This window comes from Pantoea sp. V106_11 (genome assembly GCF_029967885.1).
In the GTDB taxonomy this organism is placed as follows: domain Bacteria; phylum Pseudomonadota; class Gammaproteobacteria; order Enterobacterales; family Enterobacteriaceae; genus Pantoea; species Pantoea ananatis.
Map to the genome: position 1 here is coordinate 1 of NZ_JASCAK010000020.1, position 115,343 is coordinate 115,343.

General features: G+C 54.0%; 92 protein-coding genes, 1 tRNA gene and 1 riboswitch (1 of these 94 running past the window's edge). Of the genes, 46 read left to right on the forward strand and 47 right to left on the reverse strand.

Annotated features, from left to right (window positions below; genetic code table 11):
• The 5 genes from QLG08_RS01460 to ompC form a co-directional block, all read left to right on the forward strand.
• Nucleotides 1-11,784, forward strand: an 11,784-nt coding sequence (locus QLG08_RS01460; protein ID WP_282472784.1) for an Ig-like domain-containing protein, incomplete at its 5' end; no start/stop codon positions are given.
• 660 nt (nt 11,785-12,444) lie between these two features.
• Nucleotides 12,445-13,800 (forward strand): TolC family outer membrane protein, encoded by a 1,356-nt coding sequence (locus QLG08_RS01465; protein WP_013026484.1) that lies wholly within the window; start codon nt 12,445-12,447, stop codon nt 13,798-13,800.
• Between the two features lie 26 nt (nt 13,801-13,826).
• Nucleotides 13,827-15,974 carry a type I secretion system permease/ATPase gene (locus QLG08_RS01470; RefSeq protein WP_014594152.1) on the forward strand — a complete coding sequence of 716 codons (2,148 nt, stop codon included), beginning with the start codon at nt 13,827-13,829 and terminating at the stop codon, nt 15,972-15,974.
• Nucleotides 15,971-17,137, forward strand: coding sequence for an HlyD family efflux transporter periplasmic adaptor subunit (locus QLG08_RS01475; RefSeq protein ID WP_014594151.1), 1,167 nt, complete (start codon nt 15,971-15,973; stop codon nt 17,135-17,137). The genes QLG08_RS01470 and QLG08_RS01475 overlap by 4 nt, the downstream gene beginning before the upstream one ends.
• A 586-nt stretch (nt 17,138-17,723) precedes the next feature.
• On the forward strand, nt 17,724-18,851 hold the full coding sequence (gene ompC / locus QLG08_RS01480; protein ID WP_014594150.1) for a porin OmpC: 1,128 nt from the start codon (nt 17,724-17,726) through the stop codon (nt 18,849-18,851).
• A 35-nt stretch (nt 18,852-18,886) separates the two neighbouring features.
• On the opposite strand, the gene QLG08_RS01485 is transcribed toward ompC, so the two are convergent.
• A complete protein-coding gene (locus QLG08_RS01485) occupies nt 18,887-19,036 on the reverse strand; it encodes a hypothetical protein (protein WP_014605391.1) in 150 nt (49 codons plus the stop codon).
• 145 nt (nt 19,037-19,181) lie between these two features.
• The gene (locus QLG08_RS01490; protein ID WP_013026480.1) at nt 19,182-19,295 is read right to left on the reverse strand and encodes a hypothetical protein; all 114 of its coding nucleotides are present in this window, start codon (nt 19,293-19,295) and stop codon (nt 19,182-19,184) included.
• Nucleotides 19,296-19,440: 145 nt separating this feature from the next.
• Between QLG08_RS01490 and apbE the strand changes: the two genes are divergently transcribed.
• The 3 genes from apbE to QLG08_RS01505 all read left to right on the forward strand — a co-directional run bounded on the left by apbE (nt 19,441) and on the right by QLG08_RS01505 (nt 22,874).
• A complete protein-coding gene (gene apbE / locus QLG08_RS01495) occupies nt 19,441-20,481 on the forward strand; it encodes an FAD:protein FMN transferase ApbE (protein ID WP_014605392.1) in 1,041 nt (346 codons plus the stop codon).
• Between the two features lie 14 nt (nt 20,482-20,495).
• Nucleotides 20,496-21,137 carry a DNA oxidative demethylase AlkB gene (alkB, locus tag QLG08_RS01500; RefSeq protein ID WP_013026478.1) on the forward strand — a complete coding sequence of 214 codons (642 nt, stop codon included), beginning with the start codon at nt 20,496-20,498 and terminating at the stop codon, nt 21,135-21,137.
• Between the two features lie 84 nt (nt 21,138-21,221).
• Nucleotides 21,222-22,874, forward strand: coding sequence for a multidrug ABC transporter permease/ATP-binding protein (locus QLG08_RS01505; RefSeq protein ID WP_013026477.1), 1,653 nt, complete (start codon nt 21,222-21,224; stop codon nt 22,872-22,874).
• A gap of 184 nt (nt 22,875-23,058) precedes the next feature.
• On the opposite strand, the gene QLG08_RS01510 is transcribed toward QLG08_RS01505, so the two are convergent.
• Nucleotides 23,059-23,262 (reverse strand): hypothetical protein, encoded by a 204-nt coding sequence (locus tag QLG08_RS01510; RefSeq protein ID WP_013026476.1) that lies wholly within the window; start codon nt 23,260-23,262, stop codon nt 23,059-23,061.
• A gap of 282 nt (nt 23,263-23,544) precedes the next feature.
• On the reverse strand, nt 23,545-24,798 hold the full coding sequence (locus QLG08_RS01515; RefSeq protein WP_014594147.1) for a mechanosensitive ion channel domain-containing protein: 1,254 nt from the start codon (nt 24,796-24,798) through the stop codon (nt 23,545-23,547).
• Between the two features lie 729 nt (nt 24,799-25,527).
• On the opposite strand from QLG08_RS01515, the gene QLG08_RS01520 reads away from it, so the two are divergent.
• Both QLG08_RS01520 and QLG08_RS01525 read left to right on the forward strand, forming a co-directional pair.
• The gene (locus QLG08_RS01520; RefSeq protein ID WP_019106567.1) at nt 25,528-26,931 is read left to right on the forward strand and encodes an MFS transporter; all 1,404 of its coding nucleotides are present in this window, start codon (nt 25,528-25,530) and stop codon (nt 26,929-26,931) included.
• 41 nt (nt 26,932-26,972) lie between these two features.
• Complete coding sequence (locus QLG08_RS01525; RefSeq protein ID WP_019106566.1) at nt 26,973-28,487, forward strand: alpha-N-arabinofuranosidase; 1,515 nt, start codon at nt 26,973-26,975, stop codon at nt 28,485-28,487.
• A gap of 520 nt (nt 28,488-29,007) precedes the next feature.
• Here QLG08_RS01525 and QLG08_RS01530 read toward each other — a convergent pair.
• The 5 genes from QLG08_RS01530 to QLG08_RS01550 form a co-directional block, all read right to left on the reverse strand.
• Nucleotides 29,008-29,439, reverse strand: a complete 432-nt coding sequence (locus QLG08_RS01530; protein WP_013026472.1) for a biopolymer transporter ExbD — start codon at nt 29,437-29,439, stop codon at nt 29,008-29,010.
• Nucleotides 29,440-29,465: 26 nt separating this feature from the next.
• Entirely contained in the window at nt 29,466-30,218 is a 753-nt protein-coding gene (locus tag QLG08_RS01535) for a MotA/TolQ/ExbB proton channel family protein (RefSeq protein ID WP_013026471.1), read from the reverse strand.
• Nucleotides 30,219-30,267: 49 nt separating this feature from the next.
• Nucleotides 30,268-30,966 carry an energy transducer TonB gene (locus QLG08_RS01540; protein WP_227008702.1) on the reverse strand — a complete coding sequence of 233 codons (699 nt, stop codon included), beginning with the start codon at nt 30,964-30,966 and terminating at the stop codon, nt 30,268-30,270.
• Nucleotides 30,967-31,218: 252 nt separating this feature from the next.
• Nucleotides 31,219-32,175, reverse strand: coding sequence for a FecR family protein (locus tag QLG08_RS01545; protein WP_013026469.1), 957 nt, complete (start codon nt 32,173-32,175; stop codon nt 31,219-31,221).
• The gene (locus QLG08_RS01550; protein ID WP_014594144.1) at nt 32,172-32,723 is read right to left on the reverse strand and encodes a sigma-70 family RNA polymerase sigma factor; all 552 of its coding nucleotides are present in this window, start codon (nt 32,721-32,723) and stop codon (nt 32,172-32,174) included. Before QLG08_RS01550 ends, QLG08_RS01545 begins: the two co-directional genes overlap by 4 nt.
• A 974-nt stretch (nt 32,724-33,697) precedes the next feature.
• Between QLG08_RS01550 and QLG08_RS01555 the strand changes: the two genes are divergently transcribed.
• The 7 genes from QLG08_RS01555 (at nt 33,698) to QLG08_RS01585 (ending at nt 43,246) form a co-directional block, all read left to right on the forward strand.
• The gene (locus tag QLG08_RS01555) at nt 33,698-35,854 is read left to right on the forward strand and encodes a TonB-dependent siderophore receptor (RefSeq protein ID WP_282472785.1); all 2,157 of its coding nucleotides are present in this window, start codon (nt 33,698-33,700) and stop codon (nt 35,852-35,854) included.
• 28 nt (nt 35,855-35,882) lie between these two features.
• A complete protein-coding gene (locus QLG08_RS01560; protein ID WP_105091623.1) occupies nt 35,883-37,574 on the forward strand; it encodes an ABC transporter ATP-binding protein/permease in 1,692 nt (563 codons plus the stop codon).
• A gap of 29 nt (nt 37,575-37,603) precedes the next feature.
• A complete protein-coding gene (locus QLG08_RS01565) occupies nt 37,604-38,860 on the forward strand; it encodes a thioredoxin domain-containing protein (RefSeq protein ID WP_105088295.1) in 1,257 nt (418 codons plus the stop codon).
• Between the two features lie 26 nt (nt 38,861-38,886).
• The gene (locus QLG08_RS01570; RefSeq protein ID WP_282472786.1) at nt 38,887-40,236 is read left to right on the forward strand and encodes a metallopeptidase TldD-related protein; all 1,350 of its coding nucleotides are present in this window, start codon (nt 38,887-38,889) and stop codon (nt 40,234-40,236) included.
• A gap of 17 nt (nt 40,237-40,253) precedes the next feature.
• A complete protein-coding gene (gene tldD, locus QLG08_RS01575) occupies nt 40,254-41,711 on the forward strand; it encodes a metalloprotease TldD (protein WP_013026463.1) in 1,458 nt (485 codons plus the stop codon).
• 224 nt (nt 41,712-41,935) lie between these two features.
• Nucleotides 41,936-42,964, forward strand: coding sequence for a DUF2891 domain-containing protein (locus QLG08_RS01580; protein ID WP_042678205.1), 1,029 nt, complete (start codon nt 41,936-41,938; stop codon nt 42,962-42,964).
• 96 nt (nt 42,965-43,060) lie between these two features.
• On the forward strand, nt 43,061-43,246 hold the full coding sequence (locus QLG08_RS01585; protein ID WP_064352332.1) for a hypothetical protein: 186 nt from the start codon (nt 43,061-43,063) through the stop codon (nt 43,244-43,246).
• A 105-nt stretch (nt 43,247-43,351) separates the two neighbouring features.
• Here the strand turns inward: QLG08_RS01585 and QLG08_RS01590 are convergent.
• The 3 genes from QLG08_RS01590 to QLG08_RS01600 form a co-directional block, all read right to left on the reverse strand.
• Nucleotides 43,352-43,428: transfer RNA gene (locus tag QLG08_RS01590), tRNA-Pro, on the reverse strand.
• A 73-nt stretch (nt 43,429-43,501) separates the two neighbouring features.
• Complete coding sequence (gene yejM, locus QLG08_RS01595) at nt 43,502-45,256, reverse strand: LPS biosynthesis-modulating metalloenzyme YejM (RefSeq protein WP_019106559.1); 1,755 nt, start codon at nt 45,254-45,256, stop codon at nt 43,502-43,504.
• 22 nt (nt 45,257-45,278) lie between these two features.
• Nucleotides 45,279-45,503 carry a YejL family protein gene (locus tag QLG08_RS01600; protein WP_013026459.1) on the reverse strand — a complete coding sequence of 75 codons (225 nt, stop codon included), beginning with the start codon at nt 45,501-45,503 and terminating at the stop codon, nt 45,279-45,281.
• Nucleotides 45,504-45,661: 158 nt separating this feature from the next.
• Between QLG08_RS01600 and yejK the strand changes: the two genes are divergently transcribed.
• Nucleotides 45,662-46,666, forward strand: coding sequence for a nucleoid-associated protein YejK (gene yejK / locus QLG08_RS01605; protein WP_105091618.1), 1,005 nt, complete (start codon nt 45,662-45,664; stop codon nt 46,664-46,666).
• Between the two features lie 92 nt (nt 46,667-46,758).
• Here yejK and rplY read toward each other — a convergent pair whose 3' ends face one another.
• Both rplY and QLG08_RS01615 read right to left on the reverse strand, forming a co-directional pair.
• Nucleotides 46,759-47,043, reverse strand: coding sequence for a 50S ribosomal protein L25 (gene rplY / locus QLG08_RS01610; protein ID WP_013026457.1), 285 nt, complete (start codon nt 47,041-47,043; stop codon nt 46,759-46,761).
• Between the two features lie 131 nt (nt 47,044-47,174).
• Nucleotides 47,175-48,929 (reverse strand): DEAD/DEAH box helicase family protein, encoded by a 1,755-nt coding sequence (locus tag QLG08_RS01615; protein ID WP_110015431.1) that lies wholly within the window; start codon nt 48,927-48,929, stop codon nt 47,175-47,177.
• 155 nt (nt 48,930-49,084) lie between these two features.
• Here QLG08_RS01615 and rsuA point away from each other — a divergent pair, with 155 nt between their 5' ends.
• The 3 genes from rsuA (at nt 49,085) to QLG08_RS01630 (ending at nt 51,598) form a co-directional block, all read left to right on the forward strand.
• Entirely contained in the window at nt 49,085-49,804 is a 720-nt protein-coding gene (gene rsuA, locus QLG08_RS01620) for a 16S rRNA pseudouridine(516) synthase RsuA (protein ID WP_013026455.1), read from the forward strand.
• 11 nt (nt 49,805-49,815) lie between these two features.
• Nucleotides 49,816-51,012, forward strand: coding sequence for a Bcr/CflA family multidrug efflux MFS transporter (locus tag QLG08_RS01625; RefSeq protein ID WP_013026454.1), 1,197 nt, complete (start codon nt 49,816-49,818; stop codon nt 51,010-51,012).
• A gap of 265 nt (nt 51,013-51,277) precedes the next feature.
• Nucleotides 51,278-51,598, forward strand: a complete 321-nt coding sequence (locus QLG08_RS01630) for a hypothetical protein (RefSeq protein ID WP_013026453.1) — start codon at nt 51,278-51,280, stop codon at nt 51,596-51,598.
• Here the strand turns inward: QLG08_RS01630 and yejF are convergent.
• The 9 genes from yejF to yeiP form a co-directional block, all read right to left on the reverse strand.
• Nucleotides 51,585-53,189, reverse strand: coding sequence for a microcin C ABC transporter ATP-binding protein YejF (gene yejF / locus QLG08_RS01635; RefSeq protein ID WP_282472787.1), 1,605 nt, complete (start codon nt 53,187-53,189; stop codon nt 51,585-51,587). The genes QLG08_RS01630 and yejF overlap by 14 nt on opposite strands.
• A complete protein-coding gene (locus QLG08_RS01640; protein WP_014605409.1) occupies nt 53,190-54,212 on the reverse strand; it encodes a microcin C ABC transporter permease in 1,023 nt (340 codons plus the stop codon).
• Nucleotides 54,212-55,306 (reverse strand): microcin C ABC transporter permease YejB, encoded by a 1,095-nt coding sequence (locus QLG08_RS01645; RefSeq protein WP_015699894.1) that lies wholly within the window; start codon nt 55,304-55,306, stop codon nt 54,212-54,214. The genes QLG08_RS01640 and QLG08_RS01645 overlap by 1 nt, the downstream gene beginning before the upstream one ends.
• Before the next feature lie 11 nt (nt 55,307-55,317).
• Nucleotides 55,318-57,126 (reverse strand): extracellular solute-binding protein, encoded by a 1,809-nt coding sequence (locus QLG08_RS01650; RefSeq protein WP_238493195.1) that lies wholly within the window; start codon nt 57,124-57,126, stop codon nt 55,318-55,320.
• A gap of 65 nt (nt 57,127-57,191) precedes the next feature.
• Complete coding sequence (locus QLG08_RS01655; RefSeq protein WP_116197283.1) at nt 57,192-58,754, reverse strand: cyclic di-GMP phosphodiesterase; 1,563 nt, start codon at nt 58,752-58,754, stop codon at nt 57,192-57,194.
• A 206-nt stretch (nt 58,755-58,960) separates the two neighbouring features.
• Nucleotides 58,961-59,530, reverse strand: a complete 570-nt coding sequence (gene mepS, locus QLG08_RS01660; protein ID WP_013026447.1) for a bifunctional murein DD-endopeptidase/murein LD-carboxypeptidase — start codon at nt 59,528-59,530, stop codon at nt 58,961-58,963.
• 515 nt (nt 59,531-60,045) lie between these two features.
• On the reverse strand, nt 60,046-60,747 hold the full coding sequence (locus tag QLG08_RS01665; protein WP_238493194.1) for a phosphatase PAP2 family protein: 702 nt from the start codon (nt 60,745-60,747) through the stop codon (nt 60,046-60,048).
• 41 nt (nt 60,748-60,788) lie between these two features.
• A complete protein-coding gene (locus tag QLG08_RS01670) occupies nt 60,789-61,766 on the reverse strand; it encodes a GTP-binding protein (RefSeq protein WP_238493193.1) in 978 nt (325 codons plus the stop codon).
• A gap of 77 nt (nt 61,767-61,843) precedes the next feature.
• A complete protein-coding gene (gene yeiP / locus QLG08_RS01675; RefSeq protein WP_014594125.1) occupies nt 61,844-62,416 on the reverse strand; it encodes an elongation factor P-like protein YeiP in 573 nt (190 codons plus the stop codon).
• Between the two features lie 279 nt (nt 62,417-62,695).
• Here yeiP and QLG08_RS01680 point away from each other — a divergent pair, with 279 nt between their 5' ends.
• Nucleotides 62,696-62,950, forward strand: coding sequence for a YkgJ family cysteine cluster protein (locus QLG08_RS01680; protein ID WP_014605415.1), 255 nt, complete (start codon nt 62,696-62,698; stop codon nt 62,948-62,950).
• 170 nt (nt 62,951-63,120) lie between these two features.
• Here the strand turns inward: QLG08_RS01680 and QLG08_RS01685 are convergent, their stop codons facing one another.
• A complete protein-coding gene (locus QLG08_RS01685; RefSeq protein WP_105091614.1) occupies nt 63,121-64,503 on the reverse strand; it encodes an MFS transporter in 1,383 nt (460 codons plus the stop codon).
• 475 nt (nt 64,504-64,978) lie between these two features.
• Between QLG08_RS01685 and QLG08_RS01690 the strand changes: the two genes are divergently transcribed.
• The 6 genes from QLG08_RS01690 to fruA all read left to right on the forward strand — a co-directional run bounded on the left by QLG08_RS01690 (nt 64,979) and on the right by fruA (nt 72,961).
• Nucleotides 64,979-66,010 (forward strand): LacI family DNA-binding transcriptional regulator, encoded by a 1,032-nt coding sequence (locus QLG08_RS01690; protein ID WP_072138166.1) that lies wholly within the window; start codon nt 64,979-64,981, stop codon nt 66,008-66,010.
• Nucleotides 66,011-66,257: 247 nt separating this feature from the next.
• Complete coding sequence (locus QLG08_RS01695; RefSeq protein ID WP_072138165.1) at nt 66,258-67,187, forward strand: dihydrodipicolinate synthase family protein; 930 nt, start codon at nt 66,258-66,260, stop codon at nt 67,185-67,187.
• 315 nt (nt 67,188-67,502) lie between these two features.
• The gene (locus QLG08_RS01700) at nt 67,503-68,789 is read left to right on the forward strand and encodes an anaerobic C4-dicarboxylate transporter family protein (RefSeq protein ID WP_028715355.1); all 1,287 of its coding nucleotides are present in this window, start codon (nt 67,503-67,505) and stop codon (nt 68,787-68,789) included.
• Between the two features lie 395 nt (nt 68,790-69,184).
• Entirely contained in the window at nt 69,185-70,315 is a 1,131-nt protein-coding gene (gene fruB / locus QLG08_RS01705) for a fused PTS fructose transporter subunit IIA/HPr protein (RefSeq protein ID WP_104933509.1), read from the forward strand.
• Nucleotides 70,312-71,250, forward strand: coding sequence for a 1-phosphofructokinase (gene fruK / locus QLG08_RS01710; RefSeq protein WP_013026437.1), 939 nt, complete (start codon nt 70,312-70,314; stop codon nt 71,248-71,250). Before fruB ends, fruK begins: the two co-directional genes overlap by 4 nt.
• A gap of 16 nt (nt 71,251-71,266) precedes the next feature.
• Complete coding sequence (gene fruA / locus QLG08_RS01715; protein WP_072138163.1) at nt 71,267-72,961, forward strand: PTS fructose transporter subunit IIBC; 1,695 nt, start codon at nt 71,267-71,269, stop codon at nt 72,959-72,961.
• Nucleotides 72,962-73,006: 45 nt separating this feature from the next.
• Here fruA and nfo read toward each other — a convergent pair whose 3' ends face one another.
• The 3 genes from nfo to QLG08_RS01730 form a co-directional block, all read right to left on the reverse strand.
• Nucleotides 73,007-73,849 (reverse strand): deoxyribonuclease IV, encoded by an 843-nt coding sequence (gene nfo / locus QLG08_RS01720; RefSeq protein WP_282472788.1) that lies wholly within the window; start codon nt 73,847-73,849, stop codon nt 73,007-73,009.
• 247 nt (nt 73,850-74,096) lie between these two features.
• Nucleotides 74,097-74,990, reverse strand: coding sequence for an Rpn family recombination-promoting nuclease/putative transposase (locus tag QLG08_RS01725; protein ID WP_282472789.1), 894 nt, complete (start codon nt 74,988-74,990; stop codon nt 74,097-74,099).
• A gap of 178 nt (nt 74,991-75,168) precedes the next feature.
• Nucleotides 75,169-76,221, reverse strand: coding sequence for a YeiH family putative sulfate export transporter (locus QLG08_RS01730; RefSeq protein ID WP_282472790.1), 1,053 nt, complete (start codon nt 76,219-76,221; stop codon nt 75,169-75,171).
• 102 nt (nt 76,222-76,323) lie between these two features.
• On the opposite strand from QLG08_RS01730, the gene QLG08_RS01735 reads away from it, so the two are divergent.
• The 5 genes from QLG08_RS01735 to QLG08_RS01755 all read left to right on the forward strand — a co-directional run bounded on the left by QLG08_RS01735 (nt 76,324) and on the right by QLG08_RS01755 (nt 81,226).
• Complete coding sequence (locus tag QLG08_RS01735; protein WP_013026432.1) at nt 76,324-76,689, forward strand: YkvA family protein; 366 nt, start codon at nt 76,324-76,326, stop codon at nt 76,687-76,689.
• A 14-nt stretch (nt 76,690-76,703) separates the two neighbouring features.
• The gene (gene yieE, locus QLG08_RS01740; RefSeq protein WP_210523708.1) at nt 76,704-77,570 is read left to right on the forward strand and encodes a DNA-binding transcriptional regulator YeiE; all 867 of its coding nucleotides are present in this window, start codon (nt 76,704-76,706) and stop codon (nt 77,568-77,570) included.
• 183 nt (nt 77,571-77,753) lie between these two features.
• Nucleotides 77,754-79,220: an amino acid permease gene (locus tag QLG08_RS01745; protein WP_282472791.1), complete on the forward strand. Its 1,467-nt coding sequence runs from the start codon at nt 77,754-77,756 to the stop codon at nt 79,218-79,220.
• 141 nt (nt 79,221-79,361) lie between these two features.
• Nucleotides 79,362-80,438, forward strand: coding sequence for an iron ABC transporter permease (locus tag QLG08_RS01750; protein ID WP_013026429.1), 1,077 nt, complete (start codon nt 79,362-79,364; stop codon nt 80,436-80,438).
• The gene (locus QLG08_RS01755) at nt 80,435-81,226 is read left to right on the forward strand and encodes an ABC transporter ATP-binding protein (RefSeq protein ID WP_014594113.1); all 792 of its coding nucleotides are present in this window, start codon (nt 80,435-80,437) and stop codon (nt 81,224-81,226) included. The genes QLG08_RS01750 and QLG08_RS01755 overlap by 4 nt, the downstream gene beginning before the upstream one ends.
• A gap of 36 nt (nt 81,227-81,262) precedes the next feature.
• On the opposite strand, the gene fghA is transcribed toward QLG08_RS01755, so the two are convergent.
• The 3 genes from fghA to QLG08_RS01770 all read right to left on the reverse strand — a co-directional run bounded on the left by fghA (nt 81,263) and on the right by QLG08_RS01770 (nt 84,238).
• Nucleotides 81,263-82,108, reverse strand: coding sequence for an S-formylglutathione hydrolase (fghA, locus tag QLG08_RS01760; RefSeq protein WP_013026427.1), 846 nt, complete (start codon nt 82,106-82,108; stop codon nt 81,263-81,265).
• A 15-nt stretch (nt 82,109-82,123) separates the two neighbouring features.
• Complete coding sequence (locus tag QLG08_RS01765) at nt 82,124-83,248, reverse strand: S-(hydroxymethyl)glutathione dehydrogenase/class III alcohol dehydrogenase (RefSeq protein WP_013026426.1); 1,125 nt, start codon at nt 83,246-83,248, stop codon at nt 82,124-82,126.
• Nucleotides 83,249-83,326: 78 nt separating this feature from the next.
• Nucleotides 83,327-84,238: a LysR family transcriptional regulator gene (locus QLG08_RS01770; RefSeq protein WP_013026425.1), complete on the reverse strand. Its 912-nt coding sequence runs from the start codon at nt 84,236-84,238 to the stop codon at nt 83,327-83,329.
• 106 nt (nt 84,239-84,344) lie between these two features.
• Between QLG08_RS01770 and QLG08_RS01775 the strand changes: the two genes are divergently transcribed.
• From QLG08_RS01775 to mglC, 7 genes are all read left to right on the forward strand, one after another.
• Nucleotides 84,345-85,472, forward strand: a complete 1,128-nt coding sequence (locus tag QLG08_RS01775; RefSeq protein ID WP_014594112.1) for a YbfB/YjiJ family MFS transporter — start codon at nt 84,345-84,347, stop codon at nt 85,470-85,472.
• Between the two features lie 125 nt (nt 85,473-85,597).
• On the forward strand, nt 85,598-86,263 hold the full coding sequence (gene folE, locus QLG08_RS01780) for a GTP cyclohydrolase I FolE (protein ID WP_014594111.1): 666 nt from the start codon (nt 85,598-85,600) through the stop codon (nt 86,261-86,263).
• Between the two features lie 50 nt (nt 86,264-86,313).
• Nucleotides 86,314-87,474, forward strand: coding sequence for a DUF418 domain-containing protein YeiB (yeiB, locus tag QLG08_RS01785; RefSeq protein WP_014594110.1), 1,161 nt, complete (start codon nt 86,314-86,316; stop codon nt 87,472-87,474).
• Nucleotides 87,475-87,616: 142 nt separating this feature from the next.
• Nucleotides 87,617-88,657, forward strand: coding sequence for an HTH-type transcriptional regulator GalS (galS, locus tag QLG08_RS01790; RefSeq protein ID WP_013026421.1), 1,041 nt, complete (start codon nt 87,617-87,619; stop codon nt 88,655-88,657).
• A 320-nt stretch (nt 88,658-88,977) separates the two neighbouring features.
• Complete coding sequence (gene mglB / locus QLG08_RS01795) at nt 88,978-89,973, forward strand: galactose/glucose ABC transporter substrate-binding protein MglB (protein WP_013026420.1); 996 nt, start codon at nt 88,978-88,980, stop codon at nt 89,971-89,973.
• Nucleotides 89,974-90,043: 70 nt separating this feature from the next.
• On the forward strand, nt 90,044-91,564 hold the full coding sequence (mglA, locus tag QLG08_RS01800; RefSeq protein ID WP_013026419.1) for a galactose/methyl galactoside ABC transporter ATP-binding protein MglA: 1,521 nt from the start codon (nt 90,044-90,046) through the stop codon (nt 91,562-91,564).
• A 19-nt stretch (nt 91,565-91,583) separates the two neighbouring features.
• Nucleotides 91,584-92,594 carry a galactose/methyl galactoside ABC transporter permease MglC gene (gene mglC / locus QLG08_RS01805; protein ID WP_013026418.1) on the forward strand — a complete coding sequence of 337 codons (1,011 nt, stop codon included), beginning with the start codon at nt 91,584-91,586 and terminating at the stop codon, nt 92,592-92,594.
• Nucleotides 92,595-92,856: 262 nt separating this feature from the next.
• Here mglC and sanA read toward each other — a convergent pair whose 3' ends face one another.
• The 6 genes from sanA to metG form a co-directional block, all read right to left on the reverse strand.
• Nucleotides 92,857-93,576: an outer membrane permeability protein SanA gene (gene sanA, locus QLG08_RS01810; protein ID WP_014594108.1), complete on the reverse strand. Its 720-nt coding sequence runs from the start codon at nt 93,574-93,576 to the stop codon at nt 92,857-92,859.
• Between the two features lie 133 nt (nt 93,577-93,709).
• Nucleotides 93,710-95,407, reverse strand: coding sequence for an NAD-dependent malic enzyme (locus QLG08_RS01815; protein WP_014594107.1), 1,698 nt, complete (start codon nt 95,405-95,407; stop codon nt 93,710-93,712).
• Between the two features lie 168 nt (nt 95,408-95,575).
• A complete protein-coding gene (gene cdd, locus QLG08_RS01820; protein WP_104933505.1) occupies nt 95,576-96,466 on the reverse strand; it encodes a cytidine deaminase in 891 nt (296 codons plus the stop codon).
• A 119-nt stretch (nt 96,467-96,585) separates the two neighbouring features.
• On the reverse strand, nt 96,586-97,278 hold the full coding sequence (locus QLG08_RS01825; protein ID WP_014594105.1) for a CidB/LrgB family autolysis modulator: 693 nt from the start codon (nt 97,276-97,278) through the stop codon (nt 96,586-96,588).
• Entirely contained in the window at nt 97,271-97,663 is a 393-nt protein-coding gene (locus QLG08_RS01830; RefSeq protein WP_014605429.1) for a CidA/LrgA family protein, read from the reverse strand. The genes QLG08_RS01825 and QLG08_RS01830 overlap by 8 nt, the downstream gene beginning before the upstream one ends.
• A 118-nt stretch (nt 97,664-97,781) precedes the next feature.
• Nucleotides 97,782-99,815: a methionine--tRNA ligase gene (gene metG / locus QLG08_RS01835; protein WP_013026412.1), complete on the reverse strand. Its 2,034-nt coding sequence runs from the start codon at nt 99,813-99,815 to the stop codon at nt 97,782-97,784.
• A 176-nt stretch (nt 99,816-99,991) separates the two neighbouring features.
• On the opposite strand from metG, the gene apbC reads away from it, so the two are divergent.
• Nucleotides 99,992-101,104, forward strand: coding sequence for an iron-sulfur cluster carrier protein ApbC (gene apbC, locus QLG08_RS01840; RefSeq protein ID WP_014594102.1), 1,113 nt, complete (start codon nt 99,992-99,994; stop codon nt 101,102-101,104).
• Here apbC and QLG08_RS01845 read toward each other — a convergent pair.
• Nucleotides 101,101-101,556: a GNAT family N-acetyltransferase gene (locus QLG08_RS01845; protein ID WP_041458008.1), complete on the reverse strand. Its 456-nt coding sequence runs from the start codon at nt 101,554-101,556 to the stop codon at nt 101,101-101,103. The genes apbC and QLG08_RS01845 overlap by 4 nt on opposite strands.
• 334 nt (nt 101,557-101,890) lie before the next feature.
• Between QLG08_RS01845 and ahpC the strand changes: the two genes are divergently transcribed.
• Together ahpC and ahpF are read left to right on the forward strand one after the other, a co-directional pair.
• Entirely contained in the window at nt 101,891-102,454 is a 564-nt protein-coding gene (gene ahpC, locus QLG08_RS01850; RefSeq protein WP_013026408.1) for an alkyl hydroperoxide reductase subunit C, read from the forward strand.
• Nucleotides 102,455-102,525: 71 nt separating this feature from the next.
• Nucleotides 102,526-104,094, forward strand: a complete 1,569-nt coding sequence (gene ahpF / locus QLG08_RS01855) for an alkyl hydroperoxide reductase subunit F (RefSeq protein ID WP_014594100.1) — start codon at nt 102,526-102,528, stop codon at nt 104,092-104,094.
• A 47-nt stretch (nt 104,095-104,141) separates the two neighbouring features.
• Here the strand turns inward: ahpF and QLG08_RS01860 are convergent, their stop codons facing one another.
• The 4 genes from QLG08_RS01860 to QLG08_RS01875 form a co-directional block, all read right to left on the reverse strand.
• Complete coding sequence (locus QLG08_RS01860) at nt 104,142-105,101, reverse strand: AEC family transporter (RefSeq protein WP_014605433.1); 960 nt, start codon at nt 105,099-105,101, stop codon at nt 104,142-104,144.
• Between the two features lie 92 nt (nt 105,102-105,193).
• Entirely contained in the window at nt 105,194-105,391 is a 198-nt protein-coding gene (locus QLG08_RS01865) for a hypothetical protein (RefSeq protein ID WP_014605434.1), read from the reverse strand.
• A gap of 312 nt (nt 105,392-105,703) precedes the next feature.
• Nucleotides 105,704-106,159, reverse strand: coding sequence for a hypothetical protein (locus tag QLG08_RS01870; RefSeq protein ID WP_282472792.1), 456 nt, complete (start codon nt 106,157-106,159; stop codon nt 105,704-105,706).
• Nucleotides 106,160-106,248: 89 nt separating this feature from the next.
• Nucleotides 106,249-107,319, reverse strand: a complete 1,071-nt coding sequence (locus tag QLG08_RS01875) for a hypothetical protein (RefSeq protein ID WP_019106536.1) — start codon at nt 107,317-107,319, stop codon at nt 106,249-106,251.
• Between the two features lie 151 nt (nt 107,320-107,470).
• Nucleotides 107,471-107,567, forward strand: a riboswitch (TPP riboswitch).
• Between the two features lie 31 nt (nt 107,568-107,598).
• Here QLG08_RS01875 and thiM point away from each other — a divergent pair.
• Together thiM and thiD are read left to right on the forward strand one after the other, a co-directional pair.
• Nucleotides 107,599-108,399, forward strand: coding sequence for a hydroxyethylthiazole kinase (thiM, locus tag QLG08_RS01880; protein WP_237734432.1), 801 nt, complete (start codon nt 107,599-107,601; stop codon nt 108,397-108,399).
• Nucleotides 108,386-109,186 (forward strand): bifunctional hydroxymethylpyrimidine kinase/phosphomethylpyrimidine kinase, encoded by an 801-nt coding sequence (thiD, locus tag QLG08_RS01885; RefSeq protein WP_282472793.1) that lies wholly within the window; start codon nt 108,386-108,388, stop codon nt 109,184-109,186. The genes thiM and thiD overlap by 14 nt, the downstream gene beginning before the upstream one ends.
• Before the next feature lie 34 nt (nt 109,187-109,220).
• Here the strand turns inward: thiD and QLG08_RS01890 are convergent, their stop codons facing one another.
• The 3 genes from QLG08_RS01890 to yegS all read right to left on the reverse strand — a co-directional run bounded on the left by QLG08_RS01890 (nt 109,221) and on the right by yegS (nt 112,476).
• Entirely contained in the window at nt 109,221-109,907 is a 687-nt protein-coding gene (locus tag QLG08_RS01890) for a GntR family transcriptional regulator (protein ID WP_013026403.1), read from the reverse strand.
• A 43-nt stretch (nt 109,908-109,950) separates the two neighbouring features.
• Nucleotides 109,951-111,417 (reverse strand): mannitol dehydrogenase family protein, encoded by a 1,467-nt coding sequence (locus QLG08_RS01895; RefSeq protein WP_282472817.1) that lies wholly within the window; start codon nt 111,415-111,417, stop codon nt 109,951-109,953.
• A 156-nt stretch (nt 111,418-111,573) separates the two neighbouring features.
• Complete coding sequence (gene yegS, locus QLG08_RS01900) at nt 111,574-112,476, reverse strand: lipid kinase YegS (RefSeq protein ID WP_014594093.1); 903 nt, start codon at nt 112,474-112,476, stop codon at nt 111,574-111,576.
• Between the two features lie 60 nt (nt 112,477-112,536).
• Between yegS and QLG08_RS01905 the strand changes: the two genes are divergently transcribed.
• Nucleotides 112,537-112,668 (forward strand): hypothetical protein, encoded by a 132-nt coding sequence (locus QLG08_RS01905; protein WP_019106532.1) that lies wholly within the window; start codon nt 112,537-112,539, stop codon nt 112,666-112,668.
• Between the two features lie 38 nt (nt 112,669-112,706).
• Here the strand turns inward: QLG08_RS01905 and yegQ are convergent, their stop codons facing one another.
• The 3 genes from yegQ to baeS all read right to left on the reverse strand — a co-directional run.
• Complete coding sequence (gene yegQ / locus QLG08_RS01910) at nt 112,707-114,083, reverse strand: tRNA 5-hydroxyuridine modification protein YegQ (RefSeq protein WP_026021076.1); 1,377 nt, start codon at nt 114,081-114,083, stop codon at nt 112,707-112,709.
• Nucleotides 114,084-114,199: 116 nt separating this feature from the next.
• On the reverse strand, nt 114,200-114,907 hold the full coding sequence (gene baeR, locus QLG08_RS01915) for a two-component system response regulator BaeR (RefSeq protein WP_013026399.1): 708 nt from the start codon (nt 114,905-114,907) through the stop codon (nt 114,200-114,202).
• A gap of 6 nt (nt 114,908-114,913) precedes the next feature.
• Nucleotides 114,914-115,343: the end of a two-component system sensor histidine kinase BaeS gene (baeS, locus tag QLG08_RS01920; protein WP_014594091.1), read on the reverse strand. The gene runs 959 nt beyond the window's last position; the window shows 430 of its 1,389 coding nt (coding positions 960-1,389); its start codon lies off the right edge, out of view; the stop codon is at nt 114,914-114,916.

Consider the following 115,343-nt stretch of genomic DNA (forward strand, 5'->3'; position numbering starts at 1 on the left):
GCGGGCACCACCACGCTCAACGTGACCGTGAGCAACGCGGCGGGAACGGCGGCCAGTGCTGAGCAGGTGATTACGGTCGACGCGCCCGTTACCCCTCCAGGCCCACCGACGATAACGGTGAATGACTTTGCCGGTGACAACGTCCTGGACAACAGCGAGAAGGCCAGCGATCAGCTGGTGTCCGGTACCACCAGCAACGTGGAGGCGGGCCAGACCGTTACCGTGACGCTGGGCGGCCAGACCTATACCACCACAGTTGGGCCGGACGGCAGCTGGAGCCTGAGCGTGCCGTCGGTAGCGCTTGCTGGGTTAGCGGCGGGTGCGGCCACCATCGACGCAAGTGTGACGAACACTGCAGGTAATAATGCGACAGACAGTCAGCCGTTTACCGTCGAAGCGCCAGCAGGTGCAGCAGGTACACTGGTTATCACGCAGCCGCTGGGCGGCGACGGTTTTATTAACGCTCAGGAAGCAGCTCAAGGATTGACCGTAAAAGGATCGGTCGCAGGGGTGGCCCAGGGGCAGCAGGTCGTTGTGAACTTTAATGGTGTCGATTACACCGGCACCGTTGATGCCAATGGACTCTGGTCCGTCATCATTCCGTCCGGTGCCTTTAGTGGCGTCAGTGATGGGGTGAAACAAATCACCATCAGCACCGTGGATGCCAATGGTAATCTGCTGTCCAACACCGCCGATATGACCCTGCAGGCCACTACGCTGCCTGCCATCTCGCTTGATAGCGGCTCGCTGAGTGACGGTATTCTCAATAATACCGAAAGCAGCAGCGATCAGGTATTAAGCGGCAATACTGGTGTCACCGGGGCTGGCCAGCAGGTACAGGTTCAGCTCGGCGGTAAAATCTATGACCTGCCAGTAAATAATGACGGAAGCTGGAGTGTGACCGTACCTGCGGCCGATCTGGCTGCACTGCCACAGGGCAATAATCCGCTTGTGGTAAGCGCGATCGATCAGGCCGGGAATGTGGTGACACAGACCAGCACGGTCAATGTCGATACGCAACCGCCTTCATTAGGTGTGGATCCCGTGGGCGGTGACAATACGCTCAGCGTAAGCGATCTGACCCAGCCGCTGATATTGAGCGGTACCGGGCAGAATGGCGATCAGGTCACGATGTCACTTAACGGCAGATTCTACCGCACGCTGGTCAGCACCAATGGACGCTGGTCATTGCGTATCGATCAGTCCGATTTGGCCGCGTTACCCTCGGGTAGAAATCCTTTTACAGTCACCATTACCAACGCCAATGGCAGTCAGACGACGTTCACCAGCGAACTGAACGTCGCAACGGCACCAGAAGTGCAGCCAACATTGAGTGTGAACAGCGGCACCTTTGCGGGTGATGGCGTGCTGGATGGTTCAGAACAAAAACTGCCACAAACGCTCACCGGTACCTCAACAAACGTAGAGGCCGGACAGCAAGTTAGCGTCACCATTAACGGTATAACCTATACCGGTACGGTAGAAGCAAGCGGTAACTGGAGCATCGTTATACCACCCGTAGCATTGGCAACGCTGGCTGAGGGCAGTCAGGCTCTGACCGTCACCGTGGTGAATGCCGCAGGTAATACCACCAGCACCGAACTGACCTTCCAGGTTGACGCAACAGGAAGCAGCGTTGCCCTGGCTCCGGCAGGAAACAACAATTATCTTAATGCCGATGACGTGGCCAGTGAGGTCGTGCTTAGCGGTAGCACCAGCAATATCCCGGCAGGCAGCATTGTTAACGTCACCGTTAACGGTAACAACTACACCGGTACGGTAGGCGCGGATGGCACCTGGACGGTGACGCTGCCGGCGGGCAGCCTCGTTGGCTTACCCAACGGCGCGCTTCCTGTTACCACCACCATTACCGATGCGGACGGCAATACGCTGGCAACCAGCACCTCGAATATCAACGTTGTGGCGACCGATGTACCGGTTGCGACACCGGGCGATGCGTTTGTCGATGGCGTACTGAACGGCAGTGAAGCGGCAGCGGGCGGTGCTATCACCGGCAACAGTGGCGTAACCGGGGAAGGCCAGCGCGTGGTGGTTACGCTCAATGGCGTCAACTACACCGGTATTGTCGATAACACCGGTAACTGGCAGGTGAACATTCCTTCAGCGGTGCTCTCAACACTGCCACAGGGATCGGTGCCTTATACGGTTACCCTTACCGACATTGCCGGCAACACCAGTAATGCCGCCGGCAGCGTGACGGTCGATACTTTACCGCCAGCCCTGACGGTAGCAACACCGTCTGGCGATGGTGTTCTTAATGCAGTTGAACTTCAGCAGCCCCTGGTCCTGAGCGGTAACAGCGAAGGTAATGCCGTTATCGTAGTCAACATTAACGGAACCACCGTCAGCACCACCGCCAATCCGGACGGGAGCTGGACGCTGGAAGTACCGGCTGCGGCACTGAGCGATCTGACCAACGGCAGCTATCCCCTGACCATCACTGCTACCGACACCGCGGGCAATATCACAACGGACACCAGCAGCCTGACGGTGAAAGCCGATGCGGCTTCATTACCCACGCTGACCCTGAACCCGTTTGCCGGTGACAATCTGGTTGACGGCGCTGAACGTCAGGTCAATCAGGAACTGTCGGGCACCACCACCAACGTGGAGGCGGGGCAGGTTGTGACGCTGACCGTGGGCAGTGACGTGTTTAGCGGTACCGTTCTGGCGGACGGATCGTGGCGCCTCACGGTTCCTGCTTCCGTTCTGTCGGCGCTGGCCGATGGTAGCGCCACCTATACAGTTGCCGTCAGCGATGCCGCAGGCAATACCACCTCGACGGATCTTGCGTTGACGGTCAACAGTAATGCTTCCGGTGTGGCGCTTGATACGATAAGCGGAGATAACTTCCTGAATGCCAACGAGGCGGGGGAACCGTTGATCATTACGGGAACCACCGTCAATGTGGCACCGGACAGCACTGTCACGCTGCAGTTTAATAATGTCACTTACACCGCCGTGGTCTCTGCTGGCGGTACATGGAGCGTGATCGTCCCACCATCCGCTCTGGCAGCCCTGACGGATGGCCCTGCGGCCTTAACCGTAACGACGACGGATACAACGGGCGCGGCGCTGAGCAGTTCAGCCACGCTCAATGTCGCGATTAACAATGTTCCCAACCCTGTGGTGATCACGGCCTTCGGCGACGGGATCCTGAATGCCACGGATATTTCCAGCGTACAGCAGCTTAGCGGAACGACCGGCGTAAGCGGTGTGGGCCAGACCGTGAGCGTTTCCCTGGGCGGCAATGTTTATACCGGTACGGTAGACGGAAATGGTAACTGGCGTGTGAGTCTTCCTGCCAATGCCTTAGCCGCACTGAATGAAGGCAGCACGGACTATACCGTCACGGTCACGGACGCGGCAGGGAACAGCCGCGAGGTAAGCGGTAACGTTAATGTTGACCTCACGCCACCGACCCTGACGCTTGATCCCGTCGCCGGGGACAATATCGTAGACGCCGCAGAAAGCACGGCGCCGATCGTCCTGAGCGGCAGCAGCGATGCGGGCGAGGGGCAGGTTGTGACCATCACCCTGAATAACCAGGTATGGAACACCACGGTAGGTGCTGACGGCAACTGGAGCTTTGCGCTGCCAGCGGGCGCCCTGGCAGACGTCGCAGCGGGCAGTTATACCCTGACGGTGAGCGTCAGCGATCCGGCGGGGAACCTTTCAACTGAAACCCGTGATATTACCGTGGCGACCGGTACATTAGCGATAAGCATTGATACGCCTTTTGCCGACAGCTACCTGGGTCAGATTGAGGCAGCCAGTGAACAAACGCTGACAGGCACGACAGGGCTGTCCGGCGCAGGCCAGATTGTGACCGTCACGCTAGGCGGTAATGACTATGCAGCCACGGTGGATGCTCAGGGCAACTGGACGGTCACGCTGAGTAGTACCGTCCTGCAGGCCTTGCCCGAAGGCTCAAATACGCTTGTCGTCATCGTTAGCGATGCGACAGGCAGCAGCGGCAGCCTGAGCAGCGCAATCACCGTTGACTTTACCCCACCGGAACTCAGCCTGAATCCTGTAACCGGTGATAATCAGATTAACTCACTGGAAATTCTGCAAAATATTTCCGTTTCAGGTACAGCATCGCTGGCCGATGCAGGGCAAACGGTGACGGTGACGCTTCAGGGCGAAACCTATCAAACCCTTGTCTTGATTGACGGTACCTGGGTTCTTGAGATACCCGCCAGCGTCATGCAGGGCTTGCCGGATGGCCCTTACTCACTGGACGTCACGCTGACCGATGCCGCAGGCAACCAGACCACGCTCACCCAGACCCTGACGCGCGTCGCAGACAGCGCGTCGCTTCCGGTACTGACCCTCGATGCCATCAGCGGGGATAATTACCTTAACCAGGGCGAAGCGGCTGCGGACTTAACCATCAGCGGCGGCAGTACGAATTTGACCGCTGGTCAGGTGATCACCGTTTCGCTCAACGGGCAAAGCTACACTGGAGAAGTGCAGGCAGATGGCCGCTGGACGGTGACCATTCCACAGGCTGACGTCAGTGCCTTACCGGACGGTCCTCAGAGCGTGGTGGTGAGTGCCACCGACAGCGCAGGCAACCCGACCAGCAGCGATGCGATCCTTAATGTTATTGCCAGTGGCGCGGCGCTGCCGACCCTGAGCGTGGATGTGGTCGCCAGTGATGACATTATCAACGCCATTGAAGCCGGAGCGGATCTGGATGTCAGCGGCAGCAGTACGCAACTGGCAGAGGGAACGGTAGTGACCGTCACGCTGAACAACGTCGGCTACACCGGCACCGTTGACGCGGCGGGTAACTGGACGGTCTCAGTGCCGTCTTCGGCTCTGAGTGGTCTGCCTTCCGGCTCGCAACAGACCTTTGTCGTCACGGCAAATGACGTGGCAGGTAATACCGCCCTGACTAACCACAATGTCGCGATTGACACGACATTACCGGTATTGAGTGATATCAGCCTGAGTGCAGGCACATCGCTTAATCTGGCCGAGTCGCTGCAGGATCTGACCGTGAATGGCAACAGCGATCCGGGCGCGCAGATCACCGTCGTCCTGAACCAAATAACCTACACCACCAGTGCAGATGAGAATGGTGTCTGGTCACTGGCAATCCCCGCCGCGGATTTGCAGCAGCTCAATGACGGGCTCCAGACGCTGACGATTACCGCAACGGACGCCAGCGGCAATGTCACTACCAACACCAGCACCACGCTGGATGTGGCCTTCCGCACACTGCCGGAGCTGACGCTGGATACGCCGTTTGGTGATGGCATTGTCAGTCAGGCCGATGCTGCCGGTGAACTCACCCTGAGCGGCAGTGCGACTAATCTGCCAGAGGGCAGCCCGATCACGGTGACGATCGGCGATCAGCCGTTTAATACGACCGTTGGTGCCAACGGTGCATGGACCTTAACGCTGGCGCCGGGCGCGCTCGATGCCTTACCCGATGGCCTGACCCAGGTGGTGGTGACGGCCAACGATGCGGCAGGCAACCCGGCTGAAGTCAGCGCAGGCATTGAGATTCTGGTGACCGTACCGGCCGATCCGACCATAGCCGCCACGTTGTTTGGCGATAATGTGATTAATACCACTGAAGCCGCCTCCGTGCAGCTGATTACCGGCACCACGCCGTTTGGCGATGGACAAACCGTCAGCGTCAGCGTAGACGGCACGCCACTAACCGTCTCTGTCGATGCGAACGGTAACTGGAGCGCCAGCCTGCCGCCCGATGTGATTGCCGGTCTGGCAGACGGAACGCACACGATCAGCGTGATCACCACTGACCGGGCCGGTAATACTTCTGTTGCCGTTACGCAAGACTTTACGACGGCCACGGCACCTATCCCCGAACCGACGCTGAACACGCCATTTGGTGATGGCCGTATCAACGCGATAGAGGCGCAGGCAGATGGCACCCTGAGCGGCAATCTGAATATTGATAATGCCGCCTCCGTTACGGTAACCGTCAACGGTACGGCCTATGCCGCCACGCTCAACGGTGATGGCACCTGGTCCCTGGCTCTGCCATCGGCATTACTGCAGACGCTGCCAGACGGTAACTGGCCCGTTGCGGTAACCATGACGGACACCAACGGCAATACGGCCACGATAAACAGCAACATTGTGGTAGCAATACAAACCCTGCCGGATGTCAGCCTGACTCTGCCGTTCGGTGACGGAGCACTGAATGCGGCTGAAGCGGCACAAGACCAGACGCTGACCGGCTCGACAGGTATCAGCGGCGAGGGCCAGACAGTAACGGTGACCATCAGCGGCTTTAATAACGATTTGCCACTGAATGCAACCGTTCTGCCGGACGGAAGCTGGTCACTGGTCCTGACGCCGGCGCAGATGGCGCAGATCCCCAACGGCAGTCATGTTATTACCGTCAACGCCACGGATATTGCCGGCAACACTGACAGCACTACGCTCAATGTGGTCACCGCTGTCATCGTTCCCGTGCCCACCTTTACTGACCTGCAGTTTGGTGGCGATAACGTGCTGAACATCAGCGAGGCCGCTGCTGGCGTAACGCTGACCGGGACGACCGGTAGCCTCGGTGCAAACCAGGCGGCAAGTATCAGCGTGGATCTGGATGGAATACGCTATCCGGGTACCGTTGATGCGAATGGTAACTGGAGCGTCACGATCCCACCTAATGCGTTGAATACCATCGGAAGTGGCCCGCACAGCGTGACGGTGAATGTGGTGGATGCAACGGGTAATCCGGCTACGGCACAGTTTGACTTTACCGCCGATCTGACACCGCCAGCTCCGAGCGTGGATCCGCTGCCACGCAACGGCTATGTCAACGCCACTGACGTCGAGAACGGTATCACGCTGACGGGCAATACCGGTGAAACCGGCGCTGGGCAACAGGTTGTGGTGACTATCGGCACCACCGATTTCACTGCCCAGATAGCGGCGGATGGAAGCTGGACATTGCCGTTGAGTAACGCGCAACTGAGCGCCTTAACCGATGGCACCTATTCGTTAGCCATAACCGTCACCGATCCTGCCGGTAACAGTACGACGCTCAACGAATCCCTGGTAATCGACACAACAGCGCCAACGATCACCGGCGTGACGTTTGCAGGTGATGATGGGCTGGATTATGCCGAGAGTATTCAGCCTCAGGTGTTAAGCGGCATCGCTAACGGTGCGGAGACCGGGTCACAGTTAACTGTCTCCTATAACGGCACGCTGTTAGGTACGGCGGTTGTCGGTGCCAACGGCGCCTGGAGTCTGACCCTGACGCCAGAACAAATGAGCACCTTCGTCGCACCGGATACCACGTTAACGCTTGCCGTCAGCGACCTGGCGGGCAACCCGGTCACGCAGGATCTGACGGTGCCGGTTGATCTTACACCCCCACCAGGACCGCTGGTCACGCTGGGCACCGTATCGGGTGATAACATCATCAGCACGGTCGATCAGCAGGCAGGTGGCGTCGTGGTGAGTGGAACGTCACAAAATCTCGGTGCCACCGGTGTCGTTACCGTCGTGATCAACGGCGTGGACTACAGCACGACGATTGATGCTAACGGCAACTGGACGACGGCAACCTTACCGGTCAGTGATTTTGGCAGCACTGATGGCCCGGTCACGATTACCGTCAATGCCACCGACGGAACGGATACCGTGACCACCAGCGGCACCGTTCAGATCGATCTGACGGCACCGGTACTGACGATTAACAGCTTCACGGGTGACGATGTGGTTAACGCCAGTGAAAGTTCAACGCGTCAGACCATTAGCGGTACGGCGGACACCAGCGAAACGGGACGTACGGTAACGGTTACCCTAAATGGCAAAACCTACACGGGGATCGTGCAGGGCGACGGCACCTGGTCTACCAGCGTGCCAGCCAGTGATATGCAGGCGTTGGCCAACGGTGAAACGACCATTAATGCGCAGTTGACCGATGCCGCCGGCAACGTGGGCAGTGCCAGCCGCACCATTAACGTCGATACCGCAGCACCACTGATTGAGATTGACGCCTTCCTCGGCGATAACCTGATTAACGCCGCCGATGTTGCTGTCGGGCAGGTATTAACGGGCCGGACAACCGGTGCGGAAGAGGGACAAACCATTTCCCTGTACGTGGGCGATGGCGCCCCTGTCGCCACCGGGATCATTGGCGCTAACGGCGTCTGGAGCATTGACCTCACGCCGCAGGTGCTGTCCAGCCTCAACGACGGTGCGCTGGTCTTTGGCGTGCGCGTCAACGATCAGGCTGGCAACCAGACGGATGCCACGATTACCGTGAACAAAGTGGTCAATGCCGCCTTGACGCTGGTAGTGGATTCTGTCTTTGGTGACGGCACGCTGAGCGCGATCGACACCACGATTGCCCAGACCATTACCGGTACGGCGACCTCTGCAGGCGTAGGCGCAACTGTCGCGGTCACGATCGGCGGCACTACCCTGACCAGCGCCGTGGGCCAGGACGGGAAGTGGGCGATTGTTGTTCCCCCCAGTGTTCTCGGCCTGCTGAGCGACGGTGAACTGGCCCTGAACGTGACGTTAACCGATGCAGCAGGCAACAGCCGCAGCGTGGGTGAAACGGTCAATGCCATCGTGAATGCCGTACCTGTCGTGGATAACCTGACCGGTCTGTTTGGCGGCGATAATCTGCTGAATATTGCCGAGGCCGCGGTTGATCAACAGATTGGCGGGATTATCGAGAACGCGGCAGTGGGCTCACGCGTGACCGTTATCCTGGGGACGAAGATGTATAACACCACGGTGCAGGCCGGGGGTAACTGGAGCGTGACGCTGCCGTCCGGCGATCTCTCTTCCTTACTTAATGGCAATCTGACGCTGGGCGTGACTGTCACCGATGCCGTCGGTAACGTAGCCAGCAATAGCGCAACCATTGGTATCTTCACACAAACGCCGACCATCAGCCTGACGTCACTGTTTGGGGATGGCGTGCTTAACCTGGTTGATATTGCCACCAGCCAGACCATCAGCGGCGTGGTGAATAACGTTGCTGCCGGTTCGGTGGTCACGCTGAACGTGGGGAACAGCCAGGTCACGGCAACGGTCGGCAGCAACGGCACGTTCACCGCCACGGTTGCGCCGGATATTTTGAGTACTCTGACGCAGGGAAATCTCACGATTGGCGCCACGGTCACCGATCAGGCCGGTAACACCGCCTCTACCAGCGCCGGTATTCGCGTCGATACCATCGCGCCTACCCTCACGATCAGTCCGCTGTTTGGCGATGGCCTGTTAAATGCCGCGGATGCGTTACTGGGCCAGACCATTGGCGGCGTGGTGAACGGTGCAGAGGCCGGTTCCCGTGTCGTAGTGACGATTGGCGGCCAGCAAATCGTGACGGCAACGGACGCCAGCGGGAACTTTGCTGTGTCACTGACGCCAAGGCTGCTCCAGGGTCTGACGGACGGTACGCTGACGGTCGGCGTCAGCGTCACGGATGCGGCAGGGAATACGACCAGTAGCACGGCGTCGGCCACGGTAGGGATTAATACCTTACCTAAAGTCACGCTCAACCCACTGTTTGGTGACGGCATTTTGAATATTGCCGAGTCGCTGGTCACCCAGACCATCAGCGGTACCGCCACCGGCGTAGCCGCAGGCAGTACCGTCAGGCTGGCGATTGGTAATACCACGGCAACGGCGATCGTTAACAACGACGGCACCTTCTCGGCCACGGTTTCCCCCGCCATTCTGGCTACGCTGCTCGGCGGTAACTTTACCGTGAGTGCCTCGGTTACCGACGCCGTAGGTAACACCACCTCCACCAGCGGCGGTGTGCAGCTGGGGCTGACTCAACCCACCCTGACGGTCAATACCGTGTTTGGTGACGGCATCCTCAGCGCTGCGGACCTGGCCTCTAACCAGACCATCAGCGGGACATCGAATCTGGCTGCCGGGGCGACGGTCAGTGCTACGCTCAACGGCATTACCTATTCAACGAAAGTGATCAGCGGTGGCAACTGGACAATCAGCGTGCCAAAAGGTGATTTAACCGGTATCAGCGATGGCCTTAAAGCGGTTGCGGTGACTGCCACAGATGTGAATGGTAACACCGTGACAGGCAGCGGCAGCCTGACCGTCATCAGTAATACCCCACCCGCCGTAACCATTACTTCGCTGTTTGGTGATAACGCATTAAGCGTGGCTGATGTGAAAACCACCCAGACGATTAGCGGTACGGCGACCAATGCGGAAGGGTCGCTGGTGCAGGTGACGATTGGCGGCCAGACCTTTACTACCACGGTCAGCAGCAACGGCAACTGGAGCCTTCCGGTTTCGGCCTCTAATCTCGCGGCGATCGCGGATGGACTCTATACCGTCACGGCAAGCGTGACGAATGGCGTGGGCAACAGCGGTAATGCCTCGGCTTCGCTGGGCGTTGCCAGCCGGACCACGCCAACGGCGGGCATCAACAGCTACTTTGGTGGGGATGGTTATCTGAATATTGCCGAGGCGAATGTTGCAGAAACCATTAGCGGTACGAGCAGTAACGCGATTGGGGGACGGGTTTCCGTCAACGTGGCGGGCAACATTTTCACCACGACGATTGGCAGTAACGGTGCCTGGAGTATCAGTGTGCCGTCAGCCACCCTGAAAGGCATTGCGGATGGCAGCCATTCTGTAGCCGTTACCATCACCGACGTGGGCGGTAACAGCACCACAGCCACCAGCAGCTTCACGGCGCTGTCGCACAATCAGCCGCTTCTGGGCGTCGATCCTGTGCTGAGTGTGGTGTCATCGCTGATCAACGGGCTGACGGTGCAGGGGGGCTCTCTGAATGCGGCTCAGGGGTCAAAAGTCAGCGTTACGCTGCTGCTGGCTAACGGCAGCAATGGGCCGACGATTAACACCACCACGGATGCGCTCGGACGCTACGCGGCTAACTTCAGCCCCGCGCTGTTATCGGTTGGGGGACTGCTGCTGTCGCTCAATACGCTGGCGAAGGTCACGATTACGGATGTGGCGGGCAACAGCTACACCACGACCAATACGCTATTGTTAGGCGCTTTGTTGCCGGTTACCACGGCGTCAACGACCGAGTCCGTTGCGCTGTTCTCACTGGTGGACGACAGTGCAACCGCGGCGGGCCATGATACGCAGCACAACACGCAGTCCACTGAAGAGGCAACGCCGACGGTGCACGTGGCTTCAACGCTGACCACCGAAGCCGATGTGGCCGCGCCGGTCAATGCGTCGGAGGACAATACCGGAGTCGCGGCGGCGGCAGTCGCTGACACGGCAGCCGTAACAGACACGCCTGTTGACGAAAGTTACAGCATTGGCGGGGTGGTCATTACGCTGGCAGATGGCAGCATCGTGGAAGGCGCATCGGTAAATGGGAGTAGTGGTGCCGACACGGTTGTGGTCAGCGATCTGAACTTCAGCCATATCGATGGCGGTGCAGGAACCGATACGCTGGTGCTGAACGGCGATCATCTGACGTTGGATCTGACCGATCTTGGTCTGAAAGTGGAAAACATTGAAGTGCTCGATCTCGGTCAGAGCGGCACGAACGCTGTGAAGCTGGATCTCAACGAGGCGCTGAATATCACTGACCAACAAAGCGATGACCTGGTGATTAAAGGGGCTGACGGTAGCCTTGTCACGCTGGTCAATGGCCAGGGGGGCACGTGGGAAATCAGTGGCGAACGCATGGTGAATGGTCAGTCCTACGAGGTCTACCATAACTCGGCGCTCACCAATGACAACACGTTGGGCGATGTTCTGATTCAACACAATCTGCAGGTACACATCGTTTAACATACGATATTCACGTTAAGCACTTACCCACAGCAGCGGTTGCGCAAGCTTCCGCTGCTTTTTTTCTGCAACGTGGCTTTCAACATTCCGCCACTCTTCCTGGCAACATGTCAGCATGGGGTAAGCACGCCGTGAGGGCATCCGGCCACTAACGGATAGATGAAACAGGCCGTTTTATCTTGACTTCGGGTAACGCTGTACCGACCCAGAGTAACGGGCAGATTAACGCCGGTTCGACAGGAAGCGTAATCGTCGCCTTTTGATGCCGCCTTGCCTGACAACCGCTTCATTAATAACAATCACGAGACCTTCCAGGACCTGAGAGTGCAGCGTTCCGACTGACGGCCGCTCGTGACTCAATGGTAAGAAATATGACTTTTTAAAATCGATGTCGTTAATTTTATCTTAAGTAGTGGCAGGGAATGGTGTCTGTTTAAAAAATCGCCTTTCAGTAAATATATTTGATAATTGGTGATTTTTAACATGACCACTTTCTCTGTATGTACTATTAATAGTAAATCGCGCTTAGCGGTCTTTACTGAACGCATTAAATAAATTAACAATAAAATGCGTGATGCTTATCGTGCCCTTGCTTTTTTTACATACTGAAATCACCAGGACGTCATCGAATGATCATAAGAAAACCTGTTGGTATGAATAATGAACAAAGCGCGTTTAGCCCTGTTTTTTTACGCCCTGAATGGCCTGGTCCTGCCCGCGGCATTTGCCGCCCCCTTACCGAAAGCGGAGTTCAACTGGCGCGCAGCACCCAGCGAAGAGCAGGTCGCCATTTTGACCCTGCGGGAAGCCATCCTTCGAGCCTTCGCACGCAACCCAAAAATTTCCGAGGCGGCGGCGCAGATTCATATTGGTGAAGGCGATCTGAGTGCCGCGCAAAGCGCCTGGTATCCCCAGATATCGCTTCAGGGGGCCGCGGGGCGCTCACACCAAACCGACTCATCTGGCAGTCTGAATAACAATGGGTCCGGCGGAATCACCCTCAGCCAGCTGTTATATGACTTTGGCCGCACTAACGGTGCCATTGACGAGCAGCATGCCCTGTCAGATGCCTACCGCTTCGGGTTATTTGACGCCATGACGCAGGTGGCTAAAGAGGCCTTACAGTCTTATCTGGAAGTCAAACGTTATCAGGCACTCGCCGCCACGGCACAGACGAATATCGCCTCGCTGGAGCACGTACGTGACATTGCCAAAATGCGTGCAGATGCCGGGCTCAACTCTCAGTCAGATGTGCTGCAGGCCGAAACCCGTATCGCCGCCATGCATGCCACGCGTGAACAGTATCTGGCCCAACTGCGTTCTGCCAACGCGCAGCTTACCGTCCTGACTGGCGTGGTGCCTGCCACACTGCCTGAGCTGCCCCAGGCGCTGTTACAACAGCAAATTACCCTGGACAAAATCGCCTATGAAAACAGCGCATCGGTGCGCAGTGCGCAATACAAACAGGAAGCCGCCCGCGAACGGGTCCGTCAGGCGCAATCGGGTCACTGGCCCAGCATCAAGGTTCAGGCTGGCCGGACGCGTTACGAAAACGATACCCGCTCATACTGGGACGATGAAGTCCAGCTTCAGGTAGAAGCGCCGCTCTATCAGGGCGGTCTCGTCAATGCCAAAACCCAGTCAGCGGAGGGCGATCGGCTGGCCGCCCAGGCTGCGGTACAGCAAGCCAAACTCACGATTAATCAAAACGCCTCCACATCTTACGCCGATATGATCGGTGCTCAGCAGCGTCAACTGGCGGGAGAGGCGCAGTTAGCCAGCGCTGAACATACGCGCAACGTGTATGCCGATGAGTACCGGCTCAGTAAACGCAGCCTGAACGATCTGCTTAGCGTTGAGCAGGACGTGTTTCAGGCCGACAGCGCGCGAATCACTGCGCTTTATGACGGGTGGGATGCCACTGTCCGTTACGCCGCTGCCGTCGATAACCTGCTCGACATCATGGGTATCGATCGTCAAAAAAACAGTGGTGATCTTCTTCCTTCTTTGCAATAGCCAACCCGTTTTAAAAGGCGCGAACAATGAGTGCACAAAACCCGACGACCGATAACTGGATTGCTGCGATGTTGCGCGTGGCGGCACGCTTCGGTAAGCCTGCAGAGGGCAAAACGCTTCGCCAGCAAATGCGCTGGTTTGAACACCTGCCGGTGGCGCAGCAGCGGGATCGCCTGTGCGGGCTGCTGGGTCTCCATTTAACCATGGTGCCGCAGAACCAATTGCGCTGGCGGCAGGACATCACGCCCGTGGTGCTGGTGATGGAAAATAACAGCATCGCCGTGCTGGAAGAAATCGATGGCGAGGGCGGGGCGCGCTACTGGCTTAGTGAAGGCGGCGATGTCATTCGGGAAGGCGAGCTGGCAAGCCTGCTCTCCAGAGCGCAGGGGGACATTGGCGTGATTGGCGTGGCCGCGCGCGGAAGAGATGCCCGCATTGATGAATTCGTGCAGCCCTATGAACCACACTGGTTCTGGAAAAACTTTCGCGGCATGGGCCGGCGAATCGGCGAAATATCTCTGGCATCGGTAATCAGTAACGTCCTGGCTCTCGCCGGTATTCTTTTCTCAATGCAGGTGTACGACAGGGTTATCCCGGCGCAGTCCGAGGCGACGTTGTGGGTGCTGTTTGTCGGCGTGCTCATTGCCGCCGCCATTGAATATCTGATTCGCCTGATGCGAACGCAGGTTTCTGACCTGATGGGGAAACGCATCGATCTGAAAGTGTCCGCCATGCTGTTTGCCCGGGCGATGAATATTCGCAATGAGTCACGGCCTAAATCCACGGGCTCTTTCATCTCCCAGCTGCGTGAAATCGATCAGGTTCGTGAGTTACTGACCTCAACCACCGTCGGCGCTGCCGCAGACTTACCCTTTGTCATTCTGTTCCTGTTTATCATGTCGTTTATCGGCGGCTGGCTGGTGCTGATTCCGCTGGCTGCTATTCCGCTCATTATTATTCCGGGGATGTTAGTGCAGTTCCCTATGGCGCGTCTGGCAAAAGCCGGGCTGCGCGAAGGCGCGCTGCGGAATGCCGTGCTGGTCGAGACGATAGAAGGCATTGAGGATATCAAAGCGCTGCAGGCCGAGCCTTACTTTCAACGCCAGTGGGAGCAAACCCACGAGGTCAGCGCCTCGATTGGCAATCAGCAACGTCTGTGGGGCGCCAGGCTGACCGGCTGGGCCTCCACCGTGCAGCAACTGACCTACGCGGGCATGCTGGTGTTCGGGGTTTATCTGGTACTGGATTCACAAATCACCACCGGTACGCTGGTGGCCTGCAGCCTGCTCTCTTCGCGCACCATCGCGCCACTCATGCAGCTGACCATGGTGTTTTCTCGTTGGCAGCACGCCAAAACCGCGATGAAAGGGCTGGATGAGCTGCTAAAAAAACCGCTCGATAAACCCGAGTCGGCCACCATGGCGCACTGTCCGACCCTGACCGGCCACTTTGAACTGCGCAACGTGCACTATACCTACGACGAAGAGAACGAAAAAAACGTGCTCAACGTGCAGCAGTTGAACATTAAGCCTGGAGAGAAAATAGCCATTCTGGGGAAGGTGGGCGCGGGCAAATCGACCCTGTTAAAAATACTGGCGGGCCAGGCGCAGGCCAGCCAGGGAAAAGTGCTGGTGGACGGCGTGGATATGGCACATATCGATCCGACCGATTTGCGCCGCCAGCTTGGCTGGCTGTCCCATGATTCGCGGCTGTTTTTTGGCACGCTCAGGCAGAATCTGCTGCTCGGCAATCCCCACGCCAGCGAACAGGAAATGCTGCAGGCGTTACGGATTAGTGGCGCGCTGTCGCTGGTCCAGCAGGATGCGGCCAGTCTGGATCGCGTGATCAATGAAGGGGGGCGAGGGCTGTCAGGTGGACAGCGGCAGATGATCATGCTCAGTCGAATGATCCTGCGCCAGCCGCAGGTGGTGCTGCTGGATGAGCCAACGGCCGCCATGGATGAGCAGCTTGAAGAGCATGTCATCCGTCAAATGCAGGGCTGGATCAGTGGGCGCACGTTGATTCTGGTGACGCATCGCCCCGCGCTGCTGAAGATGGTCGATCGCATTGTCGTGATGGATAACGGGCGCATTATTGCCGACGGTGCGAAAGAGCAGATATTGCGGCGCGCCACTCAGAACGTCCCGGAAGCGACACAGGGAGGTGCGGTATGAGTGTGATCATCGATAAAGACCTTGCCAGACACGAGCGGCGCACCTCCGCGATCATCTGGTTGTGTACGGCGGCGCTGGCCTTTTTCCTGATCTGGGCGCACTTTGCCATTCTTGATGAGGTAACCGTCGGGACCGGTAAGGTTACGCCATCTACGCGCGCCCAGGTCATTGACAGCCTGGACGGTGGCATCGTTAAGCAGCTCAACGTGCACGAGGGCGATATTGTAGAAAAGGGCCAGATACTGGCCACGCTGGATCCAACCCGGTTTCAGTCCAACTTTGGTGAAGTACAGGCCAGAGTTCGTACGCTGCGTGCTTCATCGGAACGGCTCAATGCTGAACTGTCGGGGATTCCACTTAAATTCAGTGCTGAGACGCAAAAAGAGCCGCAGCTGGTGGCGCGTGAGAGACAGCTGTATGAATCGCGTCGGCGTAACCTCACCGAGACCATCAACAACCTGCAACAGTCTTTGCGGCTGGTACAGGATGAGCTGCGGTTAACTGAACCGCTGGTGGCAAAAGGCGCGGCGGGGCAGGTTGAAGTGATTCGCCTGCGCCGGCAGGTCAGCGATCTGCGTGGAAAAATCGACGAGGCGCGTAACGACTATCTGGTCCGCGCTCATGAGGAGCAGGTGAAAAACAATGCTGAACTCGATGCCCAGCTACAGGTAGCCGCAGGCAAAGAGGATCAGCTGACGCGCGCCACGCTCTATTCACCCGTGCGCGGCATTGTTAAAGATATTCAGGTCACCACGGTAGGTGGTGTGCTCGAACCCGGCGGAAAAATGATGGAAATCGTCCCCCTGGAAGATCAGTTACTGATTGAAACCCGTATCAATCCCCGTGATATCGCCTATATCCGGCCCGGACTGGCAGCCGTGGTGAAAGTCACAGCCTATGACTCATCCATTTACGGGGATTTAACCGGCGTGGTGGAAACCGTTTCGCCTGATACCTTGCAGGATGAAGTTAAGCGCGACCAGTATTACTACCGGGTTTATGTGCGTACGCAAAAAGCAGAACTCACCAACAGGGCTGGACGACGCTTTCCTATCGTACCGGGCATGGTGGCGAATGTGGAGATCAAAACGGGGCAGAAATCTGTCATGGACTATTTGCTTAAGCCGTTGAATAAAGTCAAAGAATCGATGCGTGAACGCTAATATAGCCCACGTTTTCTGACGTCACGTATTTTAGTTACGCTGCGTGATAAATTAGCCGCTGAAGTTTACCTGCTGAGGCGGTATATTTCGCGAAATAAACCCATAAATACGGTGAAGAATCCCGCAGCTATCCCGGCTATTCAACTCTCTAAGACAATACAGACAACGTTCAGGCAAAAAAAAGCCGGGCAATAAGCCCGGCGATATATAAGGGTAAAAAAAAATCATTCGGGGTGAATGAAGATAAGAAATAAATGATGATAGCGGGAGTAAGTATATTGGCTGGCGAATAATAATTTTTACCATTGAGTGCTTAGGATTATTCCCACTAAAATCATTCGGATAGCTATTATTTTCAACGCGGTTGTCATTTTGTGCTTTATTTTTTATCACTCCGTGCGGCTAATAAGTTCCCCTTTTTTTACATATAGCAATAAATTTTACAGATCATGAAACACTTTTGGAAATTTAGTAGCATTTTTACGATGGATTATTACCCATTATGAAACAACAATGGTTTGCCGACCGATATTACCATCGGTTTGCAGTGGCAAATATAAAAGGCACATAACAGAGGGTAATAAAAATGAAGCGTCACATTCTCTCCCTGGCGATCCCGGCATTACTGGCAGCAGCGGGCTCGGCAAATGCGGCTGAAATCTACAATAAAGACGGCAATAAATTAGACCTGTTCGGCAAGGTTGACGGATTGCACTATTTCTCGGACAACGACGGTGCCAACGGCGACCAGTCTTATGTTCGTTTTGGCTTTAAGGGTGAAACCCAGGTAACAGATCAACTGAGCGGCTACGGCCAGTGGGAATACCAGGCGGCGCTCAACAATTCAGAAGCACAGGGTACGGCAAACAGCTACACCCGTGTTGGTTTTGCAGGGCTGAAATTCGGCAATGCGGGTTCATTCGACTACGGTCGTAACTACGGTGTGGCTTACGACATTGGCGCATGGACTGACGTTCTTCCTGAGTTTGGTGGCGATACCTATGGCGCAGACAACTTTATGTTCCAGCGTGGCAACGGTATGGCGACCTACCGCAACAACGGCTTCTTCGGTCTGGTAGACGGCTGGAACTTTGCAGTTCAGTATCAGGGCAAAAACGATAACCCAACGGAAGCAAGCGGCGGGCGTGATGTGCTGGGTGAAAACGGCGACGGCTGGGGTCTGAGCACGACCTACGATCTGGGCTCCGGTTTCGGTATCGGTGCGGCAACCTTCCAGTCGGATCGTACCAACAACCAAAATGGCAATGCGCCGGGCATTCTGGGTCGCGGAGATAAAGCGGAAGCTTATACCGGTGGTCTGAAATACGATGCTAACAACATTTATCTGGCTGCGATGTACACGCGCGCCTATAACGCGATCAGCTTTGGCGACAGCACAAGCGCTAATCAGCCAAACACGGCCTACGGCTATGCTGACAAGGCTGATAACTGGGAATTAGTGGCACAGTACCAGTTTGACTTTGGTCTGCGTCCTTCTCTGGCGTACGTTAACTCGCGCGGCACCGATGTGCAGAACTGGGGCAAACAGAATCTGAAGAAATATGTCGACGTGGGTGCGACTTACTACTTCAACAAAAACATGTCGACCTATGTTGATTATAAAATCAACTTACTCGATGACAACGACTTTACCAAGGCCGCCGGCATTAATACCGATGACGTGGTGGGCGTAGGACTGGTGTACCAGTTCTAAATGTCACAGGGAGCGCCCGTGCGCTCCCTGATTTATTAATCTGCCGGGTGTTCCGGCTCGTTATCATCCTGTGGCACGATCACGTTGCCATATCTGGCCCCCTCGAATGCCACACCTGAAAGTGTAAACGCAGCAAAACTCAGCCAGTTTTGCATCGCAGTCATCACGGTTTCCGACTTATCCATCCCACACCTCTCAGCAACACAGTTAAGGTTTCTGGTGCAGGAATCGTGCCAGCCCAACCGCTCTCATAGCCACGGAAAAACAGGTGATTTTGCTACAATGGCGCGCGAATTAGGGGGCTGATGACCTTAAATGGTGCAGGGGCGATCAACGACGGCGCAGGTAAGTGGTTGGCATGTTGCGATTACGGCGTTGCTGCCATGTTTTATAGCTTCCTAATACGAACAGGCCCAGCACAGCGGCAAGGATTACATAAATCATCTGTGACTCCTTATTCTGACGCTCTCAGGAGCGAGCGGAACGTAGCAGTGTGATCGACCTAATAAGTTTTATCAACCATGTTTAAGTTACTTTACTTAGTGTTTGTGCTTTGAAATATGCACAGATGACCTGTTACGGATAAATAATGATGCGTTTTAAGATAAATCTCCTGTTTGTAGCTTTGATGTCATTGTTAATGGGATGTGACGACACGTCATCCAAAGCCCATGACGCCATGGTGCTGGAAGGCAAAACGATGGGAACGGTGTGGCGAGTCAGCCTGGCAGGCGTGGAGGCTGGACGCAAAGCGGCACTACAACAGCGCATCCAGCAACAACTGGATGCCGATGATGCGGAACTCTCGACGTGGAAACCGACGTCAGTGCTGTCACGTTTTAATCAGAGCCGTGCAACAACGCCTCAGCCGGTGAGTGAAAACATGGCTGATATCGTGACGATTGCGCTGCGTATCGGCAAAAAAACCTCGGGCGCCATGGATATCACGGTCGGGCCGCTGGTGAATTTATGGGGATTTGGCCCCGATAAGCAGCCCAACCATATTCCGGATGACAGCCAGATCGCCGCGGCCAAAGCCCTGACCGGCTTACAACATTTACGTGTCATACAGGGAGGCGAAGGCCAGTGGTTACAGAAGGATCTGCCAGGCTTGTATGTTGATCTCTCCACGGTGGGAGAAGGTTTTGCGACCGATCACCTTGCGCGACTGATGGAACAGGAGGGGATTAACAATTATCTGGTCTCGGTGGGGGGGGCTGTGCTATCCCGCGGGATGAATGCGCAGAACCAGCCATGGCGGGTGGCGATTCAGAAACCGACCGATCGCGAAAATGCCGTGCAGGCGCGGGTAGACCTGCAGGGACACGGCATCAGCACATCTGGCAGCTATCGAAACTATTATGAGCTAGACGGCAAACGTCTTTCACACATTATCGATCCCGCGACTGGCCGCCCAATTGACCATAAGCTGGTGTCAGCGACCGTGATTGCCACTACGGCGCTGGAAGCGGATGGCTGGGACACCGGCCTCATGGTGTTAGGTACTGAAAAAGCCAAAGCGCTGGCGATTAAAGAGAAACTGGCGGTGTATTTAATCACCCGGGAAGGCGATCGCTTCGTCAGCTGGATGTCGCCCCAGTTCTCTGCTTTTATTATTCCATCTGACTGACTGAGAGAACCGCTATGCTGGATCTGTTTAGTGATGCCTCACCCTGGCAAGAACCCCTGGCTGATGGCGCGGTGATTTTACGCCGTCGCGCACGCGATGAAGCGGAAGATCTGTATCAGGCCATGATGGCAATAGCAGAATGCAATCCGTTTGAGCACCGCATCACGCCGGGCGGACATCGCATGTCCGTTGCGATGACCAACTGTGGGGACTTCGGCTGGTCGACAGATGCGCGCGGCTACCGATACAGTGAACAGGACAGCAGCAGTCAACGTCCGTGGCCGGCAATGCCGGATGCGTTTCGCCGGCTGGCGCAGCAGTCGGCTGAAGAGGCCGGCTTCCCGGGCTTCAATCCGGATGCCTGCCTGGTTAACCGCTACGAACCCGGCGCTAAGCTGACGCTGCATCAGGACAAGGATGAAAAAGACTTACGCCAGCCCATCGTTTCAGTGTCACTGGGCCTGGCGGCGGTTTTTCAGTTTGGTGGCTTTGAGCGGGGCGACCATGCACAGCGGGTTTTGCTGGAACATGGCGATGTGGTGGTGTGGGGCGGGCCTTCGCGACTGCGCTATCACGGCATCCTGCCGCTCAAGGCGGGCATCCATCCGCTCACCGGCGCCTTTCGCTATAACCTGACATTCAGGCGGGCTTTTTAACCCCCGCGCAAAGTGCGAATAACTATTGCTATCATTTGCCATCACATTACACTGCAGGCTGATTTTCATGTCTGGTAAGGTTCTATGGCGTTGTTGAATGTGGTTTTCTGCCAGTATCGCTGGCCGTTTATTGGCGTAATTTTGCTCACCCTGCTGAGTGCCGCATTGGGTATTGGCATGATTGCTTTTATCAATAGCGAAATGATCGTCGCCGTGAATACTTCCCTGACTGTTCTGCCCGCGTTTCTGTTCCAGGTCGTGATGCTGATGGGCGTAACGCTGGCCTCACAGCTGGCGCTGACCTGGCTGGGCCATCAGTTTGTCTGGCGCATGCGTGGCGAATTTATCAAGCGTATCCTGGACACGCGCGTGGAGCGCGTCGAACAGATTGGTAGCGCACAACTGCTGGCGGGATTAACCAGCGATGTCCGGGCAATCACCCTCGCTTTTGTCCGATTGCCTGAGTTAATTCAGGGCATCATTATCACGCTCGGTTCAGCGCTGTATCTTGCCTGGCTGTCACCCAGAATGCTGCTGGTCACCAGCGGCTGGCTGGTGGTGACCATCATCGGCGGCTGGATGCTGGTATCGCGGGTTTATCAGCATATGGCGAAGCTACGCGATGTCGAAGACAATCTCTACCGCGATTACCAGACGGTGATCGAGGGGCGTAAAGAGCTACAGCTTAACCGTGAGCGTGCCAGACTCATCTATGAAACGGTTTATCAGCAGGACGCCAACACCTACCGGCACCATATTGTGCGTGCCGATACCTTTCATCTCAGTGCCGTTAACTGGTCAAACATCATGATGCTGGGCGCTATTGGGATGGTGTTTTACATGGCTAACAGTCTGGGATGGGCCAATACGGCCGTCGCGGCCACCTTTTCCCTGACGTTGCTTTTTTTGCGCACGCCGCTGCTGTCCGCGGTCGGCGCTCTGCCTACGCTACTGAGCGCTCAGGTCGCCTTTCGTAAGCTCAATACCTTTGATCTCGCGCCCTATGAACCTGACTTTCCCGCCTTTAACGGCGAAACCGACTGGCAGACGCTTGAATTGCGAGATGTGACCTTTCACTACGGCGATAACGGTTTCCAGGTCGGACCGGTTAACTTGCGGCTCCAGCGCGGCGAGCTGGTGTTTTTAATCGGCGGTAACGGGAGCGGCAAATCGACGCTGGCCATGCTGCTCACCGGACTGTATCGCCCTCAGTCCGGCAGCCTGTTAATCGATGGCAAACCGGTTGATATGGGCGACCTCGATCGCTGGCGCAAACACTTTTCCGCCGTCTTTACCGATGTCCATCTGTTTGATCGCCTGATTGACAGCAAAGGCGATCCGGCGTCACCCGCCCGGATTCAGCAGTGGCTGGAAAAGCTTAAAATGCAGGACAAGCTAAAGATTGAAGGGAATAAGATCCTGAATCTGCAGTTGTCAAAAGGGCAAAGTAAAAGGCTGGCGTTGCTGCTGGCCGTGGCTGAACAGCGCGATGTCCTGCTGCTGGATGAGTGGGCAGCCGATCAGGATCCCCATTTCCGCCGGGTTTTCTATCGTGAACTACTACCGGCGTTACAGGCCGCCGGTAAAACGGTATTCGCCATCAGCCACGACGACCACTACTTTATTCATGCCGATCGTCTGCTGGAAATGCGTGAGGGTAATCTGTACGAATTAACCGGCCATGCTCGCGACCACGCCAGCCTGGATGCCGTCAGGCTGACCGATACCGGATTATGATGTCTGATGAACGCGATTGACGAGGCTGCCCGATGCCTGACTACCACACTCAGAAGAGGGGCAGAGGGTTGATGCATAAAGGATAAAGCCGCTCAGGGTGAGCGGCTTAGAAAAGGTCTGGTTGGCGCTTGAAATCACACGTTGCTTTGCTGTAACGCGGTGTGAGGTTGGTAGCTTGTTATAATCAATCGTTTGGCGGGATGGAGAAGTTTTTCAGTGAAACGACAAAATGTTGTTGGCCTTTGCTGATGCGCGCACCGCGATCGCACCACTGACTTGCCAGACGAAAGAAATCGTCACAACCGATGTCGTATGCCAGCTCCACCTTATTGATACCTGAGTGCAGTAAATTTTCTGCATCCTTCAGGTTTTTAGCTTGGATGATCATATCTGTACCCTCGATTTCAGGAGGAAACAGAATAAGCGTTTTTTATGACAAAAATGTTTCAGTTTGATGAACTGCTGTCTTATTTGTGATTTTTGTGAAGCATTAGACATTAAGGGTTTATCACTAACTCATTAATTAATATCAATAATGGTGATTTTTTAGCAGTTTATCGGGAAAGCCTGATATTGCAACCATCAGCAGCGGGCTGTTCATCACAGCCCGGCAAACAGAAATCGTTTAGTCCTGTTGATGTCTGTCAGGCAGCAGGCCAACCAGAGGTTTTCAGGTCTGGGCTTCATGCTCACTCTCAGGGCGAAGACGTTCCTGAGCCAGAAAACTCAGGTCGCTGCCTGCAGGACGCTGGTAAATGCGCAGCGAAAAGACGTTAGCGATGGCATATACGTATTCGAAGATGGCCGATTGGGTATGTTCATAATCGACCCAAAGCACTGACGACGTAAAGCAGTAGATCTCAATGGGTAACCCCTCAGAAGACGGCTTCATTGACCTCACCACGATATACATCTCTTTATGGATATCATCTCGCTGAGCCAGCCAGGCGGTGAGATAGTGACGAAAGATCATCAAATTCGTCATGCCATTTTCAACGAACCAGCGATCGCCGACGGCACTCAGTTCGCGACCATCCATAAGTTTGGACAGTTGTTCATTAATGCCGCGAATCTGCGTCATGGGCTCCAGCATGGCGTGATTTACAAAGCTTATGGACGTTTGATCAATGTAGAAACTGCGCATGATCCGGCGTGCACCGGATGAGAACATGGCCTGCCAGTTGGTATAGGTTTCGGTCAGAAAGGTTTTGGTGGGAACGCGGGACAGAGTATTGTCCCAGTTGCGAATAGTAATGGTGTGAAGGGCGATATCCACTACTTCTCCACTAATATTATTGACCGGAAGCTCTATCCAGTCGCCTAGCTGCAACACATCATTCGAAGAGAGCTGTATATTCGCCACCAGCGACAGTAAAGTGTGCTGAAATATCAACATCAGTACCGCTGCCACCGCACCCAGACTGGAGATAATAATGACTGGCGACTTATTCGACATGATAGCCAGGATCATAATCGCCGAAATGATATGCACCAGAATTTTGCCGACCTGGATATAGCCTTTAATGGAATGGTTTTTACGTTTCGACTTTTTTACGTAGGAGATATTGATAATCTCCAGTACTTCATTAAAGAACAGCGACAGGTAGACCATAAACAAAATGCCGCAGATGGTCTTAATGGCAATCAGCAGATGCTCGGGTAAGTCCGGCATAAACTGCAGCAGGAAGTAGACGGTGATCACCGGAATAAAATTAGACAGCTTTTCAGACAGCCTGACGTCTTTGTCCAGCGGCACCTGATTTTTATGGCTGCTGAAGAACACCTTACGTACGACTTTGACAACCAAAAACTTACAAATCAGATGCGCAACCAGGCCCGCGACAATCAACACAACGATGTTAATAGCAATGGAAAGAGCAGGTTTGTTCTCGATAAAGTGTTGTATGTCGTTCAAATAATTCATGTTAATCGTATGCCTGGAAATTTGTCTGTATTCAATCACAAACCTGATAATGGCGATAAGCGTAGCGTGCGTTTGAACGTCGTGCGAGGGATAAGTTAATTGAATTGATTTATCATGCCATAGTGCCACTTTACGCCTGTGGCATCGCCAGCCTGTCTGACGCGTGAACAGGGGCGGCAGAGCGGGGCAGTCAACGAAAGTCTGGCTCGTTCAGGCCATGACTGTACTGCCTGTGCTGAGGTTCACGTACGCGTCCTGCGAGCGCTGGCGCGTTCACCAGGGCAGTGCATGGGTAACCGGCTTTGTACTGTGCCACAGAGGTATTTTTCGCCGCCTCATAACGGTCAGTTTCGGCAACAGGTCTTTAGCCTTTCGGTTACTCAGGACAGGCAGATATCAGTATCGTCATATTGAACCGGGGATGCTATGCGCGCGTTAACTCCCTGCATATAAATGAGCATCATTGAATTAAGGTTATATTTTCCCGATGCTCATGATTTTATTGAACCTGTTCCTGCTGTCGCTCAGGCGTGTTTTTTTTCTTAGTGAAATGTTGTCGGCCTGATTAAAAGGCGCTGCAAAATGCGGGTTTTACACTCTGTATTTATAGCTATTTACGCTAAATATATGGAGGATATCGCCGTAATTTGACTTATGAGAGGCATGCTGTAGGTTAAAAACACCTCAAAAACATATGCTTATCTCCACCTCTTTTCAGGAAGGTGGAAAATGAAAACTCACACTATCTCTAGCAGTCACCCCGGTGGTCGTGTTCAGTCGGCGCGCTCGGGCAGAGTGGGCTTTATTGAAAAAGCCGGTTTTGGCGCCGGCGATGCGGCCTGCAATATGTTGTTTAATCCAATAACCATGTTCTTGTCGTTTTTCTATACGGATATATTTGGCCTTGCGCCGGGCGTGGTGGCGACCATCTTTCTTGTTGTACGATTTGCCGATGCGGTTTTCGACCCCTTTTACGGCGCTTATATTGATAAAACCGCGACGCGATGGGGCCGTTTTCGTCCCTGGATTATAGGCTTTGCCGTACCCTTTGCCATTAGCTGTATGGTGATGTTTTACACACCGGATTTACAGGGCCATGCAAAGGTCATGTATGCCTTTATTACCTATCTGATTTTGTCGCTGCTTTATTCAGGGGTTAACATTCCTTACTGCTCGCTGGGCGGCGTAATCACTACCAACGCGCAAGAACGGGTGTCCTGTCAGCAATTCCGTTTTATGGGCGCCGGGCTCGCCAGCCTGTTCTGCACGCTGACATTACTGCCAATGGTGGCCTTTTTCGGTAACGGAAACCGGCAAATCGGTTTCTTCTGGGTCATCACCATTTTTGCCATCATTTCCCTGTTTTTGTTTGTTTTTTGTGTGGCAACCACCCGGGAGCGCATTACACCCAAGAGCAATGCCGGAGAATCCATTTTCACTATTATCCGGCAAATCACAAAAAACGATCAGTGGGTCGTCTGTGTCTTTGCCATGTTTCTGGACTGTATCCCTTCTTTTGTGCGCGGCGCCGCCTGTATCTACTTTGCGAAGTACGTGATGGGATTAAACGATTACTACGCCACGCTGTTCCTGAGCACCGGCATTGTTGCCGGTATTCTTGGCTCTTACATTACCCCGTTTTTCACGAACCGGTGGTGTAAGGTTCAGGTTTATCAGGCATGCAAAGCGGTCGCGCTGGCGATGTCAGTGGTGTTCTTCTTTTTGCCCGCCCAGAACGTGGTACTGGTGTTTGGCTGGTTTTTTATCCTGTCAGTCATTCATCAGATTGGTGCGCCTATCCTGTGGTCGTTTATCGGTGACGTTGATGACTATGGCGACTGGAAAACAGGCAAGCGCCTGTCTGGGATCTGTGCCTCTGGCAACCTGTTTTCACTCAAAATTGCGCTGGCCGTCAGCGGCGCGATTGTGGGGGCTGTTCTGTCGGTCACCGGTTATCAGGCCAACATTGCTGTGCAAAGCAGCCGCGCCATCGCCGGGATTTATGCGCTGATGGTCTGGATTCCCGTCGTGGGTTATCTGCTGTCTGTGTGGCTGGTCCGTTCGCGCTACATATTGACCACAGCCAAAATGAAAACCATTGAAGACGATCTGTTCTCAACGCATCCCGAGTAAGCCTTTATCCGTAATTCGTTATGAAGACAGAAGGGAAGAAAATGATTACGTACTTTTTCCAAAAACAAAACTACATCGACCAGGTGGACGATGCCCTGTACGGCTCCTTTGTTGAGCATCTTGGGCGCGCTGTCTATAGCGGCATCTATGAACCTGGGCATGCTACGGCGGATCAACACGGCTTTCGGCAGGACGTGGGGGAACTGGTGCAGGATCTGGGGATTAGCACCGTACGTTATCCCGGTGGTAACTTTGTCTCGGGCTATAACTGGCGTGACGGCATTGGCCCGCAAGCCGAGCGCCCGGTCAGGCTGGATTACGCGTGGCTGACGAAAGAAAGCAACCAGTTTGGCATCGATGAGTTCGCCACCTGGTGTGAGAAATATGCGGTGACGCCAATGATCGCCGTCAACCTTGGCACAGGTACGCCGCAGGAGGCCGGTTACTTTATTGAATACTGTAATCTGGCGTCCGGCACTGCGCTCAGCGATCTGCGCATCCAGCATGGTCGGGAAACGCCGTATAATTTTAAACTCTGGTGCCTGGGTAATGAGATGGACGGCGAGTGGCAAACCGGGCAGCTGAGCGCGGAGGATTACGTTAAAAAAGCGCGGGAAACGGCAAAAATCATGCGCTGGGTCGACCGGGATATCAGGCTGGTCGCCTGTGGCAGCTCTAACTCGTTACAGGCCAGCTACCCGGAATGGGATCGTATCGTTCTGGAAGGGCTCTATCATCAGATCGATTACCTTTCATGCCACCATTATTTTGAAAACAGCACCGGTAACCCGCAGGATTTCTTAGCGTCGTTCCAGAGAATGGATGATTTTATTCATACCATCACGGCCACGGCGGACTATGTAAAAGCCAAACTGCGCAGCGATAAAAAGATGATGCTGTCGTTTGATGAATGGAACATCTGGTCAATCGAAGGCGAACCGTGGCAGGATCACTTTATCGATCCCAACAACCTTTATCAGGAAGCGCCGCCCCTGCTGGAGCAGTCTTATACCTTCCTGGACGCGCTGACGTTTGGCGGGCTGATGTGTTCATTACTCAATCATTGTGACCGGGTGAAAATGGCGTCGCTGGCCCAGTTGGTCAATGTGATTGCTCCCATCTTTACCCGCCCCGGCGGCGAGGTGATTCGCCAGACCATCTTCTGGCCTTTCCAGATGGTGAGCCAGTATGGACGCGGGCACGCGCTGCGCTATTTTGCCAACGTTCCCACCGTTAACACGGTGCATGGCGAAACCCGGCAGGTACAAAGCGCGGCGGTGTACAATGAAGAGAGGCAGCAAATTGCCTTCTTTGCGCTCAATACACACGACCATGACGCAACAGACATCAGGTTTATGCTGGATGCGTTTGGTGAGGGAGTACTCTCACAACATATCGTGTTAGCCGGCCATGCGCTGGATGCCAGAAATACCTTCTCTCAGCCGGATAATGTGGTGCCGCAACCCCGCACGCTGACAAATGAGCAGCGTCGCCAGAAACAGGTGTCGCTCCCGCCTCTTAGCTGGAACATGGTGCTGATCGATCTGCAATGCTGAACAGGGATAAACCCGCCAGTGTCGGATGTTTCTGGCGAAGGTGATGAAGCGGCGGAGCCACTCAAAACCCACTATCGCGTGGGTTTTGACCGAACTGGGCCGGGTTTATCAATCGCCTTACTCCAGGATTTCGGCCAGATTTACGATATAACGTGAGGAGATAAAGGCAATTGACCTTTTATCAAATTCCCGTTCATGACTGATATTGGATAATAGGTTCCAGTAAAAAACCTTCGCCCCATACGGCCGCAGCGACAATCGACAATCTGACAGCGCGTGGTTTTTTTATCATTGTTTATCGCGCCTTTCCGGAACCATGAACCCTGTTTATCGGGGCGACGTTCTACGCATCAGAATAAATGTTTCCCTTAAACGAAATCCTGGCATGATGCTTTTTTAACAGCGCATATTGGCCTTTATTCGCTGTTGATCATTGATTAACCCGCTCGGCACAGGCATTCCTGACTATCGAACAGCCTGTGTTTTTTATCTGTTATTGACAAATGCAGTTAAATGACGCTCAGGCAGCCGGCACTTTTTTATCCACCACAAAATCAAACTTTGTTAAACCAACACTCTGGGCACTTGTCATCACGAAGGCCACTCGCCCATACGGGGTTCCCTGATCCGCATAGATACGGATATGCGGCGGTTCAGGCAGTTTTGCCGCATCCTGCAGCCGGGCTACAAAGGCGGCGTCATCGAGTGTTTCTTTATCCCAGGCAATATTCCCGTTGGCCGTCAGCGAGATATTCACTGATTTAATGTTCTTATCGACCATGCTGGCGTTAGCTTTGGGCAAATTGACTTTTACCGCCGGATTGATCACCGGCAAGGTAATCATAAAGACAATCAGCAATACCAGCATGACATCAATAAAAGGGGTCATATTAATATCATTGACCAGCGGATCGTCATCTGACTCAAACTGTGATTTACCTGACATACTCATTTTTCACGTCTCCTGAGAAGGCCGCGCTAAACTGGCTGACTGGCGCGAAATGGCTGAACAGGGCTCGACTGAGCTTTATCGCCAGCGTGCAGTTCCTCTACGTTAGACGTAATACGTGAGCCGGTAAGATAATAAGCGTGCAGGTCGTTGGCAAAACGCGCGATGGCGTGCTGAAGGGCGCGGTTGCGACGACTTATGGTGTTAAACCCCAGAACTGCCGGGATAGCCACGAAAAGGCCAAATGCCGTCATGATAAGCGCTTCGCCCACCGGCCCGGCAACGTGAGCCAGATCGGGCTGGTCGGCCATGCTGATGGACTGCAGTGCATGATAGATCCCCCAAACGGTGCCAAGCAAACCTACAAATGGCGCCGTACTGCCAATGGAGGCAAGGATCCCCAGGCCTGATTGCAGATTGGCAGCGCTGTCGTCGATACTGTTTTTCAGGGCGCGGGCCAGCCAGTCGCTAATATCCAGATTGTTGCTGATGCCTGCTTCAATCGTATATTGGTGGGACATGGCCGCGTGTCCGGCGATGGCAAGGTCGCGAAACGGGTTGTTACCGTTGGCACCCAAGGTATCAATGGCTGCCGGTAGCGTCTTTTGACTCCAGAATAAATGCTTGGTGCGGTGGGCTATCTTTTTCATGCCCGCGCCTTGTATGCATTTTATAACAATGACCGACCAGGACATGACCGACATAATTAGCAGGATAATGGCCACTGACCGGGTAATGATGTCACCCTGTTCCCATACATGTTCAATGCCAAACTCATTCATAATGCATCCTCAATTAGTAAGAAAAGCGCCCGCTCATCATCATCCTGCCCTAGCTGGATAATTTGAACGTGATGGGTTGAATCGTCATAACGGAAATCGCCTGGCCGTTTTCCATGTAAGGATTACAGCGTATTCGCGAAACGGCTTCCATTGCCGCCTGATCCAGATCGTCAAAGCCGCTGCTCCGTGCAATTTCGCGGTGTTTCACCGTGCCATCGGAGTTAATGATCAGGCGGATTAGCACCTCGCCCTGTTCCTGAAGCCGTTTCGCCCTACGTGGATAGTCCGGAGCCGGTACCTGGCAACCCACTGTGGCGACATTCCTGGGGGCAGCATTCGGTACGCTTTTCAGCATTTGCCCTTGAGACGTGGCGGGAATCGCCGTTCGTTCCGCCACTTTTGCATTTTGCACGGGTGAAGGTTTAACCGGTTCGACCGGGTGCGTTTTTTCCGTTAACGTTTTGTGTCGAACAACTGGCTTTGGTTTGGGCTTAGGCGGCACGACTTTTGGCTCAGGTGGCGGTACAACCGGCTTGACGTCATCCTGATCGATTTCGCGCGTGCTGTTATCGGCGGTCAGGACAGGTGGCGCTTTGACGACCTCCGGAACCGGTACGGGTTCAGCGGGCGCCTCGACCATGGTTGCTTCAATACTGGTTTGGGTCGCGGGATTAATAATATTCAGCGGATGGTATTGAGTGGTGTGGGTAATAGCCATGGCAATCAGTGCCAGGTGCAAGATAACCACCGCGCTCACCGCCAGCTTTGGCAGATTTTTTTTACAGGAACTCTGCGCGCCTTGCGGAGCAATCAGGGGAGCCGTTGGTATTCCAGGCACTGAAAGATGATCTTTGAAAATAAGGCGCTCTGCTTTCACTACTACCTCACGATAAATCGCTACTGCTCAATGATTCTCAGCAGCAGTTTCTGGAAGACTTATCCTGTATGTGCAACGAGAATGAAAAAATGACACCGGCCGGGGAAGAAAAAACGCAAATTTTTATGACGCGGCCGGCTCGATCCTGATCCAGTAATTCGTAGTGCGAGTGATCGCAATCGGCATTGTTTGGGCAAGCGCGTCGAGCGTGTAGGGAATATTATCAAGCGGGAAGTTGCCGCTGACTCGCAGGTCAGCGACGGCCGGGGCGACGCGAATGACGGCAGGACTGTAATTTTTCAGTGAGTTAATCACGGAACCCAGCGTAGCATCTTTCACTTCCAGGCGACCCTGCGTCCATGCGGTTTCCTCATAGGGCGAGACGCCCAGCGGAATAAACGACTGATGATCGAACCACAGACCGTGGCCTGCCTGAACCTGCCGACTGTCACCGTTTCGATTGGTCACTTTTACCACCGCGTTCAGGACGGCCAAATGAATACCGCTCGATTCCTGCCGAACATGGAAACGGGCTTCCTGCGCAAGAATTCGCCCTGCGTGGGTGGCAATGGTGAACGGGCGTTGATCGTCGACCACTTCGGCAATGATGCCACCGGTGCGCAGTTCCACTTTGCGCAAGGTTTCATCCAGCGAAATATTCAACGCCGTGCGGGCATTCATATCCAGCGTGCTGCCGTCGTTAAGTTGGATCCTGCGCCGCTGTCCGGTATCGGTATAAGCATCGGATAACAGGTAGGGCAAAGGATATCGCTGGTTTAATATCAACCCACTGAACACACCTAACGCGGCAACGCCACAGGCTTTTTGCAGGAACTGACGGCGGCTTGACGGCGCAAGCAACGTCTGGCGCAGATTTTCTGTGGGTATACTGTGGTTTAGCGTCTGAATCTTACCCAACGTTGCTTCAATTTTTGCACAGGCGGCGTCGTGACGATCGTCGGAATAACGCCAGCGCTCATACTGCCGGAAGTCATCTTCTGTGGCATCGCCCGAGCGTAACAGCACCATCCACTCAATTGCTTCCTGCGCGACGTCGTCGGGACGCTGGGTAAGTTTCATTTGTGATGTCCCGCCATCGGGTCAGATTGACCCTGAGCCACCAGATAACAATTCGTCAGTGCTTTAGCCACATATTTACGCACCATACTGGCTGATACGCCAAGCTCTTTAGCGATTTCAGCATAGGTCATGCCATCCAGTTGGTTGAGCAAAAAGGCCTTTCTCGCATTTACGGACAGGCCATCCAGAGCGCGATCGATAGCCAGTAAAGACTCCATCACCATCTCCAGTTCTTCGGGCGAGGGGTGACAATGCTGCGGGCTATCTGCCAGAGCTTTGAGATAAGCCTGTTCAAGGTCGCGGCGTCGCCAGTTTTCATATAACACGCGCTGGGCCAGTGTCGTCAGCATGGCCCTCGGCTCGCGAATGTGGGGCAGTTCCGGAATTGCCGCCAGACGTAAAAACGCTTCAGAAGCGATATCTTCTGCCATGGTGCCGTAGCTAATTCGACGCCGTAATTTATCCGTCAGCCAGCGATAATCGCTGCGAAAAATAAGCGTTAATATATCTGAACGATCGGTCATGTCGGCAGGCATAATGTCCCCCATCTGAAAACTTAACACCTTTCTCAGCGCCTCAATAAAGACCGAGAAATGGAACCCACTTTCTACCTTGCGCTAAGGTGCAGCTTATTGTGGGAAAAACCTTTGCCTACCAAGCAAAAGAAAGGCCAATGTGTTTCCGGACTTTTCTTTTTTAAGTTTATTTTTTTTATTTATTACTATTCAGCTTGTTATAAATGCATCGTTACGCTCTGCCACTCACTTCTCTTGTGCCATCTTTTTGACGCTTGAAGGCCAGCCTCAGTAGGCTGCACCGCAAAGGTGCTGCGTTCATCTGTCGCTGACGGCGGAGACAAGACAGAACGAAAGACAAGAGTATGATTTTTTTTATTAACGCGTTTCATCTTCCTGACGTGAAGCGTCATTGATGCGAGTGTTGATTCACCAGAGAGCGCCCAGTAAAAGCTCACATCCAATTAAGCACCAGAATGGTGCGCTAATGCGTCGCCGTTCACTCGGCGTTGGGTTACACAGTGATGAATAACTTATAAATTAATTTTGAATTTAAATAGTTAATATTATTAATGTTTTCAAGTTAAGTGATTTTTTTCACACAAACACCCTAATGAGGTGTCACTTTTTAAATCTCATTGCACATACCTACTGAGAAGAATAATCGACTCATAACAATATGACGTAGTCCCTTTACCTTTTCTGCTGGAGCTGTAGCAATGAACGAAGCACCGCATCATGCAAAGAAAACGTATTTTACCCAAGGCCGTCTGGCGTTGGCGGTAAATATTGCCCTGGCCATTACTGCCTTTCCGCTACTTGCGTTGCAGGAAGGTTATGCTGCAGCGCCTGCGGCAATCAATTATTCCGTGCCTTCGGGTTCTCTGGAGCAAGGTTTATTAGCGATAGCCCGTCAAAGTCATCAAACCATCTCGTTCGATCCTAAACTGGTGGCGCCTTACCAGGCTAAACAGATTAAAGGTCACTTCACGCTGAGGCAGGCTATTTTGCAACAGTTGCAGGGAACGCCACTTTCCGTCACTACCACGCCTAATGGTACGCTGACTATCTATGCGATGAATCCCACCTCGCCGGTTAAACCCGCCTCAGATTTGCAAGCTGCGCAGGACAGCGGTCAGACTCTGCCAACGATTACCGTTAACGGTGAGGCAGAACGCAGCGAAGATGAAACGGTATATAATCCATCAATGTCGAGTTCTGCGACGCGCACCAATTTATCCCTGCAGGATACGGCACAGTCCGTTCAGGTCATCAGCCGCAAAGTGCTGGACGATCAGCAGGCCACCTCTGTGGAAGATGCGCTGCGTAACGTAGGAGGGGTCAATCTTAGTACCGGTAATCGCGGACAAAATGGCGTTAGCATCCGAGGTTTTGCCATCACCTCAGGTTCCACAGACGGCGTATCCAATCCCAGCAACGCGGTAAACGGCAGCCCTTTGGGTTACTCCAGTATTGATGGTGTTGAGCGTATTGAGGTATTAAAAGGACCACAGGCGGTATTAGCAGGAAACAGCTCACCTGCGGGTTCGGTTAACCTTGTCCGTAAAGCGCCGACGGCTTATCCACTGCATACAATAAAAGTCGAGGTGGCCAAATACGGTGAAGTCAAAACCGCAATCGATCTCGGCGGACCATTAAACGACGATAAAACGTTCCGCTACCGCCTTAATGCATCCACCATGCACTCCGATAACAGCTTCCCGGATTTTAATGGTAATCGTGCCGACTACCTTGCACCGGTTCTCGCATGGGAAGGGGAAAAAACACATATAAAAGTGGGCGCCGAATTTACCAATACCCGAAAATCAGGCCCTGCAGCAACTCTTTATAGTAACGGCCATATTTTAAAACTGCCTGAATACCGACTGGGTGATAAAGATGACCACTTCGCTCTTGATTCTAAAACTACCTATTATGAACTGAAGCAGGATCTGTCAGATAACTGGTCGTTTAACAGTAAAGCCGCTTATGTGGACAGCGTGAATAATTTCCGCGTTCATGAAGTTTACAATGCTGCGCGCAATGGCAATTTACTGAGCCACGAGCTGGGTATCAGACAGGACACCACGTCCTTAAGCCTGCAGAACGATATCCGGGGCAAATTCGATACCGGGCCATTAACCCATAATGTTCTGATGGGTTATGATTACCAACATACAGAGACCACCGACTGGGAACTTGCTCAAGGGCGAATCTTCACGACGGGAAATTATAACAATCCTGACAGCCTTTCTTTTCCGCCAATACCCGATCCAACCGCTAAAAACTATAATACGCTCGAACAACAAAAGGGAATTATTCTTCAGGACCAGATTGATTTCTGGAAAAAGCTGCATCTGCAATTGTCCGCCAAGCGAGCGCAATGGACGTCAAAATCGACAGCCTATGTTTCACCAACGCGCACTTTAATTACCTTTTCAGATGAAACGAAATGGGTGCCCAGCTACGGTGTGAGTTATGACATTACGCCTGAGGTCACCGTCTATGCTAATTTACTCAACAGTTTTCAGACAAGTGGATTGCTGGACCCCCGGACCGGAAGTGCATTTGCACCTTCCACAGGAAAATCGAAGGAGGCCGGCTTTAAATTCAGTCTGCTCGACGATAACCTGACGATTACGACGTCAGCCTTTGACATTATTCAAAAAAATCTCATTATTACGAATTTTGCCGGTCAACCAGTCGGGACACAGGGAAGGGAAACCAAAGGTTTCGATTTCGATTTAAATGGTCAGATATTGCCGGGCTGGAATATCACCACCAGTTATACTTTCTCTCAGTCAAAAGATCCCGACAACGCGGCACTTATCGGTTACCAAAGCAAAGTTGTGGGTCAGCCAAAACATACCGCGAGCCTCTGGACCACCTATGAAATACAGCAAGGAAAATTACAGGGACTGGGTGCGGGTGTCGGGGTACAGGCAGCAAGCAGTACCTGGAACGGTTACAGAAACAACTATTTTAAAGAGGGCGGTTGGGCCCAAACGGATGCCTCCGTTTTCTATCATCAGCCTAAATATACGGTGACGCTGGGCGTGAATAATATATTTAATCGCACGCTCTATTATTACACCTCAACCCCTCAGTTTATCAGTGTGAAACCTGACAGGACAGCACGTCTGACGCTGACTTATTCGTTCTGATACATGTAAATCACCAGAGTATACTAACGTGGTAAATAAAATTCCATCGGATGATAACCGTCCGGGTACGTGGCAATTAATCTATCCTTTCTGGATATCATCAGAGAAATGGCTGGCTATATTATTACTGGCTGTCATCCTGATAATTAATTTTACCACGACCTATGCCTTTGTCGCATTGAACAGGCTACACGGAAAATTAACCGATGCACTGGTCGCACTCAACTGGCCGGTAATCAGCAATGTCATGATTGAAAGCCTGATTATCGGCGCGTTAACCACGGTATTGCCTTTGATAAGCGTACTGGCGATAAACTATCTCACGTTGCGATGGCGGACATGGATGACCGCTCGCTTTGTGGAACGCTGGACAGAACATCCTGCTTATTATCAGTTAGAACGGGACAACGTTATCAGCAACAGCGATCAACGCGTTGCGGAAGATATCAATCTTTTTACCGACGTCACAATCAATTTATCGACCAACATTATTAATGTGCTGGTCAACATGGTCACTTTCACCATTGTGCTGTGGGGATTATCAGGCGCGTTATCCATTAGCCTGGGCAGCACGACATTATCTATTCCCGGTTACATGGTGATTGTCGTCTATTTGTATTCTGTTGCCCATCTCGCGCTGGCGCACTGGCTGGGTAAAGTCCTGATCGGCGTGAATATGAATAAACAAACGGTGGAAGCTGACTTTCGTTTCCTTGGCATGCAGGTTCGGGAAAACGCCGAGCAAATTGCTTTTTTTGAAGGTGGAGAGCGTGAACGGCGGCGGCTATTTTCGCGCTTTGAACGGGTGCGCGCCAATACCCTGCTGATGATGCGTAAGACGTTCAGACTCAACTTTTTCCAGAGCTTTTTTTCGCAGGTATTTTCGCCCTTACCCACGCTGCTGGCACTCCCGTTGCTACTGTCGGGAAAAATAACGATGGGCGGCCTGACGCAGATCACGATGGCCTACGGAACCTTGCTTAGCACGCTTTCTTTTTTCCCACAGGCTTATCAGTCATTTACCAACTGGATGGCGCTGTCCAACCGACTTCGTGATCTGCTCTGGGCGTTAAATAAAGCGCGCGATAAGCCCTCAGGGATTTTACTGAAGCACCAGGGGACGCGCCTGCAGTGCGAGAACCTGACGCTTCGGCAGCCAGATGGTTCGTTACTGTCCCATCTGCCGCACTGGCAGGTACAGGCGGGCGAGCGCTGGGTGATTCGCGGCCGTTCGGGCTGTGGTAAGAGCACGCTATTACGCGCCTGCGCCGGGCTCTGGCCTTATGGCGAAGGCACTATTATTGCCCCCGAGTCTGTTCGTACGCTTTTTTTACCCCAGAAAAGCTATATCCCGGTAGGCACGTTAAAAAGTGCGCTGACCTATCCGCTTGAACCTGACGTTTTTACCGATCAGCAGTGCCAACAGGCGTTAATTGACTGTTGCCTGGAGGCTCACGCCGCTTCGTTAACACAATTTGACCGCTGGCAGCAGGTGCTCTCCGGCGGCGAACAGCAACGGCTGGCGATGGCCCGGGTGCTGTTGCACAAACCCGAAATGCTGTTTCTTGATGAAGCGACCAGCGCACTCGATCCGCAGACAGAAAACCGACTTTATCAGGCGCTTATCGACCAGTTGCCCAACTGTACGCTTATCAGCGTGGCACACCGTAAAGAGCTTGAACACTTCCACCCTCATATTCTCACGCTCACGGCCCGTTAATGAGCGTTAACGCTTGCAAAGGAAACACTATGACGCATAAATCCATTGAATTAACCGATCTTGAGCTTGATGTCTTTCTGGCCGATGCTCAGTTACCGGTTCTCGTCGATCTCTGGGCCCCCTGGTGCGCGCCTTGCCGAGCGATGTCGCCGATTATCGATAAGCTGGCCCGCAACACGGCGGGACATTTACTGGTCGCCAAACTTGATGTCGAAAAATATCCTTCCATCATGCAGCGCTTTAGCGTACGGGGCATTCCCACCTTATTGCTGTTTAACCCGGCTCAGGACCCGGTTCGGTTAGTGGGCGCTCAGTCTCTGGCTCAGCTCAACGAATGGCTTGCCAACCATCAGGTCAACATCTCGGTACCCACAGTGCACGTACAGCAGGACGAAAGTCTGGAATGGGGCAGTTTCTATGGGGATGACGAACTGCTCGCTTTTATTGCGGCACGTGTACTGCGACATGCCCGCGAGCGAGAGATTACCACGGGCCAGAGTCGCTACTGGATCGAGGGTAAAGGCACCCTTGCGGCGGCGATGGTCCATCAACCCGACAGTAATGCATTTGAACGTATCACCGGGCTTTCCGCTGCACTGGGCTGCCTGCTTGACCGTTGTGAATATCTCACGGTGGAACAGGTGGAAGGCCTGTTTGGGGCGTTACGGGCAGGTAAAGATTACCGGCTGGTGCCACCAGCGTTTATGCAGTGGTGGCTGAGCGATGGGTTCTTCCCCTGGGATAATCATCTGCGTGCGCCCGAGCTAATAACGCTACTGGCGCAGTGGCAAACACTGTGCGCCGACCGGTTTGCCGGACGCGAAACGACACCGCAGGCCTGGGCCGATATTGGCAATCTGGCATCTTCCCTGTTGTCTGGCTTCCAAACGTCAGACCGACAGCTGGAAAAGATAGTCGCCATGATGATCCAACATCTTTCACCGTTTCCGGTTACGACCGACGGTGAACGGTGGGACATCATCACGAAAAATATGAACTGGGCGCATTTCCACATTATGCAAATCCACTCAGGCTGGAGCGACGACGATCGCGCCACACCAGAGAAGCGAATGGGATGGTTTATGGCGAAAGAGCGTCAAACGCCGACGGGCAAGCTCACTCAGGGGGAGATCGCCCAGCTCAGAGAAGAATGGAAGTCGCTAAATGGTGAATTTATTAGTAAAGAAAACGCGCTTCATCAAAACCTGTTGCAGCTTGCGCTGCCAATAAGCACAGCATCGCAGACGGTTTTGAATCGCCTGCTTGCCGCGGCACCGGACCTTTAATAATGATGCATAAACAGGGGGCCGCTATGGCAAATACGTTGGCGCACAGCCGGGTTCAGCTGTCGGACCTGGCTGACAGCGTTATCAGGATGGCCTTGCAGGAAGGGGCTTCCGATGCGCAGGTGATGTTTAACGAAAGCACAGGACTGCTACTTGAAATGCGTCAGGGCCGGTTAAAAACGCGCACCCGCGCCAGTCAATCCAGCCTGTTTCTCACCGTTTACCGAGGTCATCATCAGGGAACGACCAGCTCAACGAACTATTCGTCTGCAAGCCTGCGTGAAACGGTGCAGGCCGCATGCCGTATTGCAGGTTACACCGGCGAAGATCGTTTCGCCGGACTGGCGGAGGCACGCTTTCTTTGCCGTGCATCGGACGAACTGGACCTCTGGCATCCCTGGAACCTCGACGAAGCCGATGCGACAGCACTGGCACAGCGCATAGAGGCCGGGATTGTTTCAGCGGGTGACGACGTCATTAGCGACGGTGTTACCGTGCACACCGGGCACTCGGACTGCTTCATCATGAACAGTCATGGATTTAGCTGCAGCGAACGCCAGAGCAATCACCTGATGGCAGCCCGCGCGCTGGCCCGTAAGCAGAATCGCAGCCTGCTGGATTTCCATTTCTCGGTTGCCCGCCACGCCCAGTCACTCATGGCACCGGAAGAGATCGGACGCCGGGCTGGAAATGGCGCGATAGCGGCGCTGGATACTGCCCCGCTTCAGGGCAGCCAGCGCTGTCCGGTCTTGTTTGACGCTAAATGTGCGCTGTCTTTGCTTGACCATCTGGTTCAGGCGACCAGCGGTAGCGTGCTGTATCACCGTAACAGCTTCCTCGCTGACAGACTGGGCGAGACGGTTTTCAGCGACCACGTCAGCGTCACTGAAGATCCCTTCGCGCCGCAGGGGCTCGCCAGCCGGTCATTCGACGGCGACGGTATCGGCGGCACAACCCGCAAGATCGTTAATCAGGGGATTCTGGCGGGTTTTTTCCTCTCGGCTTATGCCGCGCGCCATCTTGATATGGCTCCGACCGGGAATGGCTGGGGGCCGGGAAACCTGTCTCTGACCAGCAGCCTGACGCAGAAGGGCGATGATTTCGACGCGATGGTAAAAAAACTTCATACCGGGCTGATCGTGACCAGTTTCAGCGGCGGCGGGCCACGGTTGATTAACGGTGATTACTCGCGAAGCCTGCGGGGTTTTTGGGCTGAAGGCGGGCAAATACGGTACGCCGTTGATGGCGTTACGGTGGCGGGTAACCTGGCCGAAATGTTGCGCAACATTGTGGCTATCGGGACTGACGTGATAACCCAGGGTGCACTGACTTCCGGGTCTGTATTAATTGATAACCTTCAGGTGGCAGGACGCTGAGCCAAAGGAGTTTTACTATGAGTCAAACAGGCACAACCACTCGCCTGGTACAGGCCAAACAGCAATTGCTGGAACCCTACGGCCTGAGCGATGCCCTGCTACAGGACATCATGGGACGGATTCTCGTCCATCGGGTCGATTACGCAGATTTATATGTGCAGAGTCTTCGCCATGAAAGTTGGGCAATGGAAAATGGCGTGGTGAACTTTGGATCGTTTGATGTCGATCAGGGGTTCGGCCTGCGTGCGGTAGAGTACGATCAGACCGCCTTCGCTTATTCTCAGCATCTTGATCTCAAACATTTGCGCGAAGCCGCGCGATCGGTGCGGACCATCGCTAAGCATTGCTGTCTCGCCCTGCCTGAACCTGTTAAAGCCCGGCCCGAGTCAACGCATATCGGCTCCCGCGATCCCTTAGTGGCATGGGAGGCGGCAGAGAAAATCAGTCTGCTCGAAAAAATCAACCAAATGACTCGTGCGCTTGACCCACGGGTGATTCAGGTCACGGCCAGCCTTCGATTGTCCCATTCGGTTAACTATGTCCTGCGCCATGATTTTTATCAGGCTGCAGATATTCGTCCGATGCTGCTGTTGCAGGTCAGCGTCATCGTCGAGCAGCGGGGCGTCCGTGAGTCGGCCACGACCGGCATAGGTGGGCGCGGCGATTTCAACATGTTCAACGATCAGGTGCTGCAACAGACTTTACGCACGATGGTGGATTCAGCACTGATAAATTTAGAGGCGGTTGCGGCCCCGTCCGGCGGAATGCCTGTTGTCATTGCCGCCGGATGGCCCGGCATGTTGTTGCATGAAGCGATGGGGCATGGCTTTGAAGGTGACTATAACCGGCTGGGTACCTCAGTTTACGCAGGGCGCATCGGAGAGAGAGTTGCACCACCTGGGGTGAATATCGTCGATGACGGCACGCTACAGGGGCGCCGGGGTTCGCTCAATACAGATGATGAGGGGCACCCGACGCAGTGCACCTCATTGATTGAAGACGGTATTCTGCAAGGTTATATGCACGACAGCCTGAGTGCCCGTCTGATGAAACTTCCCCCCACTGGCAATGGCCGACGTCAGTCCTACGCGTATCTTCCTATGCCGCGCATGACAAACACCTTTATGCGTAATGGCCAGTATGAACCTGAGGAGATCATTGCGTCTGTTAAACGTGGATTATATCTGGCTAACCTGGGCAGCGGACAGGTGGATATCGTCAGTGGCCAATACAGCTTTCAAAGCGCGCTGGCCTACCTGATCGAAGACGGCAAAATTACAACACCGGTTAAAGGCGCCACGCTGACCGGAAAGGGACCGGAAACGCTGCAGCAGATCAGCATGGTTGGCAACGATCTGGCCCTGGATCGTGGCGTCGCCACCTGCGGGAAATCGGGACAAAATGTTCCAGTGGGCGTAGGGCAACCGACGCTTAAAGTGGATAACCTCATCGTTGGCGGCACGCGCCAGCGATGAGGTCATCATCCGACGAAACCGGTCTGTGGCGCTTGTCGCTTTGACGGACGCTACGGGTGGGCTGACCGCTGTTCAAATGTCGATGCCAGCGTTTGCGCGCGCTGCGGACGCGCCAGAGCCCGCAGCGATCATGTGTTTTATAAGCCAAAAATGAACCTGCCGTCACTGACTGGCGGTAAGGGGAATCTTGAGACGGTTAACGCTTTCTCGGGTAAGGAATGATGATGAAATTAACGCCATCCTGGACTGATGCATTTGCCCGGATGCCATTAACCTATTTGCGCCAGGAATATCCCAGTCATCTTGTACACTTAATGCTTGATGACAGTGATGCCTTGTCGCCACGTGTACTGCATCCGGTTTTCTATGGCTGCTACGACTGGCACTCTGCGGTACACGGTTATTGGCTGTTGCTCCGTGCCCTGAGCCTTTATCCCACGTTGTCATGCCGTGATGAAATCATTGCTGTTTTTCATGCGCATTTTACTGAAGAAAATATCGCGCAGGAACGTGCTTATTTTACCGTACCGTTTCGCACGGCGTTCGAACGTCCTTACGGTTATGCATGGTTGCTTGGCTTATCCGGGGAGCTGAAAAAATCTGCCTTGCCGCAGGCTGCACAGTGGTATCAGAGGCTTGAGCCACTGACGCAGGACATTCGCAGTCGCTTTATCGACTACTTCAGTAAGCTGACCTACGCTATTCGGGTCGGGACCCATACCAATTCAGCCTTTGCGCTGATGTTAGCACTGGATTACGCACGCACTTTAGAGGACAGCTTGCTGGAAAACGTCATCGTTAATGTCGCAGAACGTTTTTACCGCGAGGACACTGATTATCCAGCACATTATGAACCCGGTGGGGACGAATACCTTTCTGGTGCATTAACGGAAGCCATGTTAATGAGTAAAGTCACCGTTAACTTCGCCAACTGGTTCGATGCATTTCTACCTGATATCGCCAGTAAGACCGCGCTGATGCAGCCTGCAGAGGTCAGCGATCGTACCGATCCCACCATCACACATCTTGACGGATTGAATCTCAGCAGAGCCTGGTGCTTTAGGCATCTTGCTGTTGCATTGCCAAACGCTCATCCCGCAGTCTCGTTGCTTCAGGCCGCAGCCGAACGGCATCTGACAGCCAGTCTCCCTCACGTGGTGGGCAGCCATTACAGCGGCGGCCACTGGCTTGCCAGCTTTGCACTGCTGGCTTTGGCGTCGCCTGTTGACGGCCAGGCTCATCATCAAACGTGATCTAGCGTTTGAGATCCTCTCCGGCATCCTGAGGTTACGATAACAAGATACGTAGCAGTAAACCGATGGTCCTGTAGATATCGCAGGGAATTTGTCATGACGCTGTTTTCAATGACAAAGCGCGGTCCGTTTGCGGCAAAGACGTTGACGCCGTTTGGCATCTTGACGCTAGAGCCTGCGCTTTTGCTGGGTGCGGGCGTGGGACGTTTTTGGGGCACGAGGGCAGAAATGTACTGGACGATGATGTGCGAAGCGGCGTTGTCTCATGCCACGCGCTTCTGATATCTGATCACAGCAAAATGATGGCTGGTTTTACCATTGTTTTACCCTCACCAATCGCAGGCAATAAAAAACCAACCGTAAAGGTTGGTTTTTTAAGGGATAATTTGGTCGGCACGAGAGGATTTGAACCTCCGACCCCTGACACCCCATGACAGTGCGCTACCAGGCTGCGCTACGTGCCGAACTTTGGAAAGCTAGTCTACTGATTCTCTGCACGAATGCAAGCGATCAGGCAACTAACTGCCTCATTATTAATCAGTTAGCGATAAAACGTTTCTCTTCTGTGAGCACCTGCAACAAGAGCGCGAGTTCCGGTTTGTGATCTTTCAATACATTTCCACTGGCGTCGTAAGCACGGTAGCTGCCGTTATTGTTCAGCACCAGCGTGATTTTAGGCGTGGTAATGACCAGCTTATTATCTTCGCTACTGGTGACCCAGTCATGACGACGCTGAGCAGCAAACAGATCTTCGCCTTGAGCATAGTTGACCGGATTAGTGCGCACATGCAGCAGGCGCTGCATCAGGGTCACCATCACGTCCTGATGATCGGAAAGCCGAGTCACCGTCTGCGCGGGCGTGTCCGGCCAGTGAATAACCAGTGGCACCTGCAAGGTCTGGCGATTGCCTTCGTTGTCCGGATTGCCATCCAGCGCCACACCATGCTGAGCGGTAATGACCACCACGGTGTTTTTCAGTAAGTCACGTTGTTGCAGTGTGGTAAGGATGGCCTGAATCTGTTCATTGAGGGCAGGAGCCTGCCGCATATAGCTTCGCTGACGTGCTTTGTCGTTATCACCGCTCACCCTTGGGCCGTTCAGCGCCACCCAGGAGAACCAGGGCGTACCATCGCCTTTTTGGGCACTCAGCCAGCTTTGCCATTGTGAAACGGTGCTGGTATTGGGCTGCTCCTCGCTGGGGGGCAGAGAGTAGTCGGACAGCAGCGCCTGACGATACAGTGGCTGACTAAAACCCTCTGACGAGAACAGGCCAAACTGATAGCCCTGGGTGCTCAGTGCAGTAAGCAGGGCAGACGGCGTCCGCTGTGCCAGAACACCGTTCATATAACTCGGGGAGATGCCGTAGAACAGGCCAAACAGGCCTTTTTCTGCGTTGTCCCCGGCGCTGAAATGCTGGGTAAAGCGCACGTTCTGGCTGGCAAACTGGTTCAACGCCGGCAGGGCGTTATCGGCACTGGCACTGTTCAGACCATCCACCGTAATGACCAACAGGTTATCGCGTGAGCCTTTGTCCGCAAAGGTGATATCGCTGAGCGGATACTGCACTGCCGCAGCCTCAGGATCGCCTTGCTGCACCAGACGGCGCTGATATTCCTGCGCATCCAGCAAGCCGTGACGCTCAAGAAAGCGACGGGCGGTCATCGGATAAGAAAGGGGCAGATTCGCACGTTGCATCGTGATCGGGCGATAAAAATTAGCGTCCGCCCAGATATACATCAAATGACTGGCAAAAAAGGCGCTGATAAAAAGGGCGGCCAGCGGCTTACCAAACGAACGGCGGTTCAGGCTACGCAGCTTCTGCCAGCTCCAGGTGGCAAACAGAATCTCCACCAGAAAAATGAGCGGCACGCCGATAAACATCAGCTGCCAGTCGCGCGCCATCTCACTTTGATCGGGGTTAATCACCAGTTCCCACACCACCGGATTAAGGTGTAAATGGAAACGGTTAAAGACGGCGCTGTCGACCATCAGCAGTGTCAAACCGGCGGTGGCGACCACCGTCGAAATCACCCGCATCAGACGTTGCGACATCACCACAAACGTCAGCGGGAAGATAATCAGCAGATAAACGGCAAATACAATAAAGCTGAAGTGACCAATCCAGCTGCTGTACGCATAAATGCGCCCAGCCAGTGAAGCAGGCCAGTCGGCAACCAACAGATAGCGGCTACCCAGAATGAGCGCGAAAAAGATATTGAACAGGGCAAACCAGTGTCCCCAGCTAATCATCTGGGAGACTTTTTCGCGGTAGCGCTGTCGGTTGGTTACCATAGTTTGACGTCAGATTAGCGAATTAATGGGCGCTGTCGTCTACCGACGCCTGCAGGGCATCAGCAAAAGAACGGGCCAGAGAGCGGCGTTGCGCGGGAGCAACATCGCTGTTGATCAGATTGGTTACCATGTTCCCCAGTACCATCAGGGAAAGGTCGGTTGGCGCCTGGTCTTTTTGCAAAACCTGCGCCATTTCCGCGAGGAGTTGTTCAACGCGTTGGTCGCTGTAACGGGATGATTGTGGCATAGCGAAAACTTATCTCGTCTCAAAAGGCGATATAGTACCGGAACAGCGCACTTTTTTCCGCAAATTTATCGAAAGCGCGGTGTTCGGGTTGTGCATGGAGTTGAAAGCTGCTGCTGGCGGTGTTTGAATACGCGCCTGTGCTATTAGGAGAGTTTACCATGAGTCTGGATATCGACCAGATTGCCTTGCACCAGTTAATCAAACGTGATGAAAATCAGTTAGAGCTGGTGCTTCGTGATTCGTTACTGCCGGCCACCAATACCGTCGAGGCGATGGTGGAAGAGCTGCACCGTGTATACAGTGCAAAAAGTAAAGCTTACGGGCTGTTTAATGCTGAAAGCGAACTGGCAGATGCACTGCGCAACTGCCGCAAGGGTAACGATGATTTTCTCGCTTTTAGCCGGGCTGCTACCGGACGCCTGCGTGATGAACTGGCAAAATATCCGTTCGCCGAAGGCGGCGTGGTGCTGTTTATCCAGTACCGCTATCTGGCGGTAGAATACTTGCTGGTGGCGGTGTTAAACAGCCAGTCGAGTATGCGCGTCAACGAACAGATGGATATCAGCAGTACCCACTATCTGGATATCAATCACGCCGATATTGTGGCACGAATCGATCTTACCGAGTGGGAAACCAGTCCTGAATCGACGCGCTACCTCACCTTCCTGCGTGGACGGGTAGGGCGAAAAGTTTCTGATTTCTTCATGGATTTTCTGGGGGCGGAAGTCGGACTGGATACCAAGGCGCAGAACCGGGGGCTGTTACAGGCGGTAGATGACTATTGTGACGAGTCGAATCTGGATAAGAATGAACGACAAAACTATCGTCAGCAGGTTTACAGCTACTGTAATGAACAGCTTCAGGCTGGGGAAGAGATCGCGCTGAAAGCGTTATCAGGTGAGCTGCCGCCACTGGGTGAAAAGACGTTTGAAGCCTTTACTCAGGAGCAGGGCTATGAACTGGAAGAGCATTTCCCGGCAGATCGCAGTACGTTACGTCAGTTAACCAAGTTTGCCGGTAGCGGTGGGGGGCTGACCCTGAACTTCGATGCCCTGTTGCTTGGCGAGCGCATTTTCTGGGATCCGGTCACCGATACGCTGACCATCAAAGGAACACCGCCTAACCTGCGTGAGCAGCTGCAACGCCGCACCAGCAGTAAATAAGCATCTGCCCGATCCGGCGTTCTGGCGGATAACAGGCAAAATAAAAGGGCCGGTTTCGCAACCGGCCCTTCTACTTTCAACGCATTCGGCGATTAAGCGCGAACGAAGTCGATGTGGTGCAGTTTTGGCTTGAACGGATGACGCTGAACAGCCTGCACTTTAACTTTGGTTTCTTTACCGTCAACCACCAGAGTCAGCACTTCTTCGTAGAAGCCTGGCTTGGTTTGCAGGTTCATCACCTGGTCGTGGTCGAGGTCGATAGCAACAGCGGCTTCTGAACCACCATAAATGATGGCCGGGAAGCGGTTTGCTGCGCGCAGGCGGCGGCTCGCACCCTTACCCTGCTCTTTACGTTCTACTGCATTGATAGTGAACATTAATACGTCTCTTTATGATTTCTGCTACAGGCGACCCAGTAACAGAAGGGTTATTCAACACCGCTTATGCACATGCAAAAGCGGGCGGCATTATAGCGGTAATCCCCTACAGGGGCAAACGCTAATAAGGCTTAGCGCAGTTCGTTAGCGCGGCGAAAGCGCCCCTGGTAGTCAAACAGCTTTTCGCGAATCTGCCAGAACTGGCCTTTGGCACGGGCCACCACAAAATCGGGATGGCGCAGAAGAGGCTGCAGGGCCAGCACATCGGCGGCGGTTTGCCAGCCCAGCGGCACGCCGGGCGCGCGCTGATGCGGGCGCATAAACAGGTGCTCAAACGCCTTGCGCTGTGCGGGCGTTTGCAGACGAAACCGCTCACTGACGCTGGTGCCATCTTCATCGAAATAGGTGGCTTTCAACCATTCGCCTTTGTCGTCGCGGCCCTGTTCCAGCGTCATGCCGCCGCAGCGCAGAACGCGCGCATCTTTCAGCTTCAGCGCGGCTTTAAGCATATCGTCAGGATCGACCAGAATCTTGTCGCATTCGCGGCAGCGGCGCGCGGCGATGTCGTTTTCCGCGTTGCACGCCGGGCAGTTCTTAAACCGAAAGCGGTAGTCACACTGCTCGCGCCCGCCGTCGTCGTCTTCCAGTACGCCCTGACAACGTCGGCCAAAGTGCTCAATCACCATGCCATCGCTCGTGGCCTTGCCCCAGAAGGTATTGGCGAAGCCGCAGGCCGGGCAAAATACCTGCACGGGCTGATTGTCACTTTTCCCTTTCGGTGCGCCCACTTCAGGCGTAAACAGATCGTGAGGATTACCGGCATAGTCCAGAATCAGGCAGTCTTTTTTGCCGGGCGACAGGCGCAGACCGCGCCCGACAATCTGTTGATACAGGCTGACTGACTCGGTAGGGCGCAGGATCGCGATCAGATCCACATGCGGCGCATCGAAGCCGGTGGTTAGCACCGCAACGTTGACCAGAAACTTAAGCTGCTGGGCTTTAAACGCCGCGATTAGCGCATCCCGATCTTTCGCGTGAGTTTCTGCCGACACCAGCGCGCTGTTTTCAGGCAGCAGGCCCAAAATTTCGCGCGCGTGTTCGACGGTGGCGGCAAAAATCATCACGCCGTGGCGATCCTCGGCAAATTCCACAATCTGCTGGATAATATGAGGCGTCACCCGCTGCTGCTGTTTGAGTTCCCGATTCAGGTCGGCTTCGCTGAACAGGCCATTTGCCTGAGCGGTGAGGCGGCTGAAATCATACTGAACCACCGGCATATCCAGCCGTTCCGGCGGCACCAGAAACTGATGCTTGATCATATAGCGCAGGGGCAGTTCATAGATGCAGTCGCGAAACAGGGCCTGCTCGTCGCCCCGAACCATACCGTGATAATGAAAACGGTAGATCCAGCCTTTGCCCAGGCGAAACGGTGTTGCGGTCAGGCCGAGCAGACGCAACTGAGGATTATGCTGGCGCAGGTGATTAAAAATTTGCTGATACTGGCTCGCTTTGTCATCACCAATGCGGTGGCACTCATCTACAATCACCAGCGAAAAGGCGCGGTCAAACAGGCTGAGATTACGTGCAACAGACTGGACGCTACCGAACACGACTTTCCGCTGGCTTTCTTTGCGCTGCAATCCTGCCGCAAAGATGTCAGCCTCAAGTCCGTAAGCCTGATACTTGCTGTGATTTTGCGCCACCAGCTCTTTGACGTGCGCCAGCACCAGCACCCGACCTCGAGCCAGGCGCGCCAGCTCGGCGATCACCAGGCTTTTTCCGGCCCCGGTGGGCAGAACGATCACGGCAGGTTCAGGATGACGACGGAAGTGGGCGAGGGTGGCATCGACCGCTTCCTGTTGATAAGGGCGTAAGGTAAAAGACATGCTGTTCACTTTTGTAAAACCTGCCGCAATTATGCCACGAATCCACAATAAACGCGCTGTCAGCGAGGCGCAGATCAGGCTATACTTCCCCTACTTTTTCAACGGTTAAAAATGCCGTTTTAGTTTCCCTCCGCAGTAACAGGCAAAACGAATTCATGCGACTCGACAAATTCATCTCTCAGCAACTGGAAATCAGCCGTGCCATCGCCGCACGTGAAATCCGTGGTCAACGTGTTACCGTTAACGGTGATGTGGTGCGCGACACCGCTTTCAAACTCCAGCCCGATCATGAGGTTGAGTATGACGGCAATGTATTGCAGATGCAGACCGGGCCGCGCTACTTTATGCTGAACAAACCTCAGGGCTATGTCTGCTCAACGGACGATCCCGATCATCCCACCATCGTCTATTTCATTGAAGAACCGATGGCGTTTAAGCTGCATGCCGCAGGCCGGCTGGATATTGATACCACCGGTTTAGTCCTGCTGACGGACGACGGTCAGTGGTCACATCGCATTACCTCACCGCGCCACCATTGTGAGAAAACTTATCGGGTAACGCTGGAAGCGCCGGTGAGCGATGACACGGCCGCACAGTTCAGCGCCGGGGTGCAGCTGCATAATGAAAAAAGCCTGACTAAACCCGCTCAGCTTGAGGTCATCACCCCCACGGAAGTGCTGCTGACCTTGAGCGAAGGCCGCTATCACCAGGTCAAACGCATGTTTGCAGCCGTGGGTAACCGGGTCGTTGGCCTGCACCGCGAGCGCATTGGTGAAATTGTGCTGGACGAGGCGCTGGAACCGGGTGAATACCGCCCGTTAACGGAAGAAGAGATAGCCAGCATTGGCTTACCGGATGAACTTAAACAAAAATAGCGAGAAACCTGGTGCGTAAGGAAAAGAATTCGCCAATGGGGCTGGTCGTCATCCTCGGCCTGTTAGCGATGTTGATGCCGTTGTCGATAGATATGTATCTGCCTGCAATGCCACAAATTGCGCGCCAGTTTGCCGTGTCCGCCGGTAGCGTTCAGATGACGCTCAATCTTTATATCCTGGGTTTTGCCATCGGTCAGTTGATCTACGGTCCGCTCGCCGACAGCTATGGCCGCAAGCCGGTGATTACGCTCGGCACCCTGATATTTGCCTGTGCAGCGGCAGCCTGCGCACTTTCGCAGTCGATTGAACAACTGATTGCGATGCGTTTTTTACACGGTCTGGCGGCAGCGGCGGCCAGCGTCGTGATCAATGCGTTGATGCGTGACAGTTACTCGAAAGAAGACTTCTCGCGCATGATGTCGTTCGTCATGTTGATTACCACCATTGCACCGCTGCTGGCGCCCATCATCGGCGGCTGGCTGCTGTTAGTCTGGAGCTGGCACGCCATTTTCTGGACGCTGTCGATAGCGGCGGTTATCACCACTGTGCTGGTGGCAACCCAGATTCGCGAAACCCTTAAACCTGAGCAGCGACAGCGCTTTCACCTGCGCACCACGCTGGGTAACTTCGTTATCCTGTTTCGCCATAAGCGCGCGTTCAGCTATATGTTATCGAGCGGATTCTCGTTTGCGGGGCTGTTTACCTTTCTCAACGCTGGCCCCTTTGTTTACATAGAACTGAATCACATTTCACCGCAGAGTTTTGGCTACTATTTCGGTCTGAATATTGTGTTTTTGTTCATCATGACGCTGATTAACAGCCGGGCAGTGCGCCGTTTTGGCCCCGTGGTCCTGTTTCGCTTCGGGTTGTTGGTGCAGTTTGCTATGGGCATCTGGCTGTTGATCGTCAGCGCTTTCGATCTGGGGTTCCTGCCGCTGGTATTAGGCATTGCAATGTTCATCGGCTGCGTGTCGATGGTGTCGTCAAATGCTATGGCGGTTATCCTTGATGAGTTTCCGCATATGGCCGGTACGGCCTCTTCTCTGGCGGGCACCTTGCGTTTTGGCGTGGGTGCGCTGGCGGGGGCGCTGCTCTCCCTGTTCAGCTTCAACAGTGCCTGGCCCATGGTGGGAACCATTGCACTGTGCGCGACAATCTCCGTCTCGTTATTTCTTTACGCCTCACGTCCGCGTACCGTCGCCCGCTAAGCGGGCGTCTGCCATCCTCTTTTTCCGCTTAGTCAAAAATGTTTCTTATTTGTGAAAAAAAATAGCAAATAAAGTAATCGTATTGGGACTAAAATGATTGTTAGTTATCATTAAACGCGGTACATATAGCCCAAAGTGAGATTTAACTCGCAAATTTACTCTACCGGGTGATTGCGGATCGGCGCGTTAAGCAGACTTTACCCACTCTGCAGGCTGACACCATTGGTTGTGAATTGCGCTTCATTCTCTGGAGATAGGGATCATTATGTTGCAACTTTCGGTTGTGCATCGCCTGCCGCAGCGGTTTCGCTGGATTAGCGATCGTCATGCCGTGATTGAAACCGACGATGCGGGCTCAGAAGAGCATGACGTTATTGCGCTCCGGCTGATAAGCCATGATGGTGTTCCGGCATGGGAGATTCTGCGGGAACTGAAAGACATGCTGGCCGCCATTCAGGTTGACGGCAAAATCGCTGAGTGCGAAGGGCAGCCCTGCCTTTTTATCCGCCGTTGTGATGAGAGCGCCACGAACTGCTGCCTGAAAAATCAAGGCGTGGCGATTGCGGAAACCTTCATCGGTCACTGAGCGAAACGGAGCCGAGCAGCTCGCGGGTATAAGCCTGTGCAGGTGTGGCAAAGAGTGTCTCACAGTCGCCTTGTTCAACGACCTCGCCCTGACGCAGTACGATGAGCTGATGGCAGAGCGATCGCACCACTTCCAAATCGTGACTGATAAACAGATAACTCAGCTGACGCCGCTGCTGTAATCCCCGTAGCAGCGTCAGAATCTGTTTTTGTACGGAGCGGTCGAGTGAGGAGGTTGGCTCATCCAGTATCAGCAGCTCCGGTTCAAGAATCAGGGCGCGCGCAATAGCGATTCGCTGACGCTGACCGCCGGAAAACGCAGCTGGATAGCGATGGCGGCTTTCCGCGTCCAGCCCGACCTCGGTCATGACCGCTTTGACCCGTTCGTCCTGTTGTGCGGCACTCAGGTGTGGATAGTGCACGGCCAGACCTTCGGCAACGATCTGCTGAACCGTCATTCGGGGGTTCAGCGCAGAATTAGGATCCTGAAAAACGACCTGAATGCGGCGACGCAGCGGCAACAGCGCTTTTCTCGACAGCTGATGCAGCGGCTGATTGTTAAACCAGACCTCCCCCTGAGCGGCAATAAGACGCAACAACGCCATACCGGTGGTGCTTTTACCTGAGCCTGACTCGCCTACCAACCCCAGACTTTCGCCTCGTTTCAGGCTAAAGCTAAGATTCTCTACTGCAATTTTTTCGCCTGTTTTACGTTTAAACAGGCCCTGACGCAGGGGAAAACTGACGCGCAGGTTGTCCACCTTAAGAATAACCGGCGTATCCGCAGGGAGCGGCACGGCACGACCTTCCGGATCGGCTGCCAGCAGCTGTTTCGTGTAGGCGTGCTGAGGCTGTCTTAGCAGGCGCTGGCCGGCGTTATGCTCAACCACCCGACCAGAGCGCATCACGCTGACGCTGTCTGCCAGTTGGCGAACAATCTTCAGGTCATGGGTAATAAACAGCATGCCCATATTCAGTTCCTGTTGCAGTTCGCGCAGCAGGCCAAGGATCTGCGCCTGAACGGTGACATCAAGCGCGGTGGTCGGTTCATCGGCAATCAGCAGCCTCGGCTGGGTCAGCAGGGCCATCGCGATCATCACACGCTGGCGCTCGCCCCCGGAGAGCTGATGTGGAAAAGCGTTCATGCGGGAGGCCGGCTGGCGAATACCCACGCGATCGAGGCAGCGCAGGATTTCCGCTCGCGCGGGCTCGCGTCGCATGCCGCGATGTAGAGAAAGCACTTCATATAGCTGCTTTTCAATACTGTGCAAAGGGTTGAGTGACACCATGGGTTCCTGAAAAATCATCGCCATCTGATTACCCCGCAGGCCGCGGAGTCGCTGCGCCGATGCCTTGAGCAGGTCTTCGCCTGCCAGCAGAATTTCGCCCTGAGGATAGGCGACGGCGGACGCGTGCAGCAGCCGCATGATCGACAGGGCGGTAACGCTTTTTCCGGAACCGGATTCGCCCACCAGGGCCAGGGTTTCTCCTGCCTCTATACGCAGCGAGACATCGTCCACCACCTGATACAGCTGTTTGCCCTGACGAAAGGCGACGGAGAGATGGTTAACAGCAAGCAGCGGGGTGCTCATTCAGACTCCTTTACTGGGATCAAAGGCGTCGCGCACGGCTTCGCCAATGAAAATGAGCAGCGACAGCAGAATCGCCAGCGTAAAAAAGCCCGATAAACCCAGCCAGGGGGCCTGCAGGTTATTTTTCCCCTGCAGCAGCAGCTCTCCCAGAGAGGGAGAGCCGATGGGCAGACCAAACCCGAGAAAATCGAGCGAGGTTAAGGTGGTGATAGAGCCACACAGGATAAAAGGCAGAAAGGTCAGGGTTGCCACCATGGCGTTGGGCAGGATATGACGCAGCATAATACGTCCGTCACTGACGCCCAGCGCCTGTGCGGCCCGAATATAGTCAAAGTTACGGGTACGCAGAAACTCGGCACGTACGACGCTGACCAAACTCATCCAGCCAAACAGCACGGTAACCAGCAGCAGCCACCAGAAGCTGGGCTGAATCACGCTGGAAAGCAAGATCAGCAAAAACAGCGAGGGCATCCCGGACCAGACCTCAATCAGGCGTTGACCTATCAGGTCCACCTTGCCGCCAAAATAGCCTTGTATGGCACCGATGACGATCCCAATCACGCTGGAAAACAGCGTCAGCAGCACCCCAAACAGGAGTGAAATGCGCAGACCATATAACAGACGCGCCATAACATCGCCGCCGTTGGCATCCGTGCCCAGCCAGTTCTGCCGGGAGGGCGGCGAAGGGAAGGGCACCTGAGAAGCGAAATTAATACTGTTGGCACCGAAACGGATGGGTGCCCAAAGCGCCCAGCCGTGATTTTCAATGCGCTGTTGCAACCAGGGATCCTGATAATCCGCTGCCGTGGCAAACGGGCCACCATAATCGCTTTCGCTATAGTTAAAAAACAGCGGGGCGTACCAGCGCTGCTGATAATGCACCAGCAGCGGTTTATCATTGGCAATGAATTCCGCGCACAGGGAAAGCATAAAGACAGACAGAAAAATCCACAGCGACCAGTAGCCACGGCGGTGATGACGAAAGCGCTGCCAGCGCTGCTGATTCAGGGGAGAAAGACGCATCACCGGCCCTCAAAATCAATACGGGGATCCACCAGGGTATAGGTCAAATCACTGAGGATATTCATCAGCAAACCTATCAGGGTGAAAATATACAGGGTGCCAAACATCACGGGATAATCGCGCTGGATCGTCGCATCAAAACCCAGCAGGCCCAGGCCATTAAGAGAGAACATCACCTCAATCAATACCGAACTGGTAAAAAACATGCTGATAAAGGTGGCGGGAAAGCTGGCGATCACCAGCAGCATCGCGTTGCGAAACACATGATGGTAAAGAATGCGCCGCTCTGAGAGGCCTTTAGCCCGGGCGGTGACCACATACTGTTTGCGAATCTCATCCAGAAATGCATTTTTGGTCAGCATAGTTAAGGTGGCAAAACCGCCAATCACCGTCGCCAGTACCGGTAGCGCAATGTGCCAGAGATAATCGGTTACCCTGGCGTACCAGGGCAGCGAATCAAACTGTGGAGACGTCAGACCTCGCAGGGGAAACCAGTCAAAATAGCTGCCGCCGGCAAACAGAACAATCAACATAATGCCAAACAGAAACGCCGGAATGGAGTAGCCAATAATGATGAAGGTGCTGCTCCAGACATCAAAGGTACTGCCGTTACGCACCGCCTTTCTAATGCCCAGCGGGATGGAGACCAGGTAGATAATTAAGGTACTCCACAGGCCAAGGCTGACAGAGACGGGCAGGCTCTGTTTGATTAACTGCAATACGGAAGCACTGCGAAACAGGCTGTCGCCAAAGTCAAAGCGCAGATAGTTCCACAGCATGGTGAGATAGCGCTCCCCGATAGGTTTATCGAAGCCGTAACGTCGCTCAATTTCTGCGATGACCTCCGGGTCCAGGCCGCGCGCGCCGCGGTATTGATTATCCCCTGGCGTGACGCGATGCAGGCTGGCTTGGGTGCCACCGCCTTCACCGCTGCCCGCACCAGGCAGCCCGCTGGTCTGGCCAAACTGGATATTCGCCAGCGCCTGATCGACCGGGCCGCCTGGCGCAATTTGTACAATAAAAAAGTTGAGCGTAATGATGGCCCACAAGGTAGGAATAATCAGTAACAGTCTACGTAAAAAGTAACTTGCCAACCTGCCTCTCCTCAGCGTTTGTCGGCCGGCAGTCGCCCGGCTTTATTCACGTCATACCACCAGTTATCCAGACCTGTGCTGTAGGCAGGTTTAACCGCAGGATGGGAAAATTTGTCCCAAAAGGCAAGTCGCTGCTCGGCGTTGTACCACATCGGGATCATATACGCATTCCACAGTAAAATACGGTCCAGCGCCCGGCCCAACGGCAGCAAGGCGTCCGCATCGTCCTGATGGGCGATGATCTGTTTCACAACGCTATCGACAACGGGGTCCTTGACCCTGGCCGTGTTCCAGGAGGACTGAATATAGTCCGATTGCCAGTTGGCCTGCAGACTGCGTGAGGGGGTTGGCATCGCATGATAAATATTACTGACCATATCATAGTCACCGCTGCGCAGGCGGCGCAGGTACTGCGAGCTGTCAATTTGTCGTAGCGTTAACGTGATACCCAGCCGCGCCAGATTATGTTGATAAGGAAGCGCCCATTCACTGTTTGCGCCTGCGGGCAGCAGCAGCTCTGCGCTAAAGGGCTGCCCGGTTTTATCATTAATCAGGCGCTGATTCCTGATGTGCCAGCCCGCCTGATTCAGCAGGGACATTGCCTTGAGCAGGTTGGTGCGATCGTAGCCGCTGCCGTCAGTTTGTGGCGGCACATAGGTTTCACTGAAGACTTCAGGCGGTAACTGTGCTGCGAACGGCGTCAGAATGCGCAGCTGCGCGGCATCGGGCAGGCCCCGTGCGGCATAGTGGGTATTCTGAAAATAGCTGCCTGTGCGCTTAAAAGCCTGATAGAAAAGCGTTTTATTCATCCATTCAAAATCGAAAGCCAGCGCCATCGCCTGCCGGACCCGACGATCGCTAAACAGGGCTTTTTCATTATTCAGCGCCAGCCAGCGCGTATCAATTGAGGCGGTATTCGGTGTGGTTTCTTTCACGATCTGTCGATCGTCGAAATGACGCCCCAGATACTGCGTGGCCCATTTCTTTGCCGACGTCTCTTCCCGCAGATCAAAGGCCCCGGCTTTGAATGCCTCAAATGCCACGTTGTCGTCCAGGTAATAGTCGTAACGCATTACATCAAAATTGAACCGGCCACGGTTAACCGGCAAATCTGCCGCCCAGTAATCGTTCACGCGACTGAATTCAATAAACTGGCCCAGCTTCCACTTACTGATGCGATAAGGCCCACTCGACAAGGGTGGCTGGCTGAGCGGCTCGTTAAATTTTCTCGTCTGCCAAAAGGTTTGGGAGATCACCGGTAGCGTCAGCAATCCCAGCATCAGGTCTTTATCCGGGGCCGGTAACCTAATACGCACGGTCTGGCGGTTGAGTGCGGTGACCGTGACGCCGCGATAAAATATCCGAAACTGCGGAACCCCTTCAGTCATAAACTTTTGGAAGGTAAAGGCCACATCCTCCGCCGTAATGGGTGAACCATCCTGGAACCGGGCGCGGGGATTAAGGGTAACGTCCATCCAGCTGAAATCCGCGGGATGACGAGCAGATTCCGCAATGAGGGGGTAATAACTGCTGGTTTCATCGTCCGACGTCGTGAATAAGCTGTCATACAGGGGCCCGGTACCGGCACCGGGATTGCCACGTGAGGCATAGCGGTTGAAATTGTCGTAAGTGCCAATGACGGACAAGACGATCTTGCCGCCCTTGGGCGCGGCAGGATTCACATAGTCGTAGTGACTGAAGTCTTGCGCATACTTTGGCGTCCCAACCTGAGCAAACGCGTAGCTTGTCTGAACCGGGGAAGCGTGCAGCGGAAGGGTAAGCAAGCTACACAGCAGCAGAAGGGCGAAGCGGAGCTGCATAAGGGATGTTCTCTCCTGTGAGTGTCTTGCACCGCAGCGATAATCTACGGCAATTAAAGCATGGGTTACCTGTTTTGACGCTGAAAATAGTCTTTGATCTGCTCCGGGCGTAACGGACGGCTATAAAAATAGCCCTGTAAATAGGTGACGCCGCGGTCGATCAACCAACTGGCCTGTTCGTCGGTTTCAACGCCCTCGGCCACGCTCATCAGATTAAGCCGTTTAGCCAGTTGTAACACCGTATCCAGCACCGGCGAAGTGATCGTTTCCGTTCCGATACTTTGCACAAATCCACGATCGATTTTCAGGTAATCAAAATGGTACTTCTCAAGATAGATTAATGCACTGTGCCCGGTCCCAAAATCATCAACCGCGATTTTAATGCCTCGCTGTTGTAGCCAGTGAAACAGTTCGGCCGCATTTGCGTTCTCGACGACTGCGCGCTCGGTAATTTCAAAAACATACAGAAAATGATCGTGAGGCATATTGTCCTGCCAGTACAGGACATCGTCACGAAAACTGCAGGCGCTGAGATGCAGAGGGGAAATATTTACGCTGATGCAGGTTCCTTTGGGCAGGCTATCACGGAGTTGATGTGCATCGCGGGCGACCAGTTCAAACAGGTGTCGGGTCAGGGGGACGATTTGGCGTTGTGCTTCAGCATAGCTGATAAAAATATCGGGTGGGACCGTTTCACCCGAAGGATGCGTCCAGCGTAGCAGTGCCTCCATACCATAAGATTTGCCATCCTGGGCCGAAACTAAAGGCTGATACTCGACATGAAATTCCCCTCGTCGGATACCCAGGGTGATCTCTTTGCCAGGCCGCTGAAAGCGGGTCAGCAAAAACCAAAAGGCACAGCTGGCGATTAATGAAATCAGCAGGCTGCTCAGCATGATGGTCTGATAGTCACTTGCTGACAGCGTTGAACCGTAGAGAGCAAACTGGAAAGGAAGGCCTTCCAGGGGCGTTTGCATTAGCGGCGGCGGGAGTTGACGATTTCGTACCAGCGTTGGCTGCCAACTGGTCATGGCAGTTTTATGGGCGAGTAAGGCAATCCCGGTGATTTCGGGGTAAGAAGACGCTTTGAGCTGATACGTTGCCAGGCTCAGATTCAATGTCGTAAAAATGCCGGACTGAAGGGTGCCGGGCTGCTTAATCCAGATGGCCAGCACCGGCTTTGTCGGCTGCATCGGCGTACCCGGCAACAACCGAATGTCCCTGTCACGTGTGCTATCCGTTCGGGCTGAGAGCGCGCTAAGCGGCTGAAAAAAGCTTCCGGTTGCGGAAGAGCAAAACGCGTTACCGTCTTTAACTAAAATAATGGCGCGTATGTCGCCGGCAAACGCGGCTTGCGCGGTTAACTCATGATTACCGATATAGCATTCTGACTGAACGAACGGAAGCAGGGGGGAAAGCGTGTCCGAAATAAGCGTCTGGACGCTACGTTGAAAGTCGTTACTACTGTCGATGAGCAACTGTTTATGTTGGCTTTCCCGACGATGTTGGGTTTCGATGAGCAAAACAGAGGTTAACAACAAAAAAAACAGACTGCCAATAATCGCGCTATTCCACGCGATTTGACGAGGATAAGTTGCCTGGCGTATCAGCGCCCGCGACAATGGCATGAAGTGCTTCCCCTGATCAAAATATAAAACTTACTGGTGCGCAATCGCCCGAATATTTGCGTCTGAGAATATAACGAGTCTGTTAATAATGTCTCGTTATTATTTTGATAAACAAGTATTTTTAGGGGGATTCGAGGGATTAAAAAAAAACGCTGCCTGGGCAGCGTTCTGTTTTTCTCTGGCTGAGAGGACATTCGGGAGCTGCATTAGCTCGGGTTGCGACTTAAGACCCGCCGCGCTTCGCGATAACGTTTTTTCCAGTAATCTTCATTAAGGCTGGAGATCATGACACCGCTGCTGGTCGAAGCATGAACAAAGTTGTCATTGCCGAGGTAGATACCGACATGACGGCCCGTTGAGCCAGCACGGAAGAGAACTAAGTCACCCGGTCGCAGTCTGCTGCGAGAAATCTCTTTTCCCGTTCCCTGCTGTTCGGACGTTGAGCGAGGAAGATCCAGACCAAACTGTTCGCGGAACGTACGCTGAACGAAAGCGGAACAATCAATACCACGCTTGGTATCACCGCCAAGACGGTAACGAACACCTTTCCAGCTCGCGTATTGATCCATGATGCGCGTCTTAACATCAACGTTGCGCACCATCTCTTCGAACTCATCCTGAGACGCTTGAAGTAAAAAACCATTCTGGTTGTTAACTTCATGATTCTCGTTTTTAACGGTGTTATGGGTACTGCTACAAGCTGAGAGGAGAGTTGCCAGCGCCAGAGCGGGCGCAATCCGCCAGATATATCTCAGTATTGGTTGAGACTTGACCATTATTCGGGTTTTCCTTCGAAGTCCTTACGACAAGATTGTCGCCAGCCAGATGACAAAACGGAATGAGATTAATAAGCCAGTCAGAACAAGACAATGCTTTAATTATAAAAATGTGTAAATCACCACATTTTATCTATTAAAGAATGCTTAATACCGCGTCTTCTTTTCTCACTGCGACCGAGATTAACCGATTCCAGAGGCCGTGGCGAGCGCTTTTAATCAAATTCTGATAGGTTTTTTTGATACTTATCAAACTTAAATAACTTGTTCACTTTATCAACAGTTATTCAAGGTGATAACAGGATGAAAGGGGTGATCTGGCGCTAATTCCAGGCTTAGTGCGGGCTGGGGGAAGGTCTGCAGAGTAACTATCGCCGAAGGCTGAAGAGAAGTCCTGCATTATCATCGGGTTCGGATGTTTTTTTGGTTAGCTTGCTAATTATTTCCATGGGTTTTTTATAAGTGAGGGCGGGTTATAATTTAATCATAATTCCGCCCTCGCTAATTAATTACTATTAGGGTTTATTTTTACCCGGTAATTTGTGATAAAACCAATTAACCAGATAATCACTTGCTGGCGTTAATAGCCACCAGCTTAATCCCACTAACGCCACGGAAAGCGATCCGACTGCAATATCGCTAAACCAGTGCGCGCCTGCCATGACGCGTGGCAGCGAGAACAGCCCCACAATGACAACACCGATTAAAAACGTACGGAAGCCGAAATAACGCCACATGAATGCCGCAAAGATAATGAGCATCATGCCATGATCGCCCGGAAAACTGTCGCTTGACGCATCTTTGGCTGGGATACCCGTTAACTCACTGACGCGGTGAACGTTCTCAAAGAACAGCGTCGGGCTGGCGTGTTTTTCCGGGATCAAATGGCCCGCCTGGTTCAAAATGACCGCTGTCAGCAACATCGTAATGCCAATGGCAAACATACGACGGCGGCCCGCAGGCGTTTCCCGCCGCCACAGCCACAGATAGAGTAACCCCATCGCCAGCAACGACACGGCGTCAAAACCGCGAAAGTTAGTGATGGCGACCAGCAGGGCAAACCCTGGGTGATTCACCATTTCATTATTAAACGCGAAGAAAATCCCTTTATCGATATCAAACCAAAACCCGTGATGGGGCGGTAAATACCATGAAAAAAACAGCACCAGTCCCAGTGCGTTAAGCAACAGGATGGTGACAAGGCGTGTTGCGTGCATAATTCTGCCCTAGTAAAAAATAACCGCCGACCTTAATCCTGTCAGCTTAAACGAAACCTCAACAAAGCAGATTGTAAACTATTCCAGTCGGCAGATGAGGAATGAATCATCTCAATGCGACTGTCAGGTGGGGTTGCGGCGAGAATTTCAACATGCACGTCTTCTCCCTGACGGTTAATGCTGACGCATCCTTCGGGGATGCGCAGCACGCCTTTAACCCGATCGACGGGGGCAAGCCGCGCCCATTCCAGCAAAGGAAGGCTATCAAACACCGTTTCGTGGTCAAAAATCCAGCCGCAGGCGACATAACCCTGACCCTCATTCACCGCCCGACGCCATGACGCGCGCCCGTCGAGTCGCAAGGCTGCGATACCGCTGCCCGGGGCCGCAGCGTGATGATGGTGGATCGGATGCGGAAGGGCGCGCGGTTTCCCGCGCGGACTGTCAAGTAACGCCAGGGGAATCTGACCGAACTCGGCAGTAACAAATTCACGATCGTCCTGATGGGCGGCAAGCCACGCCTGGAGGCGCTGCCGATCGGCCTCGCGCCAGCAGTCGCGTTTATTGCCGACAATAATGTCGGCCGCGGCCAGCTGATCGCGAAAGTTTTCATTTTCCGTTACACGCACGTCGGCGAGCTGGCGTGCGTCCAGCAGGGTTAGCGTGGCCTGCAGTTCGATCCAGGGTTGATAAACAGACGACGTCAGCATCTGTAGCAGCTGGCGTGGATGGCCCAGGCCCGTGGGCTCAATCAGCAGGCGGTCGGGCTTGTTTTGTTGAAGCAGCCTGTTTAGCCCGACCTGCATGGGCAGCCCATTAACGCAACACATGCAGCCGCCGGGGATCTCCTTTAACGTCGCGCCACGGTTGGCCAGTAACGCGCCATCAATACCAATCTCACCGAATTCATTGACCAGCACAGCCCAGTTTTCATTCTGGGGCTTGTGCGCCAGCAGATGAAGCAGCGTGGTGGTTTTTCCGCTGCCTAAAAATCCGGTGAGAAGGTTAACGCGTGTCATGCCAGTGACTCCTGTAGAGAAAGAGGGTGGTGTTATAATATAACACTACCTGTCAACCCGGCGTACAGCGCGCGTTATCAGTCGGCACGTCCCATATAGCGACGCTCGGCAACATGGATGCGAATGCGATCGCCGTTGCTGAGGTACTCGGGAACCTGAATGATCAAACCGGTAGACATTCCCGCCGGCTTAGTGCGGGCACTGGCCGATGCGCCTTTGATACCGGGTGAAGTATCCACAATATCCATGTCCACCGTTTGTGGCAGCTCAAGCGCCAGCACCTGGCCATCCATCGTGAGTACCTGAATGCCGGGAATGCCACCTTCCGGGATGAACAGCAGCTCTTCTTCTATTTGCGCTTTTTTAAAGGAATAGGGCGTGTAATCTTCGTCGTCCATAAAGACGTATTCATCACCATCAATATAGGAGAAGGTAACGCTGCGGCGGCTCAGGGAGATGGCCTCAATGATCTCGTCGCCCTTAAAGCGTTCTTCCACCTTCATACCGGTGCGAACATCGGTAAAACGCATTTTATAAAGCGTTGCCGCACCGCGCGCGCTGGGGCTCTGGACATCAATATCCTTTACCAGCAGCAGTTTTCCATTGTGGGTAACGGCCATTCCTTTTTTGATTTCATTCGCCTTTGGCATTGCTGTTCTCACTTGCAGAGTAATAGTGCGCGCAACGTTACTCGCGCGGTCGTGAACAGGCAAGATAGCGCGAAAAATTTTGTGGTCGGGGGCAACAGCAGGGCGCGTCGGATAGGGCAACCAGGACAGCGATATTTCATGGGTTCTGGCATGACACGGGCCATTTGAGCCCCAAACCCTATCTTCTTAGTGTTTAAGCGCTTTTTTCTGTAAAGGTGATTTCGGGCGCGAGCCCCTTCTGCTATCGTGCGCGGTTTACCCCTATCCAGGACGTAAACCATGGAATGTCGTACAGGCTGTGGCGCCTGTTGTATCGCCCCCAGCATCTCCTCGCCCATTCCCGGTATGCCGCACGGCAAGCCCGCGAATACCCGGTGCGTCCAACTTGCGGAGAATAATCTGTGCAAAATTTTTGGTTCTCCCCTGCGACCAAAAGTTTGCGCCGGGCTTCAGCCCTCGGCTGACATGTGCGGCAGTAATCGCCATGACGCGATGGATTACCTGATTCACCTTGAGCAGAGCACCGCGCCCTAATGCGTAGCGGTCTGCCGATCCTTAGCGTGTCACCCTGTATTGCTTTTTGCCCTCGACTTATGCCAACGTCCGCCTGTTAACGCTGCTCTGCCTGCGCTTTCCGTGGCGGATCGGGTTTTACAGGAAAGCCCCCGATAGCGATGTATCTGACCCGACGTGATGTTGCCCGTTCAAGGCGATAACTCTTCAAGCGATTTCCCTTTGGTTTCAATGGCGAAGAGCAGGGTAATCACTCCGCCGATTAGGGCAATCACGGCGAACGCAATGAAAACAAACCGGATCCCAAATCCCGATACAATGAAACCCACCATCAGCGGCCCAACAGACGACCCGGCGCGCAGCCAGGCGCTGGAAAAGGCAGTACCTGTCGCGCGAAGTCTGGTCGGATACAGTTCGGCCGAATAGAGATAAAGTGAAAAGGCAATTGTTTGCAAAATAGCATAGGCCATGCTGCCCAATATCAGTATCTGCCATGGCGTATTGGCACCCAGTACACACAGCACGATGAGCGGAATAATGGCCAGCATAAATGCCCAGGTGTACCAGCGCTTACGGCCTACTTGATCGATCTTAAAGGCACAAATGACAGAGGCAATAACGCCACAGGTAGAGGTAATCCATCCATAGGCCAGGCTGGTTTCTAATGGCAGATGAAACAAGGTTCTGTACATAGTAGGAAACCAGGTAATCATGCCGTTGTTAACGGTATAAACCGTGAGCCACAATCCCCACAGCATAAACGTGCGGGATTTGTAGATACCTGAAAACAGCGCCTTTACGCCGCTGGACGAGGCGGGCATCACCGGTACGGGTTTTATTACAGGCTCGGGTAATGACATACCACGACGAAGGGCTTCTGCTTCAAACAACTGAACGACTTTTTCAGCCTGTTGATGGCGGCCTTTAGAGACTAACCAGCGCGGAGACTCTGGCATAAACCAACGCAAAGGCGCCGCCAGAGCTGAAGGGATCAGGCCAATAAGAAACATGATTTTCCAGCCATAAATGGGCACCAGAAAGAATCCGATAAGGCCAGCACACATCATGCCGACTGGAAAGATCACTTCATAAAGCAGAAAAAACCGACCCCGCTTCTTTGCACCGACAAATTCGTTGATATAGGCACTGGCAACGGGAACCTCAGCACCAATGCCCAGTCCCTGCAAAAAACGAATGATCAGAATTGACCAACCGTTCCAGGCGAACAGGCAGGCGGCATCCATAATCACAAACATCACGATGGTGATACGTAAAACACCAATCCTGCCAATTTTTTCTGCCAGCGTACCAAAAAAGAGCGCTCCCACCAGTTGCCCAATATAGCTGGCTGCAATGATCAGACCGACGAACGTCGGCGTAAGCCCCCATTCCTGCGTCAGTTGTGGCAGGGCAAACGCGATGGCAATAATGGTATAGGCATCAAAAAAAGTGGACAGCCCTACCACAACACGAATCGCCATTAACCGGCGTGTGATGGGCAATCGCTCAAGCCGTGCCAGTAATACTGATGCGTCGGCGGGATGAGCGTGGCAAGCGATAACCTGAGTTGACATAGTTACACCCTGTTGCGTGATGGATATGGGGCAAACATGCAAGACGACGCGCGTTCCTGAGCCATGCATTTGCAGCCCACTCACTGACGGTGGTTGCATAAAACCTGTGCAAAACGGATGGTGTGAAAACGTTAATGCAATCGTTTTCACATGAGTTATCGTTGGTTTAATATCCCGCTGCGTCAATTAAGCGGCTTGATTAATTGTTAACGTGTTCACATTCCGCTCTCAGGCAATCGAAAAAGCGTGAAACAGGTCATACTCTCTTCAATAGCCTTTATGGGGACGCTCAGGCTGGGGAGAACAATGAGAGCCTAAGCGTTGAAAATCGTATTCTTCAGGCGTGACGACAAAGAGAAATGCCGCCCCTAGGCAGTGCATGTTAAGGGCGTATCCCGTTGTTATAGCGTCTGTTGTATAGTATTGCCGTCTGCAGAGGGATCTTTGCCACCCACATTAATCCTCGGAGTGATATATGGATCAGGAAAGCCAGGAAAAGGAACAGTCGGATAAAAGGCTGATAACGATGCGTGATGTTGCTAATGCCGCGGGCGTAAGCATCTCCACCGTGTCGCGAATTCTGGATGAGAGGCTTCCGCAGTCAAAAAGCGCGTCAGCTGAAAAGGTTCGCCAGGTTGCCCGTGAACTTGGCTATCGGCGTGATTATGTTGCCTCCAGCCTGCGCAGGGGCGATACCGGCACGCTTGGCGTTCTGGTTCCGCGTATGACGGATGCGGTGACGGCGATGCTGTTTGAGGCTATCGCGACAGCAGCTTCACGACGCGGCTATTTTGCCATCGTGGCAACCTGTGGTGACGATCCGCAACAGGAAAAAGCGTCCGCAGAATCACTACTGGACAGACGCGTTGACGGCCTGATTCTTTCAACCTGTCGTCTGGGCGATCCGCTTCCCCAGACCCTGCGGGAGCGCGAAATACCGCACGTGCTGGTATTGCGTACGGATGGCGTAAGTCCTTCTTCCGTTGGCGATGACGAAATGGGCGGCTACCTTGCAGCGCGTCATCTGATCGATTTAGGCCATAAAAAAATCGGGATGATTGGTGGACCGGATTTTGCGTCCAATGCGTTGAATCGTCGAAAAGGTTTTGAACGGGCAATGAGTGAAGCCGGTTTGCCTGTTCGGCCAGAATGGTGCCGTTCGTCTGACTTTAATATCAAGTCAGGCGAAGATGTGGGGTCGTCAATGTTGAACCATCCCTCGCGGCCTACCGCAATTTTTGCCGTCAATGATGAGATTGCGATTGGGGTCATGGCTGCGGCGCATCGTGCAGGCATGACCATCGGTAAAGACCTGTCACTGGTCGGATACAACGATATCCCCCTTGTCAGCCGCTTGCCTGTCGCATTGACCTCAGTGCGAACACCGCTGGAACATATTGCCGGGAATGCTGTAGATATGCTTATCCATGGCAGGCATGAACCCCATTTATCGACCATTATTCCTACGTTGATTCCGCGAAAATCCACGTCTTCTCCTCATCAGTAATCGTTCCTTTAATGACCGCATTGCGAATGTAATGTGGTCATTAACCCGCTGGGATCCCGATCGCAAACTCTCTTCGTCTCCCAAAGCGTTTTGTGATAACTGCCTCATTTATCAATCGCCGCTGGTTGACGCGATGAAATTAGATTGCCAATTTATCTTATGTGAAAACGATTGCAGTAACGTTTTCATATTGTGTTCACTTTGACTGAACCTGTGAATAAAAGTATTTCACATCAAGGAGTTAATCATGATTAATATCGACCTCAGAGGTTTAACCCCTGCGCCTGTCACCCCATTCACGCGCGAAGGGCAAGTGGATTTTGACGCGATTCAACGTCTGGGCAGTTGGCTGGGAAGTATCGACGGCGTAAAGGGGCTGGTGGTCCTGGGGCATGCTGGCGAGGGCACCTTTCTGACGCAGGATGAACAGGCCGACGTGATTCGGGCATTTGTAAAATCGGTCGAAGGCAAAATCCCCGTTATTGCCGGTATTACCGGGGAAGGCACCGAAGTCGCGGCGCGTGAGGCAAAACGCGCTGTCGAGGCCGGTGCGGCTGCCGGTTTGCTCTATCCCTCACACGGCTGGTTGCGTTTTGGGTACCAGGACGGCGCACCCCAGGATCGCTACCGGATCGTGTATGAAGAGAGTGGTTTACCGCTTATTTTATTCCAGTACCCGGATGTGACCAAAGCCACCTATAACCTGAAAACGCTGCTGGATATTTCCGCGCAACCCGGCGTGTTTGCGATGAAAAATGGCGTGCGTAATATGCGGCGGTGGGATACTGAAATTCCCGTCATCCGCCGTGAACGTCCCGATCTACAGATTCTGACCTGCCACGATGAATATCTGCTGCATACCATTTTTGATGTTGATGGCTTCCTGGTGGGCTACGGCAATATTGCCCCTGAGCCGCTGATTGAAATGATTAACGCAGGTAAAGCGCAGGACTATAAGAAAGCACGTGCTTTACATGATCGACTGATGCCTGTGACTAAAGCGGTTTACCATCGTGGCTCACATATGGAAGGCACTGTCGCACTCAAACATGCGCTGGTTGCGCGTGGCATTCTGGAACATGCCACTGTCCGTTCACCGCTGTTACCGCTGGGTGAGGGAGCGGCCGAAGAGATTCATGCCGCAATGCGTTCTGCTGAGCTGGGCCGGGTGAAATAAAACGGGCGAGTCTGGCAGGCAGGGCGCCTTCATGTGGGAACTGCCTGTCGTCGCGGCCTAAGGCTATTCAACGTATCTCTGGGATAACCCGGTTTACTGACCGGCAGCCAGCCAGAGAAAAAAGGCATCAGCGCGAAAAGAATTTACACCCTCAGTGCACCTGATACGCAGAAAACGGTTATTTAGCCGCGTGCCATTTCTCTGTAGGACATACCGACAAATAACCCGTTGCAACCTTGCGGAGTGAAAGGAAGCCTGTACCGGCCTTGAGTGTGGGCTGGAACGGTGTAAACCGCAGTCAGAAGGAATGGGATCATGCTACTACTACAGTTTATGACCGTGCTTTTTTTTCTGTTTTTGGGAATGCGTATTGGCGGTATCGGTGTGGGGTTTGCAGGTGGGGCGGGTGTAATCATGTTGTGCGCGCTGGGTGCCACGCCTGGCGATCTGCCCATGCTGGTAATGGTATTTATTATGGTGGTGATCGTCGCCATATCGGCCATGCAACAGGCAGGCGGCATTGATTATCTGGTGCAACTGACAGAACGTGCCTTACGTCGCTATCCGCGGTTGTTGGTGATTACGGCACCGCTCTCAACCTGGTTACTGACCATGATGGCCAGTACCGGGCAGGTCTCTTTTGCCTGTATGCCCGTGATTGTGGCTGTGGCCAGAGATAATCACCTTCGTCCAACCCGCGCATTAGCGCTTTCCGTTGCCGCATCCTTACTGGGCATTGTGGCCTCGCCCATTTCTGCCGCCGTGATTTTTCTCTCTGGGATTCTGGAACAGGGACCGCATGGTTGGGGCTATATTGAACTGATTGCCGTGACCATTCCCGCCACCTTCATGGCGCTTTTCTGTTCCGCCTTGTTTTACCTGTGGTGGGATCGCTTACGTCACACAGACCAGCTTGAGCATCAGGATGATGCGGTAAACACCGTACAGCATTCGCATTCCGCTCTCCACGGCAGACGTTCAGTACTGATTTTTATTGTCGGCCTGGTGACAGTGCTGATTTATGCCATTATCAGCAGCCCTAAAATGGAGATCATTACCCGCCCCGTTCTCAATAGCGGACAGGCACGGATTGCCGTAATGCTAACGGTGGCGATGGCTATCGTCATGTTCTGTCGGGTGAATGTGCATACAATTCCGGGATCGTCGGTGTTTAAAACCGGAATGACGTCTTGTATATGCATACTGGGTGTGGCCTGGCTGGGTTCCACATTTATGGAGAGCAATCGTCTGTGGTTGCAGGATAGGGTGGCGAGCTATTTTCTGGATTCCACATGGTTACTGGCGTTGATTATCGTACTGGCATCATGTTTTCTCTATTCTCAGGCGGCATCGACCAAAATTTTATTTCCGATGGCCTTAAGTATGGGCATTGCGCCCGCCACGCTTGTTATCTGTTTTCCCGCTACCGCGTCCCTGTTTATCTTACCGAACTATCCCACATTGCTGGCCGCCGTTGCGCTGGATGATACGGGATCCACCCGCCTTGGCCGACGGATAATCGATCACCCATTTATCCTGCCTGGCCTGCTGGCTACCGGTCTGTCGATGCTTTTTGCAGCAGGTTTAGCAAGGCTGTTCTAACCTTAAGGACATCATGAGGGTAAAAGGCTAAGCCCCTTTGCCGCCATGCTGTGAAGCCCGTGCTGGTGGATTATCACTGTCTGGCAACGTGCCTCTGAGAGGTTAACGTTACCCTGTTTGCAGCGTCTGCTGACGCTGCTGAAATCACGCTCAAAAAAATCGGCCTCGTGTCGTCCAGACTTCAGCACTATTTTTAAGAAAATTCCGTAACCTCTCTGAATTGTGCGTAATGTCAAAGATCTGTTATGCCGTTTACGCATTTTCTTGCCTGCAAAGCCAAGCTGAATAACAATCCCTGAAACGTTTCAGCGTTGCTGTGACAACCTTCACCAGGTCAAACAGCAAGATTCAACACCATTGAGCTGAAACGATTCAATCAGCAAGCGAGGAGAATTATGTTCCAGCTCGAATTGCAGGCCATCCATACCGGAGCCAGCGCCCAAAATAAAGAAGATGCGATTCGTCAGGTTGCGGCGGCACTTACCGCTGCGGGTAACGTGGCGGAAGGTTATGTCAACGGCATGCTGGCGCGTGAGCAGCAAACCTCAACCTTTTTGGGTAATGGCATCGCCATTCCTCACGGCACCACCGACACGCGCGATCTGGTGCTGAAAACCGGCGTTCAGGTCTTTCAGTTTCCTCAGGGAATTGCCTGGGGCGACGATCAAACGGCCTATGTCGCGATTGGTATTGCCGCGAAATCTGATGAACATCTGACGTTGCTGCGCCAGCTGACGCACGTACTGAGTGACGACAGCATCGCCGAACAGCTTAAAACGGCCTCTGCTGAAGATCTGCGCGCGCTGCTGATGGGTGAGAAGCAGTCAGCTGAATTCAGCTTCGATACTTCACTAATTTCCCTGGATGTCAGCGCACGTGACCTGATAACGCTGCAGGCCGTCAATGCCGGCCGCTTACAGGCTGCGGGTGTGGTTGATGCCAGCTATGTTGCTGAGGTGGTTTCCAGTAAACCGCTGAGTCTGGGGCAGGGCATCTGGTTAAGCGACAGCGGCAAAGGCAATCTGCAAAGCGGTGTGGCCGTCAGCCGCGCGACGACAGCCTTTGAACATGAAGGTGAATCCGTGGCAATGCTAGTCAGCGTGGCCGCCGTCGATGACCGCCCGCTGGAGGTACTGGGTTACCTGAGCGCACTGCTGCACAGCAACAAAGCCGACCGTTTGCTGAAAGCCGATGCGGCAGGTGTTTATGCCCTGCTAACCAGCGAAGTTGACGAGCAGGCAGACCAACTGACGGCTGAATTTACTATTCGCAACGAGCATGGCTTACATGCGCGTCCGGGGACCGCCCTGGTGAGCGTGATTAAACAGTTCAACAGCGACATTACGATTACCAACCTTGATGGCAGCGGTAAACCTGCAAACGGACGCAGCCTTATGAAAGTCGTCGCGCTGGGTGTGAAAAAAGGTCACCGCCTGCGTTTTACTGCCAGTGGTGAAGATGCCCAACAGGCACTGACGGCTATCGAAGAAGCCATCAACAGTGGCTTAGGTGAGGGGGCGGCATGACCAGACGTGTTGCAACCATAACGTTGAATCCTGCGTACGACCTGGTCGGTTATACGCCAGAAATTGAACGTGGTGAAGTGAACCTGGTGAAAACCACTGGCTTACATGCTGCCGGGAAAGGCATCAATGTGGCGAAAGTGCTGAAAGATCTGGGTATCGACGTAACCGTTGGTGGCTTTCTGGGTAAAGACAATCAGGATGGTTTTCAGCAGCTCTTTAGTGAACTGGGGATCGCCAACCGTTTTCAGGTCGTGAATGGCCGCACGCGCATCAACGTCAAGCTGACTGAGCAAACCGGTGATGTGACCGATCTTAACTTTTCCGGTTTTCAGGTGACGGCTCAGGACTGGGATCGCTTTACCAGCGACTCATTAACCTGGCTGGGCCAGTTCGATATGGTGTGCGTGAGTGGCAGCCTGCCGGAGGGGGTGGATCCGGATGCCTTTACCCGCTGGATGACTGAACTGCGTACGCACTGTCCCTGCATCATCTTTGACAGTAGCCGCGAAGCGCTGGTGGCGGGCCTGAAAGCCGCGCCCTGGCTGGTTAAACCTAATCGTCGCGAGCTTGAGATTTGGGCAGGGCGCAAGCTACCTGCACTCCAGGACGTGATTGACGCAGCGCACGAGTTGCGTGAGCAGGGCATTGCACATGTGGTGATTTCTCTGGGTGCTGAAGGCGCACTTTGGGTCAATGCCTCAGGTGAATGGATAGCTAAACCGCCGGTGTGCGAAGTTGTCAGCACCGTTGGCGCAGGTGACTCCATGGTAGGTGGCCTGATTTATGGCCTGTTAATGCGTGAATCCAGTGAACATACGTTGCGTCTGGCTACTGCGGTAGCCGCGATGGCTGTCAGCCAGAGCAACGTCGGCGTGACCGATCGTACCCAGTTGGCCGCAATGATGGCGCGCGTCGACTTACAACCCGTTAACTGACAGCAGGAGAGCGATAGTGAAAACGCTGCTGATAAAAGATCCTTCAACAGGACTGGCTTCTGCCTACATGGCAAAACAACGTCTGGCCGCTGCGGCTGCTCAGGCTGGTATAACGCTAACCGAAAACCCGGCCGAGGCCGAACTGGTGATCGTCACCGGTAAAACAGTACCAGAGGATGCCGCGCTGACGGGGAAATCCGTGTGGCTGGGCGATGTGCAGCAGGCAGTCAGTGAACCTGAACTGTTCCTGAATCGTGCCAAAGCCGAAGCGAAACCCTGGCAAGCCAGCGTGGCAGCACCTGCTGCCGTTGCCGCTGTGCCAGCGAATAGGCCAAAACGTGTGGTTGCCGTGACCGCTTGCCCAACGGGCGTTGCGCATACCTTTATGGCGGCCGAGGCAATCCAGGCGGAAGCGACCAAACGCGGCTGGTGGGTTAAAGTTGAAACCCGTGGCTCTGTAGGGGCCGGTAACGCGATCACCCCTGAAGAAGTTGCCGCAGCCGATCTGGTTATCGTGGCCGCGGATATCGAAGTGGATCTGGCTAAGTTTGCGGGTAAACCGATGTACCGCACCTCAACTGGTCTGGCACTGAAAAAGACCGCGCAGGAGCTGGATAAAGCCGTGGCAGAAGCGAAGCCTTATAAACCTTCTGGCGCGCAAAACAGTTCTCAGGAAGAGAAAAAAGAGGGCGGCGCGGGGGCTTACCGTCACCTGTTGACCGGCGTCTCCTACATGCTGCCCATGGTGGTGGCGGGTGGCTTGAGTATCGCGCTGTCTTTTGCGTTTGGTATCACGGCCTTTAAAGAGCCCGGTACGCTGGCCGCTGCCCTGATGCAAATCGGTGGCGGGAGTGCCTTTGCACTGATGGTTCCGGTTCTGGCGGGCTTTATTGCCTTCTCAATCGCGGATCGTCCTGGTCTGACGCCTGGCCTGATTGGCGGTATGATCGCCACCAGCATCAACGCGGGCTTCCTTGGCGGCATCATCGCCGGTTTTATTGCGGGTTATGCGGCCAAACTGATCAGCGGTAAGGTGAAGTTGCCACAGAGTATGGAAGCGCTAAAACCTATCCTGATTATTCCGCTGTTTGCCAGCCTGATCACCGGCTTGCTGATGATCTACGTGGTAGGTAAACCGGTCGCGGGCATCATGAGCGGTTTGACCAGCTGGCTGGCTAACATGGGTACCGCGAATGCAATCCTGCTGGGCGCTATCCTGGGTGGCATGATGTGTACCGATATGGGTGGTCCTGTTAACAAAGTTGCTTACGCATTTGGCGTCGGCCTGCTGAGTTCACAAACCTACGCACCTATGGCCGCAATTATGGCTGCCGGTATGGTGCCACCGCTGGCGATGGGGCTAGCGACGCTGGTTGCGCGTCGTAAATTTAACAAAGGTCAGCAGGAAGGCGGTAAAGCCGCGCTGGTTCTGGGTCTGTGCTTTATTTCAGAAGGTGCGATTCCGTTTGCGGCCCGTGACCCGATGCGCGTCCTGCCATGCTGTATCGTCGGTGGCGCAGTAACCGGTGCCGTTTCCATGGCGATTGGTGCCAAGCTGATGGCACCGCACGGTGGCCTGTTCGTCCTGTTAATCCCGGGGGCGATTACGCCGGTCGTGGGTTATCTGATGGCGATTTTGATTGGTACCGCGATTGCCGGATTAGGCTATGCAGTACTGAAACGCCCGGAAGAAGAGCTGGCGAAAGCCTGACAGGTAAGACGACAAAGGAGCCGCAAGGCTCCTTTTTCTTATTTCTTAACGTTGTTCTGACTTAAGCCAGGCAATTTCATCTTTCCAGATATCGGGATTAATGGTTTCCAGAATCAGCGGAATACCATCGAACCGCGAATCCTTCATCATCCAGCTAAAGACGGTTTTACCGATATTCCCCTCACCCAGGCTGTGATGACGGTCAACCCGGCTGCCCAGCGTACTTTTGGCATCATTCAGGTGCATCCCGCGAAGATAGTTAAAACCCACCACGCGCTCAAATTCGGCAAAGGTCTCCGTGCAGGCGGCTTCACTGCACAGATCGTATCCGCCCGCGAAGGCATGGCAGGTATCGATGCAAACGCCGACGCGCGACTTATCTTCGACGTGTTCAATAATGGTCGCCAGATGTTCAAAGCGGAACCCCAGGTTGCTGCCCTGACCGGCGGTATTTTCGATAACGGCGGTCACGCTGTGGGTTTGATCCAGGGCGATGTTAATTGACTCGGCGATGCGCTTTAAGCAGGTCAGCTCATCAATTTGCTGTAAATGACTGCCCGGATGAAAATTCAGTAGCGTCAGCCCCAGCTGTTCCGCGCGCTGCATTTCATCTACGAACGCATCGCGCGATTTTTGCAACGCGTCCATGACCGGATGCCCCAGGTTTATCAGATAGCTGTCGTGCGGCAGAATCTGGCCCGGGCCAAAATGGTATTTCTCACAGGCAGCGCGGAAGGCGGCGATGGTTTCGTCTGACTGCGGGGCGGCTTTCCACTGACGCTGGTTCTTCGTGAACAGCGCAAAAGCCGTGGCTTCCAGTTCGTGGGCGCGGAGGACCGCCTGATCCACACCACCCGATGCGCTGACGTGCGCGCCAATATACTTCATGCCGTTCTCCTGAAGGATTTAACTCAGATTGAACGGCATGATACACGATGGCGCTTTGGCAAAGCGCGGTGCGCAGGAAATTTTTAGCGAGGTCAGGAGGAGGCATTATCAGGAATACAGCCGTGCCGAAAAGGGCTTGCTGTTTTCACCCGAATACGCGAAAAGTCACTGGAAAGGGGCCGGGCGTGAGGCGAAAACGGCCGATGCCGAATCGAGCTTGTCTGTCGGAAGAAGGCAACGCAGCGAATCAGTGGCGGAGTTTCGCCAATTCGTCTTCGGTCAGGCCGGTCATTTTAATCACGGTCGGGCGATCAAGGCCGTTATTTAACATGGCCCGGGCAATCTTCAGCGCTTCTTCCTTCCTGCCTTTTTCAATGCCTTTTTGTTCCAGCTGTTCTGCAATGGTCATCAGAGCCTCTCCGTGTTGCGGCACCCGCTGTGCCAGCTTATGAACAAAGGTTTGCGCATCTGAAGCTTCGCCCACCTGTATCATGTAGTTTACCAGCGATATCACCAGCGATGAAGAGAGATGTTTGTGTAGAAGAAGGCTGACCAGGCTGTCAATCAGGGCTGTCAGGTTTCGCTGGTGGATATGCTTTTGCAGTAAGGTTAAGGCGGCCATGCTGCGATGGTGTGCAATCTCCTCGTCAGGGATAATCGTCACATCAACCAAAGGGAAAGCCGTGGTGTACAGTGCGCCCGCGATGTCCGGTCGGGCAAATTCATCGAGCCAACAGAGGGAATAAGGATACGGGCTGCGTTTACCGGTATAGAACAACATCGGGATAACCAACGGCAGTGTTTTATGCCCGGCCTGCAGGTGGCGGTGCATGGCGGCAATCGCATAGCGCATCAACCTGAAGGCCATATGTTGATCCGGACCGGACTGATGCTCGATAAGCACGTGGATGTAGCCTTCCCCGGATGCGGTTTTAAGGCTGTAGAGCACGTCGCTGAAATACTGACGCAGATCGTCTTCGACAAACGAACCCGATTCCAGTTTAAGGGTGGACAGGTCGCAAAGGGCGCGTAACGGTTCTGGCAGGTGGATCGCCATAAAATCCTGCGCAATATCGGGCTGTGTCAGAAACTGCCTGAACAGGGCATCGTGAGGCGTTGGCGTGGTGGTTTTTAACTTCATCCGTCCCGGCTCGAAAAAATGACCCGCCTAAAATAGGGCAGACCGGGGCGTTCGCCTAATAACGGCGCAGTAATGTACGGCGCGTCTCGCAAATCTCCGCGTGTGGGGCAGTGAAGGGGAAGTGGCCGCCATAACCGGCCCCGTCACGGGCCGGTCAGGAAGGGAGAGGGCTGCGTGCTTACGCCATGAGGTGCTGGACCAGCAGATTAATAGTACCTCCACCCACAATCAGCCAGACAAATACTAGTGCTCCTAACAGCACAGGCTTAAATCCGGCAGCGCGCAGGGCAGTAAAGCGGGTAGTTAAGCCTAACGCTGCCATTGCCATGGTCAGCAGGATCCCGCCGAGGGTATTTAATGTGTTAACCCACCCGGCCGGCAACCAGTGCAGGGAGTTGAACAGAGCGACAGCGACAAACATTAAAGCAAACCACGGAAAGGTGACTGGCTGTGCGCTATGCTGTGCTGACTGTTCACGTCGCAGTACACCGCTCAGCAACAGTAAAAACGGAGCCAGCATCATCACCCGGAGCATTTTCGCAATGACTGCGCTGCTCTCGGTTTCGGGCGCAATGCTGTGCCCGGCGGCGACCACCTGGGCCACTTCGTGGATCGTCGAACCGGTGAAAACACCAAACTGTGTCAGACTGACGGCAGGTAAAAGATGATGAACCCATGGCCACAGCAAGGGATAAACAAAGATCGCCAGGGTGCCAAACAGCACGACCGTTGCCACGGCCACCGCCACCTTTGAGGGGGCCGCTTTCACGACTGGCTCTGTGGCCAGTACGGCAGCGGCACCGCAGATGCTGCTCCCCGCACCGATTAACCACACGGTGTCACGATCGAGCCTGAGCAGGCGCCTGCCCAGCAGGCAGGTTATAAAAAACGTGCTGCTCAGGGTCAGTACATCAATAACGACGCCGCTCAGGCCGACATCCGTGATTTGTTGTAAGGTGATGCGAAATCCGAACAGTATCACGCCCAGCCGGAGCAGTTTTTGTTTGGCCAGCAGTACGCCAGCGTCGCACTGACCGGCCATCGGGGAATAAACACTGTTCCCGATAATGATGCCCAGCATAATGGCCAGAGTTAACGAACCCAGCCCCAGATGCGAGACGGCAGGTACCTGCGCCAGCAGCGCCGTGACGCTGGCAAGGGTACCGCATAGCAACAGGCCTGGCAGCCATTGCTGCACAGTGTGAGATTTTGAAATGCTGATGTCGGCCATGATTACGCTCCTGGTTGAGCACGCATCATCGCGCCAGGTTTGTTAAAAGTGAAATTGATTATATATTTATAATCTACCGCTATAAGTGATAAGGCAGGATATATGCTGTTCGCACGACTGGGGCGCTTCATCACGCTCATCAAAAGAGATGTTTTAACGCTCGCCTATGCCTGCCGCGATCCCCGAACGCCGCTGTGGTGTAAAGGCGCGGCCGTGGGACTCATGGCGTACGGCATCAGCCCCATTGATGTGATCCCTGATGTCATCCCGGTCGTCGGGCTACTCGATGATGCAGTGATCATTCCCACCGGCGTAATGTTGCTGCTGAAAATGTTACCCACGGAAGTGCGCGCCAGCAGCGCAGAGCGTGCCCGGCAGCAGCGTGCACGCGGTAAAACCCTGTTCGGTGTGCTGGGTGTGGTTTTTCTGCTGTGGATAGCCCTGATGGTTTACCTCTTACAGCGTTAGATTCAGGAGTCTCCATGCACATTACACTGCGACAAATCGACGTTTTTACCGAAGTGCTGAAAAGCGGCTCCACCACGCAGGCTTCTCAGGTGCTGGCCTTGTCCCAGTCAGCCGTCAGTGCGGCACTCGCCGATCTGGAAAACCAGCTTGGCGTTCAGCTTTTCGACCGTGTAGGTAAGCGACTGGTAGTGAATGAACACGGCCGGTTACTATACCCGCGGGCCGTCGGCCTGCTTGAACAGGCGACGGAAATCGAACAGCTGTTTAAAGAAGATAACGGGGCTATCCGAATTTATGCCAGTAGCACAATCGGGAATTACCTGTTGCCGGGGATGATTGCCGGCTACCGCCGTGATTTCCCGACCTTACCTTTAGAGCTGAGCGTGGGAAACAGCCAGGACGTGATCATGGCCGTGTCTGAATTCAGGGTTGATGTCGGGTTAATCGAAGGTCCCTGTCATATGACGGAACTGGTAAGCGAGCCCTGGCTTGACGATGAGCTGGTGGTGTTTGCCGCGCCGGCTGCTGCCATTTTACAGCAGCCGGTGACGCTGGCATCGCTGGCGGAGGCCACCTGGATTCTTCGCGAACGGGGTTCAGGGACGCGCGAAATCGTTGATTACCTGCTGCTGTCTCATCTGCCGACCTTCCAACTGGGCATGGAACTGGGCAACTCCGAAGCGATCAAACATGCCGTGCGTCACGGCATGGGCATTAGCTGTTTATCCCGTCGGGTTATTGCCGACCAGCTCAGTGCCGGAACGCTCATTGAGCTGAATACGCCTTTGCCCAATTTGACGCGTACGCTTTACCGTATTCATCACCGGCAAAAACATATCTCAAAGGCGCTGTCACGGTTTTTGTCCTACTGCCGGGAATAACCGCAGGGGGAGGCTGATGATGAAATAAGCGGTTCAACCCCTTGAAATTCAGGGAGACAGGCGCTGCCGCTAATAATCTGCCGCCTATCATGAAGGTAACTTATATCAACGCAGCATTCGCTATACAGTGCGGCCTTTGCTGCTACAATCGCGCCTTATTTTTACCCAGCGTAATGTTTACACATGCATAATGACACAAAAACAACACAACAACCTGCGTTACGACGCGATCTAAAAGCGCGTCACCTCACCATGATCGCCATTGGCGGTTCAATCGGTACAGGCCTCTTTGTGGCATCAGGTGCCACCATCTCTCAGGCCGGTCCAGGCGGCGCGTTACTCTCCTATGTTCTGATTGGTTTGATGGTTTATTTCCTCATGACCAGCCTGGGTGAACTGGCGGCATTTATGCCAGTATCCGGTTCTTTTGCTACCTACGGTGCGAAATACGTCGAAGAAGGCTTTGGTTTTGCCCTTGGCTGGAACTACTGGTACAACTGGGCGGTTACGATTGCCGTTGACCTGGTGGCTTCCCAACTGGTGATGAATTACTGGTTCCCGGACACGCCAGGATGGATCTGGAGCGCTCTGTTCCTGAGCCTGATGTTCCTGATCAACTACATCTCGGTGAAAGGCTTCGGCGAAACGGAGTACTGGTTTTCGCTAATAAAGGTTGTCACCGTGGTGATCTTTATCGTGGTTGGCGTACTGATGATTGTCGGGATTATGCGCGGCGCTGAAAATGCGGGCTGGCATAACTGGCAGGTCGGTGACGCGCCATTTGCGGGCGGTTTCGCCGCGATGATCGGCGTGGCGATGATTGTCGGCTTCTCCTTCCAGGGCACTGAACTCATCGGTATTGCGGCGGGCGAATCAGAAGATCCGGCGAAGAATATTCCTCGCGCAGTACGTCAGGTGTTCTGGCGTATCCTGCTCTTCTATGTGCTGGCTATCCTGATCATCAGCCTGATTTTGCCTTATACCGATCCGCAGCTGTTACACAATGATATTAAAGATATCAGCGTCAGTCCGTTTACGCTGGTGTTCAAAAATGCCGGTCTGCTGTCAGCGGCGGCGGTGATGAACGCGGTCATTTTAACGGCGGTATTGTCCGCGGGTAACTCCGGAATGTACGCCTCAACGCGCATGCTTTATAACCTTGCACGCGAAGGCAAAGCACCGCGTATCTTTGCCCGCCTGTCAAAAGGTGGCGTCCCCCGTAATGCCCTGTGGGCGACCACGGTGGTGGCTGGTCTGTGCTTTTTAACCTCGAAATTTGGCAATCAGGAAGTCTATCTCTGGCTGTTGAATACCTCAGGCATGACCGGCTTTATCGCCTGGCTCGGTATTGCAATCAGCCACTACCGTTTCCGTCGGGGTTACGTTGCGCAGGGCCACGATCTTACTGCGCTGCCATATCGTTCCGGCTTTTTTCCCGTTGGACCGATTTTTGCTTTTGTCCTTTGTCTGATTATCACTCTGGGCCAGAATTATCAGGCGTTCCTGCAGGATAAAATCGACTGGTACGGCGTGGCGGCTACCTATATCGGTCTGCCTCTGTTCCTGCTGATCTGGCTGGGTTACAGGCTGGTGCGGGGCGGTCGGATCGTCAAATATACTGAAATGGAATTTCCCGTCTATAAAGAGTAACAATGCCTGAAAGCGCCCGGTGAACGCCGGGCGTTTTTTAAGCTTACGTCATCACTGTTAACATTCCATGAATTGATAATTATTATCACCTGCACTATTGTGGCTGCGTTTTTAATTCTGGAGCCATTACTGGGTTGAATCATGACAACGGAATCCTCGTTGATCGGTGCTGAAGCGGATCATCAGCACACATTAAAAAATTATCATCAGGTTGTGCGCCGCCGAATCTTCTGGCTGGGTGCGCTGCTGATAGCGATACTCGCCTCACTCGTTCTTGATTTTACGCTCGGTCCGGCAGGGCTCTCTTTGTCCGTGTTGTGGCACACGCTGCTCTCTCCTGAGAGCGTCGATGCAGGTACCCGCGTAATCGTCTGGGATATTCGCCTGCCTTATGCCTTGATGGCGATTGTTGTTGGCCTGGCGCTGGGCCTCGCCGGCGCCGAAATGCAAACGATCCTGAATAATCCGCTCGCCAGTCCGTTCACGCTGGGCGTGTCTTCTGCGGCGGCGTTTGGTGCAGCACTGGCGATTATTCTAGGCGTAGGGATTCCGGGCATCTCCGGGCAGTGGTTTATCTCGGCCAACGCCTTTCTGTTTGCCCTGTTTGCCGCGTTGATGCTGGATGGCATTACGCGATGGACTCAGGTGTCATCGTCCGGTGTGGTGCTGTTTGGTATCGCCCTGGTGTTTACTTTTAACGCCCTGGTTTCAATGATGCAGTTTATTGCCAGCGAAGATACGTTACAGGGGCTGGTGTTCTGGACCATGGGCAGCCTGGCGCGCGCCTCCTGGGAAAAGCTGGGCGTACTAAGTGCGGCCTTTGCGCTGCTGGTTCCCTTCTCTATGCTCAGCAGCTGGAAACTTACCGCGTTGCGCCTGGGTGAAGACAGGGCGATCAGTTTTGGTATTGATGTTCGTCGTTTACGCCTGGCCACGCTGCTCCGTATCAGCGTACTGTCCGCGCTGGCCGTCGCCTTCGTCGGACCGATTGGCTTTATTGGGCTGGTGGCACCGCATATTTCCCGCATGATGTTTGGTGAAGATCATCGCTTCTATTTGCCGGCCAGCGCGCTGACCGGTGCCCTGGTGTTGTCGCTGGCTTCTGTGGCGTCGAAAAACCTTATTCCCGGCGCCATCGTGCCGGTGGGCATTGTGACTTCGCTGATTGGCGTACCGTTCTTCCTGAGTATTATTCTGCGTCACCGGGGGACAGTATGAGGGAGCAAGGATTAAGCCTGCGCGGCTTCACGACCGGTTATCCCAAACACCAGGTCATTGAAAACCTGAATGTGGCGCGCCTGCCGCGTGGGGAAATTACGGTTCTGCTAGGACCGAACGGCTGTGGCAAATCTACGCTGCTGCGTGCGCTGGCCGGACTGAATAAAGGGCAGGGCGAGCTGTGGCTCAACGGGGAAGACCTGATGACCCAGCCTTTCGCCCAGCGTGCCAGACAGGTCGTGTATCTGCCCCAGTCGCTGCCGGCTGGCGTTCATCTGCACGTGCTGGAGTCCATTATCGTGGCACAGCGCGCCTCCAGTGGTTTACATAGCGCCGCCAGCGAGGCGGACGTGATGGCGCTGCTGGAGCAACTGGGCATTGCGCATCTGGCCATGCGTTACCTTGACCAGCTCTCCGGTGGACAGAAACAGTTAGTGGGCCTGGCGCAGTCGCTGATTCGTCGGCCTGCGCTGCTGCTGCTGGACGAACCGCTCAGCGCGCTGGATTTAAACTACCAGTTCCACGTGATGGATTTGGTACGGCGTGAAACCGCGCTGCGCAATATGGTCACGGTGGTGGTGGTGCACGATATCAATATTGCCTTACGCCACGCTAAGCATGCGGTGATGCTTAAAGCGGGCAGGTTAATTGCCGAAGGCACGCCGGATAGCGTTATCACCCCAGCAACCCTGGCGCAGGTTTACGGCGTACAGGGCCGCATTGAGCACTGTTCACGCGGTACACCGCAGGTCATGATTGACGGGCTGGTACAGGAAGGACTGTCTTGAAATCAGGGGATTGCACTGGCAATCCCCTGTGTGAGATCACCCTACCAGCAGGTGTTGCGCATGGAAGCGCAGGTGATCTTCGACAAAGCTGGCAATGAAGAAGTAGCTGTGATCGTAGCCAGGCTGGATGCGCAGGGTCAACGGGAAGCCCATTTCCTGCGCGATCGCTTCTAAGCGCTCCGGCTGCAGTTGATCCGCCAGGAACTGATCGCTGTCGCCCTGATCGATCAACAACGGCAGACGATGCTGAACCTCCCGCATCAGCTGGCAGCTGTCGTAGGCGAGCCAGGCCTGGCGATCGTCCCCCAGATAGGCCGTGAATGCTTTCTGGCCCCAGGGAACCTCACAAGGGTTAACGATGGGCGCAAAGGCGGAAGCCGACGCAAAGCGGTTTCCCAGACGTAATGCCAGCATCAGCGCACCGTGTCCGCCCATGGAGTGGCCCATTATCGACTGACGTTCACTGACCTTAAAGTTATCGGCAACCAGCTCAGGCAGCTCGTCACTCAGGTAGTCGAACATACGGTAATGATCCGCCCAGGGCTGTTGCGTGGCGTTGAGGTAAAAACCTGCGCCCTGGCCCAGGTCATAGCCTTCGTCATTCGCAACCTGCTCACCGCGTGGGCTGGTGTCCGGCATGATTAACACCAGGCCCAGCTCGGCAGCGACACGCTGTGCGCCAGCCTTGGTGGTGAAGTTCTCGTCGTTGCAGGTCAGGCCCGCCAAAAACCACACCACCGGCGGCGGGGAATCACCGCGCGGACTCGGCAAATAGATACTGAACGTCATCGGGCAATGAAGCACCTGAGACTGATGACGCCAGCGCTGCTGCCAGCCGCCAAAAATACGATGCTCTTCCAGCAGCTCCAGAGTAGATGTCATAGATAGCGCCCCCGGTTACTTGTTAAAATGCACGACGGAGCGGATCGATTTCCCTTCATGCATTAAATCAAAGGCGTCATTAATCTCTTCAAGCGGCATGGTATGAGTAATGAAATCGTTCAGCGCGAATTTCCCATCAAGATAATCCTGCACGATACCGGGAAGTTGTGAACGGCCTTTCACGCCACCGAAAGCAGAGCCACGCCAGACGCGGCCGGTTACCAGCTGGAATGGACGCGTTGAAATCTCCTGACCTGCGCCTGCAACGCCGATGATCACCGACTCGCCCCAGCCCTTGTGACAGCACTCCAGAGCAGAGCGCATCACATTGACGTTACCGATACATTCAAAGGAATAATCCACGCCGCCGTCGGTGAGTTCAACAATCACGTCCTGAATAGGCTTGTCATAGTCTTTCGGGTTAATCAGATCGGTGGCACCCAGCTTACGCGCCAGATCAAACTTACTGGTGTTGATATCAATACCAATAATGCGGCCCGCTTTGGCCATTTTCGCGCCGATAATCGCCGACAGACCAATGCCGCCCAACCCAAAGATGGCAACGGTATCGCCTTCTTTAACCTTGGCGGTGTTCATCACTGCGCCCATACCGGTGGTTACGCCACAACCCAGCAGGCACACTTCTTCCAGTGGCGCTTCTTTACTGATTTTCGCCAGGGAGATTTCAGGCACGACGGTATATTCAGAGAAGGTTGAAGTGCCCATGTAGTGGAAAATCGGCTTGCCGTCTTTAAAGAAACGCGTGGTACCGTCAGGCATCAGACCTTTGCCCTGCGTGGTGCGGATGGCCTGACACAGATTCGTTTTACCGGACAGGCAGAACTTACATTGACCACATTCTGGCGTGTAAAGCGGGATCACGTGATCGCCCACTTCAACGCTGGTCACGCCTTCGCCGACCGCTTCAACAACGCCACCGCCTTCGTGACCCAGAATCGCCGGGAACACGCCTTCAGGATCGCTGCCGGACAGCGTATACGCATCCGTATGGCAGACGCCGGTGGCGACGATACGTACCAGCACTTCCCCTTTCTGCGGCGGCATAAGATCCACTTCTTCGATTTTTAGCGGTTCACCTGCGGCCCAGGCTACGGCGGCACGGGTTTTGATCATGTTCATGCAATCCCTCTTCCAGTCAGATTGTGACGCGATGTGGCGTCTGGATGGTCGTGATAAGTTAAAAATAGCGCGGAAACTCTATTCCGCCGCCTGCAATGGATGCATCAGCTCGTCATTGAGCGGACGATCGTGAAATTGTTCAATAATAAGATACTTTAGCGCCTCAACGTTGGGCGTGAAGGCATCGCGTCGCCACATCAGCCAGGTGGCGGTGTTGCGATATTCAGCCGGCAGGCTGTGTACCTGAACACGGGCGCGGTCTGGCATCTGTTTCAGCACCGACGCGGGAATCATAGCCACGCCCGCGCCGCCTGCGACACAGGCCAGCATGGCATGGTAAGACTGAATCTCCATCACGCTGTGAGGCGCGGCCTGGCTGTCGCGGTACCAGGCTTCAAGTTTAACCCGGTAAGAACAGCTGTTGCGAAAGGCAAACAGAGTATCGTCTTGCGTGTCGCGCGCGCAGGTTACCGGGATATGATCAAGATCGGTGATCAAGACCATCTCCTCGCGAAATGCAATACAGCCATTCAGATCGTCGTGCTGAACCGGGCCATCGACCAGGGCCGCGGCCAGCGTGCCTTCACGTACTCGATCAATAATTTCCCCTGAGGTGCCCGTGATCAGCGATAAGGCGACAGCAGGAAAACGCTGATGGAAGGCAGCCAGAAGGCCCGGCAGGCGCGTCGCGGCGGTACTCTCCATCGAGCCAAGTGCAAAATTCCCGCCGGGTTTACCCGCTCGGGTCATATTTAATGCTTCATCACTCAGGGCCAGAATACGCTGGGCGTAGTTAAGGAAATTATGGCCCATGGGTGACAGGCGAATGCGCTGTTTTTCGCGAATAAACAGATCGACACCCAGTTCCTCTTCCAGCTGACGCAGACGCGTCGTGAGGTTGGAGGGAACCCGATGCAGTTGTTCCGCAGCACGGGCCAGGGAACCGCTTTCTGCCACGGAACAGAACATACGTAACTGAACTAAATCCATAGTGTTCTCTTCCTGTAAACAAGTTGCTTAAGATTATTCACTTTTTGTGAGTTTAAGCATCGTTCATGCTATAAGCAAGTTTCTGTGTAAAAAACTGAGGTGGCAGATGGCGTTTCGCGTGGCAATAAGTGCATTTTTGACGTTGTTTGTTGTAATGGGAATCGGGCGCTTTGCCTTCACTCCGCAGGTTCCCCTGATGATTCAGGCGCACCAGTTAACGCTGACCAGCGCCAGCCTGGTGGCGGCGTTAAACTATCTGGGCTACCTGTGCGGGTCTTTCGATGCCATGCGCGCACGCCATAAGGTCGCGTTGCGTCTGCAACTCGGAACGTGGGGTGCCGTGGTGCTGACGGCACTGTCGGCCTTTGCCGACGGGCCGTGGTGGCATGGCGTTATTCGCTTTGCCATCGGCTGGGCCAGTGGATGCGCCCTGGTGCTGGCGGCGGCGTGGAGCAACGAGCAGTTGCATCAGTATGGTCGTCCGGGGCTGTCGGCAGCCGTCTTTGCCGGACCGGGTGCAGGCATTTTTATCAGCGGTCTGCTCGCGGTGAGCTTGCACAGTTATCAGGTCTCAGCGGCGCTGGCCTGGTGGGTTTATGCCGCGCTGGCGGCGCTATTGGTGGCGCTCATTAGCCGAAATCTGCCGCGCAAGGGTGAGCTACATCGTCCGGAGCAGGCACCGCCGTCGCTGGTGCTGACCCGTAACCTCCGGCGGCTGGTCCTGAGTTACAGCCTGGCGGGCTTTGGCTATATTCTCCCCGCGACATTTCTTTCACAAATGGCTGCAGTGCGTTTTCCAGGCAGTGCCATGGCACAGTTTGTCTGGCCGATATTCGGCGGTGCGGCGGTCATCGGTATTGTTCTGGGCATTGTCACGCGCAAGACGGGGAGCAGTCATGCCCGCCTGGCGGTGGCCCTGTGGGCACAGGCGCTGGGTGTGCTGGCGGCCGCATTGCTACCGGGATTCAGCGGGCTGCTTATTGGTGCGCTACTGGTAGGGGGCGGCTTTCTGTGTGTGGTACAGCTGTCTTTGCTCTGTGCCCGTGAACTGGCACCGCAGCATATGCGGTATATGGCCGGCCTGCTGACAACCGGCTACGCAGTTGGGCAACTGGCAGGGCCCATGCTCTCCTCGCTGTCAACGCTGTTTCTTCATCGTCTCGAACCCGCACTGTGGGTGGCAGGGGCCAGTCTGATCGTCGCAGGGCTTCTGGTCTGGCGGCGGGAGGCGTGAAAAGCTTTCATCTCCAATCGGATTGATTGCTGGATTCCCTGCACAGAAAGTTTCACAATACGCACTCAGAAATATGACCCGCTGGCAACAGACGGCGGGCGCAACACCTGTCGGAGAAGAGTAAGATGAGCACCTTGAGTCAGGAAGCTGCACTGGTCCACGAAGCGCTGCTGGCGCGTGGGCTGGAAACGCCGCTGCGCGCACCCACGCGTGAAATAGACGATGAAACGCGTAAGAGCCTGATTGCAGGCCATATGACGGAAATCATGCAGCTGCTGAATCTGGATCTTGAAGATGACAGCCTGATGGAAACCCCGCATCGCATCGCCAAAATGTATGTCGATGAGGTCTTTTCCGGTCTCGATTATGCCAACTTCCCCAAAATCACGCTCATCGAAAACAAGATGAAAGTGGATGAGATGGTGACGGTTCGCGACATTACGCTGACCAGCACCTGCGAACATCATTTTGTGATTATCGACGGGAAAGCCACCGTCGCGTATATCCCTAAAGATAAGGTGATCGGCTTATCCAAGATCAACCGCATCGTGCAGTTCTTCGCGCAGCGGCCTCAGGTGCAGGAGCGTTTAACACAGCAGGTCCTGCTGGCGCTGCAAACGCTGTTGGGAACGAATAACGTTGCCGTTTCGATCGATGCCGTTCACTACTGTGTGAAAGCGCGCGGCGTGAAGGATGCCACCAGCGCCACGACCACGACCTCGCTGGGTGGGCTGTTTAAATCCAGTCAAAATACCCGTCAGGAATTCCTGCGCGCGGTGCGTCATAACTAAATCTGACGGGCGGGCGCGACGGTCGCCCGCCTGAGACATCAGGATCCCACATGCAACGCTACCTCGTGCTGGATTTTATTCGGGGCTGTGCCATTCTCGGCATTCTGTTGTTAAATATTATTGGCTTTGGTTTACCTTCTGCTGCCTACCTTAATCCTGCCTGGCAGGGCAGCATCACACTTTCTGATGCCTGGACGTGGGCTATTTCCGATGTCTTTGCCCAGCTTAAATTCCTGACGCTTTTCGCTCTGCTGTTTGGAGCAGGCCTGCAGATGCAGCTGTCACGCGGTAGCCGCTGGCTGACTGCCCGTTTATCCCTGTTAGTGATGCTGGGATTGATTCACAGCGTATTTATCTGGGAAGGCGATATCTTGCTGGATTACGGCATTATCGGGCTGGTTATCTGGCGTATGCTGCGCGATGTTCCCTCTACCCGGGGGTTAATTAACACCGGAATTCTGCTCTATCTGATGGGATGCGCCGTGTTGCTGGTATTTGGCTTGATCTCCAGCCCTGAAACGTCGCCCTCATGGCTCCCGGGCGCTGCAGAGATCCAGTACGAGCAGTTCTGGAAGCTCACGGGCGGTCTGGCCGCCGTGCAGATTCGTTTAGATCACCTTTCTTCGGGATTGATGGCGCTGGTGGCCCAGTACGGCTGGCAACTGGCGGGACTGATGATGCTGGGGGCGGCGCTGGTGCGCAGCGGATGGCTGAAAGGAACCTTTCCTCTACAGCACTACCGACGCGTTGCCGCGCTGTTGCTGCCGCTGGGTTTGCTGATGGCGGCGGCGGGCGTTGCCGCACAGTGGTGGGTTCACTGGGACTACCGCTGGAGCGCGTTTTATCTGCAACTGCCGCGCGATCTGGCCAGTCCGCTCATCAGCCTCGGCTATACGGCATTGTGTTTCGGCTTTTGGTCTTCGGTTCAGCGCTGGCGGCTGAGCTATGCCATTCGTTGCGTAGGTCGAATGGCGCTCAGCAACTACCTGTTGCAATCCCTGATCTGTACCACGCTCTTTTATCGCTTCGGCGAGTTTATGCATTTCTCACGCCTGCAGCTGGTGATGCTGGTGCCAGTCATCTGGTGCGTTAACCTGCTGTTTTCCGTGCTGTGGCTGCGTTACTTCCCGCAGGGCCCCCTCGAATGGATCTGGCGTCGTCTGACGCTGATTGCCGCAGGCGCACCGTCCACTTCCCCCTCTGAAAGATAATGACCGCCATCACAAAGGTTACAGAATTGTATGTAACCGTTTTCATTGATGTGACGTAATTCACGCTGTGTGGCGATCTTCCCTGACAAAATAGCGCCGGTGTTGTAACTGGCGTAATGCCTTATCTCTCTGGAAGTGCTGCATGATAACGATTCGTGATGTTGCGCGTCAGGCCGGTGTGTCAGTGGCCACCGTTTCGCGCGTACTAAATAACAGCAGCGCGGTCACCGCTGAAACACGTGACGTCGTGTTACAGGCGGTTGACGCTCTGGGCTATCGCCCAAACGCCAACGCTCAGGCGCTGGCTACCCAGGTGAGTGATACCATCGGGGTGGTGGTTATGGATGTTTCCGACCCCTTTTTCGGCGCGCTGGTGAAGGCGGTCGATACCGTGGCACAGCGCGTGCACAAGCATGTTCTGATCAGTAACTCCTGGCACCATGAAGAAAAAGAACGCCACGCCATTGAAGTGTTGATACGCCAACGCTGCAATGCGCTGGTGGTGCACGCGAAAACGCTTTCAGACGCCGAACTGGCCGATTTTATGAGCCAGGTGCCCGGTATGGTGGTGATTAACCGTAGCGTGCCGGGTTTCGAGCATCGCTGTGTCAGCCTTGATAATGTAACGGGCGCATTGATGGCCTCAAGAATGCTGCTGCAACAGGGGCATTGCCGCATTGGCTATTTGTGTTCCAGTCATCCCATTGAAGACGTTACACAGCGGCGTGAAGGCTGGCTGCAGGCCCTGGCAGAGCAGGGGATTCGTCCGCAGGAAAGCTGGATAGCCAGCGCCGAACCCGACATGCAGGGCGGCGAAGCCGCAATGGTTGAACTGCTGGGGCGTAATCTCAATCTGAGCGCCATATTCGCCTATAACGACAGCATGGCGGCAGGCGCGCTTACGGCCCTTAAAGACAACGGAATTCAGGTCCCTCAGCATTTTTCCGTAGTGGGCTTCGACGATATTCCGATTTCCCGATACACCGATCCGCAACTGACCACCGTTCGCTATCCCATTGTTTCAATGGCAAAACTTGCCACCGAACTGGCGCTTCAGGGGGCCGCGGGCTGTATCGACAGCAGTGCAAAACACATCTTTATGCCGACGCTGGTACGCCGCCATTCCGTAGCGCAAAAGCAAATTGTGGAGTCCGTCACTAATTCAGGCGATTCCACGATGTAACCGTTTTCAATCTGTGATTGTATTCACAGTTAATTAACATTGCTATCACTATGATGGCAGCGTCTTACAGTACTGAAACATTATGTAACGCCACTCTCCTGTTGAGGGCACCGGCCTGGTCGCCGGTTTACATGGTTCATGACACGCACTATGGATGCAGTAGCCTACACGGAAGTCACGGAAGTTGAGTTTTGCATGGCACAGCAGTGGCTCAGCCTGATAGAGAGCGCATCCTGCCTCGCCGAATAATTCTACCTGATGTTCTAACGCCATCTGCGCGGCAGAACAAAAAAAGACCCTGCAAAAAAACCGGAGATACCATGAATAAGAAGGTTTTCACGCTCACAGCACTGGTTGCCAGCATGATGTTTGGTGCAACGGCGCATGCCGCTGACACGCGTATCGGCGTAACCATTTACAAATACGACGACAACTTCATGTCGATGGTACGTAAAGATATCGAGAAAGAAGCCAAGACGCTGGGCGGTATTCAGCTGCTGATGAATGACTCGCAGAACGACCAGTCTAAACAGAACGATCAAATTGACGTGCTGATGGCAAAAGGCGTGAAAGCGCTGGCAATTAACCTGGTCGATCCGGCCGCGGCCGCGGTGGTTGTCCAGAAAGCCCGTGCTAACGACATTCCCGTGGTGTTCTTCAACAAAGAGCCAAACGCGAAAGTGCTGGCCAGCTATGACAAAGCTTACTACGTGGGTACTGACTCAAAAGAGTCTGGTGTGATTCAGGGCAAACTGATTGAGAAGCACTGGAAAGCAACCCCGGCCTGGGACCTGAATAAAGATGGTGTGATTCAGTTCGTTCTGCTGAAAGGCGAGCCGGGCCATCCGGATGCGGAAGCGCGTACCAAATACGTTATCGATACGCTGAACAAAGACGGTGTTAAAACCCAGCAGTTAGCGATGGATACGGCAATGTGGGATACCGCTCAGGCGAAAGATAAGATGGACGCCTGGCTGTCAGGCCCTAACGCCAAGAAAATCGAAGTGGTTATCGCCAACAACGATGCCATGGCAATGGGTGCCGTAGAAGCGCTGAAAGCACACAACATGTCTTCCATCCCGGTCTTCGGTGTGGATGCGTTACCTGAAGCACTGGCGCTGGTTAAGTCAGGCGCAATGGCCGGTACCGTGCTGAATGACGCGGAAAACCAGGCGAAAGCCACCATCGACATGGCCAAGAACCTTGCAGATGGCAAACCGGCGACGGCAGGCACCAACTTCAAGATGGTTGATAAGATCGTACGCGTACCTTATGTACCGGTTGATCAGGAAAACCTGTCTCAGTTCCAGAAATAACTCTTTGCAGACGGGCGCGGCAGCTGCTGCGCCTTTTTTATGTCATCACCGTTTTGTAGCCAGGTAAATTATGGCCAGTGATAATACGACCGCGCAGCGCGAATATCTGCTGGAAATGACCAACGTCAGTAAATCATTTCCCGGCGTGAAAGCTCTCGACAACGTTAATTTAAAAGTGCGGCCTCACTCCGTTCATGCACTGATGGGTGAAAACGGCGCTGGTAAATCGACATTGTTAAAGTGTTTATTTGGTATCTATAAAAAAGATACAGGCAGCATTCTTTTTCAAGGGCAGGAAATAGATTACAAAAGCTCCAAAGAAGCGCTGGAAAACGGCGTGTCGATGGTGCACCAGGAATTAAACCTGGTATTACAGCGTACCGTGATGGACAACATGTGGCTTGGGCGTTATCCACGCAAAGGCCTTTTTGTCGATCAGGACAAAATGTACCGTGATACCAAAGCGATTTTCGACGAGCTGGATATTAATATCGATCCGCGTGATAAAGTCGCCCATCTCTCCGTCTCGCAAATGCAGATGATTGAGATTGCCAAAGCATTTTCCTATGACGCTAAAATCGTGATCATGGATGAACCGACTTCTTCGTTAACCGAAAAAGAAGTTAATCATCTGTTCACGATTATTCGTAAGCTCAAAGATCGCGGCTGTGGAATTGTTTATATCTCGCATAAAATGGAAGAAATTTTCCAGCTGTGCGATGAAATTACCATCCTGCGTGATGGCCAGTGGATTGTGACTCAGCCGCTTGAAGGGCTGGATATGGATAAGATCATCTCCATGATGGTTGGGCGTTCTCTCAGTCAGCGCTTCCCGGATCGCACCAATGTTCCGGGTGAAACCATTCTGGAGGTGCGCAATCTGACCTCGCTGCGTCAGCCCTCAATTCGCGATATTTCTTTTGATTTACGTAAAGGGGAGATACTCGGCATTGCCGGGTTAGTGGGTGCAAAACGTACCGATATCGTTGAAACGCTGTTTGGCATTCGCGAAAAATCGGGCGGCACAATTAAACTGCATGGTAAAACGATTAACAATCATACCGCCAATGAAGCCATTAACCATGGTTTTGCGCTGGTAACTGAAGAGCGTCGTTCTACCGGTATTTACGCTTTTCTGGATATTGGATTTAATTCCCTGATATCCAATATCAAAAAATATAAGAACAGTATTGGTCTGCTGGATAATAAACGCATGAAAAGCGATACCCAATGGGTTATCGACGCTATGCGGGTAAAAACGCCAGGGCATCATACGCAAATTGGTTCACTTTCTGGTGGTAACCAACAGAAGGTCATTATTGGTCGCTGGTTGCTGACTCAGCCTGAAATCTTAATGCTTGATGAACCCACGCGCGGTATTGATGTGGGGGCCAAATTCGAAATTTATCAGCTGATGGCTGAGCTGGCGAAGAAGGAAAAGGGCATCATTATTATCTCTTCCGAAATGCCAGAGTTGCTGGGCATCACCGATCGTATTCTGGTAATGAGTAACGGTCTGGTCGCCGGCATTGTTGATACGAAAACGACCACGCAGAACGAAATATTGCGTTTAGCGTCATTACACCTTTAATGAAGTAAGGGCTGTTAACATGAAAGCGACTACAAAAAAGAATGCGCTAACCTGGCTGAAAGAGGGCGGCATTTATGTCGTACTGCTGGTACTACTGGCTGTTATTATTTTCCAGGATCCGACATTTTTAAGTTTAATGAACCTGAGTAACATTCTGACCCAGTCTTCGGTGCGTATTATTATCGCGCTGGGCGTGGCGGGGCTGATTGTGACCCAGGGTACTGACCTGTCTGCCGGGCGTCAGGTGGGGCTGGCCGCCATTGTGGCCGCCTCATTGCTGCAATCCATGGATAACGTCAACAAAGTGTTTCCGCATCTGGAAACCGTGCCGATTCCGGTCGTTATCCTGATTGTTTGTGTGATTGGTGCCGTTATTGGTCTGGTGAATGGTGTCATTATTGCCTATCTGAAAGTGACGCCTTTTATCACTACGTTGGGTACCATGATCATCGTTTATGGCATTAACTCACTGTATTACGACTTCGTTGGGGCCTCACCGATTGCGGGCTTCTATGATGGCTTCTCAACTTTCACACAAGGCTTCCTTCGTTTCGGTGATTTCAAACTGTCTTACATCACCTTCTATGCAGCGATTGCTGTCGTGTTTGTCTGGATTCTGTGGAACAAAACGCGCTTTGGTAAAAACATTTTTGCTATCGGGGGTAACCCGGAAGCGGCAAAAGTGTCAGGTGTGAACGTTAACCTGAACCTGATCCTGATTTATGCCTTGTCAGGCGTGTTTTATGCCTTCGGCGGTATGCTGGAAGCGGGTCGTATCGGCTCAGCCACGAATAACCTCGGTTTCATGTATGAACTGGATGCTATCGCAGCCTGCGTAGTCGGTGGCGTGTCCTTTGCCGGTGGTGTCGGTACGGTGGCCGGTGTGGTGACCGGGGTGCTGATCTTCACCGTCATCAACTACGGTTTGACCTATATCGGTATCAACCCTTACTGGCAGTACATCATCAAGGGCGGCATCATTATCTTCGCTGTGGCGCTCGACTCGTTGAAGTACTCGCGTAAAAAATAACAGCAGTGGCAATGATGTAAGCGGCCTCAGGGCCGCTTTTTTTGCGCCCTTTTACGCGGTGTTGTGGGGGTCGCCCATCGTCGGGGCGCTGTTTCTTTCATGGCACCGGCTCAACGTCACGGTGCGCAACCCTGAATTGGCTGGCGGACGTCGCCGCAGCCTTCCCGTTTCATTTCTGACAGCCGCATCAGGCAGGTAAGGTGGGGGAGCCATAAGCCATTCCGGGCTCATCTGTTACTGAAACGCGGGTAAACGGGGTAAATTACTGACGGCGTTTCTGTTCCAGTTCCAGAAGCTGTTCCGGCGTCACGGCAGGATAGCTCTGTGCATCTTCAGGAACTTCATGTACAGCCGGGATCGGCACCAGCGGGCCAAGGAAACGCGGTTCGCGCTTCAGTAAAAACAGATCGGCCAGCGCACCCAGCCGCGCACCGACTTCACGCATTCGTACGCTGAGCATATTTTTAGGAGACGGAACCGCATAGCACTGCGCCTGAATCCCCAGGTGCAGGGCAATAAACAGCGCCCGTTCGCAGTGAAAACGTTGGGTAATGATAATAAAGTCGTTGGTATCGAATACCTTACGCGTACGGACTATAGAATCCAGCGTACGGAAGCCCGCATAGTCCAGCACAATATCAGCAGGATCGACGCCACCTTTGATGAGATCGCGCCGCATAGTCATGGGTTCGTTGTAGCTTTGCTGCGCATTGTCCCCGCTCAGCAGCAGGTAGTTCACCTTTCCACTGTTATAGGCGTTAAGCGCGCCCTGCATGCGGTACAGGTAATACTGGTTAATCACGCCGGTGCGATAATATTTGGCCGTGCCCAGTACCACCCCGACCTGACGGTGGGGAAGGGATGCAAGGTTGTCATAGATATAGGGTGCCGTTTTCCAGCTGATCCAGCGGTCCAGGCCGAGCGCCGTCGCCACCATCGTTAAGATGATGAAAAGCAGAGCAATGAAAACGCGTTTCAACATGCGCCTGAGCACTCGAGATCCGAAGTTTGGGTGGGACAAGGCTACTTGAGCGTCACCCGCTAAGCAAGTTTACCCCGTCTGGCTGGTGTAAATTTAAGCAGCGCTGGATCCGCAGGGATCCAGCGCCGTGTTTTTAGATAGAGGTACGGCGGTAGTGGCGGTATTGAGGCAGCCAGAAATTATTGGCGATAGACTGTGAGAGCACGTCTTCTGAAGTCACCACCGCGACGCCCGCGAGCTGGGCAGCTTTGCCCACTTCCATCGCGATAATCTTCGACACGCCCTGAATATCTTTAATTTCAGGCAGAACCGGGCCTTCACCATCGTTCACCAGCGGTGAACAATCCGCAAGAGCACGGCTGGCCGTCATCAGCATGGTATCGGTGACACGCGATGCGCCAGACGCAATCACGCCCAGGCCAATGCCAGGGAAGATGTAGGAGTTATTACACTGCGCGATCGGGTAGGTCTTACCGTTCCACGAAACCGGTGAGAACGGACTACCGGTAGCGACCAGGGCGGCACCATCGGTCCAGGCAATAATGTCTGCCGGCGTGGCCTCAACGCGAGACGTTGGGTTAGAAAGCGGCATCACGATTGGACGTTTGCAGTGCTTGTGCATCTCACGGATGATCTCTTCTGTGAACAGCCCAGGCTGACCTGACACACCGATTAAGATGTCTGGCTGTGCGTTACGCACCACGTCCAGCAGTGAGATCGCATCATTTGAGGTATCCCAGTCTTTCAGGTTGTCGCTTTTCTGCACCAGCTTGCTCTGGAAATCGAGCAGGTTAGGCAGTTTGTCGGTCAGCAAACCAAAGCGATCCACCATCATGACGCGACGACGGGCTTCGTCGTCGCTCAGACCTTCAGATTTCATCTGTGCGATGATCTGTTCGGCAATACCACAACCGGCTGAACCCGCGCCCAGGAAGACAACCTTCTGCTCGCACAGGCGGCTGCCTGCTGCACGGCTCGCGGCAATAAGGGTGCCAACGGTGACCGCAGCGGTACCCTGAATGTCATCATTGAAGCAGCACACTTCGTCACGATAGCGCTCCAGCAGCGGCATGGCGTTTTTCTGTGCAAAATCTTCGAACTGCAACAGCACTTTTGGCCAGCGGCGTTTCACGGCCTGAATAAACTCGTTTACAAACTCGTCATATTCTTCGCCCGTGATACGGGGATGGCGCCAGCCCATGTACAGCGGATCGTTAAGCAGCTGCTGGTTATTGGTGCCCACATCCAGCACCACTGGCAGGGTATAAGCCGGGCTGATGCCGCCACAGGCGGTGTACAGGGACAGCTTACCGATTGGAATGCCCATGCCACCGATGCCCTGATCGCCCAGGCCAAGGATGCGCTCACCGTCAGTGACCACAATCACTTTCACATTTTGTTTGGTGGCGTTTTGCAGCATGTCTTCGATGTGCGCACGGTTGGGATAGGAGATGAACACGCCACGCGCGCGGCGGTAAATTTCTGAGAAGTGTTCGCAGGCGGCACCGACGGTTGGCGTGTAGATAATCGGCATCATCTCTTCGAGATGGTTGTCCAGCAGACGATAAAACAGCGTTTCGTTGGTATCCTGAATGTTGCGCAGGTAGACATGTTTATCGTTGTTGTTTTTGAAGTCCTGAAACTGACGCCATGCGCGTTTTGCCTGCTCTTCGATGGATTCTACCGCTTCTGGCAGTAAGCCATTGAGGTTAAATTCATTGCGCTCTTCGATGCTGAAGGCACTGCCTTTATTCAGCAGCGGAAATTCCAGCAATATAGGGCCAGCATAAGGAATATATAGCGGGCGTTTACTTTCGTATTCGAGTTCCATGCAGTCATGCTCCGGTTGCAAGTTTTCCTGGCGCAATAATCAAAGAGTAGGGTGACGCCAGTTTTATTGTGATGACGAAGACCTGGCGCCAGATCCTATGAAATTTCTGGCCGATGTACAGCTTTTGTAAATAAAAGATTTAGAAACTGTTTAAAACCGTGCCTCACCTTACGCTTTTGCCAGCGTAAGGTGCGTCAGGTTATCGCAACCCAGGGCGTGCAGGGTGGCCTGAGTTGCAGAGAACTGATCCAGGGCTGGCTGCGGCGTCTGGGCTAATGCGGCGGCCTGAATATCGTGGCAGGATTCCCCCGCCATATTCAGTAGAATCAGCGCGGCCTGCAAAGGGGGCAGGCTGGGATTGAAGGCGGCGTTTTCTGCATAGCGTCCGCTGAAAATCCGGCCGGAGGCGGTCTGTAACGCCACTCCGCTGAACGCCCGACTGTAAGGCGCATGGCTGCGATTAGCCGCCTTAACGGCGGCCTGAGACAGCGCATCGCCCGTTGCAACATAACCCTGGTCCACATCATCCATCAGGCGTTCGGTGATATTCAGATCGCCTGGGCCGAATGCGTCAGGCAGATAGTGCGCCAACGTATGCACCGCGCGCTGCGGCAGGCTAATGCGAATATCTGTGCCGCTGTTAAGTTCATTCATAAACTGGCGACAGTGACCGCAGGGGGTGTAATTGACAGTAATGGTCTCCAGACGGGATTCACCGCGCAGCCAGGCATGGGTGACGGCGCTCTGTTCAGCATGAACGGTTTGCTGCATGGTCGCGCCGGCAAATTCCATATTGGCGCCGAAATACCAGTTGCCGCTGACGCCGCGCGCAATCGCGCCGACGTTAAAATGTGAAAGCGTGGCAACCGCGCAGGCAGCGGCAACCGGCAGAAGCGCCAGCGCCAGCGCATCGGCATCCAGTTGAGTTTGCTCTTGCAACAAGGTGACCTGAACGGCCTGCAGCATCGCGTCAAATCCCGGCTCGCTCAGCACCGGACGCAGCGCGGTTTGCAGAGTGGCTGGAAGTACTTCAAAGGCAGAGTGGAAACGTGGATGCATGGAAGCCTCATTCAATCATCAGGGCAATGTGCCAGACATCGGTTTATATGTGATCTCTGTCTCTCTGACAATGCAACATGTCTTACAGTTTTCAACTTTGCGAGATCTCTCGCAAAGTTTTAGCCAAACCAGTGCAGCAGCAGCGGGAAAATAAAGGGGGCGAGCAACGAGGTGATGATGCCGCAGATCACCAGCGCCAGCGAGCTGAAGGCACCTTCCTGAAAATCAAGTTCCGCTGCCCTGGCCGTTCCCAACGCATGCGAGGCATTGCCAATCGCCAGCCCGCGTGCGGCTTTGCTTTTCACTCCCAGCAGATTAAGCAACATATGACCAAACACGGCGCCCAGCACGCCCGCAATCAGGACACAAATTGCGCTGATGGCGGGAATGCCGTGCAGTGAGGCTGAAACCGCCATGGCGATCGGCGTGGTAACTGATTTCGGCAAAATCGTGGCGGCGATTTCTGGTGTGGCGCCCATCCACAGCGCGATGGCGGTGCCTGAAATCATCGCCGTCAGGCTGCCGATCACGCAGACGCCAATAATGGATTTCCAGCGGGCGCGAATTTGATGCATCTGCTCATACAGCGGCAGCGCCAGGGCCACGACGGCGGGCTGCAACAGTTGATTCAGTATCTCGCTGCCTGCGAAGTAGCGGGCATAAGGCATGTGCAGTAACAGCAGAAGGGGAATAATCACCGCCATGGAGACCAGAAGCGGGTTCAGCAAGGGAATTTTCAGCGTTGCCGCCAGCTTGCGCGCCAGCAAAAAAGCACCGACAGTGAGGGGCAATGACCACCAGATATCACTCATCGTTGCCCCCTTTGATCACGGGGCGCGAATGCAGCTTATGCGCGCTTAACCCTACAATGGCCAGGACAGCGAAGGTACTGACAAGACAGGAGACCACAACAGGACCGAACTGCGCGGTAAGAATATCGGTGTAATTCATGACGCCAACGCTGATGGGCACAAACAGCAGCGCCATATAGCGAATAATCAGATGGCAACCCGGTTTGACCCAACGCACGGGCAGGATTTGCGACGCAAGCAGCGCAAACAGAATCAGCATGCCAATAATGCTGCCGGGCAGGGTGATGGGCAGCAGCAGGGCCACGCCGTTTCCGGCATATAAGCAAAGATAGATAATGATAAAAGCGCGCAGATAACGCCAACTCATCGTTAGCACGGTGTGCATGACAGGCTCCTGTTTTTAACGGGGTTTATCATACGCACTAACGGTCAGGCCCGCCAGCAATCAGCGGTGTGGCTGAAGCGCCATCCCCGGCGGTAAACCGCAGAGGATGGCCAACGGACTATTTCACCGGCATGCCGGGCACCGCGCCGCTGTCTACGGACAGGACAAACAGATCTTTGCCGCCGGGACCGGCAGACAGCACCATGCCTTCTGACACGCCAAACCGCATTTTACGCGGCGCAAGGTTGGCCACGATAATGGTCATTTTGCCAACCAGTACCGCCGGATCGGGATAGGCCGCACGAATACCGGAGAAAATCTGGCGCTTCTCGCCGCCCAGATCCAGTTCAAGACGCAGCAGCTTGTCCGAGCCTTCGACGAATTCCGCTTTCTCAATCAGCGCCACGCGCATATCGACTTTGGCAAAATCATCAATGGTAATGGTATCGCCAATCGGCGCATCGGCCAGCGGGCCGGTCGCCGCGGGTTTATTGGCGTCTGCCGCATCCGCTTTTGACGCCTCAATCAGGCCGTCGACCTTCGCCATTTCGATTCGGCCATACAGGGCCTTGAACGGCGCAACCTGATGGTTCAGCAGCGGTTGCTGAATGGCATCCCAGTGCAGCTCAGTGTTCAGGAACGCTTCGGCGCGCGCGCTCAGCGACGGCATGACCGGTTTCAGCCAGGTCATCAGCACCCGGAACAGGTTAATGCCCATCGAGCAAATGGCCTGCAGGTCTGCATCGCGGCCTTCCTGCTTCGCCACCACCCACGGCGCCTGCTCATCCACATAGCGGTTAGCCAGATCGGCCAGCGCCATGATTTCACGAATGGCACGGCCAAATTCACGGCTGGCCCAGGCCTCACCAATCTTCTCAGATGCGTCCAGGAAGGTTTGATACAGCGCCGGATCGGCCAGCTCAGCTGACAGCTTGCCGTCAAAGCGTTTGGTGATAAAACCGGCATTACGTGAGGCCAGGTTCACCACTTTGTTAACGATATCGGCGTTAACGCGCTGAACAAAATCTTCCAGATTCAGGTCGATGTCATCAATGCGCGAAGAGAGCTTGGCCGCATAGTAGTAGCGCAGGCTGTCGGCATCCAGGTGCTGTAACCAGGTGCTGGCTTTGATAAAGGTTCCACGCGACTTCGACATTTTTGCACCGTTGACGGTGACGTAGCCGTGCACGAACAGGTTAGTCGGCTTGCGGAAACCGCTGCCTTCCAGCATGGCCGGCCAGAACAGGCTGTGGAAGTAGACAATGTCTTTACCGATGAAGTGATACAGCTCCGTGGTGGAATCCTGCTGCCAGAATTCGTCAAAGTTAATATCGCCACGTTTGTCACACAGGTTCTTAAAGGATCCCATGTAGCCGATAGGCGCATCCAGCCAGACGTAGAAATATTTGCCCGGCGCGCCAGGGATTTCGAAGCCAAAATACGGCGCATCGCGCGAGATATCCCACTGTTGCAGACCGGATTCGAACCACTCCTGCATTTTGTTCGCGACCTGCTCCTGCAGTGCGCCAGAACGGGTCCAGGCACGCAACATCTCACTGAACGAGGGGAGATCGAAGAAGAAATGCTCGGAATCACGCAGCACGGGTGTTGCACCCGACACCACAGATTTCGGATCGATCAGTTCAGTCGGGCTGTAGGTCGCGCTGCACACTTCGCAGTTATCGCCGTACTGGTCAGGTGACTTACATTTTGGGCAGGTTCCCTTAACAAAACGGTCAGGCAGGAACATGCCTTTTTCCGGATCGTACAGCTGAGAGATGGTCCGGTTTTTAATGAAACCGTTCTCTTTCAGGCGGCCGTAAATCAGCCCGGCGAGCTCACGGTTCTCATCGCCATGCGTGGAATGGTAATTGTCATAGCTGATGTTGAAACCGGCGAAATCTGTTTCATGCTCCTGCTTCATTTCAGCAATCATCTGCTCCGGCGCAATACCCAGCTGCTGGGCTTTCAGCATGATCGGCGTACCGTGAGCGTCATCGGCGCAGATGAAATAAACCTGATTGCCACGCATTCGCTGATAACGCACCCAAATGTCCGCCTGGATATGCTCGAGCATGTGGCCGAGATGAATTGAGCCGTTTGCGTAAGGCAGGGCGCAGGTTACCAGAATTTTTTTAGCGACTTGAGTCATAGTTTGCGTAGCTTTCAGTTAAGTAAAAAAACGGGCTTAGATGGTAACCGATGGGCACAGCCGCGTAAACATAAGGGATTTCCCGTGCGCGACAGCCCGCGAAACGATCGGCATCTGATAGTATTGTTAGTACATCGCTGAAACACAGCGCAGGCCTAGCAGAAAAAGGAGTGGGGATGACAGCGCAATCCCGGGAACCGCATACACCAGAAGCTTTACGCGCCGTTGTGGCCGGCGTACTGAGCGGCTTTGAACATCCGACGCTTCAACGTAACCTCATTGCACTCAAGGCGTTACACCACGTAGCCCTGTTGGACGGCACGCTGCACATTGAACTGCTGATGCCGTTCGCCTGGAACGGGGCGTTTGAAGAGGTGAAAGCAGAAACCAGTGCTGAGCTGCTGCGCCTCAGTGGCGCGCAGGCTATCGACTGGCGTCTCAGTCATGATATCGCCACCCTGAAGCGGGTTAAAAATCATCCCGGCGTTAACGGCGTGAAGAACATTATTGCCGTCAGCTCTGGCAAAGGCGGCGTGGGTAAATCGAGCACGGCAGTTAATCTGGCCCTGGCGTTAATTGCAGAAGGGGCACGCGTAGGCATTCTGGACGCCGACATTTATGGCCCGTCCGTGCCCAACATGCTGGGGTGTGAAAAAGAGCGGCCAACGTCGCCAGACGGTAAGCATATGGCCCCTGTTATGTCGCACGGGCTGGCAACCAACTCCATCGGTTATCTGGTAACAGATGATAATGCGATGGTCTGGCGCGGCCCGATGGCCAGTAAAGCGCTCATGCAGCTGCTTACCGAAACCCAGTGGCCAGAGCTGGATTATCTGGTGCTGGATATGCCGCCGGGCACCGGCGACATTCAGCTTACGCTGGCGCAAAGCGTACCGGTCACCGGCGCGCTGGTGGTCACCACGCCGCAGGATATTGCGCTTATCGACGCGCGTAAGGGGATGGTAATGTTTGAGAAGGTGAACGTGCCGGTACTGGGCGTTGTGGAAAATATGAGTATTCATATTTGCAGCGAGTGCGGCCATCACGAGCCAATCTTTGGCACCGGCGGCGCGCAACGGCTGGTGGATGACTATGGTACCCGGCTGCTGGCGCAGCTACCGTTGCATATTCACCTGCGTGAAGACCTCGACGATGGCGAACCCACTGTGATCCGTCGTCCACACAGCGAGTTCGCGGCACTTTATCGCCAGCTTGCCGGCCGGGTGGCGGCTCAGCTCTACTGGCAGGGCGAGGTGATTCCGGGCGATATCGCGTTTCGCGCGCTTTAACGCCCGCTGGCCTCGCTGGTGTAGAGCGATGGCTGAGGATAGTGCATCAGCACATAATTCCCCTGTTCGCTCTCACCCTGAGAAATGATTTTCCAGCCGCGCTGCAAATAAAATGTTTGTGCGGCTTTGTTCATTTCCAGGCACTTTAGCGCGCCCGTTGAGGTGAAGCGCCCCTGAACCTCATTAAGCAGCGCGCTGCCTACGCCACGGCCCTGATAAGCCGGATCGACATACAGGCTGTGCAGAAAATTATCGTTTTCCATCAGCCCGGCAAACCCCACCCGATGACCGTCCAGTTCTGCAACCAGAATCGTCTCGCCGGGGATGATCTGATCGAAATCTTCAAGCTGCCAGTCCTCGTTTTCAATCCAGTCCCAGTTATGGCGGCGTGCCGCCAGATACAAGGTTCGCAGAAAAGGGCGGTCAGCCTCAGTAAACAGTCGAATATGCACATCGCGCTCCATTAATCCTTTTTAACAAACATGGCAGGGATTGCCAAAAAAGCAAAAGCAGAACAAATGTCATCTCTTTCACTGTACACTGCTGGGCGGTGCCTTTCGGGGAGACAGGAACGGGTGGTGAATTTCAGGCGCTGGATTTCACGCATAAGCAAGTAAAACGTGATTTCGCAGCGAGCGTTGCCGCCGTAAAGTCGGTTTTTTCCCTGAAAGATCAAGACGATCGGCGTTTGATAGCTTTCGTTTATTTTATTGATAACGAGGGCTTATTAGATGTTGGCCCGAAAAATTTGTAATCTGCATCACATATTCTAAAGGAGGCCATCACATGTCCATTATCAATACCAAAATTAAGCCGTTCAAAAACAGCGCATTCAAAAACGGCGAATTCATTGATGTAACCGAGAAAGACGTTGAAGGTAAATGGAGTGTTTTCTTCTTCTATCCTGCTGACTTCACTTTCGTTTGCCCAACCGAACTGGGCGACGTAGCGGATCATTACGAAGAGTTCCAGAAAATGGGCGTGGACATCTATTCCGTGTCTACCGATACCCACTTTACCCACAAAGCCTGGCACGGTTCTTCCGACACCATCGCGAAAATCAAATATGCGATGATTGGTGACCCAACTGGCGCGCTGACCCGCAACTTCGACATCATGCGCGAAGACGAAGGTCTGGCGGATCGTGGTACGTTTATCGTTGATCCACAGGGCGTGATCCAGGCAGTAGAAATCACTGCTGAAGGTATCGGCCGTGACGCGTCTGATCTGCTGCGCAAAGTGAAAGCGGCACAGTATGTGGCGTCTCACCCAGGTGAAGTGTGCCCGGCGAAATGGAAAGAAGGTGATGCCACTCTGGCACCGTCTCTGGACCTGGTTGGCAAAATCTAATTTCGCATCGATACGTCGATCATTTTCTCATCGGGTGCTGCGGCACCCGATTTTTTGACCAGGAACTCACTATGCTTGATACTAATTTAAAAACACAGCTCAAAGCCTATCTTGAGAAACTCACCAAGCCTGTGGAGTTGATTGCGACGCTGGATGATGGCGCGAAATCAACGGAGATTCGCAATTTGTTGGTCGATATCGCGAGCCTGTCAGACAAGGTCAGCTTTCGTGAAGAGAACGATCGTCAGGTGCGTAAGCCCTCGTTTTTAATTACTAACCCAGGCGCTGATCAGGGGCCGCGTTTTGCCGGTTCGCCGCTGGGTCATGAATTTACCTCACTGGTACTGGCACTGCTACAGACCGGTGGGCATCCCTCTAAAGAAGCGCAAAGCCTGCTCGACCAGATTGCGGCGCTGGATGGGGATTTCCATTTCGAAACCTATTATTCACTGTCGTGCCACAACTGTCCGGATGTGGTGCAGGCATTAAACCTGATGGCGGTGTTAAACCCACGTATCAGTCACACCGCCATTGACGGTGGCCTGTTCCAGAATGAAATTCAGGAACGCAATGTGATGGGCGTGCCCGCTGTCTATCTGAATGGCAAAGAATTCGGTCAGGGCCGCATGAGCCTGGCGGAGATTGTCAGCAAAGTCGACACCAATGCAGATAAGCGTGCCGCAGAAGAGCTGAACAAGCGTGAGGCTTACGAGGTTCTGATCGTGGGCAGCGGTCCGGCGGGCGCCGCCGCGGCTATCTATTCCGCACGTAAAGGGATTCGCACCGCGTTACTGGGCGAGCGCTTTGGTGGACAGGTGTTGGATACGGTCGATATTGAAAACTACATTTCCGTGCAGAAAACGGAAGGGGCCAAACTGGCCGGCGCCCTGCGCGCTCACGTGGATGATTACAACGTTGACATCATTGACAGCCAGAGCGCGATTAAACTGATTCCCTCAGCGGTGAAAGGCGGCCTGCACGCTATTGAAACGGCCTCCGGCGCGGTGCTGAAATCGCGCAGCATCATTCTTGCCACCGGTGCGCGCTGGCGCAACATGGGCGTGCCTGGCGAAGAGCAATACCGCACCAAAGGCGTGACGTACTGCCCACACTGCGACGGCCCGCTGTTTAAAGGCAAACGCACGGCGGTCATTGGCGGCGGTAACTCCGGCGTAGAAGCCGCAATCGATCTGGCGGGCATTGTTGAACACGTGACGCTGCTGGAGTTCGCCAGTGAAATGCGTGCAGATAAAGTGCTGCAGGACAAACTGCGCAGCCTGAAAAACGTGGATGTGATCCTGAATGCACAAACCACGGAAGTGAAAGGCGATGGCAGTAAGGTGACGGGCCTGCAATATCTGGATCGCACTAACCAGACTACTCATGAGCTGGCGCTGTCGGGCATTTTCGTGCAGATCGGTCTGCTGCCTAACACCAACTGGCTGGAAGGCGCGGTTGAGCGCAACAAGATGGGCGAAATCATGATCGATGCGAAATGCGAAACCAGCCTGAAAGGCGTTTTCGCCGCAGGGGACTGCACCACCGTTCCTTATAAGCAGATCATCATCGCCAGCGGTGAAGGAGCAAAAGCCTCACTGAGCGCGTTTGATTACCTGATTCGCACCCAGCCTGCGCACTAAGTTTTACGCGTAAGACGAAAGCCCTGTAACCTGTGTTGCGGGGCTTTTTAATATCCGGCCAGCGTCATCAGCATCATCCATAACGGTGTAGTAATGGCAGCAAAAAGCGTGGAAAACAGCATGCTCGCGGCCGTCGGTCCGGTTATCACATTAAATTTCTGCGACATCAGATAGACGTTCACGCCCACCGCCATGGATCCCAGCAGCACCACCACTTTGCTTTCCAGCGCGGGTAACCCGGTCAGCCAGGCAATAGCCCAGACGCACAGCGGTTGCAGAATCAGTTTCAACGCACAGATGGTGTAACTCTCTTTTAAGCCTTCCCGAATCCGGTAGTGCGCCAGGCTCATGCCAAGGGTAATCAGGGACAGAGGCGCGGCAATCGAGGCCAGCATGCGTAAGGGTTCAGCGGCAATAACGGGAAGCGGCCGCTGTAGCAGACTCCAGGTCGTGCCGGACAAAATACCGATGATTAATGGGTTTTTCAGCACGCTGATCAAGGTTCGTTTAAAGCCCCCCAGTGAGAAACTGCCCTGTTTGGACCACTCCACCGATACTGTCAGCAAGGTCCAGAGAATCAGGCTGTTAAACACCAGCACCAGCGCGACGGAGGGGAGTGCCGCTTGACCAAGCAGGACGGTAGCAACTGGAATCCCCAGCATCACGTTGTTCGAGAACACACCGCCCAGGGCAAAAACCGATCCGGCTACGCCATCCAACTGAAACAGGCGCGATGCAACAATCCGTCCCACAATGAAGACCAACAGGCAACTGCCAAAAAACGCCAGCAGCAGGCGCACATCGACCGGTGGACTGTTATAAAAATCACTCATGATGCGAAACAGCATGCAGGGCAGGGCGACATTGAACACAAAACGGTTCATGCCTTCGCTGACGGTAACGGGCCATCTGCCAAACCGGATAAGGCAGAATCCCAGAAAAATCAGGATAAATAGCGGGGCGGAAAGGTAGATCTGGTGTCCTAGTGTATCCAGCAGGAATGGCATAAGTGTAAGCAATCCAGTGACTCAGTAACCGCAAGACTATCAAATTGCTTCAACCACGTAACCTGGCAAAACAGGGCGCGCGGTCAGCCAGATCATCCCAGCCAGCGACGCGCCTGATCATCACTGATATCGCGGTAATAAACCCGATGGATAACCGTATCGCAACGTTGGCAGCGGGCAGAAAGATAGGTGGAATAATAATATCGGCCAGAAGGAGAAACCGCACCCTGACGGGTGATACTAATGTCGGTCCATCGGTGACGATGAGGAATAAGCGCTAAGAATCGCATCATGCTTCCTGTAAAGGATGAAGTGTTCTGGTAATTTTTAACTATATTATTTGAATACTTATTGTTGCGATGTTGTAGGCAGGCTTGTTAACTTCCGGGCGATGTAATAATGGTGAAAAATATTACTCAATAGTGTTAATAACTCTACTGCTATTACTTGAGAATTTTTAGCCCGCAGCATTAAGCCTTTTTTTGTAGGGAAGGGAGTTGATCCAGATCATGCAAAAGGTTGCAGAGAATTTTTCATCTCAACGCAAAGCTTTGCAGAGAGAAACCATAAGGTGATGACGACCCTGATCAGTTGAACAGGCGTTAACGCCATAACGTATCCTGAAGATAGAAGTGGCCAATCAACGGTTGGGTCACGATACTAAGCTCGGGATCACGTTTTTTTGAACAGCGGCCAAAAATGCACTCGGCTTGCCACTGACTTTCAGGTACATAGACGAGATCGGTAAATCCCTCATTAAACTCATCCCATTTTATGATGACTGGCTGATGAGTGTAGTATTGTGCAATATCAAAAAGGGGATAATAACTAGGGTAAATAAAAAATAACTTGATATAGTTAAATTCTGTGACAGAAAGGAACACTAAGCCAGCGAAAATGAATGGCAGGGAAATAACTTTCGCGACATCTTTCCAACGGCGTTCCCAAATAGATGCAACAAGTTCGCATATTAACCACATTGCCCAACTTATTAATATTAAAGTGCCCCCTATTAAAGAAAAGATAAATGTACCAGAAGACACAGATGTATAAGCCATAATCATCAGGAGTGCAATCACACAATCAGCGGTAAGCTAATTAAGCCTTTGATATTAGATGGCGCTTCATCGTCTTTTTGCATTTTTTATTACTCATCATCGGTAATGTTATTCAGCAGGATCGTGATTGAACGTCTGGCTTCGCTATTCGCCGTATCCGCCGGCATGTTAAACGCATGTTGGTAGTAGTGTGTCAGCTCAATAAGGCTATTCTGGTAGCCTTCAGTATGCTGCTTGATAAACTGCTGTGCGTCGTCAGATAAGCTATTTTTTCCGTATTGGATGGACTTTAAAAACTTCATGCTGTGACTTAACGTGGCTGAAATTTCCGCCCGTGTAATGGCATAAATTGTAAAACGAATGGTCCCTGTGCTAACAGGGGTGGCATCTTCCGCCAGATGAATAAATTGCTTAAACAACGGCAGTGTGGGTTGAGTTTGTTCGCAGTCACTGATGGGGGTTCGGCTGTCAATTGCACCACCGGCCAGCGGTTCCAGCCAGACGATATTTTGTGGATGCCGTAAAAATGCCTCGCAGGGGATAATAAGTGATTCTGGATTATTTTCGGCAATGAGCCAGAGAAACATGCCGAAGTTGTTGGTATTTTCTGCTGCGCTTTCTGCATCAGGAATTTTATCTTCGAATATGTGGTTATCTGTTACTTCGAAAGCGGGTCGAATGAGTTCGGTGACCTTATTATGCCTGGTTGAACCTGCTGGAAGAGAAGTAAACTGATAAATCGCTTCGTATATGTTCACTAACTCGGGATTTGTTTTACGGATTTGCTTAATGGCTTCGCCATGATGGGTATAAAGAACCATGACAGCGAGTTCAAAAAGCCGTTGATCGTAGTATCCTTCAATGCGTTTTTCTTGAGGGTCAGTGAGACACATTTTAGTCAGGTTTTTTAACCATTGCCGTTGTGCGGTAATGAGCCCCGAAGGTCCGGCCGTGGCGTTTTTTTTCGCGAGATCAAAAAAATGCGCCATTAACCGATCTTTTGCCGATAACGTCTGGCTCTGACAAATCACCTTTTCGATTGCGCTGGGATGCGCACATGAAAAACTGGGGGCGGCACTCGCCTGAAATGCCAGCATCAATCCTGACATGAGTAACGCCAGTTTTATAAAATATGCGACCAGGCTGAAGCCAGTTTTCATCAGGATACTCTGAGTAAATAATTGTTATCTCAAGAATAAGCCCAAGAAGGCGTGTTGAATATAAACCCGGATTAAACGATCTGATTTGATGCGGGCAAGGTTGCTTTGCCAGTGACTCAACCTTATGCTGATGACGGGTAAAGTGAATTTACCTGACGACTCGGGGTGCCCTTCTTTGTGAAGGCTGAGAAAAACCCGTATTACCTGATCTGGATAATGCCAGCGTAGGGAAGTCTGATGCCTGACCGCATTCGCCTTCTTGTCCGCCGGTTGGGAGTTATGATGACACATCAACCGCAACACATTTCTGATGCGCAATGCGCGCCCATTCTGCAACAATTTCGCCGTCAGTCACCGCTGGTGCACTGTATGACCAACGATGTGGTGCAAACGCTAACCGCTAACGTTTTACTCGCGCTTAATGCCTCTCCGGCCATGGTCATCGACGCTGAAGAAGCGGCGCAGTTTAGCGCGCTTGCCGATGCGCTGCTTATCAATGTCGGTACGCTAACCCACGATCGTAAGCAAGCGATGCAGGCTGCGGTGCTTGCAGCAAACCAGGCGGGCACGCCATGGACACTGGATCCGGTGGCGGTCGGCGCGCTGACGCTGCGCACCGCGTTTTGCAAGCAGCTACTCGCGCAGTCGCCTGCAGTGGTTCGCGGCAATGCCTCAGAGATTCTGGCACTGGCGCAGCAGGCAGAAGGCGGACGCGGTGTTGACAGCCTGCATTCGGCCGAAGCCGCGCTGCAGGCAGCCCAACAGCTGGCAAAAGCCTTTGATACCTGTGTCGTCGTGACCGGCGAAGTAGACTATGTCACCGATGGGCAGCGCACCTGGGCGATTACGGGCGGCTCGCCGTTAATGACGCGGGTGGTCGGCACCGGCTGTGCGCTTTCAGCGGTGGTTGCGGCCTTTGCCTGTTTGCCAGGTGACCGACTGATCAACATCGCCTGCGCCTGTCGGGTGATGGCGCTGGCTGGAGAAAAGGCCGCGCAGGATGCAGATGGACCGGGTAGCTTTGCGCCTGCTTTCCTGGATGCACTCTGGACGCTGGAGGCACCTGATGAAACGCATTAATGCCCTGACGATTGCAGGGACCGATCCCAGCGGCGGGGCCGGTATCCAGGCCGATCTGAAAACCTTCTCTGCACTGGGCGCGTACGGTACCAGTGTGATCACGGCGCTGGTGGCGCAGAATACCTGCGGCGTGCAGTCGGTATACCCTGTTGCGCCAGAGTTTGTGACCGCCCAGCTGGACTCGGTGCTGGATGATGTGCGCATCGACAGTGCGAAGATTGGCATGCTGTCTGAAACAGAAATTGTCGAGCGGGTGGCCCATGGCCTACAGCGGCGGGAAATTCCCTTTGTGGTGCTGGATACGGTGATGGTGGCTAAAAGCGGCGATGCCCTGCTGAATCCGGATGCGATTGCCTGTGTGCGAGAGCGTTTATTGCCACAGGTGTCATTGATTACGCCAAACCTGCCCGAAGCCGCTGCACTGCTGGGATGCCAAGTTGCCCTCAATGAAGATGAGATGCTCACCCAGGGCAAAGCGCTACTGGCGCTGGGTTGCCAGGCAGTGCTGATGAAAGGCGGTCATCTCGATGGTGATGAAAGCCCGGACTGGTTGCTAACCCGGGCAGGGCGTCAGCGCTTTAGCAGCGTACGGGTAAACACGCGTCATACGCACGGCACCGGCTGTACGCTGTCCGCCGCGCTCGCGGCCTTACGTCCCCGGCATGACAGCTGGGAAGCGACGATCAGTGAAGCGAAAGCCTGGCTGCAGCAGGCATTACTGGCGGCAGATTCGCTGGAAGTGGGCAACGGGATTGGGCCGGTGCACCATTTCCATCAGTGGTGGTAGCCCATCGTGTTTCGCCTTGCAGACTGGCAAGGCGTTAATCCTCTTCAAACCAGGCGCTGTTTTGCTTAATGACTGGGGTGATCGAAAACATCATGGCCTGCAAATGATGGCGCAACGCCGCCTCAGCCTTGCCGGGATCGTTTGCCTTCAGCGCCGCAAAAATAGCATCATGCTGTTCTATCAGGGTTTCGGCGGGCGCAACGTCATTCAGGGTTAAATAGCGTACCCGGTCCATGGTGGCTTTGATGTTTTCAACCGTTTCCCACGCCAGTGGACAGCCGATGCTCTCAGCGATGAGGCGATGAAACTCATCGTCCAGGCTTAAGAACATCTGGCTATCGCCACGGGCAGCGGTGATGCGTTGCAGTTGCAGGTTATGCTCCAGCGCCATCAGTCCTGACTCTGCGATTTCCTCAGCAGCGCGACGGACCACGGCAATCTCCACGGCCTCACGAATGAAACGACCATCTTCGACCCGTTTAGCCGAGATCCTGCGCACAAAGGTGCCGCGCTGCGGCAGGATCTGAACCAGACCGGCCTCCGCGAGCTTGATAAAGGCTTCCCGCACCGGCTGACGTGAGAGGTTGAACCGGGCGGAAACCTCTTTTTCCGAGAGCAGTGCGCCCGGCTGAATTACGCACGTCACGATATCGCGGCGCAGATAGCGATAAACCTGCTGATTCACCGGTTCGCTGGTGGTAATGGTGTAAGAAAGTGTCATATCGCTGTCCGTTTTATCTTCGGCCTGGCATCAGGCGATCGTATCAGACCTCAGGACCGGCAATGGCCTGCTGAACGCTGGCACGGGCTCCCTGAGCGGCAAGCTGCAGGTAACAGGCGGTAAGTTGTTTCACCAGCGCATCGTTTTTAGCAAGATCGTCGCCAAATACCCTTCTGATGTTGAGTAACGCCCGCACGCGAGCTTCACCGTCATCACTTTCCGCTACGCAAGTGGCCAGTTGTGCGTTCAGCGGATCGCGGATCTCGATGGGCTCGCCTTTTTCGTCCACTGCGCTGACATAGCGCATCCAGGCCGCGATGCCCAGCAGCAGCAAGGGACACGGCGTGCCGTGGTCCAGATGCCAACGCAGGCTGTCGAGAAAGCGCTGGGGCAGCTTCTGGGTCCCGTCGGTCGCAATCTGATAAGTCCGATGCTTAATCGCCCGATTGGCAAAGCGGGCGATAAGCGCATCGGCATAGGCGGATAAATCGACATCCTGAATGGTCAGCGTAGGTGCCTGCTCATTGACCATCAGCGCCCGTGCCGCTGCGCGAAACGCGTCATCAGCCATACAGTCGCTGATGTGTTCGTAACCGGCAAGATAGCCAAGGTAAGCTAAAAACGAATGGCTGCCATTGAGCATGCGCAACTTCATCTGCTCAAACGGCAGAACATCCTGCACCAGTTGAGCGCCCGCTTTATCCCAGTCCGGTCGGCCGCTGACAAAATGGTCCTCGATCACCCACTGGAAAAAAGGTTCAGCTTCAACGGCGACCGGATCCCGTGAACCGATGCGCTGTTGCAGGGCGTCAAATGCCGCGTCATTCATGGCGGGCACGATACGATCCACCATGGTGGAGGGAAAGGTGAGGTTCTGTTGGATATAGTCAGCCAGGGAGGCATCGTAGTGCCGGGCCAGCTGCATCACGACATTACGGGTTACGCGGCCGTTTTCTGGCATATTGTCGCAGGACATCACGCTAAATGGCGCGACTCCCCGTTCACGGCGGCGGCGGATTGCCGCGACAATCAGACCCGGCAGAGAGTGCGGCTGGTCCGGCTGCGCCAGATCGTGCTGAATATCCGCGTGCTGAACGTCAAGGTCGCCGCTGGCGGGCAGATGACAGTAGCCTTTCTCTGTCACGGTCATTGATACAATCGCCACGTCAGGCTGACACAGCGCCTCAATGACGGCCTCAATACCGTCCGTTTTGCCATGCAACGCGGACGTGATAATGCCGATTACACGGGTTTCTACAGCATCGTCGCTCTTTTCTGTCAGCGTGTAGAGCAGGTCCTGTTCCCGCAGCGCCTGAATAAGAGCGCCGCTGTTCAAATTCACCTCGCAGTAACCCCAGTCGCTGCCCAGTTCAGCCAGCTTATCGCTACATAACGCCTGGTGGGCGCGATGAAAGGCACCAAACCCGATGTGTATCATTCGGGTTTTAAGCTGGCTACGGTCGTAGGCGGGGCGCTTAACATCAGCGGGAAGGTGGTCAATTTGCAGCATCATGCATCCTTGTGGCGGAGGGAGCGACAGGCCATTCCGGCGGTAAGGATGAAAAATTACGCGCCCCGCGACTACCATACAAGTTGGCGTGACGAAATTGTGAATGCAATCACGAACTGTTTACATCTAAGCCGGGAGTCTTCACTCCCGGTTAACTTAGCTCAGCAAGGCGCACTGCGGTGGCAGGCGACAGCTTAGCGCACCTGGCATAACATCAATCGTAAACTCCTGTCCGGACAGCGGTTCGCCATCGAGATTAAACGTCATCTCATGCGATGAGCGGATCGTCAGGGAAGATAGACGGGTGGAAATAATGCTGGGATTGTCCTCATCGCCGCCGGTCAGTGAGTGCAGCAGGGTAGGCAGTAACTCCTGCGCGGTGACCACGCTGATGTCGAGCAGGCCGTCGTTGATCAACGCAGCGGGACACAAACGCTGACCGCCGCCAGCCTGACGGCCGTTACCAATGCCAATGACCAGCGCATCGCCCTGCCAGCTAAAATCAGGTCCGGTGATTTCACAGCTGTCGGGCTTGAGTGTATCCATGCGCATCAGCCCGTGAATGAAGTAGGAAACGCCACCCAAGGCCGACTTCAGTTTTTCCGGCGTTTCAGTGGTAATACGTGTACCGAAGCCGCCGGTCGCCATGTTGATAAAGTAGTGATGCTGATTCACCCGGGCCAGGTCGATATCGTAGGCTTTGCCCTGAATCGCCAGACGCAGCGCAGGCTCGATTTCTTCAGGAATGCCGACGCTGGTCGCAAAATCGTTGGCCGTCCCCAGGGGAATAATGCCTAAGACAGGACGGTCGGCGACGTTGACGGACGCCAGGGCGGTGGCGATTTCATTGACGGTGCCATCGCCGCCGCCTGCCACCACGGTTTCAGCCTGTAATTCCAGGGCTTCTTCGACGTAGCGCTCGCCGTCGCCTTTTTCATACGTCACGCGCACGGCAATGTTGTAGCCCTCATCGCGCAGCTTAGTGACCGCTTCACGTAGATCATCATTGCCTGCGCCTTTACCGTTCAGGATCAGCAGCGTAAGCGATTGTTTGTCCATTATCTGTTCCTTGGAGATCTAAAGCGTAGTGAGTGGTTATAGCATAGCCGGAGAAGAAAAATGATTGGCGAAAAGGAGAAAAAAGAAAACCCGCACGGGGGAGCCGGGCGGGTGAATGAGGTGGATCCAGTTACAGCTGCTGATAATTGTTACTCATTGGTAGCAGGCAGCACTATAGAACAGCAAAATTAAGCCGTCTGTGATCCTACTCTTGCTTTTGTCAAAATGTGTCAAGCTGGCACGCGCGTGGCGTGCGGATCGCGTGTATCCTGACCCGCAGTAAAGTTGCGCAGCAGCAACGCAAATTGCAGGTCAACATCAGGCGGCACCTTCATCCAGACGCGATGTCCGTCTCCCGGCGCCACCTCCGTCGGCTCGCCCCGGCTGTTTTGCAGGGCATCCAGCGTACAAATCAGGTTGCCGGCGGGCGTCATGATCTCCAGGCTGTCGTGCAGGGCAAATTTATTTTTCACCACCACTTCCGCCCAGCCATCACGCAGCTCGCCGCTGAATTCGCCGACAAACTGCTGACGTTCCGAGATGGAATAGCCGTTCTGGTAATTCTGGTAGCTGTCATGGGTATGACGGCGTAAAAAGCCTTCGGTGTAGCCGCGATGCGCCAGGCCCTCCAGCGTTTCCAGCAGAGCGGGATTAAAGGGTTTGCCCTCGGCGGCATCGTCAATGGCTTTGCGATAGACCTGAGCGGTGCGAGCGCAGTAATAGTAGGATTTGGTCCGGCCTTCAATTTTTAATGAGTGAACGCCCATCTGGCTGAGCCGTTCAACATGCGCCACGGCACGCAAGTCTTTCGAATTCATAATGTAGGTGCCGTGCTCATCCTCAAAGGCACTCATCATCTCACCGGGTTTCATCTTCTCTTCCAGCAGAAATACCTTGTCGCTGGGTTGGCCGATGCCCAGGGTTGGCGTGACGTCCTGCACGGTAACCGGCTGATGGATTTCAACAATATTCCCCACCTCATCCTGCTTAGCCTCCTGCAACTGGTATTCCCAGCGGCAGGCATTGGTGCAGGTTCCCTGGTTAGGATCGCGCTTATTCATGTAACCGGAAAGCAGGCAGCGCCCGGAATAGGCCATACACAGCGCACCGTGTACGAACACTTCCAGCTCCATTTCAGGCACCTGCTGGCGAATCTCGGCGATCTCTTCCAGCGACAGTTCACGTGACAAAATCACCCGACTTAGCCCCATTTGCTGCCAGAACTTCACCGTTGCCCAGTTAACGGCATTGGCCTGAACGGATAAGTGAATGGGCATGGACGGAAACGCCTCACGCACCAGCATGATTAATCCGGGATCGGACATAATCAACGCGTCCGGCTGCATCTCAATCACCGGCGTTAAGTCGCGGATAAAGGTTTTCAGCTTGGCGTTATGCGGGGCAATATTCACAACGACGTAAAACTTTTTACCCAGTTCATGGGCTTCATTAATGCCCTTCGCCAGGTTTTCATGGCTGAATTCGTTGTTACGCACGCGCAGGCTGTAGCGCGGCTGGCCGGCGTACACGGCGTCCGCGCCGTAGGCAAAGGCGTAACGCATATTCTTCAGCGTCCCGGCTGGAGAAAGCAATTCTGGTTTCATGATGAACTCACTGATATCAGGTCAGCATGCCGCCTGGGCGGCACGTGCAGGGCTAAACCCTGCAAAAGATGCGGAATTGTAGGCAGTGAGAAAAAGGAAGTAAATTGATCTGAATCAATCTAAATCAAATGACAGATATCGGCTTCCCAGCGATAGCCCATGCCGTACACGGCGCGGATGAAAGGCTGCTCGCTGTCCAGATTTTCCAGCTTCCTGCGCAGGTTCTTGATATGGCTGTCGATGGTGCGGTCGGTGACCACGCGATAATCATCATAAAGATGGTTTAACAGTTGCTCACGGGAAAAGACTTTCCCCGGCTCAAGGGACAGCGTTTTTAACAAACGAAATTCCGCAGGGGTTAAATCGAGCGGCTCATCGCGCCAGCTGGCCTGAAAGCGGCTTTCGTGCACTTTCAGCAGCGATGCGACCGGCGCGTCTTCTGGCGAGCGTTTGACGCGACGCAAAATGGTTTTGACGCGCGCAACCACTTCCCGCGGGCTGAACGGCTTACAGACATAGTCGTCTGCGCCAATTTCAAGGCCGAGCAGGCGATCGATCTCTTCCGTACGCGCGGTCACCATAATAATCGGCAGTTCAGAGTCGCGCCGGATTTCACGGCACAGGGTCAGCCCGTCTTTACCTGGCAGCATCAAATCCAGCAGGATAAGATCGGGCGGCGTCTGGTTAACATAATCCAGTACTTCATTGCCGTGCGCCAGGTGATGAGTCCGGTAGTTAGATGCCTGTAAATAATCAATCATCAGTTGTGCCAGCTTGGGTTCATCTTCAACCACAAGGATCAGCGGATATGCGTTTTCCTGATTCATAGTCTTCTAAACGGGAGGAACATAACGCAATTGTAGCGCGATTTTCAGTCCACCTAAATCAGCGTGCGTCGCGGTTATCGTGCCGCCATGCGCATCAACGATGTTTTTACAGATAGCCAGGCCCAGCCCCGAGCCGCCGCTGGCGCGATTGCGTGAACCTTCGGTACGGAAAAAACGCTCAAAAATTTTGGCCTGCTGCTCGCCATCCACCCCGGGTGCGCTGTCTTCAATGATGACTCGCCAGTCGGGCGCGTCATACCAAAGACGTACCCGGACCTCGCCACCGGCATCGGTGTAACGCAGGCTGTTTTCCAGCAGGTTGATAAACAACTGCATCAGGCGATCGGGATCGCCAAAGAAAGGGGCTTCTTCAGGCATGTCCAGATGCAGCGTTAACTCATGAGCCCGGTAGCGCTCAGTAAAGTTGCCTGCGCTG

Bases quoted from the DNA above. Each gene is read 5' to 3' on its own strand.
- galS (WP_013026421.1), top strand. From the start codon at position 87,617: ATGATAACGATTCGTGATGTTGCGCGTCAGGCCGGTGTGTCAGTGGCC.
- mglB (WP_013026420.1), top strand. From the start codon at position 88,978: ATGAATAAGAAGGTTTTCACGCTCACAGCACTGGTTGCCAGCATGATG.
- QLG08_RS01640 (WP_014605409.1), bottom strand. From the start codon at position 54,212: ATGCGTCTTTCTCCCCTGAATCAGCAGCGCTGGCAGCGCTTTCGTCAT.
- ahpF (WP_014594100.1), top strand. From the start codon at position 102,526: ATGCTTGATACTAATTTAAAAACACAGCTCAAAGCCTATCTTGAGAAA.
- QLG08_RS01830 (WP_014605429.1), bottom strand. From the start codon at position 97,663: ATGCACACCGTGCTAACGATGAGTTGGCGTTATCTGCGCGCTTTTATC.
- QLG08_RS01600 (WP_013026459.1), bottom strand. From the start codon at position 45,503: ATGCCACAATCATCCCGTTACAGCGACCAACGCGTTGAACAACTCCTC.
- yegS (WP_014594093.1), bottom strand. From the start codon at position 112,476: ATGGACAAACAATCGCTTACGCTGCTGATCCTGAACGGTAAAGGCGCA.
- QLG08_RS01865 (WP_014605434.1), bottom strand. From the start codon at position 105,391: ATGCGATTCTTAGCGCTTATTCCTCATCGTCACCGATGGACCGACATT.
- QLG08_RS01530 (WP_013026472.1), bottom strand. From the start codon at position 29,439: ATGAGTATGTCAGGTAAATCACAGTTTGAGTCAGATGACGATCCGCTG.
- QLG08_RS01505 (WP_013026477.1), top strand. From the start codon at position 21,222: ATGGCGTTGTTGAATGTGGTTTTCTGCCAGTATCGCTGGCCGTTTATT.
- QLG08_RS01730 (WP_282472790.1), bottom strand. From the start codon at position 76,221: ATGGCCGACATCAGCATTTCAAAATCTCACACTGTGCAGCAATGGCTG.
- QLG08_RS01650 (WP_238493195.1), bottom strand. From the start codon at position 57,126: ATGCAGCTCCGCTTCGCCCTTCTGCTGCTGTGTAGCTTGCTTACCCTT.
- fruB (WP_104933509.1), top strand. From the start codon at position 69,185: ATGTTCCAGCTCGAATTGCAGGCCATCCATACCGGAGCCAGCGCCCAA.
- mepS (WP_013026447.1), bottom strand. From the start codon at position 59,530: ATGGTCAAGTCTCAACCAATACTGAGATATATCTGGCGGATTGCGCCC.
- folE (WP_014594111.1), top strand. From the start codon at position 85,598: ATGAGCACCTTGAGTCAGGAAGCTGCACTGGTCCACGAAGCGCTGCTG.
- QLG08_RS01490 (WP_013026480.1), bottom strand. From the start codon at position 19,295: ATGATTTATGTAATCCTTGCCGCTGTGCTGGGCCTGTTCGTATTAGGA.
- QLG08_RS01550 (WP_014594144.1), bottom strand. From the start codon at position 32,723: ATGGGGGACATTATGCCTGCCGACATGACCGATCGTTCAGATATATTA.
- QLG08_RS01630 (WP_013026453.1), top strand. From the start codon at position 51,278: ATGTTGCAACTTTCGGTTGTGCATCGCCTGCCGCAGCGGTTTCGCTGG.
- QLG08_RS01735 (WP_013026432.1), top strand. From the start codon at position 76,324: ATGCTGTTCGCACGACTGGGGCGCTTCATCACGCTCATCAAAAGAGAT.
- yeiP (WP_014594125.1), bottom strand. From the start codon at position 62,416: ATGCCAAAGGCGAATGAAATCAAAAAAGGAATGGCCGTTACCCACAAT.
- thiM (WP_237734432.1), top strand. From the start codon at position 107,599: ATGATGACACATCAACCGCAACACATTTCTGATGCGCAATGCGCGCCC.
- QLG08_RS01695 (WP_072138165.1), top strand. From the start codon at position 66,258: ATGATTAATATCGACCTCAGAGGTTTAACCCCTGCGCCTGTCACCCCA.
- QLG08_RS01535 (WP_013026471.1), bottom strand. From the start codon at position 30,218: ATGAATGAGTTTGGCATTGAACATGTATGGGAACAGGGTGACATCATT.
- apbC (WP_014594102.1), top strand. From the start codon at position 99,992: ATGACAGCGCAATCCCGGGAACCGCATACACCAGAAGCTTTACGCGCC.
- QLG08_RS01470 (WP_014594152.1), top strand. From the start codon at position 13,827: ATGAGTGCACAAAACCCGACGACCGATAACTGGATTGCTGCGATGTTG.
- QLG08_RS01680 (WP_014605415.1), top strand. From the start codon at position 62,696: ATGGAATGTCGTACAGGCTGTGGCGCCTGTTGTATCGCCCCCAGCATC.
- QLG08_RS01890 (WP_013026403.1), bottom strand. From the start codon at position 109,907: ATGACACTTTCTTACACCATTACCACCAGCGAACCGGTGAATCAGCAG.
- QLG08_RS01725 (WP_282472789.1), bottom strand. From the start codon at position 74,990: ATGAAGTTAAAAACCACCACGCCAACGCCTCACGATGCCCTGTTCAGG.
- ahpC (WP_013026408.1), top strand. From the start codon at position 101,891: ATGTCCATTATCAATACCAAAATTAAGCCGTTCAAAAACAGCGCATTC.
- baeR (WP_013026399.1), bottom strand. From the start codon at position 114,907: ATGAATCAGGAAAACGCATATCCGCTGATCCTTGTGGTTGAAGATGAA.
- fghA (WP_013026427.1), bottom strand. From the start codon at position 82,108: ATGACATCTACTCTGGAGCTGCTGGAAGAGCATCGTATTTTTGGCGGC.
- QLG08_RS01690 (WP_072138166.1), top strand. From the start codon at position 64,979: ATGGATCAGGAAAGCCAGGAAAAGGAACAGTCGGATAAAAGGCTGATA.
- QLG08_RS01895 (WP_282472817.1), bottom strand. From the start codon at position 111,417: ATGCTGCAAATTGACCACCTTCCCGCTGATGTTAAGCGCCCCGCCTAC.
- QLG08_RS01585 (WP_064352332.1), top strand. From the start codon at position 43,061: ATGACGCTGTTTTCAATGACAAAGCGCGGTCCGTTTGCGGCAAAGACG.
- yejK (WP_105091618.1), top strand. From the start codon at position 45,662: ATGAGTCTGGATATCGACCAGATTGCCTTGCACCAGTTAATCAAACGT.
- QLG08_RS01515 (WP_014594147.1), bottom strand. From the start codon at position 24,798: ATGAATTATTTGAACGACATACAACACTTTATCGAGAACAAACCTGCT.
- QLG08_RS01770 (WP_013026425.1), bottom strand. From the start codon at position 84,238: ATGGATTTAGTTCAGTTACGTATGTTCTGTTCCGTGGCAGAAAGCGGT.
- QLG08_RS01750 (WP_013026429.1), top strand. From the start codon at position 79,362: ATGACAACGGAATCCTCGTTGATCGGTGCTGAAGCGGATCATCAGCAC.
- metG (WP_013026412.1), bottom strand. From the start codon at position 99,815: ATGACTCAAGTCGCTAAAAAAATTCTGGTAACCTGCGCCCTGCCTTAC.
- yejF (WP_282472787.1), bottom strand. From the start codon at position 53,189: ATGAGCACCCCGCTGCTTGCTGTTAACCATCTCTCCGTCGCCTTTCGT.
- yeiB (WP_014594110.1), top strand. From the start codon at position 86,314: ATGCAACGCTACCTCGTGCTGGATTTTATTCGGGGCTGTGCCATTCTC.
- QLG08_RS01520 (WP_019106567.1), top strand. From the start codon at position 25,528: ATGAAAACTCACACTATCTCTAGCAGTCACCCCGGTGGTCGTGTTCAG.
- sanA (WP_014594108.1), bottom strand. From the start codon at position 93,576: ATGTTGAAACGCGTTTTCATTGCTCTGCTTTTCATCATCTTAACGATG.
- QLG08_RS01485 (WP_014605391.1), bottom strand. From the start codon at position 19,036: ATGGATAAGTCGGAAACCGTGATGACTGCGATGCAAAACTGGCTGAGT.
- QLG08_RS01755 (WP_014594113.1), top strand. From the start codon at position 80,435: ATGAGGGAGCAAGGATTAAGCCTGCGCGGCTTCACGACCGGTTATCCC.
- tldD (WP_013026463.1), top strand. From the start codon at position 40,254: ATGAGTCAAACAGGCACAACCACTCGCCTGGTACAGGCCAAACAGCAA.
- QLG08_RS01655 (WP_116197283.1), bottom strand. From the start codon at position 58,754: ATGCCATTGTCGCGGGCGCTGATACGCCAGGCAACTTATCCTCGTCAA.
- QLG08_RS01875 (WP_019106536.1), bottom strand. From the start codon at position 107,319: ATGAAAACTGGCTTCAGCCTGGTCGCATATTTTATAAAACTGGCGTTA.
- QLG08_RS01565 (WP_105088295.1), top strand. From the start codon at position 37,604: ATGACGCATAAATCCATTGAATTAACCGATCTTGAGCTTGATGTCTTT.
- apbE (WP_014605392.1), top strand. From the start codon at position 19,441: ATGATGCGTTTTAAGATAAATCTCCTGTTTGTAGCTTTGATGTCATTG.
- QLG08_RS01870 (WP_282472792.1), bottom strand. From the start codon at position 106,159: ATGGCTTATACATCTGTGTCTTCTGGTACATTTATCTTTTCTTTAATA.
- QLG08_RS01510 (WP_013026476.1), bottom strand. From the start codon at position 23,262: ATGATCATCCAAGCTAAAAACCTGAAGGATGCAGAAAATTTACTGCAC.
- QLG08_RS01685 (WP_105091614.1), bottom strand. From the start codon at position 64,503: ATGTCAACTCAGGTTATCGCTTGCCACGCTCATCCCGCCGACGCATCA.
- QLG08_RS01765 (WP_013026426.1), bottom strand. From the start codon at position 83,248: ATGAACATGATCAAAACCCGTGCCGCCGTAGCCTGGGCCGCAGGTGAA.
- QLG08_RS01860 (WP_014605433.1), bottom strand. From the start codon at position 105,101: ATGCCATTCCTGCTGGATACACTAGGACACCAGATCTACCTTTCCGCC.
- QLG08_RS01775 (WP_014594112.1), top strand. From the start codon at position 84,345: ATGGCGTTTCGCGTGGCAATAAGTGCATTTTTGACGTTGTTTGTTGTA.
- mglA (WP_013026419.1), top strand. From the start codon at position 90,044: ATGGCCAGTGATAATACGACCGCGCAGCGCGAATATCTGCTGGAAATG.
- rplY (WP_013026457.1), bottom strand. From the start codon at position 47,043: ATGTTCACTATCAATGCAGTAGAACGTAAAGAGCAGGGTAAGGGTGCG.
- yieE (WP_210523708.1), top strand. From the start codon at position 76,704: ATGCACATTACACTGCGACAAATCGACGTTTTTACCGAAGTGCTGAAA.
- rsuA (WP_013026455.1), top strand. From the start codon at position 49,085: ATGCGACTCGACAAATTCATCTCTCAGCAACTGGAAATCAGCCGTGCC.
- QLG08_RS01475 (WP_014594151.1), top strand. From the start codon at position 15,971: ATGAGTGTGATCATCGATAAAGACCTTGCCAGACACGAGCGGCGCACC.
- QLG08_RS01465 (WP_013026484.1), top strand. From the start codon at position 12,445: ATGAACAAAGCGCGTTTAGCCCTGTTTTTTTACGCCCTGAATGGCCTG.
- mglC (WP_013026418.1), top strand. From the start codon at position 91,584: ATGAAAGCGACTACAAAAAAGAATGCGCTAACCTGGCTGAAAGAGGGC.
- QLG08_RS01825 (WP_014594105.1), bottom strand. From the start codon at position 97,278: ATGAGTGATATCTGGTGGTCATTGCCCCTCACTGTCGGTGCTTTTTTG.
- yejM (WP_019106559.1), bottom strand. From the start codon at position 45,256: ATGGTAACCAACCGACAGCGCTACCGCGAAAAAGTCTCCCAGATGATT.
- QLG08_RS01745 (WP_282472791.1), top strand. From the start codon at position 77,754: ATGCATAATGACACAAAAACAACACAACAACCTGCGTTACGACGCGAT.
- QLG08_RS01665 (WP_238493194.1), bottom strand. From the start codon at position 60,747: ATGCACGCAACACGCCTTGTCACCATCCTGTTGCTTAACGCACTGGGA.
- fruK (WP_013026437.1), top strand. From the start codon at position 70,312: ATGACCAGACGTGTTGCAACCATAACGTTGAATCCTGCGTACGACCTG.
- QLG08_RS01615 (WP_110015431.1), bottom strand. From the start codon at position 48,929: ATGTCTTTTACCTTACGCCCTTATCAACAGGAAGCGGTCGATGCCACC.
- nfo (WP_282472788.1), bottom strand. From the start codon at position 73,849: ATGAAGTATATTGGCGCGCACGTCAGCGCATCGGGTGGTGTGGATCAG.
- QLG08_RS01570 (WP_282472786.1), top strand. From the start codon at position 38,887: ATGGCAAATACGTTGGCGCACAGCCGGGTTCAGCTGTCGGACCTGGCT.
- cdd (WP_104933505.1), bottom strand. From the start codon at position 96,466: ATGCATCCACGTTTCCACTCTGCCTTTGAAGTACTTCCAGCCACTCTG.
- QLG08_RS01670 (WP_238493193.1), bottom strand. From the start codon at position 61,766: ATGACACGCGTTAACCTTCTCACCGGATTTTTAGGCAGCGGAAAAACC.
- ompC (WP_014594150.1), top strand. From the start codon at position 17,724: ATGAAGCGTCACATTCTCTCCCTGGCGATCCCGGCATTACTGGCAGCA.
- alkB (WP_013026478.1), top strand. From the start codon at position 20,496: ATGCTGGATCTGTTTAGTGATGCCTCACCCTGGCAAGAACCCCTGGCT.
- thiD (WP_282472793.1), top strand. From the start codon at position 108,386: ATGAAACGCATTAATGCCCTGACGATTGCAGGGACCGATCCCAGCGGC.
- QLG08_RS01700 (WP_028715355.1), top strand. From the start codon at position 67,503: ATGCTACTACTACAGTTTATGACCGTGCTTTTTTTTCTGTTTTTGGGA.
- QLG08_RS01905 (WP_019106532.1), top strand. From the start codon at position 112,537: ATGATTGGCGAAAAGGAGAAAAAAGAAAACCCGCACGGGGGAGCCGGG.
- QLG08_RS01525 (WP_019106566.1), top strand. From the start codon at position 26,973: ATGATTACGTACTTTTTCCAAAAACAAAACTACATCGACCAGGTGGAC.
- QLG08_RS01815 (WP_014594107.1), bottom strand. From the start codon at position 95,407: ATGGAACTCGAATACGAAAGTAAACGCCCGCTATATATTCCTTATGCT.
- QLG08_RS01580 (WP_042678205.1), top strand. From the start codon at position 41,936: ATGAAATTAACGCCATCCTGGACTGATGCATTTGCCCGGATGCCATTA.
- QLG08_RS01545 (WP_013026469.1), bottom strand. From the start codon at position 32,175: ATGAAACTTACCCAGCGTCCCGACGACGTCGCGCAGGAAGCAATTGAG.